Here is a 115343-nt window from a genome sequence, read left to right as displayed (position 1 = left end):
CTTCAATTAAGCGAGAAATTAAGGTGGTATCTTCCATACTAAAAATTACTTGATTTTCCCCAAGGGCTATCGTAACTTGACGATCTGCAGCACCAATAACCCTGGTCAACTCATTTAAAGTTTTGCCAGGGATAATAATATTTATATCATCTTCTATAGACGAACATTCCATTCCCCTCATTGCTAAACGATGGGTATCTGTGGCCACTAATCTTAAATTGCCGTTCAAAAACTCCATCAATACACCCGTAAATACGGGTCTGTTTTCATCCGGAGATGTAGCAAAGAGAATTTGTCGCAGATATTCTTTTAGACTTTCTTCAGAAATGGTCAAAGAATTCTTGCTTTGGGTTTTTGGAAAAATGGGAAATTCTTCAGCGTCAAAACCGTTAATTGTAATCTCTGATTGCCCATAGCGAATAATTACATTGGTACCTTGAATTGTTTCAATTTGTATTGGAGAGTCCGGTAATCTTTTTACGATTTCACTTAGGTATTTAGCAGGCAATACAATTGAACCCTCTTCCTGGGTTGTACAGGGAACAAAGCACTGAATACCCATTTCAAGGTCGGTTGCTTGTAATTCTAATCGATTATCTTTGGCTATTAATAAGATACCAGATAAAATGGGCATGGGATTTTTGGTGGATACTGCCCTTTGAGCAGTTGTTACACCTTGAATTAGATTTTGACGGGTACAGATTATTTTCATAGCCTTCCCCCGTTGTTCTTTATTTTTATTTTTTATATATTTTTATCCTCGTAGTAGTAGTAGGGGCTGTGAGTTTGTTTATATGCCACCTGGGGCCTTATGGTTAATCATTTTTGGGTGTCAAAAAGCTGTGGAAAAAAAACCGTAAACTTATCAACAACAATTAACTACTTTTTAAACAAATCAACATTGTTAACAAGAGTTATCCAAATCTATTCACATTATTCACTGATCCGTTTTTTTAATTCCTTGATGGTCTCCTGAAGTACAGGGTCATTTTTAAGATCGGTAATTATTTTATCGCAGGCATGTAAAACTGTGGTATGATCTCTACCACCAAATTCATCACCTAGTTTAGGAAGAGATAGGTCTGTTAGTTCTCTGGCTAAGTACATGGCAACCTGTCTAGGGAAAGCAACAGAGCGTGTTCTCTTTTTTGCCTTTAAATCTTCGATTTTTAATCCATAAAAGTCAGCAACTGTATTCATAATTAGTGGTGCGGTAATAATTTTAGGTTTACTGGGAGCAATAACATCCTTTAATACCTCAGCGGCTAAATGCGGTGTCGCCTCTTTTTTTTCTAAAGAAGAGAAGGCGCTTACCCTTGTAAGTGCACCTTCTAGCTCTCTAATGTTGGATTGAATTTTGTCGGCAATAAATGCAATGGTATCATCGGGTATATTTGTTATTCCTTCTAATTGAGCTTTCTTCCTTAAAATAGCAACCCTTGTTTCATAATCCGGGGATTGCATATCCGTTATTAAGCCCCATTCGAAACGGGATCTTAGTCTATCTTCCAGGGTAGCAATTTCTTTAGGGGGTCGGTCACTGGAAATTACAATCTGTTTATTAGCTTCATATAAGGTATTAAATGTATGGAAAAATTCCTCCTGGGTGGCTTCTTTCTTTTCTAGAAATTGAATATCATCAATCAGCAGAATATCCATACTGCGGTATTTATTACGAAATTCCACGGTTTGATCATCTCTAATGGAGTTAATTAATTCATTGGTAAATTTTTCAGATGTTACATAGGCAACCTTAAGAGAGGGGTTGTTTTCAAGAACATAATGACCAATTGCATGCATCAAATGAGTTTTACCCAGACCTACACCACCGTAAATAAACAATGGGTTATAAGCCTTCGCTGGAGATTCCGCCACAGCAAGTGAAGCGGCATGAGCAAAACGATTACTGTTACCGATAACAAAGGTATCGAAGGTGTTTCTTGGGTTGAGGATATTCACGTGGGTTTCATCCATAGACCTTTCCTTTGGTTTAGGCTGACCCACCTCCTGACCCGCTAAAATAAATTGCAGAGAAATTTCTTGATGCATAATAGCTTCGTAAGTTTGTTTTATGATGGGTGAATACCGATCTGCTAACCAACTTTTAGAAAATTGATCCGGAACTTCTATTATAATTGTATTGTCATAGAAGGCCACCGGTTTACATTTGGTAAGCCAGGTTTCAAATGAGTGCTTATTAACTTGTTTTTCCAAGCGAATGAGCACCTGTTCCCATCTGTCAAGGACATCGTTTTGCATGTTACTTAAGTAAACCTCCATACTACATAATAAATACCGGATTAGAAAAGCTTGGCTCACGCCATACCCTAAAGGTCACAGGCGAGAGCCTATAGCGTGAGCCTTAGCTTTTCTTATACGATCATCCTTAAAATCTTAGGTTTTCCGATAGTGAAAAAATCCCCTTAATAATAAGGGAATATTAGGTCGCGCTGTTCTGTTAAAAAAGCATATAATCTTTTAAAAATCAACAAGGTTGTACACAGTTTTATCCACAACCTGTGTAAAAACTGGATAAATAATTTTATCCACAAGTGTAAATCAATAATACCAAAACTAATAAAGGTTATCAACAGATAAAAAATATTCACAGGAAGTATGAATATCTGTGTAAACAAAAATCAAAAGTCCTTTATCTTGACGGGGAGAGAGAAATTTTATATAATTTTCAGTGACTGTCTAGTATAAATTTTTATTGACATACCAATTCGGTTAAAGGAGGTGTTGATACATGAAGCGCACATACCAACCTAAGAAACGTAGACATAAAAAGGTTCATGGTTTTCTAAAAAGGATGTCTAGCAAGTCTGGCCAAAATGTACTTAAGAGAAGACGCTTAAAAGGTAGAAAACGTTTATCAGCATAAGGCCGCTTAGGGTGGCCTTTTCCTAATTTGTATATGATTTTAGTCCAGTGGTTAAGATATTAATAAAAACCTTTATTAGGAAGACTATATGGAAAAATTTGTTTCTTTAAAGAAAAATTCTGATTTTCGTAATGTGTACCGTTTTGGTAATTCTGCGGCAAACCGTTATTTGGTGTTGTATAAATTTCCCAATAAAGGACTTGGTCGCAGGTTTGGTTTTTCTATTAGTAAAAAGGTTGGCAAGGCAGTTTGTCGAAATCGGATACGTCGTATATTGAAAGAAATATGCCGTTTGTTTTCTGAACGTTTTCCTAATGATCATGATTTTATTTTTATCGTGCGCCAAGCCTCTTCTGATCAAGACTATCATCAGATGGAAAAACACATTTGGCATGTATTGGGTAAACTAAATAAACAGGAGAGGGATTAATGCGGCAGGTTATGATACTTGGCCTAATTTTTTACCAAAAATTCATTTCTCCTTTAAAGCCACCTACTTGCCGGTTTTACCCGACGTGTTCTCAATATTCAAAACAAGCAATCGAAAAGTATGGTGTAATTAAGGGTCTATGGTTAACACTTAAAAGATTAGCAAAATGCCATCCCTTTCATACAGGTGGATATGATCCGGTAAAATAACGGTAGGCTTTTAAGGGGGTACAAGTTTTGTTTGGATGGTTTGATTCCATAGTAAATGGAATGACAGCTTTAATGAATTGGCTTTATGGGTTTACTGCTACAGTGGGGTTGCCTAGTTATGGCTTAGCCATTATTTTCTTGACTGTTATCATTAAAATGGTTTTATATCCCCTTTCCAAAAAACAAATGCATTCGATGACAATGATGCAAAAGATTGCTCCTGAAGTAAAAGCCATTCAGGATAAATACAAAGGTAAAGACCCCCAAAAGATGCAGCAAAAAATTATGGAGTTGTATAAGGAGCACAACGTAAACCCGATGGCAGGTTGTTTGCCATTGCTGGTACAAATGCCCATTTTGATTGCTCTTTATCGGGCCTTATATGAATTTCCATTTGTAAATCCAGACCATGCATCTTTTTTATGGGTTAACTCTCTAAGTGAGAGAGGCGATATTCTTTTACCATTATTAGCAGCAGTTACAACATTTTTGCAATCTAAATTAACTACCAATACCCAGGATCAAACCCAGAAAACAATGTTGTATACTATGCCCTTATTTATTGGCTGGATCGCATATACAGTTCCTGCTGGTTTGGCACTGTACTGGGTTGTATTTAATACTGTAGGAGCAATTCAACAGTGGTATATAAATAAAGAGACCCTGCGACTTAAAGAGGGGGTAACCGGAGTTGAAGGTAGTAGAAAAGGTCGGTAAAACAATTGATGAAGCCATAGAATTAGGTCTTCAAGAATTTGGTGTTTTAAGGGACGAGGTTATTATTGAGGTATTAGAAGAACCTTCCAAGGGTTTATTTGGTTTGATTGGTTCTCGTCGGGCAAAAATTAAATTAACCTTGAAGGATAATCCGGTAAGACGCGCTGATCGTTTATTACAAAGTATTTTTAAAGCGATGGAAATACCTGTGGAAGTAAATATTAAAGAACAAGATCAGGTTTTAAACATTAGCATAGAAGGACCGGATTTAGGGGTATTGATAGGTCGCAGAGGTGAAACTCTGGATGCATTACAGTACTTAATGAATTTGGCAACCAATAAAAATCAAGAACAGCGGCGCAAGGTAATTCTTGATGTTGAGGGATACCGTCATCGCCGGGAAGAAACACTTCAGAAGCTTGCTACCAGGTTGGCAGATAAAGCCAAACAAAGGGGCAGAAGTGTTGTACTGGAGCCTATGAATTCACAGGAAAGAAGAATAATTCATACTGCACTGCAAGGTAGGGATGATATTTATACCTTTAGTGAAGGTGAAGAACCCTTTAGAAAAATCATTATATCTCCTAAAAAATAAAACATTCTTATACTATCATCCTTAAAATATGATACTTTATGATAGTATTAAAAACCCAGCACCATCAGGTTGCTGGGTTTTTGTAAATGGATTTTGGAGGCAAAAAAATTGTTTGACGATACCATTGTAGCTATAGCCACTGCCTTAGGAGAAGGAAGTATTGGTGTTATCCGGATGAGTGGGCCGGATGCAGTATCCCTAGGAAACAAAGTATTTAAACCAAAAGTTAATCAAGATTGGTATAAAAGGGATAATTATAAGCTGGTCTATGGGCATATAGTTGAACCTAATACAGGTGAAATTATTGATGAAGTTTTACTTTCTGTCATGAGGGGACCCAAAAGTTTTACTGCTGAGGATGTTGTAGAGATAAGTTGTCATGGTGGAATTGTTCCTATTCGGAGGGTGCTGGAAGTAATTCTTAAAAATGGAGCACGTTTAGCAGAGCCAGGTGAGTTTAGTAAACGAGCCTTTCTAAACGGTCGCCTGGATTTAGCCCAGGCCGAATCAATTATTGATATAATCAGAGCTAAGACAGATGCCGGAGCAAAAATTGCAATCAATCAGCTTGATGGCAAGCTCTCTCAAATCGTAATGGATTTACAAAATCATGTTTTGGGACTGCTGGCAAAAATAGAGGCAATGATTGATTTTCCTGAGGATGATATTCCAGAAGAGAACCTTGAACAAATGAGCTTAGAATGCAATGGGTTGATAAAAGAAATAGATAAGTTATTGGATCATGCAGCATCCGGTAAAATATATCGGGAAGGCCTTAAAACTGTTATTGTAGGTAAACCGAATGTAGGAAAGTCATCTCTGCTAAATGCGCTGCTTCAGGAACAGAGAGCAATCGTTACAGACATACCTGGTACAACAAGGGATGTTATAGAAGAGGTTTTTAGTGTCAAGGGTATTCCCCTAAAGCTTATTGATACGGCTGGTTTGCGGGAAACTCAGGATTTGGTTGAAAAAATTGGTGTAGAAAAATCCAGAGAGCTATTAAATCAGGCTGATTTGGTACTATTGGTTTTAGATGCTTCCACTGGTCTTTCCAGTGAAGACGTAAAGGTTATGGATTTGATTAAGGATAAAAAAGCCCTTATTCTGATCAATAAAATTGATATAGCAGAAAACAGAATTGATGCGAAGGATATCAAAGAGGCCATTAATTTTAGTGAAATCATAGAAATATCGGCCCAAAAAGAAATAGGCTTAGATAACCTGGAAGAAGCAATCTTTAATCTAGTGGTGGAAGGTAAGATATCTGCTGCAGAAAGCATTGTTGTTTCGAATACCAGACATAAGCATGCCCTGGAAAGAGCTAAATACCACCTTTTTGAAGCCAATAAGGCATTGGTGGAATATATTCCTGCGGATTTAGTTTCTATTGATTTAAAATCTGCCTGGGAAATTCTAGGTGAGATAACCGGGAACAGTGTAACTGAAGACTTAATAGATCGAATCTTTTCAGACTTTTGTATTGGTAAGTGAGGTGGAAATATTGCGCTATCATGCTGGTAATTATGATGTAATAGTAGTTGGAGCCGGCCATGCCGGTTGTGAAGCTGCCCTTGCTGCTGCAAGAATGGGCTGCAGAACATTAATATTATCACTCAATTTAGATAATATTGCCTTAATGCCATGTAATCCTGCTGTAGGTGGACCAGCTAAATCGCATTTGGTAAAGGAAATTGACGCCCTGGGTGGGCAAATGGGTTTAAATACAGATTTAGCAGCGATTCAAATGAGAATGTTAAATACCGGAAAAGGGCCCGCAGTACATGCTTTAAGGGCCCAGGCCGATAAGATAAAATACCAGCAATTAATGAAAAAAACTTTGGAGACCCAGGAAAATTTAGATGTGAAGCAATTACTGGTGGAGGAAATATTCGTTAAAAATGGTGCTATCACAGGTGTAGTAACACATATAGGGGCGGAATTTTCTGCCCAGGCAGTGATCATTACTACCGGGACCTATTTAAAAGGAAGAATTATTATTGGAGACGTTCATTTTCCTGGTGGCCCCAATAGTCAATTTCCTTCGGTCAATCTAAGTGAAAGCTTAAAAAACCTAGGTTTGCAATTGGGTCGGTTTAAAACAGGAACACCTGCCAGAGTAGACCGCAGAACGGTTGACTTTAATAAAATGACCATTCAACCAGGGGATGAAACAGTACATAATTTTTCTTTTATTTCTCCCGTGCAGCAAAGGGAGCAAGTTCCCTGCTGGCTAACCTATACCACTGAAAAGACCCATGAGATTATTAGACAAAATTTACATCGGTCTCCCCTTTATGCTGGAATTATTGAAGGAATTGGGCCGCGATATTGTCCTTCTATTGAGGATAAAGTTGTTCGTTTTGCTGATAAAAATCAACATCAAATTTTCATCGAGCCAGAGGGCCTCAATACATATGAAATGTATGTTCAGGGAATGTCAACCAGTCTGCCCCCGGATGTACAACTTGCCATGTTAAGATCGATTCCTGGTATGGAACAGGTGGAAATCATGCGACCTGGCTACGCCATTGAATATGACCATGTGATCCCAACACAACTTAAAGTAACCTTGGAAACAAAAGAAATAAAGGGGTTATATTCAGCAGGACAAATTAACGGCACTTCCGGTTATGAAGAAGCAGCGGCCCAGGGAATGATGGCTGGCATTAATGCTGCCTTGCAAATTAAAGAGCAAGCCCCCTTCTATCTCTCAAGATCGGAAGCTTACATTGGGGTGTTAATTGATGATCTCGTGGTTAAAGGAACCAACGAACCTTACCGACTCATGACCGCCCGGGCTGAGTATCGTTTATTACTGCGCCAGGATAATGCAGACCAAAGACTAACCCAAAAGGGTTATGAAATAGGGTTGGTTAAGGAAGATCGTTATGAACGCTATATGAATAAGTGGCAATTAATTAACAATGAAATTAAAAGACTTAAATCGGTTACGATTTCAGCCAATGAGCGGACGAATGAAATACTAAGGGATTTAGGGTCCAGCGAAATTAACCAAAACACGCCAGCCATTAATCTTTTAAAGAGACCAGAACTCAAATATAATTCCTTGGCCACACTATCGAACGATTTTCCTGATCTGCCAGTAGAAGTAATCGAAGAGGTAGAAATAGAGGTTAAATATGAAGGATATATAAAAAAGCAATTGGCCCAGGTTGAAAGATTTGAAAAACTAGAAAACCGTTCCTTAGGCAGTGACTATGACTATGAAAGTATTAAAGGACTTTCCCTGGAGGCTAGACAAAAGTTACAGAAGTTTAAACCTGCCTCAATTGGGCAGGCTTCCCGTATATCAGGTGTTAGCCCAGCGGATATATCCGTATTATTCATTTGGTTAGAGCAGGAAAAAAGAAAAGCTGCCGGGGGTGCGGATTAATTTGAATGAATTAACAGAAGCATTAAAAAAGGCCGCCGCAGAGATCGGTTTTACTTTAACAGAAGAACAGATTACTAGTTTTAAAAATTTTTATCTTCTACTAATAGAGTGGAATAAAAAAATAAACCTTACTGCCATCACTGAGCCTACGGAGGTGGCAGTAAAGCACTTCATTGATTCTTTAACCTGCTTAAAAACTGTGGAAATTCCCCCAGGGGCAAAAATAGTGGATATAGGTACCGGGGCAGGCTTTCCTGGAATTCCCTTGAAAATTTTCCGATCCGATTTAAATATAACCTTAATGGATTCCTTAAATAAGAGGGTAACCTTTTTAAATGAAGTAATTGCTGGATTAGGCCTTACAGACGCAAGGGCAGTGCATGATAGGGCTGAAGATTTTGGACAAAAAAAAGAGCATCGGGAAAAATATGATTATGTTATTTCAAGAGCAGTGGCAAGATTGGCCGTACTCTCAGAATATTGCCTTCCCTGTACGAGGGTCAATGGTTATTTTATCTCTCAAAAGGGTCCCGATATTGATGAGGAGCTTAAGGAGGCCAGTAAGGCCATAGAGGTTTTGGGTGGTGCACCGGCGGATATCCATAAATTACAATTACCTCTAATTGAAGATGGAAGATCCCTTGTAATTATTAAAAAAATTAAACCAACTCCCACCCACTATCCAAGAAAAGCAGGGACACCAGCAAAAAAGCCTGTTACCTAAACGAACCCCGGGAAACCCGGGGTTTCAAATGTTTCACGTGAAACATTGAAAACTCTATATGATAGGGAACGGTTTTTACCGTTCCGTTCACCGCAACACAAGCAATAACGGAAGAATCAGAATCATTCCCTACACAATTTCATAGACACGGCTAGACATCCTGTTTCTGGCTGTATTTTTTCATCAAGCAATAAAAAACCACATTTTTCATAAAACCCATATGCTTTTTGATTATTCTTATAAACTTCCACCCCTAATTCCTTTCTTATTGATTTTGCTTTATTTATTAGTTCAGTACCAATTCCTTTTCCCTGATGCTCCGGAGAAATAAATATTGCCCAATATAGTTATCAATCAAAGAGATAAATCCTACTATTTTACCATTAACCTATTTAACAAAGATTTCTGCTATGGGCAGATATTTTTGTTCTACATTCTTTTTTTCTAATGCCCAAAAATCCTTAGGAATAAAATTGTGGCTAATAATGGATGCATCAAACCATATTTGTATGATCGCTTGATCATCACTTTTTCTGTACTCCCTTATCATTTAACTTACCCACCTTTACATTCGTTTCTAAATTTAAGGACGTACCAAAAACAATTATATTGCTAAATAAATTATAGTGAAAGACTACTGTAATTTCGCCTGAAGTTTTATTATACACTAACATGTTTCACGTGAAACATATCATGCATTATAACTTAGACAGACTTTGTTGTTTTGCTTTAGAAGGAAGAAAACGATCCCTTGTTGAATAAGAATATAGATTAAGACTTTGGGGGTGTTCGGTTGGGAAAGATTATTGCTATTGCTAATCAAAAGGGTGGGGTGGCAAAAACCACAACAGCAGTAAATGTGGGGGCTAGCCTTTCCATGATGGGAGAAACTGTTCTACTAGTAGATATTGACCCCCAGGGAAATGCCAGCAGTGGTTTAGGTATAGATAAAACTAGCCTTGAAAGATGTGTCTATGATGTTATAATAGATGATTTGCCACCAGAGAAAGCCATCGTTCATACGGGTATTAAATATTTAGACGTTCTACCCTCCACAATTCAATTGGCTGGTGCCGAGGTGGAAATGGTATCTTTGATAGCCAGGGAACAAATTTTAAAAAGAGCATTGACTCCATTAAAATATAAATACAACTATATTCTTATCGACTGCCCACCTTCCTTAGGACTTTTAACTTTAAATGCCTTAGCAGCGGCAGATTCTTTATTAATTCCTATCCAATGTGAATTTTATGCCTTAGAAGGGGTAGGCCAATTAATGAATACGGTACAATTGGTAAAAAAACATCTCAACCCTGATTTAGAAATTGAGGGTGTTTTATTAACGATGTTTGATGCAAGACTAAATTTATCAATTCAAGTTGTCGATGAAGTGAAAAAGGTATTTGGCACGAAAGTATTTAGAAATATTATCCCGAGGAATGTACGTTTAAGCGAAGCTCCTAGCCATGGTATACCTGTAGTGATATATGACCCTAAATCCAAAGGTTCAGAAGCTTACCAAGAATTAGCCAAGGAAGTGATGGGTATTGAGTAAAAAAAGAGGTTTAGGAAAAGGTCTACAGGCACTCATGCCAGTGGCACCCATTTCAAATTCAACTGAAAGTACAGACTCCCAAAGGGTGCTTAAAGAAATTAGGGTATCCGATATCAAACCAAATCCAAAACAACCAAGGCTGCGCATTGATCCGGAGCGGTTACAAGAATTAGCAAACTCTATAAAAGAATATGGTGTTGTACAACCAGTGGTTGTCCGAGCACAACCGGGCGGTGGTTACGAATTAATAGCTGGCGAACGAAGATGGCGAGCTTGTCAACAACTAGATTTAGAATATATTCCGGCGGTAATCCGTGAATATGGTGAATTACAGTCCGCTGCCATTGCTTTGATAGAAAATTTACAAAGGGAAAATTTAAACCCCTTGGAAGAAGCAACAGCCTATAAACGCTTAATGGATGAATTTCAGCTTACTCAGGAACAAGTATCACAAAGAGTGGGTAAAAGCAGACCGCAAATCACCAATATGATAAGACTATTAGCACTTCCTAATGAGATAAAGGTTAAATTAAGTACCGGTGAAATAACCATGGGCCATGCTAGACCTTTACTAAGTATAGAATCCAAGAATAAACAAATAGAACTATGTGAGCTTATAATAAAGAAACAATTATCCGTGCGTCAGATTGAAGAGATAGTAAAAAATTTACTAGAGGGAGAAAATAATAAGGAAAAACCTAAAAAAGAAAAGAATAGAGATCCCCAAATAGTGGATCTGGAAGATCAACTAAGAAACACCCTTGGAACAAAGGTACAGATTAAAACCAATAGGCATGGTGGCAAAATAGAGATAGACTATTATGATGAGGCAGATCTTACCAGGTTATTGGATTTACTTCTCAGTCAAGAGGAGTTAATGGCTTAATGTTTCACGTGAAACATTAAGCCATCATTAATTAGTGGTCGATTAGTTATCCTAAAAATGGCCCTGGGCCATGAGTTGTGGACCTTAGGTTTTAAACCATCCCCTATGGTATCCTAAGCGGCAGCGAAGAATATTTCTAACATTGAAAGGCTATCTTTAAGATTCTTCTCGCCCAGGATGACAAAGGGTTTTCATTCTCTGTCGGTGTTGCCGGTGGCATGGGGAACTATTTTGAAAAATAGGTGCTTAAGCCTGGGTGGCGAATCTTCTCTAAGCGGGAGGTTTTTAAGAATCTTTCACTTAAGGGAGGAGTATCAGGATAGTGACAGGCGGAGTATGTGTTTTCGGTTATCTTTTATGACCAATCATTGTAATTCGTCAGTAATTGTTTCACGTGAAACATCTTAGGGGGATAAAAATGACAGGTACAATTGTGAATGCCGCAGCAATTGTGGCGGGAACAGCGGTGGGTTTGTTACTCAGAAAAGGTATCAGTGAATCTGTCAAGGATACAGTAATGACAGGGATTGGATTGGCAGTTGCCTTAATTGGTTTTAAAATGGCCTTTAAAACAGAAAATGAGTTAATTGTTATATTAAGCCTGGTTGCTGGAGGCGTTCTGGGGGAACTATTAAATATTGAGGGTGGCTTAGCCAAGCTAGGTACCTTTTTGGAATCAAAGGTTGGTGGCGGCTCTGGTGAAGGGGAAATTGCCAAGGCCTTTGTAACCACAAGTCTGATTTATTGTGTAGGGGCCATGGGTATTATGGGTGCCCTAGAGGATGGACTGACTGGTAATGCCGCAACCCTCTATGCTAAATCATTATTGGATGGTATCTCTGCCATCGTATTTACCACCACCATGGGTTTTGGTGTGGTATTTTCATCTATTCCGGTGCTGATTTATCAGGGTAGCATAACACTGGCTGCCGGTGGCTTAAAGGCCCTTCTGACACCTTCCATGATAAATGAAATGACTGCAACCGGCGGTTTATTAATAGTCGGTATTGCTAGCAATATACTGGGTATTAAACCAATAAAAGTGGGTAACTTATTACCCGCAATTCTAATGGCACTGTTATTTTCTTGGCTATGGCCAATGTTTAATATATAATTCTAAGGCTGGTTAGGTCAGACTTACTTATCGATCGTATAATTTTTTAGACCCAATATTAAAAAGGATTTAATTATTCAAAGTCGAATAAACAGGTGAATAAGTTAAGTGAAAAATAAGGATGGGTTTAAATGAGACAAAAGGTTGCCATCATTACGGATAGTACCAGTGATTTAGATAAGGAAGTAGTTGAAAAATACAATATAAATGTCTTACCCTTAAAAGTAATATATTCTGAACAAGAGGAATACCTTGATCGGGTTAACATAGAACCACAGGAAATTTATGATCGTATGCCAGGCGAGGTTCCCTCTACATCTCTCCCTTCCCCTGCCAGTATTATTAGTTTATTTAAAAAATTAGAAGAGGAAGGTTTTACTCATATCATTTCCATTCATATATCCAGTGGGTTAAGTGGCACTTATAACGCTGTAAGGACCGTAGCCCGTGATTTTAAAAATATGGTTATTGAAGTTATAGATTCTAAGGCCTTATCGCTGGGTTTGGGAATCCCTGTGGTGGAGGCGGCCAAGACCTATGAAAGTACAATGAGTTTTGAAGCTGCTTTAAAGAAAGCAAAGGATATTATTAGTAATACTGAAATTTATTTTGTTGTTGGTACTCTTGATTATTTAAAAAAGGGTGGGCGTATTGGTTATGTAGCTGGAACAATTGGTGAAATTATGCAAATAAAGCCCATAATATCAATAAATGAAGAAGGAAAGTATTATACCTATGACAAAATAAGAGGTAGAAAAAAATCTTTACAAAGACTTTTTGAAATTAATAAAGAGATAATTAAAGCAAAAAACAAAAATACAATTGCCGTAATGCATGGCGGTGCCCCAGAGGAATCAAGGGAACTACTAGAAAAAATAAAAGATTTAACCCAGATAGTAAAAACCTATACGGGTCAAGTAGGTCCTGTGATCGGAGTTCATACGGGTCCCGGATTAATAGGGATATGTATTACCAGTATTCAATATTAATAGCATTATAGGTAAAGGCTAACCCATATCTAACGAACGTTTAGATTTTGGTCTGGCCTTAATTTTACCCTGTTAAGGAAAATGTTACTGGTAGATATTTATTATTAGTTATAAATATCAAGAGAATAATAGAATTAATAATAATTTATTTTTAAAAAGGTAGGTTAAGTTACGTGAATGATGTCCTTCGTATTATTGAATTAAATGCTTCCTATATTATGATAGGTTTATCCTTATTAACGCTTATTTTATTAATAGCACAAATTAGGCTACAGAAAAGGTTTAGTGAGGTTTCCAAGAAATATAGACTGCTAACTCGTGGAGCATCGGGTGCAGACCTGGAAGAAATGTTACAAAAATATGCTGCTGATGTACTAAGGCTGGTTGAAAAAAAGGATGAGCTAATGCGTGAACATGAAATATTAAAAGAAGAAGTAGCACAATGTATTCATAATCCAGGGCTCATTCGATTTAATGCCTTTGATAATATGGGCAGTGATTTAAGTTTTTCCCTTGCCATGTTGGACCATAGGGGTGATGGTGTAGTTTTAACTGGTTTATATGGTAGGGATGAAACCAGAATTTATGCAAAACCCATTCGTAAGGGTACCTCAGATTATAGTTTGACCGAGGAAGAAAAAAAAGCAATTCAAAGGTCCATTGAAAAAAGTACATAAAAAACATTTTAAAGCCCACCTTATCAATAAGGGGGTTTTATTGGTTTTATCGGTTAAAATCACACAGAAAAATAAGTGGCTTTTATATCCCTAAAATAGCCCCAATACCTTTGTCATCCTTTGATGGTGCAGTTAACGGTGTGAAAGTCTGATAGAAAAACAAAACCCGAACTTAGCAGGAGGTTCGGGTTTTGTTAATTAGATATGAGGTTTTTATTAGACCATCTCTTATTAAATTTGCCAATCTCATAACGATGTTTAAACGGGTATTTTGTAAAACTAAATATTCCATAAAACCGCCTACATTAACAACACCAGTAATGTGAAGTTGTCCCACAGCAGGCAAAGATTTATTTACACCGGCACCTGGTAATAAGGCACCGTCACCGATATTAACACAGCCAACGTTTTCCATGTGACCCAAACAAGCATCAATTGCAATGATGACTGAATCGGGATGGTTATTAGAAATCTGTTGAAGCTTATCGGCCATATTGCTGGCGTGAACAGGATCATCCAATGTTCCGTAAACGGTAAAGCCGTGTCCCGAAATATTGGTCAATTTAGTACCAACCAGTGGGCCCAGGCAATCACCAGTGGAACGGTCGGTTCCTATACAAACGATAACCACTTCACAATCGCTATTTACGCCACAGCCCTTAAGTCTATTGGTTAGATCCATACTAAAGATATCAACAGCGAAGGCATCCTCGGCATTTATTCTGGTTTTTTGAGGTACAACTGATTGAGGCTGGATATTATTTAAATTCACTGACATAAAAATCACGTCCCTTCAAAAGCAAGCCTAGTATAATTATTCCCCGCTAACCACTTATTTATTCAATAAACAAAAAAATAGCCATCAGCCTTCAGCCCTCAGCTAAAAAGTAAAGGCCTATAGTTTTGAGTTAAACCTACAGATGAGGTACCAGATGTTCGGCTTGACGAACATCAATAAATGCCCCACCATGCCGGATGGCTATAAAAATTTTAGTTCATCCCCCTTGAAAAATAGCATAGATATTTAGGAAGCCTCCTAGGCCGATTACTTTCTAAATCTTATTCGTAACATTAGGGGGGTATTCATGATAAACAAATCAAATATTCGTTTAATAGTAGGGCTAGTGGCTACTTATATGGGGTCAATTATTGGGGCGGGGTTTGCCTCGGGTCAAGAAATATTGCAATTTTTTATTTTGTTTGGTTATAAAGGTCTTTTAGGCGTCATGGTTGCCACTGTTTTCTTTGTATATTTGGGAGCCTTGATTTTATATTTGAGTGTCCAATTACGTACAGGTAACTATCAAGAATTACTGGGCTATTTGCTTGGTCCCTGGGCAGGCAAATTTATGGACCTTATCAGTATTTTTATGCTGGTGGCTGGCTTAGGTATTATGTTATCCGGAACGGGTGCCGTAGTTAAGGAGTACCTTGGATTACCTGAGTGGATGGGTATTGGTTCAGCCGTCTTGGTTATTTTTCTCGTTATATTACGTGGCTTAAAGGGGCTGCTTTCCATTAATATAATCCTTGTGCCGTTAAAATTAGCAGCTGTATGTCTAATAGCAAGTCTTGCCCTTGGCCATAAAGGGTTACCTCAGGAACTGCCTTATGTTCACTATCATGGGGTTGGAGGTCACTGGTTGTTAGCCAGTATTCTTTATGTATCATTTAATATGATCGTGCCTTTGGCTGTTTTATCTACTATGGGACGATCCGTAACAGCAAAAACAGGAATTTGGGCAGGGATAATTGGGGGTATCGGCCTGGGTTTCGCAGTGACCATGGTAACATTGGGCGGGTTGGCCTTTTATCCTGAAATAATAAACTATGAGGTTCCTTTGCTTTATATGGCTTCCTGTATTGGTAACATCCTAAAGCCGGTTTTTGCATTATTAATTTGGTTAGCTATGCTAACCACAGCCATAGCCAATGCCCATGGCTTTGCCAGTCGGTTTGCCCCTCAAGGCGGCAAACTTTATAGTTTTTATGGAATGGCCTGTTGCTTGATCGTATTACCCCTTACCTATTTTGATTTTTCATTTCTCGTTCGAGTGTTGTACCCTATCTTTGGCTATGCCGGACTTGTTTTATTTGCCGCACTTTTAATTGTTCCAATTATAAAGACCAGAAAGCAGAGAATTAGCTAAGCAGGATTATGCTTAAGCAACATCGAAAAAATGGAAGGGTAGTTTTCTAACAGTCAATCACCTGGAGGTGTAAAAAAATTAATTGGCTCGATTATGTTTTTATTATCTTTTTGATTATTTCAGGCCTGAGTGGTCTATTCAACGGGATGCTCAAAGCTTTTATAAAATTAGCATCCTTGGTGGTAGCATTTTATGCGGCCATTACCTATCACCAAAGTGTTGCCTTATGGTTAGCTGATCAGTGGGGCCTGGCAGATACCCTGGCTCAAATGATCAAACCCCTGGTAAAATTACCAGGCGCTTTGAATAGCCCGGAAATATTAAAAATGCCAGTTGATATTCTACAAAAAATAAGCAGTGAAATTCAATTACCCAGTCAATGGAGCCAAATAATTGCTCAACTGGGTCAGTTTGGTCCTAACGAAACCGTGGGACATGCTTTGAATTTAATGTTAGCCCAGGGTATCTTAAAAATAATAGCCTTTATTGGGATATACATTATTGTGAAAACAATTATCGGCATAATCGCTTGGCTGCTGGGAATTATCATGCCCTTTAGCCCACTGGGACCCCTGGATAAGTTAGGTGGTTTATTGTTGGGTTTAACCTGTGGGGCTATTGCAATTGTTGTTATCATCAGTATATTAATCCCCCTGCAAGGCCCCGTGTTTTTATTTGGCGGATCAGAGGGTTTATTGAGCACCTTGGCCCAGGGAATTGAACAATCCATTTTCGTCCAGAAGCTAGGTCCGATGATAAAAAAATTAAATTGGTACCCAAACCTACTGCCGGACATTAGTAATCAATTTTTATTTAAGTACATCCCAAAGGGACCAGGCACTCAGATATAATTTTTTTAGTACAGGATAAAATAAACTAAACTGCCATAACCTAGCTGATAAAAATACTATCCTGAAAAATGGCCATGGGCTTTTACCGCTCAGGCCGGCAAAGGGTTTTAACCCTCTGCGGCTGCCACCCGTGGCCTGGGTAACGAATTAAAGGAGAATTTTACATGAATATAAAACCAGAAGATCTTATATACAATCGTAAAAATGTCTGGAAACAGGTTAATGCTGAAACAGCCCAACAAATTTTTAATTTCTCGGAAGGATATAAACAATTCATTTCAAATTCCAAGACCGAAAGAGCCTGTGTAAGTCAAATTATAAATATGGCACAAATAAGGGGCTTTATCCCAATTCAACAATGCCAGGCGTTGAAGCCAGGCGATAAAGTGATTATTAGCAGTAAAGGAAAGGTTGTGGCATTGGCTGTTATCGGTCAGCAGGGTTTAGACCGGGGCCTTAGTCTAATCGGTTCCCATACCGATGCACCAAGGCTGGACCTTAAACCGCATCCTTTATTCCAAGACCAAGAACTAGCTCTTTTTAAGACCCATTACTATGGTGGTATTAAAAAATATCAGTGGTTAGCAATTCCTTTAGCACTACATGGCGTTATCTATAAATCAGATGGCCAGGTTGTTGATATTTCGATTGGTGAAGAACCGAATGACCCGATATTTACCATCTCAGATCTCCTGCCTCATTTGGCTAAGGATCAAATGGTAAAGAAATTAACGGAGGCTGTTGAAGGGGAACAATTAAACATATTAATTGGTGGTGTACCACTTCCTGGGGGAGGAAAGGACAACTCCGTTAAGTTAAATATTCTAAAATTATTACATGAGACTTATGGTATTACTGAGGAGGATTTTGTAAGTGCGGAATTGGAATTGGTACCGGCAGGACCTGCCCGTGATCTTGGCTTAGATCGCAGCATGATCGGTGCCTATGGACAGGATGATCGGGTTTGTGTTTATACTTCCTTACAGGCAATATTAGAAATAAATAACCCCAACCGGACAGCCGTAGCATTGTTTGTTGATAAAGAGGAAGTTGGCAGTAATGGCAATACGGGGATGATGGGCCGCTTTTTACAAAATACCATCAGTGAAATGGGTATGAGATTGTATCCCGCCTTTAATGAATTTGCTTTATATAGGGTTTTTGAAAAATCCATTGCCCTTTCCGCAGATGTTACAGCAGCCATGGATCCAAATTATGAAGGAGTACTGGAAAAAATGAATGCCGCCAGATTAGGCGGCGGGGTGGCCTTAACCAAATATACCGGAGTAAAGGGAAAGTATCATACCAATGATGCCAATGCCGAATATGTTGCCTTTATCCGAAAAATGTTAAATCAACATGATATTATATGGCAAACAGGTGAACTGGGTAAAGTAGATCAGGGGGGCGGAGGAACCATTGCTTATATCATAGCCGAACTGGGTTTTGAAGTGATTGACTGTGGTGTACCTCTGTTGTCTATGCATTCACCTTTGGAAATTGCCAGCAAAGCCGATGTCTTTGAATGCTATAGAACCTATAAAAATTTCTTTATGGTCTAAAGACTGGTTTTAAATTATTTAAACAGAAGGGAAGTTTCATGGAGTTTGATATTATAAAGGGCTGGGTAATCAATCTTTTTACAATTGAAGATATACAAAGGGCATTTACAACCACCTTGAGGATTATTGCCACCTTAATACTGGCCAAGATTATGATATCCTTTGGCAGCCAGGTCACGGATAGGCTGTTTACAAATAGGTCGGGTAAGTATATTGGCGATAACAGGGCCCAGACTTTAGCCGGACTGCTCAAAAGTGTTCTCCGTTATGTTGTATACTTCGTGGCAACGATGTCAATTATTGAGCTCTTTATTCCCAATGCAGCCAAAACAATACTGGCAGGTGCCGGCATATTGGGTCTGGCTGTGGGTTTTGGGGCCCAAAACCTGGTACGGGATATTATAACTGGTTTCTTTATTTTATTTGAAGATCAGTATTCTGTGGGGGAGTATGTTACCATAGCCGATGTTACGGGTACGGTGGAGGAAATAGGCATGAGGGTTACCAAAGTAAGGGAAACAGGTGGCCAACTCCACATCATTCCCAATGGTATGATTAGTCAAGTTGCTAATTATAATCGTGGCAGCATGTTAGCAGTGGTTGAAATTGGTATCTCCTACGAAGAAAATATCGATAGAGTAATTGACCTATTAAAGGCCATGAGTGCGGTATTTGCTAAAACCTGGACAGAAGATTTAGTAGAGGGACCAGATATTGTAGGAGTTGTCAGGTTTGGCGAGTCAGATGTGGTCATTCGTATTACTGCTAAAACCAAACCCATGCGTCAGTGGGAGATTGAACGCCAGTTAAGGAAAAGCATTAAGGAAGTATTTGATCAAGAGGGAATTCAAATTCCCTACCCACGGCGGGTATTAGTTAACACTGCTGGAGGTGATACTGTTGCATAAGTATCAGGTGGGAGATGTGGTACGAACCCGTAAGGCCCATCCCTGTGGTGGGGATACCTGGGAGATCATGAGGACCGGTGTGGATTTTCGTATCAAGTGTCAGAAATGTGGCCGGATTCTCTTGTTACCAAGGCCTAAATTTGAAAAAAGTGTAAAAGCTGTTATTAGTGATTCAGGTGACTGAAAATTTCCCCGTTCAACCTCTTGCCCTTTATATTTAATGGTGATATAATTTTACAGTGCCTTTTAAAGGCTTGTTTTCCACCCTGCTCTATCAAGGGGTAGAGCCGTTAGTCCGTGGGGAGGAGGTGAACTATTGTGCGCAACTACGAAGTATTGTACATCATTAAACCCGATGTTGAAGAGGAAAAAGTAACTGCATTGGTAGAAAAATTTAAGACTCTTGTAGAAGAAAAGGGCGCCGAAGTTACTAAACTTGATAAATGGGGTAAGCGTCGCTTAGCCTATGAAATCAACAAGATAAAAGACGGCATCTATGTCTTAATGCAGTTTAAAGCAGAGCCTGCAGCTGCTGCTGAACTTGACAGGGTTATGAAAATTAATGATGATATGGTTCGTCACATGATCGTTCGCGAAGGCGAATAATAAATGGATAGAACAAACCCAAGGCGGTGTTTATAATGCTCAATAGAATTATCTTGATTGGGCGTCTGACCCGGGATCCAGAACTACGCTATACCACAAATGGTATTGCTGTGGCACACATGACAATAGCAGTTGATCGCCCGCAATTTAATAGAGATAGGGAAAAAGAAACGGATTTTATTGATATCGTTGTCTGGCAAAAACAGGCTGAAACCTGTGCCAACAATTTGGGCAAAGGCCGTTTGATTGCTGTGGAAGGTCGTTTGCAGATCCGTTCCTATGATGACAAACAAGGTATCAGACGTAAAGTTTCTGAAGTTGTGGCAGATGCTATTCGTTTTCTTGATTGGCCCAAAGACCGGGAAAATCAGGGTGGCGGGCAGTATGATAGTGGTAATACCAGTGGTTTTGGTAGTGAAATTAGCTTTAACGGAGATGACATACCGTTCTAGGGTTAGACTGAGTAAGGCCAGTACCCGTATAAGGAGGGAAAACTGTGAAACGTGAACGTGGACGTAGAGGTAGAAAACGCGTTTGTAGCTTTTGTGTAGACAAAGCGGTAGCCATTGACTATAAAGAAACTTCCAAGCTAAGAAAGTACGTTACCGAGCGTGGTAAAATTTTGCCCCGTCGTATTTCCGGTAACTGTGCTCATCACCAACGCATGTTGACCAGTGCTATTAAAAGGTCCCGTAACATTGCTTTATTGCCTTTTAGCACAGAAGCATAAGATATTAAAGGATGGGGAATTTTCCTCATCCTTTTTAATTTAGCATTAGCCGATGGCATGGTTTAAAATTAACAAATCGCTAAGGTTTAAAGGCTAAAAACTTATCCCTGGATTAGCGGTTTTTCTGTGTATATAGTAAGATAGGTATCAATGGATCGGTTAACCTTCGCCCGGAACGTCTTTTTTAACCATTGCCCCCAACAAATAACACGGGGTAAAGGCAGGAAATACGGGTTATACCAGCGAATCTTTAGTTGTTTTAAGAAAGAAGAGGTGAACATTTTTTGGCTTCCCCTAAAGATACTCGGGCCCTTGTGGATGGTGCCCTTATGGCAGGTATGACAGCAATGCTGGGTTTATTGGGGATGTTTATACCCCCATTTTTTTTAGTCATCGGTATTTTAATGCCATTGCCATTGGCAGTACTAGTAGTACGAAGGGACTTAAAGATAGCGGTTTTATCACTGGTGGTTACGGGTCTTTTAATGATGATGCTTTACCCAGACCCTTTGCAAGTACTCGTGATGTTTATTCAATTTGGACCTTTGGGCCTGGTGCTGGGCTTTTTATATAAAAATTATGTTTCCCCTGGTCATGCCCTAATAACGGCAACTTTGGTCTCCGTCATAGCATCAATTTTGGTTATTTCGCTAAGTGTTTTGGTAACGGGATTAAACTTAGAGTTTATTCAAGCAGCCATAAATGAATCATTAAATAAAATTTTTACCATGTACCAAGAAGCTGGTTACCCCGTACCCACAGAACAACAAGAATTTATGAGAACAAGCTTAAAGACTTCTATTTTACTATTACCAGCCATGTATCTTATTTTTGCGGTATTTTCCACTGCCCTTACCTACATTGTAGGTGCTAAGGTTTTAAAAAGACTTAACTACCGAGTTAATAAGCTGCCGCCCTTTAGTCAATGGAGGTTGCCCTGGTATGCTATTTGGGGTGTTATCCTCGGATTGATTTTTTTATTGGCCGGCGATAATTTCAATCTGCCAGCGGTTAAAATAATAGGCCAAAATTTATTAACCATCTTTGGATTTGCCTTTTTTATCATTGGTGTGTCAGTGGTAGCTTTTTATTTTAAAAAATTAACTTTTTCCAAACCCTTTAAAACAATTCTTTTGGTGTTGTTAATCTTGTACATTAGTATTATGTATATGGCAATTATCTTACTGGGCTTATTTGATACAATCTTAAACCTTCGACGCCCAATGTTCAAAAAAAATACGGAATGATTATGAGAATTTATACATTCTGATAGTAAAATAAAGGAGGACTCTCAAATGCAGGTAGTTTTATTGCAAGATGTAAATAAGCTTGGCAAGAAAGGTGATATCGTTAATGTTTCGGAGGGCTATGCCAGAAACTTTTTATACCCCAAAAACTTTGCGGCACCTGCCACTGAAAGTAAATTAAAAGAATTAAAAACCCAAAAGCAAAACCAGGCTGCCAAGAAACAAAAGGAAGAAGAAGAGGCTAAGGCCTTGGCAACTCAGATCAGCGGTTTAACCGTTGTATTAAAAGTCAAAGTAGGGGAAGCAGGTCGCCTTTTTGGAGCAATTAGCAATAAAGATGTTGCTGATGGTCTAAAGGAACAACATAATTATACAATTGATAAAAAGAAGATCACGTTAAAAGAACCCATCAAAAGCTTAGGCACTTATACCATTACAATTAAAATCCATCCCGTAGCCCATGCTGACATTCATGTTGAAGTAGTGGCTGTGGAATAATTTTTCAAGAACCGGGACAGGATCAGGCGTTTGAAAGGAGCAACCATCATGAAAGTTTTCCTCGAAAGGTTCAAGAGCAGCACCAATGATCAAGGATCCAAACAATTTGTTGACCAGGAGGATAAATTACAACGGCAGGTTACCGCCATATATAATTTGTTAAGCCAACTACATGGTTCTGACAAACTCGTACTCCGTGCCGGCAAGTTAGAAGCCTTACCCTTGATGCGTTCCGAAAAAATAGAGGAAAGAGTACTTGCTTTACAAAAGCTAGTATTTGAAGATCCAACATACGAAACATTGCCTACCATTGAAGAGATCCCGGCTATCCTAGAGTCATTGCAGGACGAAATCGCTGATACCATTGCCCGCCGCACCGTAGAGGATGAGCTAGAAAAAAAGATCGGTGAAAAGATGAATCAGCGTCACGAGGATTATATTCGTGAAATTAAAATGCAGATCATTAAAGAAGATACAGGACCGGAAAATGCCCAAACTTTAAAAAAATTAGCTATCTTGGAAAAGCTTGATTCAAAAAAATTGGCCACATCGGCTATGGAAATTCTCAGACCAGAAAGCTTTTCTGAGATAGTGGGTCAGGAACGGGCAGTGAAAGCACTTTTAGCCAAACTTACCTCCCCCTTTCCCCAGCATATAATACTATATGGCCCTCCGGGTGTGGGCAAAACAACGGCTGCTCGCCTAGCCTTGGAAGTGGCCAAGGGGATAAAGGGAGCACCCTTTGCCAAGGATGCACCCTTTGTGGAGGTGGATGGTACAACCCTTCGCTGGGACCCACGGGAGGTTACCAATCCTTTACTGGGATCGGTGCATGACCCTATCTATCAAGGTGCCCGTCGAGATTTAGCTGAGACGGGTGTTCCAGAACCAAAGCTGGGCTTAGTCACCGATGCCCATGGTGGAGTATTATTTATTGATGAAGTGGGTGAATTGGATTACAGCCTGCAAAATAAGCTGTTGAAGGTATTAGAAGATAAAAGAGTTTTTTTTGATTCTGCCTATTATGATCCCAATGATGTCAATGTGCCAAAATATATTAAAAAGATATTTGAAGACGGTGCACCAGCGGACTTTACTTTAATCGGGGCAACCACCCGGGACCCAGAGGATATTAATCCCGCTGTTCGTTCACGTTGCGCAGAAGTTTTCTTCGAGCCACTCACCCCTTCTGCCATTCAAAATATTATTAAGCAATCGGCGAAGAAATTGAATGTAATAATAGACCAACAAATACCCGAAGTGATTTCCGAATATACGATTGAAGGTAGAAAGGCCATTAATATTTTGGCCGATGCCTATGGCTTAGCTTGTTTCCGCCAACATCAGGAACAATTTGAGAAGCCAATTCATATTACAACCCAAGATGTTTATGAAGTGGTTCAGGTTAGTCGATTAACACCCTATGTGACGAAAAAAGCCACGGATGAAAAGGAAGTTGGCAAAATATTTGGCTTAGGGGTAGCTGGGTTTCTTGGTTCCGTTTTGGAGATTGAAGCGGTGGCCTTTCCGGCACGCAATCCCTCCCAGGGAAATATTCGTTTTAATGATACGGCGGGCAGCATGGCTAAGGATTCCGTATTTAATGCCGCCTCTGTGATCCGTAAAATTACGGGTGAAGATATTGGTGACTATGATATTCATGTAAATATCGTGGGTGGTGGACGCATTGACGGTCCTTCTGCCGGTGTGGCCATCATGCTGGCTATGTTAAGTGCCATTCAAAATAAGCCTATTCTCCAAGATATTGCGGTGACTGGTGAGTTGTCTATTCAGGGAAAAGTTCGCGCAGTTGGTGGTGTCTTTGAAAAAATTTATGGTGCCAAGCAGGCAGGTATTAAGAGGGTCTTTATTCCCAAGGAAAACAGCAAAGATGTACCCTTGGATTTAAAAGGAATTGAAGTAAAATGTGTCCAGAGTGTGGAAGAGATATTGGAGTATATTTTGACCGAGGATAATAAAGCTTGGAAAGCTAGTTAATTGACGAGGTATTTGGCTGACGGCTGATGGCTGACAGCTGTGACCAAGAGGTGTGCTATGCTAGAAAGAGTACCGCCACAGAATATAGAAGCAGAACAATCGGTACTGGGAGCGATGCTCCTGGAGAGGGAAGCCATATTTCGTGTAATGGAATTCCTCAAACCCGAGGACTTTTATCGCGACAGCCATCGGATCATCTATGAAGTTATTTTGGAATTGGCAGAAACAGGTCAACCAGTAGACCTCATTACCGTGACAAATTCGTTGAGGGACAAGGGTGAGTTAGAAAAAATTGGGGGCGTTACCTATGTGGCCACCCTGGCAAACCTTGTCCCCACAGCAGCCAATGCAGAATACTACGCCCGTATTGTAGAGGAAAAGGCCCTTTCCCGGGCCTTAATCTCTGTTACCACCCGTATTTCTGCCAGGGGTTATGAAGGCTCGGAAAATCCAGATGAACTGTTAGATGAAGCCGAGCGGTCTATTTTAGAACTGGCCCAACGTCGCAGTACAGATAGTTTTATCCCGATTAAAGATATTTTAATTAAGACCTTTGAGGATATTGAACATGTCTACAATAATAGGGGAAAGATTACCGGTGTACCAACTGGTTTTATTGAACTGGATAACATGACCAACGGTTTTCAGCCGGGTGATTTAGCCATCCTGGCTGCCCGCCCAAGTATGGGTAAAACGGCCCTTGCCATTCTCTGTGGTCAATATGCTGCCTTAAAACATCAAATACCTGTGGCTATCTTTAGCTTAGAAATGTCCAAGGAGCAGCTAGTACAACGGATGTTGTGTTCGGAGGCCATGGTAGATGCCCATAAGGTTCGTACAGGGAATATCGCCGATGAGGATTGGAGCAAATTAAGTGAAGCAGCCAGGCACTTGTCCCGGGCACCCATCTATTTAGATGATACAGGTGCGGCCACGGTAAGGGAAGTAAGATCCAAATGCAGGAGATTAAAGGTTGAAAAGGGACTTGGCCTGGTTGTTATTGACTACCTACAGTTAATGTCCGGCGGCAAACGTATAGAAAACAGACAACAAGAAATCGCGGACATATCTAGGAAATTAAAGGGCCTGGCCAAAGAGCTGCATGTGCCGGTATTGGCACTCTCGCAGTTAAGCCGTGCAGTGGAAAGTCGTACAGATAAGCGGCCCATGATGTCCGATTTGCGTGAAAGTGGCAGTATTGAGCAGGATGCAGATATTATTATGTTTATTTATCGGGATGAGTATTACAACCCTGATTCGGAAAAAAAAGGAATCGCAGAAATTATTATAGCTAAGCAGCGGAATGGTTCGGTGGGTAGTGTCGAGTTAGGATTTTTTAGGGAGTTTGTAAAATTTGTTAACTTGGCCAAAAGAGAGTAATGAATGGGAGTTCGATATTATTTACAGAATTTTTCTAATGAATATTGTATTATCCTCCGTTGGGATGTTGACAAGATGCTTAAACTGATTTAGTATAATCCTGTTTGGAAATGTTTGCTTATTATAATATATACTTAACGCTGGAGGAACTTTTTAACGCTCAAATGGATAACTTTTTAAGTTTCTATTTGGGTTATTTTTATTCCAGCGGGCAAAATAACCCAAATAATTAAGATAAAAGCCTATTGTTATAGTTAGTGAATAAAAGTTCTTATAGAATATTCCGTTTTATATTGGTAAAAAGCAATGGGTTCAGGAGGTGTGCTTGTGTCAACAGTAGTGATTATCGGTGCCCAATGGGGTGACGAAGGGAAAGGAAAAATCACAGATTTTTTAGCTGAAAAAGCAGATATTGTTGTGCGCTACCAAGGTGGCAATAATGCCGGACACACTGTGGTGGTGGACGATGGTGAATTTAAACTTCATCTCATTCCATCCGGTATTTTACATCCAGAAAAACTATGTGTTATAGGTAATGGGGTTGTTATTGACCCTAAAGTATTAAAAGAAGAGCTTGATTCCCTGGCAGAACGGGGTGTCCCAATTGCTAAATTATGTGTTAGCCAACGTGCCCACATAATCATGCCTTATCATCGCCAACTGGATGCAGTGGAGGAAGAACAAAAGGGTGCAGACAAGATTGGCACAACGAAGAGAGGCATTGGACCTACCTATACGGATAAGGCCTCCCGGGTTGGCATAAGGGTAGTGGATATTATCGACAAAGAAGAGTTCCCCAAGATACTTAAGAAAAATATTGATTGCAAAAATGATATCTTTGAAAAGCTACATAATACCAAAGGTTTTCAATATGAAGAGGTATTGGCTGAATATCAAGGCTATGCAGAAATGCTTGAACCAATGGCAGAAGATGTTTCATTGCTGGTACACAATGCGATTAAAGAAGGAAAGAATGTACTGTTTGAAGGTGCCCAGGGAACATTGCTAGACCTGGATCATGGTACCTATCCCTATGTAACCTCCTCTCACCCCACAGCCGCCGCTGCTTGTTTGGGTAGTGGAATTGGACCTTCGAAAATTAATCGTGCCCTTGGTATTGTTAAGGCCTATACAACCCGTGTTGGAGAAGGCCCTTTCCCCACTGAACTAAATGATGCATTGGGTGAAGAAATTAGGAAAAACGGCAATGAATACGGGACCACCACAGGCCGCCCCCGTCGTTGTGGTTGGTTTGATGCTGTCATCGTGCGTTACGCCGCCCGTATCAGCGGCTTAGACAGCCTGGCTATCACCAAACTGGATGTCCTTTCTGGCCTGCCAGTAATAAAACTTTGCTCAGGTTATCGCTACAAGGGGGATATCATTCGTGAATTCCCAGCCTCCCTCAAGGAACTAGCAAAGTGTGAGCCGGTATACGAAGAATTCCCTGGTTGGACGGAGGATATTTCTCAGGTAACCCGTTATGAGGAACTGCCAGAGAATGCTAAACGTTACTTAGAACGTATCATTGAGTTAACCGAGGTTAAGATTTCACTAATAAGCGTTGGCGTAAAACGCAGCCAAACCATTATCCTGGAAGACTTATTTGAGTAAATACGATGGGCCCTTCGGGGCCCATGCTCTTCCAGACTTTAAACAAATCCTAACAACTATGTTAATAAATTAAGGACAAGTTTTAAAATTAAAATTGTTGACATATGGGGGATTTATGCTGTAATATATCACATGTGAGGTTTGCCGCAGCAAAATATAGGATCCATTAGCTCAGTTGGTAGAGCACCTGACTTTTAATCAGGGTGTCCCGCGTTCGAGTCGCGGATGGATCACCATAATGAGAAGTTAGAAGTGAGAGGTTGGAAGTGGGAAACAAAATATTGGATTACAATCTCCAAGGATATAGAGTTTCTCACCTCCAACCTCTCATCTCTCACCTCTAAATTGGCCCCTTGGTCAAGTGGTCTAAGACACCGCCCTTTCACGGCGGTAACACGGGTTCGAATCCCGTAGGGGTCACCACAATAATAGGATCCATTAGCTCAGTTGGTAGAGCACCTGACTTTTAATCAGGGTGTCCCGCGTTCGAGTCGCGGATGGATCACCAGCTGAGAAGCGAGAAGTGAGAGGTTGGAAGTGGGAAAAAAGCATCGGAACGGTGCAATTCTCGGGCATATTTTCTCACCTCCAACTTCTCACCTCTCACATCTCAAACGGCCCCTTGGTCAAGTGGTCTAAGACACCGCCCTTTCACGGCGGTAACACGGGTTCGAATCCCGTAGGGGTCACCACATTTATAAAATCTAAGGCTGATGCCTTTAAGTTAGGACTTGGCTAAGCCAGGTTTTTCTAATGTTTACAGGCTTTTGTTAATTGGATATACTTATAACATAGGCGGATGTAGCTCAATGGTAGAGCATCAGCTTCCCAAGCTGAGGGTTGCGAGTTCGAGTCTCGTCATCCGCTCCAGTAAAATTAAGGCCTCCGAGGATTTACTTAATCCTTTGGAGGCCTTTTTGGTGTCCATTTGGTGCCCGACCACCTTCAGTGCACCATTGGTGCCCAACTTAGCATGACCTAGAAGTTCCTGAATTACCTTCATGTCTTCCCCTAATATCGGCAATCTACTAGCAAAGGTATACTTAATGAATAGATTTAACGCAAAAAACAACAACAGCAGATAATGATTATAAAGAAGATGAAGAAGAAGAATAAACAACAGCAGATGGGTAAAAAACCACCAGCGCCAAGAGCGCTAAAATCCAATGCCATGATATCAACTCCTTTTTACCAATTTATTCAACCAACCTGATTTTGACACAAAATATTCCAGAGATATTGCAAATTGGTGGGTTCGTTAAGGCTTATAGGTATTCGTCTAAGTCAACACGAACAATACTCACAAAACCGTTTTCATATTCATCGGCAACTGAAATTAATATCCGAGGCTTTAGGAAATTGGCGATTGTTTTCTACGGAATATAGCAGCCAGCCGGAAGCGGCATCAATGGCCATATCAACAGCCTCTGACAGGGTGTCTCCTTCAGTAACATAACCAGGTAGGTCAGGGCTACAGTATAACCACCTTCTTCACAAGGGTAAAAGCAAGCGGGATAAATTAATTTCAAGAGAGATCGGGCCGCCAACTATGAAGGGTGGGAGTAAGAGCAACCGCAAGAAGTCACCTAAAAATGATAATCGATATAAATGTTCGAAGGACTGAAAGATTGTCTTTACAATTAATCAATAGGTAATTACAATAAATACATGCTAGGGGTGCCTAAGTGGCTGAGAGGAGACCCACTCCAACCCTCGAACCTGATGTGGCTAATACCACCGTAGGGAAGCTTTTAGGTGTTTATTTGAGAAGCTTACTTTCGGGTAAGCTTCTTTTTTTGACTAGAAGCATCATCACGAGCTTGGTTAAGCCCTAAAATGCAAGGAGAGAAAGGAAATGAGAAAATGATTTATTCTACCCAAATGGATGCTGCCAAAAAAGGTTTAATTACAAATCAAATGCGGGCCGTAGCCCAAAAAGAAAATGTGGAGCCGGAAACCTTACGTTCACTTGTGGCTGCTGGCAAGGTCGTTATTCCTGCTAACAAAAATCACACAAATCTTGATTGCGAAGGGGTTGGCCAGGGTCTAAGCACCAAAATTAATGTCAATCTGGGTGTTTCAAAAGATTGTTATGATATTGATCTGGAATTGGAGAAGGCCAGAAGAGCGATAGAGTTAAAAGCTAATGCTATTATGGATTTAAGCTGTTATGGGAAGACACAGGAGTTTAGGCAGAAACTCATTGAGTTGTCGCCTGTTATGATTGGTACAGTACCAATGTATGATGCAGTGGGTATGCTGGATAAGGACTTAAAGGATATTACCGTAGATGAATTCTTTTCGGTTGTAGAAAAGCATGCCGAAGATGGTGTGGATTTCATGACGATTCATTGCGGAATGAATAAGGCAACTGCTGAAAGAGTGAAAAGAAATAAAAGACTAACCAATATTGTTTCCCGTGGTGGATCACTGCTTTTTGCTTGGATGGAACTTAACAATCAAGAGAACCCTTTCTACGAATATTATGACCGACTACTTGATATTTGCGAAAAATACGACATAACTTTAAGTTTAGGGGATGCCTGCCGCCCTGGATCCCTAAAGGACTCAACGGATCCTGCACAAATCGAAGAATTAATTACCCTTGGTGAGTTAACGAAACGAGCCTGGGCCAGAAACGTGCAGGTTATGATAGAGGGTCCGGGACATATGGCATTAAACGAAATTGCCGCTAACGTTTTATTAGAGAAAAAACTGTGCCATGGTGCACCCTTCTATGTTCTAGGGCCCATTGTAACCGACATTGCACCAGGCTATGACCATATTACCAGTGCCATTGGCGGGGCAATAGCTGCTGCCAATGGTGCAGATTTCCTGTGCTTTGTTACTCCTGCCGAACATCTTCGCCTGCCAAATTTGGACGATATGAAAGAAGGTATTGTTGCAGCACGGATTGCGGCACATGCCGCAGATATTGCCAAAGGAATCCCCAATGCACGCAAGTGGGACAATGCAATGAGTGCGGCTCGAGCTGACGTTGATTTTACCCGGATGATTTCCTTAGCCATCGACCCGGCTAAAGCCAGAAAATACAGGGAAGAATCCAAACCTGAGTGTGAGGATACCTGTACCATGTGTGGGAAAATGTGTCCTATGAAAAATATGAAGAAAATATTAAATGGTGATGATATAAGCGTTATATAATGACTCGTCCGGCTTCAATTAGAACGGTCAAATTTTCTTTGGCCGTTGCCTAGGGGTTCCCTACTTAACACCAAGTTTTTCTTGCCTTGGACAATCTAGGTGCCTTATAATTGAATGCGGAAAGGGGATGAGAGACTTATGAAACACATTAAGACCTTAAATAAGAACTCTTTAAAAGCAACTCTAAAAACCGGCGGTTGCGGAGAATGTGCTACTTCTTGCCAATCTGCTTGCAAAACCTCTTGCACGGTAGGCAACCAAGTATGTGCTAAGCAGGCCTAAACATTCAGAGGGATACCGCAAAAAACAACCTTGTCTCCTTGGGATCCTTTTCCCTCTGGGGATAAGGTAATTTTTTTCACTATCTGAATATAAGATTTTAAGGATGGTCGTATAAGAAAAGCGGAGACTCGCGCGATAGGCTCTTGCCTGTGACTTTTAGGGTATGGCGCACCCTTAAGGGCATAAACAAGCCAAGCTTTTCTAAGGAGGATTTTTTATGATACATAAGTTTGAATTTGATGGTGTACAGATCGTATTGGATGTGCACAGCGGTTCTGTGCATGTAGTAGATCAACTGGTTTGGGATACCCTCGGGGATTACCAACTGCTTTCAGAGGAAGAAATTAAACAAAGGTTTTCAGATAGATATACACTTGGCGAAATTGAACAAGCGCTGGGGGAAATAAAGTCGCTGGTGGAGGAAGGTCTTTTATTTAGTACAGACCCCCATCAGGAAGGTTATCAGCCGAGGAGAGATGGTGTTGTTAAAGCCCTTTGCCTTCATGCCGCCCATGATTGCAACTTGCGCTGTAAATATTGCTTTGCCGGTGAAGGCAAATTTGGTGGTCCAACTGGCTTGTTATCGGAGGAGACTGGTCGTGCGGCCATTGATTTTCTTATTCAACAATCGGCAAATCGTAAACACATTGAGATAGATTTTTTTGGCGGGGAGCCTTTGTTAAACTTTAAAGTAATTAAGAAACTGGTTTCTTATGGCAGAGAGCGGGCCAAAGAAGCAGGCAAAGAGCTTAAGTTTACCCTGACCACCAACGGTGTTTTATTAAATGAAGAAGTGCAGCAGTTCCTAATTGAAAACAAAATGGCGGCGGTATTGAGCTTGGATGGCCGGCCGGAGGTCCATGATAGCATGAGGCCATTTTCCGGTGACAGAGGCTCCTATGAGAAGGTGGCTAAAGCCTTTCAGGAATATGTGCAAAAACAACCCCCAGGAGGTTATTATATCAGAGGCACCTTCACGCGACACAACCTGGACTTTAGTCAGGATGTTTTGCATATGGCGGAGTTAGGCTTTAAAGACGTTTCTGTGGAGCCGGTTGTTGCCGGAAATGATACGGACTATGCCTTCAAGGAAGAAGATATTCCGGTGCTCATGGCGGAATATGAAAGGCTAACCAGGGAACTACTCCCCCGGCTGAATGCAGGAGAACCCCTTAATTTTTTCCACTTTAATATCGACTTAAACGGGGGGCCTTGCCTACCGAAACGGTTATCTGGCTGTGGTGCGGGCTACGAGTACTTAGCAGTGACCCCCGAGGGGGATCTTTACCCCTGCCACCAATTTGTTGGGAAGCCGGAATTTTTACTGGGCAATGTGAAAGATGGTGTGCAAGGACAGGAGATTATCGAGGGCTTCCGTCAAGCCCATATTTATAATAAGGAAGACTGTATAAATTGTTGGGTCAAGTTTTACTGCAGCGGTGGTTGCCATGCCAATGCCCATGCTTTTAACCATGACCTTTTAAAACCATATCAACTGGGTTGTCAGCTGGCTAAGAAACGCTTTGAGTGTGCTATTTATTTAAAAGTAAAACAAGCAGGATTGGCCTAATAACCAGGGCGTGTTGCTAGCGATCCAGCCAGCAACACGCCCTGGTTATTGTGCAATAGCTGCAGGTTTTCCTAACCGTTTACTATGCCAGAAAATTATGGTATAATTATCACGCTTTGTCTTGCCTTTCTACGACATATTTCGAAAAATAAATACGATTCATCGATAATAACAGCGTAAGTTACCGAAAGGAGATGACTCATGGTAGTAAAGGAAAAAATAACACAGCTAAAAACATGGTTAGGGAAACAACCCAAAACGCTTAAGCAAGGAATTTCTGCTTTACTGGTATTAGGCCTTGTAGTGGGAGGGTTTTCAATTGCGAAGGCCCAAAATGCCTGTGCTGTGGAAGTGAATGGTCAAGTGGTAGCGATAGTGGAAGACAAAGTACAGGCAGAAAAAGTAGTCAATTGGTTAATGAAAGAAAACCAAGCCAAAGGAAGCAATGTTAAACCACTGCAAAGTATTACATACCAGACAACCCAAAAAGATAATAGCCTAATAAGTGAAGAAGAACTCAAGCAAATATTGGCAGAACAATTAACCTTTGAGGCAACAGCCAGTGGTATTAAGGTGAACAACGGCTTAAAGGTTGCTGTTAAGGATAAAACCACTGCGGAGAAAGTTTTAGAAGAGCTAAAAAATGAGTATAAAGTTGGTCCGGAATTTAATGTAGATTTCCGGGAAAAGGTAGACATTGTAAGTGTGCCAGTGGAGACCAGCAAAATTTTATCTTTGGAAGATGCCCTTAGCCGCCTCAAGGGGGAAAATGGAGTCCCCAGGTATCACACAGTTAAAGAAGGGGAAACCCTTTGGGAGATTGCCAACAAATTTAATATAAGCCCCGAAGAACTACAGGATGAAAACCCCGATTTTACGCCAGAAAGAATGCAAATTGGCCAAAAAATAAAAATGGTCGGGGCAGCAGAACCACTGCTTAACGTAGAGGCAACGGTAGAAAAAACCGTCAAAGAAGAAACTTCCTTGCCCCAGCAAATCAAGAAGAATGCAAATCTTCCCTTTGGACAAAGTCGGGTGGTACAAAAACCCGAGAATGGTTTAAAGGAAGTTACCTATAAAATTGTCGCCGTAAATGGCCTGGAGATTGAACGCCAAGTCCTTAATGTCAATGTAATAAAGGAAGCCAAACCACAAATCGTGGAGCGAAGTGCCCAAACGGTGGTTGCCTCCCGTGGTGCTAGGCCCTCTGGGGCAATAATTTCTCCCTTTGGCCAGAGGAGCGGGCGGATGCATACAGGAGTAGACCTAGCCAAAGCCTATGGTAGCCCTGTGGGATCTTATAATTCTGGTCGTGTGATACGAGCTGATTGGTATGGCGCATATGGAAAATGTGTGGATGTTGATCATGGCAGTGGTGTAGTTACCAGGTATGCACATCTTTCCACGATTAATGTAAAAGTGGGACAAACAGTGGATAAGGGTCAGAGTATCGGTAACGTCGGTTCCACAGGCAGATCCACAGGCCCCCATTTGCACTTTGAAGTCATTGTCAACGGAGTACCTAGAAACCCAGTTGGCTATATATAAGACGATGAAAACCACCCCTTTGTTACGCGGGTGGTTTACTTTTTATAGACAATTTGTTATGATTGTCCATAGCAATTAATGGTGATCTAGCTGAGGTGATTTCGTTGTTTTTTAGAAAGAGAAAAAATAGCAAAATGCAAAGGATTGTCCTTGGTGTGCTGGCTGCTGTATTATCATTTGGGCTTTTAGCCTCATCAATAGCTTGGACCGGTCTAGGTGGATCTACGGATCCAGGTACACCCACTACTCTGCAAGAAAGAATAAAAAATTTAGAAGAACAGGCTAAGAAAACGCCAGAGGATAAAGGCCTTTTGGCCTCCCTTGCCTCCCATTACACCCAAGCAGGTAAGATCGATAAGGCCAGTGAAGCCTATCAAAAAATAGTCAAGCTTGACCCCAAGGATGTTTCTGCCCGCCAAAACCTAGCCCTTCTGTACTATACCCAGGGCAAACTGGAGGCGGCCGAGCAGGAATTAAAGAGTGCGTTGGCAGTAGAGCCGGATAATGCAGACTTAAATTACCAGTATGCAAAGCTTTTGGCAGAAAAGAAAGATTACAAAACGGCTATTACACACATGGAGAAATTTCTAACGGTTCAAAGTAAAGGACCAAAGGCAGAAGAAGCTCATAAATCAATCGAAACATGGCAGAAAGAAGCCGGGCAATAATTGCTCGGCTTCTTTTTATTTCCACTTGGACTAAGCATCAAACAAGAATATAATTATAATTAATTAGTTATAAGGAATGGAGGTTATTTATGCCTCAAATTGAAACAACGAATACGAAAATAAATAAATTTATAGGAATAACCCTTGCTGCCTTACTGATCCTGGCGGCTTTTTTTATGAAAATGCCGTACACGATTAAGAACACCAGTTATACTCTTTTTAGGGAAGGCATGAGGCAGAAGGCCCTGTGGTCAACCAAAACCATGACCACCCTCAACGGAGATTATTTTAAGGTTCGTTATACCCCAGGCAATGAACAGGATGCGACATTGGTTTTAACTGCCGCCGAAAGATTTTACTCTCCCATCGCTGAAAAATATGGCTATACGGGCAAAGGCAGGATACCAATCATTGTATACAATTCAAGGGCGGATCTAAACCGTAACTTTGGTTGGGAAGCCAATGAGAGTGCCATGGGAGTTTATTGGGCGGGAGTTATTAGGGTTCTTTCACCCCAGGTATGGATAGACGAGGCTGACCCGGAGATGTATCGGGAGGAATTTATTCAATCTGGTCCCATGGCCCATGAATTTACACATTTGGTGGTGGACTATATTACAGCGGGCAATTATACGCGCTGGTTTACCGAAGGCATGGCCCAATATGAAGAATATAAATTAACCGGCTTTGAGTTTGATTCGTTGCAAGCTACCCTGGATCAGCCCCTGTACCCACTGGCTGAAATGAATCTGCATTTTGACGACCTGCCAAATCAGCCCTTAGCTTATCGCCAGTCTTACCTGGCTGTTCGCTATATAGCCGAGGTGCACGGTGAAGATGTACTGAAAGAAGTACTAAAAAATTTAGCCTCCGGAAACAAAATGGAAATCGCATTAGAAAAGTCCCTGGGAGTTAAAATGAAGAACTTTGAAGAAAACTATCAAAATTGGGCAAAGACCATAGAATAATCTCTAGCAATAGGACTTTTGGCCATAAATTGTTAAAGAAGCAGGATTTACCAGACCATCAATAGAATATACTTTAAGTTGATCTGGGAGCGATTTACTTTTAGGAGGTCTAAACATTTGAGCAAACTCATCATTACAGGGGGACAAGCGCTCCATGGTAAGATAAAAGTTAGTGGTGCTAAAAATTCTTCCCTCGCCATCTTATGTGGTGCATTATTGGCGGAGGAAGAGGTTGTATTAGATAATGTACCGGATATCAGTGATGTTCGGATTTTATTAGAAATAATGGGAACCATGGGTGTCAAAATCCGCTGGCTGGGAGAGGAATCTTTATCTCTTAAGAGCCCGGAAAGGATTGCCGAAGAGGCACCTTATGAATTGGTGAAGCAGCTAAGGGCTTCCAACCTATTACTGGGTCCGATGCTTACTCGTTATGGTAAGGCTTCGGTATCTTTACCTGGCGGCTGTAATATCGGTGTTCGCCCGATGGACTTACATTTCAAGGGACTAATTAGCCTTGGCGCTGAGATGAACTTAGAAAGAGGGATCATCCAGGGGACAACCGGCAGATTAACAGGATCAAGGGTCTATTTAGATTTTCCCAGTGTAGGGGCCACAGAAAATATTATCATGTCTGCCTGTTTGGCCAATGGTCAAACGATCATTGAAAATGCAGCCAAGGAACCGGAAATTGTTGATTTGGCAAACTTTCTCAACAACCTGGGGGCTAAGGTGCGAGGAGCTGGGACAGATCTAATTAAAATAGAAGGACAGCACCGACTAATCGGCGGCCGTCATACCATTATTCCGGATAGGATTGAGGCAGGAACCTTTATGGTTGCCGCAGCAGCCACTAGGGGTGAAGTTATTCTGGAGAGTGTAATACCCAGGCATTTGGAACCCTTAACAGCTAAATTAAGAGAAGCAAATGTTGAAGTTGAAGTTAGCGAAGACACCATTCGCGTTAATGCCACGAACATAGAGGCTAAAAATATTGATATTAAAACCATGCCATACCCTGGCTTTCCCACCGATATGCAATCCCAAATGATGTCATTCTTAGCCACCGTACCGGGCACCAGTATTATCGTAGAAAACATCTTCGAAAATCGTTTTCGGGTGGCGGATGAGATAAAAAGGATGGGGGCAAACATTAAGGTTGAAGGAAGAATGGCAGTAATTGAAGGTGTTTCTTCCTTACAAGGCACGAAAGTTAAGGCCTCCGACCTGCGGGCCGGTGCAGCCCTGGTTATCGCAGCACTGATGGCCAATGGTGACACGGAAATTGGTGATGTGAACTTTATTGACCGTGGTTATGCCAACCTGGAGTCTAAACTTACCTCCCTTGGTGCAGTTATTAAAAGGGCGTAGAAAATATAATGAAAATCCAACAAAGGCGTGCCGCAGGTACGCCCTTGTTGGATTTTTTAATTAAGGCATTTGTTCATATAAACAAAATTAGCAGCAGGAATTTGTTGTTTTAAACAGAATATAATGCATTAAGCAAGCAAACGAACAATTTAATAACTGGAGGACTAAAATGGCAGATGTCAATCCCATCATTGCTCTAATTGCACACGATAAGAAAAAACAAGAAATGCTTCAATTCGTTAAACAACATCTAAGCGTCCTAAAAGAATGCGAATTAATTGCCACAGCGACAACAGGGAATTTGATCAAAAAGGAAACACCCCTTAAACCCTACTGTTATTTATCTGGCCCCCTAGGCGGTGATCAGCAGATCGGTGCACGCATAGCTGGCCAGGGGATTACAGCCGTGATTTTTCTGCGAGACCCCTTAACGGCTCAACCCCATGAACCAGATGTTGCGGCACTACTAAGGATTTGTGATGTTCACAATGTTCCACTGGCTACCAACCTTACTTCCGCCGATATCCTGATGGAATGGGTGAAGAAATTAGTGAATGGCTAGTCTTGTACTAAGTACACCAGACGGCATGGTATGCGTAGAAGGAAGATTATTGGTGCGATCGAACCGGCCAGCGAAAATATAGAGACCCTTAAAGCGATGATCTAGGCATGAATGTAGCGGGACTAAATTTAATATTCCCACCATGGTAGGGCTGACCCGGGCATTGTCGTTATGTAAGACCGGGGAACGGATAACTGTGGATGGTCAAAAAGGTTTAATCGACAGGGGTATGACACAAGTTCTCTAAAAGAAATTAGGCATAACTAGAATGTGCACCTCCATAGGATAGAAGCAGTGCGAAAAGATTAAGCAGATCGGTGTTCGTTTGCCCACTTACACGGATTTGCTTTTTTGAATTAAAAGTGCCGAATAAAGAGAATGATAAAAGAAACAAGCCTTAAAAATGTTCATGTAAACATAATTTTCAGCAGGAATATGTTAATGTGGGCAGAATATAATGTTCAAATGAACCTTTAAATTCAAAATTTACTGTTGCCCGATAGGTGGTTATGGTAAATCAAAGCTAACAGGGGGAAAAAACTTGAGTACGGAGCGGCAAGAAAAGATTCGCTTTTTACTTCAGGAGCATGGAAACCTTACAGTTACTGAATTAGCTCAGCATTTCGGTGTGTCGGAAATGACCATTCGGCGGGATTTAAAAGCCCTTGCCAATTTAGGCCTGGTACAGCGTGAACACGGTAGGGCCCGATATCCCCAAATTTCTCACGATGCCCGCTTTATAACCAGGTTGGGTGAAGCTGAGCGTGAAAAAACCTCCATCGGTCGGTTAGCGGCGGATATGGTTACTGAGGGTGAAGCGATCATTCTTGATGCCGGGACAACTACCTTGGCCATGGCACAATCATTAAACAAGTCCTGTGTGGTGTTTACAAATTCACTGCCCATTGCCAATGTTTTATCGCTTAATGAAGAAATCAATGTATTGGTTGCCGGCGGATTAGTTCGAGGCTCAACCAATGCTTTAGTGGGTCCGATGACAAGGGTTTGTCTGGAGGGATTTAACGCAAAAAAATTATTTCTGGCCGCCACTGGGGTCAGTATTGAGCGGGGGTTATCCACGGACAATCTATTGGAATTAGACGTAAAGAAAGCCATGTTAAGCACAGCAGATGAAGTGATACTTTTGGCTCACAGTGAAAAGTTTGGCAAGGTGTACCACCATACCTTTACCCACTGGAATAAGGTAGATACAATTGTTACCGATTCAGGGCTGCCCCAGGAAATACATCAGGAACTAGAAAACATGGGGGTTAAGGTATTGACAGCTCAGATATAAATGAAAAGGGTTTTAGCTCATGGCCCCGTTTTAGTTTCATCGTTTTTACCGAGGGTCATGATGGGTTCATTAGCGGGAGAGTCAAACTAGTCAGTTGACTAAAATGATAATATTTGGAGGTGTTGTTAATGACAAAAATTGCCATTAACGGGTTTGGGAGAATCGGTAGAAATGCATTCCGGGCTATGTTTAAAAGGGGTTTGCTACAGCAGGGGTCGCCCCTTGAAATTGTAGCAATCAACGACCTTACTTATCCACAAACCCTGGCCCATTTATTAAAATATGATTCTATACACGGTGAGTTTGAGGCAGAGGTTGCTTGTACCGAAAACAGCATCATCGTTAATAACAAGGAAATAAAGGTATGTGCAGAAACCGACCCAGCCAAACTTCCCTGGGCTGAATTAGGGGTAGAGATCGTGATTGAGTCTACCGGACGCTTTACAACTGGCCCGGATGCTGCCAAACATATCCAGGCAGGAGCTAAAAAAGTTATTATTTCTGCACCAGCCAAGGAAGTGGATGCCACCATTGTCATGGGGGTTAATGATCAGGCCTATGACCCGGCGCAGCATCATATACTTTCGAATGCCTCTTGCACCACCAACTGCTTGGCTCCCTTTGCCAAAATACTGCACGAGAAGTTTGGTATTGTTAAAGGTTTGATGACCACGGTACACTCCTACACCAATGACCAACGAATTTTAGATCTGCCCCACAAAGATTTACGCCGTGCCCGGGCAGCCGGCCAGTCTATCATTCCCACAACCACCGGAGCAGCTAAAGCGGTGGCGCTGGTTCTGCCAGATCTGAAGGGAAAGTTAAATGGTTTTGCTATGCGTGTGCCCACCGCAAACGTATCAGTGGTTGATTTGGTGGCTGAATTAGCTGTCTCCACCACTGCGGAAGAGGTTAACGCCGCCTTTAAGGAAGCCGCGGAGGGACCTTTGCAGGGTATTCTAGCTTTCAGTTCCCTGCCTCTGGTATCCAAGGATTTTAACGGTAACCCCAACTCCTCTATTATTGATGGTCTGTCAACGATGGTTATCGAGGGAAATATGGTGAAAGTTGTTTCTTGGTATGACAATGAGTGGGGTTACTCCAACCGTGTCTTAGATTTAGCTTTGATGTTGGTTAATAAAGGGCTGTAACAGCAAAACAGAAACAGTAAAGACTGCTGTCGATAATTGCCAGCAGTCTTTATTATTCCATACTAAATTTGCTCACCCAAAACCGCTTCGGCTATATTTACTGCATGATCACCGATTCGTTCGAGATTACTGGCAATGTCAACAAAGAAGACCCCTGCATCCCCCGTACAGACCCTTTCATTCAGGCGAACAATATGTGCCTGGCGCAGCTCGCGCTCCATCTGATCAATTTGCTTTTCCTTTACTAACACCGTTCTGGCCAGTTCTTTGTTGTTACCAAAGAGGGAATCAAGGGCAGTTTGGAAGGTTTCAACTGTTAATTGAAACATTTCATTTAGTTCAGTCTTTGCATCTTCGGAGAGGTTAACTTTCTTTTCCACCCGGAATTCAAGCAACTCAATAATATTTTCCGCATGATCTCCCACACGTTCAATATCTCGAATTGTATTCATCAGCCGATTATGTTCTTCCGATTCAAGGGGGCTTAAAGGCCTGGTTGAAAGTTCCACCAAATATTCCGTAATCACCTTATCAAAGTGATTAATGGCTTTTTCATATTCCAGGGCCAGGGTTGCATGTTTCTTTTCCTTGGTATTTAAAAAGTGAATGGCCTCAGAGACGGCATCCTTGGCGTATTCAGCCATGCGCTGAATCTCTTTCTTTGCTTGCCCCAAAGCAATTGAAGGGGAATGTTCAATAAAGGTTGGATTTAAAAATTTGGTGCTGGAATCCACATAAACGTCTTCGCCGGGAATTATTTTTGTTACAGCCCAGGCAAGTGCGGCGATAAAGGGAAACTGGAGAATGGTATTCGATACATTGAAAATGCCGTGGGCAAAGGCAATGGTCATTTCCGGATTTAAACCCAGTGCGGTCTGCAAATAACCGATCAATCCTGTATATAATCCTAAAATAGTTAAAAAAATGGCTGTACCAATAACATTGAACAGTACATGGCTAAAGGCTACCCTTCTAGCAGATACTGAAGCTCCCAGGGAGGCCAGGATAGCGGTAATTGTCGTACCAATATTATCACCAAATAGGATGGGTAAAGAGGCGTTTAAATTTATTGCTCCCTGTGAATAAAGCTGCTGTAGGATACCGATGGTGGCGCTGGAACTTTGAACAATAACTGTAAAAAGAGTACCCACCAACACACCTAAAAAGGGGTTATCACTTAACATCAGCATGAGTTGTTGAAATTGCTCCAAAGAACGAAGGGGCTTCATTCCTTCACTCATTAGCTCTAAGCCATAGAATAATGCCCCAAAGCCAAAGAAAAATTGGCCAAAGGAATGAATGGCTTTACCTTTGAAGAAGAATAACAAAAAAGCACCCAAGGCAATAATTGGCAGGGCATATTCACCAAGATCAATCCCGATAATAAAGGCGGTGACGGTGGTGCCGATATTGGCTCCCATAATTACGCCGATGGCTTGCCTAAGCTTCATGAATCCCGCACTAACCAATGCCACTGTGAGTACGGTGGTGCCTGAGCTGGATTGAATCAGTATGGTAATAAACATCCCGGCAAATACACCCATCAAGGGGTTTGTTGTGAAACGGTCTAAAATGTCCCTTAACCGATCCCCTGCCGCCGCCTGAAGACCATCCCCCATATATTTTATACCAAACAAAAAGATTCCCAGGCCACCAATAAAACCAAATATCATTTCTTGCAGATTAAAGTCCAAATAATATCAGCCCTTTTATGTTTAATAAGCAAAGGATTACGTTATATTGTTGCTCTATTTTTAATACCTATCCATTTTTTCCAAAGTGAACCGTTAGTATTTGAACGAGTTATCAGACAAGCTTGCAAAATAAGGAATATTAAATTAACATAGGCTATAAATTGAGGGCGGAAGGAAGGGTAAAATGAAATTCATTGTTTCCAAAGATGTTTTTGAGAAAATGGAAAGCGTTTGTTTTGCTGTTGTCGTTGCCAGGGGCATTAATAACGAGGTTGAAAATACCGAGATTAGCAGCCTGTTAGAAGCCAGTATTAAAGCTATCGAAGATAAATTTGGGGCTGCTAAAGTAAAAGAAGCCAAGGAAATCATACCCTATAGGGAGGCTTTTACCAAACTTGAGATGAATCCCAATAAATTTATGAGTTCCATCGAAGCCATGGCTTCTCGCATAGCAAAAAAGAAGGGCTTTCCCGAAATAAATCCCGTGGTTGATCTTGGCAATGCCATATCCTTGAAATACCTTGTCCCCCTGGGGGCCCATGACATGGACAGTGCAACCGGGGATATTTGTGTACGGTTTTCCCATCAGGGAGATCAATTTATTCCCTTTGGCCAATCAGAGCAGGAGTATCTGGAGCAAGGAGAACTGATTTATTCAGTGGGTGACAAAGTAAAAACCCGCAGATGGATTTGGCGGCAGAGTGAACAAGGCAAAGTAACGGAAGAAAGTAAAAACATATTTTTTCCCATTGATGGATTTAAAGGTCAAAACGATCAAAATGTAATCGCCGCCAGAGATGAGCTGGCAGAACTGCTGCAGCGGTTCTTTGGCTGCCAGGTAGAAGTGGGATTTATCGATAAAGACAACCGGGAAATGGAATTGGCATGAAAATAACAATTCTTTGTGTTGGCAAACTAAAAGAAAAATACTTGGTGGAAGGGATTAAAGAATACACCAAGCGAATGACCCCCTACGCCAAAGTCGATCTAACCGAAGTACCAGACGAACCCTGCCCAGAAAACGCCTCTCCAGCTCTGGAAGAAAGGATTCGCCAGAAGGAGGCGGACAAACTATTAAAAAAGCTCAGACCAGATACCTTTTTAATTGTTTTAGATCTAAAAGGTAAAATGCTCTCATCCGAAGAAATGGCCAACAAAATCCAAACCCTGGCCATTTCCGGTAAAAGCGACCTGACCTTCATCATCGGCGGCTCCATCGGCCTAGCCCCCTCCTTAACCCAAAGGGCGAACCTTCTCCTCTCCTTATCCAACCTCACCTTCCCCCATCAACTGGTGAGGCTGTTGCTAATGGAACAGATATACCGTTGGTTTAAGATTATACATAACGAACCGTATCATAAGTGACGGAGAAATTTTTTATAAAAGTAAAAATCAGATTACCACCTGCAAGACAAAGGTGGTAATCTGATTTTATAGCTTGATTAATATGTGAGAACGAAGCGTACGACATCCAAGATAGATTGCAATTGCCAAGCAACCTAACGCAACTCCAAAAATTTGAGTTTTTCCCGCACGGCCCAAGAGGGATGGTCATTACTTACCACCTCAAAAGGGCACTTGCATCAACCGTGTACGGTAAAATGGCATGTGAGCATTCCTTCTAAACCAAGTCATTATCAGCCACATAATAGGTAAAGGTATCGATTGAATCTTGGTCTTCATCGTAGAAGTAAACGGTAACGGTATCAACGCTGACATCTGCATCGTCTTCAAAGGCATCAGCAAGATACTCGCAAATATCTGTTATATCACTTTCGATGGTACTGTTGCTTAAATCATCCCACTCTGAGGCTGCATCGTCATCATCCGCCTCAAGGGTTGCGGTAACAGATTCATCATCGTCGTCAAAGGAAACATTGGTAATTGTAAAGGTTAGGTCACCTACATCAAAATTATTTCCCTCGAGATCGTCCTCAATCGTCTCTATATCTGAATCTGAGCTGCTATCCCGATAATCATCGTCTTTAAACGTCACATCAAGGCTGTCGTCCCCATACTTGTTGAATTTAACCAAAACATCATTGCTGTCGTTATCGATAATTTCTCCTTCAACTTCAGTATCACCCGATAATTTATTTTGAATACTGTCAACCAGATCCTCCAGATAGTCCTCAATGTCGTTGTCGTCCAGGTCGCTCCAATCATCAGCATAGTCATCCAGATTAACTTCAATCGTAACATCGATATCATCTTCATCGCCAGCTAGACGAATAGCATCAATCCTTACATCTTCTAGGTAATCATAATCGGACGCTAAATCATCCTCTAAATCACTTATTTTATCATCATCATCGGCAGAAGACTCAAGAGTTGCTATGGTATTATTTAAATTTTCTATTTGCAGTTTTAGATTCTGAATTTCTAAATCCTTTTGAGTTAATGCGTCGGTTGATGTCCCCGTATTGCCTGTTATTTTCACTGCCTTATTTGCTCCGTCCCACTGAACAGTCTGGTTGAGGGCCTCCGAAACCAACCGAATAGGAACAAAGGTTCTGCCGTTGTAAAGAATAGGTTCTTCATTTTCTTGTAAACGGATGACATTATTATTTACGTAGATCTGGGTATCCTGATCGGTAATGGTGATTTGCTTTGTAGTTGTTCCTGCTTCCGCCGCTAGGCCGATTACTGTTATCATAGCTACCGTCAGTACGAATGTAAGGAATCTTTTTTTCATGAGTTACAGCTCCTTTAATTGTTTTGGCTGGATCTAAATTCCGTCCAATGAATAAAAGGATAACCACAAAGGTTACCCCTACTCCAGGCAGAAATCCACCTCATGTTTTTCATTGTAGAACTAGAATTTAAAAAAATTATGGTAATAATATGTAAAATTGTGAAATTTATAGGCCCTTCTATAAATTTATATTAAAAGATAAGTTTTGAGGCTAGCCGTGTTTTGGCTAGCCTCTTATACTTTAGTTAATAGAGCATTCTAAAATAAAACTTATGTATAGAAAGGATATTTAGAATGACACCTTTTACCGAGAGAGTAATTGACATTATACGAAGCATACCCAGAGGCAGAGTCATGACTTATGGGCAGATTGCAGGCTTTGCAGGAAGCCCCCAGTCCGCCCGCCAAGTCGTCCGTATACTTCATTCTATGAGCAGAAGGCACAACCTGCCTTGGCAGCGGGTCATTAATGCAAAGGGAAAGATCGCCCTGCAAAATAAAGAGTCCTATAATGAGCAAGAGCGGATTCTAAAGAACGAAGGGATTGAAGTCGGTTTAAATGGGACGATCGATTTAGCTAAATATCAATGGCATCCTTGAAACGAAGAGGGACTTGACTAGCTATGAAGAGTACAATCAAAAAAACCTAGAAAAATTAATGAGCCCAACAGGAATTTTTGCCGTTGCCACTGGATTTGTCGGCGCTGGATGGATGGTATCTCTGTTCGATGTACAGCCCCAACAACTGTTCAAACTTACCGTTGACGGCTTTACTCGTTTTTACGATGAATCGCTGCAATCATCCGGTTTTCAACTTACCCTCCGGCCCCAAGGTGATCGATTCCATGTCCACGGATAAGCTGATTCAGGTTTAATCCGCTTTTTGTCTGAAAGAGCAGAGAACGCCGCAGCAAATACTACGGCGTTACTTTACCTATATTATTTCCCATGAGGGATGATCCCGTAGGAAACCACGCGGGTGGTTTCATTATTTTGTATAATTATCAAAATAGCCTTGGATATAGATGATAGGGGTACCTTTATCTCCGCTGCCTGAGGTTAAGTCGGAAAGTGACCCAATAAGATCCGTAAGTTGTCGTGGGGTAGTGCCTTGTGCTTCCATAGCACCTACCAGGTTTGATTCTTTATTGATAATATATTCTGAAATAGCTTTTTTAAGTTCTTCCCCTTTTAAATCAGCAAAATTATTATCGGCAAGATATTTTAATTTAACTTCGTTAGGTGTACCTTTAAGTCCTGCTGTATAAGCGGGCGACACCACAGGATCAGCCAGTTCCCAAATCTTGCCCACAGGATCTTTAAAGGCGCCATCGCCATAAATCATAACTTCTACAGCTTTACCTGTCTTTTCTTTAAGCATAGCTTGTATACTATCCACAACAGATTGACAATTACGTGGGAAAAGCTTAACACTTTCTTCGGTTGCTTTATTTGAACCTAAAAGGCCATAGGCTTCATTATAACCACTGCCATCAATAGAAGTTGATAAAATATCATCGAGGCTATAAATTTTATCTCCGCCACTTGCTTTTAATATTTTTTTAGTTCTAAATCTTGAGTGAATATCACAAGTCAGAACATTTTTTGTATAACTTAAAATGGTTTTTGCGGTGTTTGAGAAGATAATCTCACATTCAATACCATACTCTTCAATTATAGATTTATAATAATCAATATAATCAATACCAGTAAAAATATGTTTTTCATATCCGAAATAGCCACGGAATTCTGCCTCAGTTAAAACATCTGTCCAAGGGTTAACACCTTTTTCGTCAAGCATATCGATATCTACCAAGTGATTGCCTACCTCATCCGAGGGATAGCTAAGCATTAAAACAATTTTCTTAGCCCCTTTTGCAATACCGCGAAGGCAAATAGAAAAGCGGTTACGGCTTAAAATAGGAAAGATTACTCCGATCGTATCCTTGCCAAACTTTAAACGGATATCCTTTGCAATATTATCAATAGTTGCATAATTTCCTTGAGCACGGGCTACAACGGATTCTGTTACAGTAACAATATCCTTATCATTAATGGAATAGCCTTCTGTTTCTGAAGCCTTTAATACAGTGTTGACAACTATTTCTGTAATATCGTCCCCCTTATTGATAATCGGGGCACGCAGGCCTCTAATGACAGTTCCGACCATTCTTTCCATTTTATATCTCCTTATTTCTTTTCAATTTTAGATAAGTGCGTGTTTAACACTTATACTTGTACTATACAATATCTTTATGATATAAGTAAAATAAATATATATAATGGGTGATATAAGGAGAGCTTATGTGATCAGTAAATTAGATTTATATAAAGTTTTTTGTGAAGTCGCTAAATGTGAAAGCTTTTCTAAAGGGGCAAAAGCACTACATATGACGCAGCCGGCTGTAAGTCAAGCAATTATGCAGCTGGAAGGGGAGCTTGAGGTAAGGCTTTTTACAAGAACATCGAAGGGAGTAATTCTTACGAATGAAGGGAAACTCCTTTTTGAGTATGCAAATTCTGCTATGAATTTAATTAATGCAGGCGAAGAAAAATTATTAGAATCTAAAAACATAATGTTGGGAGATTTAAAAATAGGGGTAGAGGATGCTATATTTCGATATTTTTTACTACCTTACTTAGATAAATTTCACAATGAATGCCCCAATATTAAGCTAAGAATTGTGAACAGAACAATTTTAGAACTTTGTGCGATGTTAAAGTCAGGGACAATTGATATTGCCATCTGTAATTTTCCCATTGAAGACTCTTCTTTAGAAATAAAAAGATGTATGGATGTGCAAGATATTTTTGTTTGTGGTGATAAATACAAGAATATACTTTCTACACCTTTAAGTTTTGAAGAATTATCAAAATTACCATTAATATTACTTGATGCTAAGTCAAATTCAAGACAGTATGTTGAAAAATATATTTTATCAAAGGATATTGAAATCACCTCAGAAATTGAGCTTGGCTCCCATGACCTATTATTAGAATTTGCAAAAATAAACTTAGGTATTGCTTGCGTAATTAAAGAGTTTTCACAGGAATATTTAAAAAACGGGGGTTTATACCAGGTTAAAACGGTGGAGGAAATACCCAAAAGGAGTATCGGGCTTTGTTTCTCAAAGAATATATCCCTTTCTCCAGCTTCAAAAAGGTTTGTGGAGATATTGGATAATTAAAAAATCTAAAAAATTAGCCCCAGTATTTCTAAATTAGGCAAAAAATGAGCAAAGGAGTCCAAGGGCCTGATACCAAATATGGAAGACGCCAATCATATTCGGCCTACAAAAAGTATTTTTATTAGTGTATAGTATCGTAAAAAAATTTCTAATTAGTCTCTGGTGGTGATTAGATGAAAGAGGTTTTTACAATTGGCTATGCGGGTTTCAAGATAAATGAATTTATTAGAGTTCTTAAAGAATATAAAATAAACAGCTTGATTGATGTAAGAAGTAACCCAATTTCGAAATTCTATGAAGAGTACAATCAAAAAAACCTAGAAAAATTATTGAGCTCAACAGGAATGATTTATAGAAACTATAGGAAGGAATTTGGAGCACGACAAGAAGACAAAAAATATTATAAGAATGGCTATTTAGATTTTAATTTGTATACCCAATCAAATAACTTTTTAGAGGGTATTCGCAAAATTGAAGCAGGTACGAAATCGAATTACACTTTTGTGTTCATGTGTGCAGAGAAAGATCCAAGTACTTGTCATCGAAATATCATGGTGGCGAGGGAGTTTTATAAATTAGGATATGATGTGAAGAATATACGATCAGATGGTTCCTATGAATCTCAAGAAAGTATGGAGAAAAGACTCGTAGAGAGATACTTTCCGAATAGAAACCAATTGACACTGTTTTCTGAAAGCATCTCTTGGCAACAGATGGTAAAAAGAAGTTATGATTTAAGAAACAGTGAAATTGGATATAGAATTGATGAGGAAGCGGAGGTTAACTGGCAAGTACTATAAAATGGTGGCTCAAATGTTTTATCAAAGTAACATGGTACAAAAATTGAACCAGACCCATTGTCCATTAAACCCTATCAAAATCCTTTTATAATCGGAATCAAAGAACTTCCTTCCAAGAATAATAATTATATTACCGATGGTTATATTAACTAAAAAACCAAAGATAGGTTTAAATGAAAAGACACTACGTAATTGTTCTGCTAAGTTTGACTTGCCTATTGGTGATAATTGACGGCTGTAACTTAAACCATCGGGCCAATAAAGAACCTGAAAGCGTTCAACCCAGTCCTCAGGCTGCCTCTAAGTCTTACACCTTTCCTGGTGAATTTGATCAGCAGCAGGCCATCTGGCTGCAGTGGCCCCCCGAAATATACAACACCGACCGGCCGATTTATCCTGTGGCCATGGAGATTATGAAAGCTTTGGACCCATACATTCGGGTTAATCTGATGGTGGCGCAGCCATTGTATCACGCAGCACATGCTCGAATAACAGTGCAACAAAGCAACATCGGGGCCAGGCTGGCAGTATTGGCCTAAACTGTGATAAATCCTGCCAGCCTGACCCCGATGATGATTGAGATAGGGAGGCCTGCCTGTATGAATTCATATGTACTTGAGTTCCAGGAAATTGACAAAACAAAGCTCCCGCTTGTCGGTGGCAAAGGCTTAAACTTGGGTGAACTTTCAAGGATTGAGGGAATACGGGTGCCGGAAGGTTTTTGTGTCACCACCGAGGCATATCAAAGAATTATCGGTCATAATGGGGAGTTTAATAAATTGCTGAATCAACTATCCTATTTAAAGGTGGATGACAGGGAAAGAATCGGGGATATCAGTGGAAAAATACGTAGGTATATCGAAGGGAGAGGGATCCCAAAGGACATCGCGGGAGTAACCCTTCGCTATCTTTCAAAGTTTGGTGAGGAAAATACCTATGCCGTGCGTTCCAGTGCTACCGCTGAGGATCTGCCGTCGGCTTCCTTTGCGGGTCAGCAGGATACGTATTTGAACGTTATCGGAAAGGATGCTATCCTGCAGCATATTAGCAAATGCTGGGCTTCCCTGTTTACAGACAGAGCGGTGATATACCGTATGCAGAACGGGTTTGACCATCGTAAGGTCTATCTGTCCGTGGTTATCCAACGAATGGTTTTTCCCCAAGCATCCGGGATTATGTTTACGGCCGATCCTGTCACCGCCAATAGGAAGGTGCTGTCCATTGATGCCAGCTTTGGGCTGGGTGAAGCTTTGGTCTCTGGCCGGGTAAATGCTGATATCTATAAGGTGAGGGGCGGCACCATCATTGATAAGAAGATCTCCACCAAGAAATTGGCCAGTTATGCCTTAAGAGAAGGTGGCACGGCGGAACGGGAGATTGAGCCCGAACAGCAAAATAAGCCGACATTGACAGACCGGCAAATTTTACAACTGGAGCTTATGGGTAGAAAGATCGAGGCCTATTTTGGCTGTCCCCAAGACATTGAATGGTGTCTTTTGGAAGATGACTTTTTTATCGTTCAGAGCCGTCCCATCACTACCTTATACCCGATACCGCAAGTTAACGATGGAAGGAACCATGTGTATCTATCCATAGGCCATGGGCAAATGATGACAGATGCCATCAAACCATTGGGTATGTCCTTCTTTCAGATTTTATCATCGGATTTTCCATTCTACAAAGCCGGCGGCAGGCTATTTATGGACCTAACACACGACTTGGCCTCGCCCATTGGACGAAAGATACTGCTCCGTACCATGAACAAGAGTGACCCATTGATGAATAACGCGCTCTCGAGGTTAACGAAGCGAAAGGCATTTATGCAATCGCTACCGAAAGGTAAAAGAGCTTTTAGGCTGGGTACAGAGCAGCTATCCTGGGCACTTCCTGTTGAGGCCCTGAGGATTTACTTTAAAAATGATGCCACGATTGTTCAAAAGCTTATTTCGAACAATGAGGCATCAATCAGAAATCTACAGCAGAGGATTGCCAACCTAAGTGGCGATGAGCTATTTGCATTCATTTTAGAGGACCATAAGGAACTAAAAGAAATCATGTATAGCCCTCACAGTATGGGTATTATTCTTGTTGGTGTATATGCGGCAGATTGGCTTAACAAGAAAATGGAGAAGTGGCTGGGCAAAAAGAGTGCAGCAGACACACTTTCCCAATCAGTAGCCAACAACATCACATCGGAAATGGGGCTTGCCCTGTTAGATGTATCGGATGTTGTCCGTCCGTTTCCAGCGGTAATTGAATATTTTCATCATGCCGATGATAAGACCTTTTTTGAGGACTTGGCCATGATTCCTGGCGGGGATGCTGTCAGCAAATCCATCCAGGCCTATCTAAAAAAGTATGGCATGCGTTGTTCCGGTGAAATTGATATCACCAGAACCCGTTGGAGTGAACAACCCACAGCACTTATTCCCATGATTCTAGGCAATATAAAAAATTTTGACCCCCATGCCAGTGGCCTTAAATTTCAGCAAGGGCTGCAGGAAGCAGAGCAGAAGAAACGCGAGCTTATGAATCACTTGGAAAAATTGCCCGGGGGTAAAAGTAAAGCCAAAAAGACAAAGAAGATGATCCGTCTATTGCGGAATTTTATTGGTTATCGGGAATATCCTAAATATGCCTTTATTCAACGTTACTTCATTTATAAACAAGCCTTGCTAAAAGAGGCCGCTGTACTTGTGCAAAAGGGAATCATCCGGGAGAAGGAGGACATCTATTATCTATATTTTGATGAACTCCGAGAGGTGGTTCGTACGAATTTACTGGATTATAGCATCATTACTAAGAGAAAAGAGGATTACCAGGCATATGAGAAAATGACACCGCCCCGGGTAATGACATCTGATGGTGAGATCATATCCGGTCAATACACCATTGGCAATATTCCTCCGGGTGCTTTGCCGGGCATGCCTGTCTCAGCCGGTATCGTCGAAGGCCGTGCACGGGTGGTTTTAAAGATGGCGGACGCAACTATAAGCGAGGGCGATATTTTGGTCACGGCATTTACCGATCCCAGTTGGACGCCGCTATTTGTATCAGTTAAAGGCTTGGTAACGGAAGTGGGCGGTCTAATGACCCATGGGGCTGTAATTGCTAGGGAATATGGACTCCCAGCGGTGGTAAGTGTCGAAAACGCCACTAAATTAATTAAAGATGGACAGATCATTCGGGTAAATGGAACGGAGGGGTATGTAGAGATACTTTAACCAGAAGAACTAGAAGGGGTCAGGCTTGCAGGATTGTAAAATAAAAATACAATGCGGTAAGCCTGACCCCACGATGAATTAGATGAAAAAGCAAGCAAAAGTAAAGGAGTCTGGCTTCCATCTATAATGCAAAGCCCGCTGATAGAGCACAAAATAAAGTGATAAAAAATCAGTAAGAGAGATGGTTTTAGTATATCATTTAGAAGAGGATAGTCAGCTAACTAGGAGTTATACGATTGATTATGATAACTACAACAAGTATTTTGAAATCCATTTATGAATCGAAAGAATATAAAAAGCACCGTTACGGGGTTTTCAGCGTGGATGCATTCGGATATCGAAAAAATGATCAGCCGTTCCAACTTAGAGTCAGGGAGGATAAAGAAGTTGTTATCCTGAAGGCGGGGGATATTAAAGAAGCTATCGATATAATAAAGCAGGATATCGAAGCTGAAAACTATGAGCAGATGAATGATAACAAAACACCTTGGGCAGGCATCCGTCTTTTGATAGCCGATGACAAAATAAAAAACATCAAAAACCGGATACGGATCAAGGCTTGGTACCTAGTAATCGGTTAGTTAAAAGGGTGTGATTGATTGAAAATCGACAGACTGATTTCTATTTTAGTCATACTACTTAGAAGGGAACGTGTTCAGGCAAAAGAACTTGCTGAAATGTTTGAAGTTTCCGTGAGGACAATTCTTCGGGATATAGATGCAATAAACCTGGCAGGGATACCGATTGTGACCTATCAGGGAGTGAACGGCGGGATAGGAATAGCAGAAGGCTACCGTTTAGACAGGAGTATACTGACTGAAGACGAAATGGCTGCAATTATAACGACGTTAAAAGGAGTAGCCGAAACCATACCGGATCACAAGCATCAAGTTTTATTAGAGAAGTTCAAGAATACGTTATCCCCAACCCAGCTTGAGATGCTCAATACAAAGGTAAACCAGCTTGTAATTGACTTGTCCCCCTGGGGAGGAAACAGTCTCCTTAAAGAAAAAGTAGTAGCTGTACGCAAGGCCATAGAAAGCTTGCGAGAGATTGAGTTTATCTATACAGATTCAACAGGGAAGAGGACAAGCCGCCGAGTAGAACCCTATTCGCTGGTTTTAAAAGGACAAAAATTGTACCTCTATGCGTGGTGTCAACTAAGACGGGACTTTCGGCTTTTTAAGCTGGCAAGGATAAAAGAACTGGTTGTTTTGGAAACCGCCTATAAATCGAGGGAAATATCCCTGGAGCAGTTTCCCTGGGAAAGTGAATGGCAAAAACCAGAAAATTTGGTATCCCTGGAGTTGGTTTTTGAGAAAGAGATGGAAAGCATTGTCGAGGAGTGGTTCGGTGAAGATACTCGGATGCATGAGGACGGCAGGATGATGGTTAATGTCTTGCTCCCTGAAAACAATTGGCTGTATGGGTTTCTTTTAAGCTTTGGGACCGGCGTGGAGGTTGTCAGCCCGCCCCGCATTCGAACGATTCTTGCAGAAACATCGAAAGAAATTTATAAAAAATATACAACCGAAACATGACATACAGTTGTCATGTTCCCAATGGTATAATCTACAAAAAGCTAAAGGGGGCAATTTTATGAATTACAAATTTGAATTAACGGAGCAACCGGCCCAACCGGTACTTTCTATGCGTACAAGGACTGCTGTTGGGAACCTGCCACAGGAGTTAGGCAAAGCATATCAGGCGATCTTTCAATATTTGTCCGAAGTAGGGGAGAAACCGTTAGACGCGCCCTTTGCAGGGTATTACAACATGGATATGCAAGATCTTGATGTGGAGATGGGCTTCCCGGTTGCAAAACCCCTTGCAGGGCAAGGTGAAATTAAGCCAAATGAAATCCCGGCAGGGAAGAGGGTATCCTGTCTTTATAAGGGCCCATACGATCAAACGGAGCCAGTTTATAACGCAATGATGCAGTGGATCGATGAAAATGGTTATACACCCACGGGAGTGGCTTACGAGTTTTACTATAATTCTCCGATGGATGTGCCCGAAAGCGAACTTTTAACAAAAATTGTGTTTCCCCTTAAATAAGAACAATACCTTAAAGGAGAGGTAAAGAATTAGCATGATTTGTTACAAAAAGACCGGCAGCAGTGAAAATCGAACTGTTCGGTCCTTTTGTTTTTAACAGTTGAATTTCTACCCCTCTATCATAATAGGGACCACATTATCTTATCGCCACGGTGTTGTTCCGACCCAGTAAATCCCTTAGCCATTCACCGTGTAGGGATAGGCAGTTGGTCGGTAGGTTATCCAGCTTAAAGAAGGCAACCTCCGCAGTCTCCACACCGTCTGCTCTCAAATGCCCCCCAACGATCTTGCATTCCATACAGGATGTAATGTAATGACTTACCTTACCCGAAGGATGAGACACCACGAGGAACCGTGGGTCTGAGTAAACTCCGATGAACCGGCTCACTGTTACCTGTAGGCCGGTTTCTTCGTTGACTTCCCGGATAATAGCTTCCTGCACGGTCTCGCCGGGTTCGATGTGTCCGATGGGCAAGCCCCACACATTAAAGTCCATTCTTTTAATTAAAAGAATCCTGTCAGTCTCGTCAAAAATCACGGCTGCCACAGCAGGTTCAACGGTTTCTGGCCAGGCATAGGTGGGCTTGTCCCAGGGACGAGCCGTTATTGTAGGGTTAAAAATTCCTCTGAGGTTTGAGATTCTGGCATCCGGAAGGCGGAAATCCTTAGGGGAAGGGAAAGCGATGGCCTTGTCCGAGCAGAAAATCGCCGTGATTCCCTGCTGGTGAGCCCCTAGGATATCGGTATAGGGATTGTCCCCTACCATGGCCACCCCTAGCTTGGGATCTAGATGATCAAGGACTGTGCGAAACATTGGGGGATAGGGCTTCCCAATGACGACCGGACGTTTACCAGAGGAGGTCTGAATGGCACGAACGATGGCACCGGTTCCTGGGCAAGGGCCTTCGGGGCCGGGAAAGGTTGCGTCGACGTTGGTGGCAATAAAGTTGGCACCCAGGTTAATCAACCGAATGGCTTGGCTTATATGACCGAAGGAAAGTTGATCATCATGCCCCACAACCACAGCTTGGCAGGGACCATTTTCCACCAACTCTATTCCAAACTGCCGGATCTCCGTTTTTAGACCTTCACTTCCCAATACATAGACAGAACGTATATTCATTAAGCTGAGATTTTTGGCTGTGGTCCAACCGCTGGAAATTACCTCGTCCAAGTGAACTTCTAGACCAAGACTTTGTAATCGTTCGACGAATTGCTGTCGTGTGGGGATCGGGTCATTGGTTAAGAAATAGATACGTTTATTTAGCTTGCGCAGTTGTACCAGGGTTTCCTTTACACCGGGGAGCAGTTTACCGCCGATATAGATAACGCCATCCAAATCAAATAAGAAAACATCAAATTTTTCTGCTAACAGGGAAATCCCCTCCTTTTTTAGCAGCATCCATTTGGGTAGTATAAATCATTCGTTTTCCCCTTCCTATCAGAATAGTAGGGGCTTAACTAAGCTTGTGCGGGCAAAGCTCAAAAAAGAAGCTTACCGAAAGTAAGCTTCTCAACTGAAAACGGTAAGCTTCCCTACGGTGGTATTAGCCACATCAGGTTCGAGGGTTGGAGTTATCTCCTCTCAGCCGTTCGGCACCCCTAGCCAAGTATTTATGCTATGTAAATTGTAATTCATAGATCAATTGTTTGTAAAGACAAATTATGGATGTGATGGGGTCCGCAGCCATTTCCCAGATGGAGCGGATGCTACTATATTAATAAATTCGCCGCTATCTTTAATAGGATGAGCCGTACCACCGTAATGGTTAAAATATCGTAAGTGTGGGCGTATTTTTTTATACCTAGAAGGAGAAAGCATAGTCCTTTCAAGAAATTAAAGAGAAAGCAATGATCAACCGGAGGTAATGAATGACATACGCCATAAATCTATACTTTAATAAGGAAGCGGAGACTTATATAACGAGTATTTGGAGGAGTTTGGAAAGGTTGGAAAAGGGCAAGTGTCTCACTTGCGCCAACGGCAGACCCCACATTACATTGGCTATCTATGATGATCTCGATTTGGAAGTAGCCAAAAAGCGATTGGAGACCCTTAGTAGCAGTGTTTATTCCTTTGATTTAAAGCTGCTTCAGATTGGTATTTTTCCTCATAATAAAGGGGCTATTTTTTTAACACCGAACCTAACAGACCGTTTATTTCAAATACACCGGCATTTTCACCAGTTGTTTAAGGAGTTTGAAGAGCAAGGGTGGGATTATTATAAGCCTCAGTCTTGGTATCCCCACTGCACGCTCTCGCTGGAAACTCCTACGGAGCACATACCAAGTGTACTTGAGCAAATCCTAAAGATTTTTCGCCCCATTGATGTTTCGATTCAATCCATCGGTATCGTATCATTAGATCCGATTAATTATTTGTTTCAAATCGATTTACGGGAAAAGTAGGGCAGAATTATTTTTAATCTTATTTTTCCCCTGTTTTAATTAAGTCCTTATTATAGTGTACAGAAATATAAAAGCCTTTAACCGGTAAACGGCCTGGTAAATAGTGGCGTAAGGGGGATGTTTTTATGCTTCATAAAATTCATACGCAATCCGTCAGTCGTGACCAAATGATTGATATTACCAATCAAGTTAAAGCAGTGATCCAGCAAGAAAAGATTAGGGATGGGGTTGTGACGGTCTACTGTCCCCATACGACAGCTGGTATCACCATTAACGAAAATGCCGATCCGGATGTAGTAAGGGATCTGTTGCTGCGATTGGCTGAGGTCTACCCTTGGGAGCATCCTCAATACCGTCACGCCGAAGGGAATTCGGCTGCCCACTTAAAGGCAAGTACCCTGGGGGCCTCCCAAACAATTCCGGTGGCAGATGGACAGCTCCTGTTGGGGACCTGGCAAGGGATTTATTTCTGTGAGTTTGATGGCCCTAGGAGGCGGACCTTTTATGTAAAGGTACAAAGGGATTAACCGAAGGCATTTGGGGTCAGGCTCGCAGCACGGCAGGCCGGACCCCTTTCTGGTTTTTTTAAAAGAAGGCCAGTAAATTCCGGCAAAAATTGACGCAGTTAGACCTTGCTAGTATAGTAGTTTAAAGGAATAAAACGGGAGTTGAAGTGACTATGTCTGTACAAGCTGTGGTGGAGTTTTTTCAGCAGAGAGGAGGAGGCGTGGAAATACTCACCTTTGAGGATACCAGTACCGTGGCCAAGGCTGCGGCTTCTTTAGGGGTAACCCCGGGTGAGATTGCCAAGTCATTACTTTTCAAGGTTAAGGATGATTTCATGATGGTGCTGATGGCTGGGGACAAGCGGTTGGATAACCGGAAATTTAAGGATGCTTTCCAAGCCAAAGCCAAAATGCCGGAGATTGATGAAGTGTTAGCAGTAACAGGGCATCCGGTTGGCGGGGTTTGTCCCTTTGGTCTAAAGCAGCCGTTACCCATTTACTTGGATCAATCCCTCCGGGCCTATGAGCATGTTTTTCCGGCGGCGGGGGCAACAAATGCTGCGGTAAAAATAAAAGTTGATGAATTGGCAGAGCTTACCGAAGCAAAGTGGGTGGATGTGGCCCAGGCTTAGTGGTGCAATACTGCAAGCCTGACCCTATGTATTATGCATGCATGCCTGGGAGCCGTTCATTTATAGTTATAGATGGTGTATAATACCTTAGACATAGAATAAGGTTAGGGGGATGCAGTCATGGAAAAAATTCAAATGAATGTCCCGTTGGTGGAGATGGACGGCGACGAGATGACGAGGGTAATCTGGCAACAGATTAAAGATATTCTCTTAGTTCCATACATAGATTTAAAAACGGTGTACTTTGATTTGGGTCTCAAAAAACGTGATGAAACGGAAGATAGAATCACCGTAGAGGCCGCAGAGGCAACTAAAAAATATGGCGTAGCGGTTAAATGCGCAACGATTACTCCCAACGCCCAACGGGTGGAGGAATATAACCTAAAACAAATGTGGAAAAGCCCCAATGGAACCATTCGGGCCATTTTAGATGGGACCGTTTTTCGGGCACCCATTATTGTTAAGAATGTTAAACCCTTCGTTAAAACCTGGGAAAGGCCCATTACCATTGCCAGGCACGCTTACGGTGATATTTATCGAAATGTCGAATTAAAGGTTGAACAAAAGGGTAAAGCAGAATTGGTTTTTACCGGGGAAGATGGCCAAGTGGTAAAAGAAGTCATCCACAATTTTGGCGGCCCTGGTATTCTCATGGGTATGCATAACCTAGATGGTTCGGTGGAAAGTTTTGCCAGGGCTTGCTTTAGCTATGCGTTGGATCAAAGTCAGGATCTGTGGTTTTCCACGAAAGATACCATTTCCAAAAAATATGACCATACCTTCAAGGATATCTTCCAGGAGGTTTATGACAGGGAATATAAAGATCAGTTTGCCGCAAAGGGAATCGAGTATTTTTATACCTTAATTGATGATGCTGTGGCCAGGGTGATCCGTAGTTCCGGTGGCTTTATCTGGGCCTGTAAAAACTATGATGGAGATGTCATGTCGGATATGGTGGCCACTGCCTTTGGCAGCTTAGCCATGATGACATCGGTCTTAGTCTCACCCCAGGGGCATTATGAATATGAAGCAGCCCATGGAACCGTAACCAGACACTATTATCAACACCTCAAGGGGCAAGAAACCTCAACCAACCCAGTGGCAACTTTATTTGCCTGGACAGGAGCCCTAAGAAAAAGGGGCGAATTAGATAAGCTGAAGGACTTGGTAAGGTTTGCCAACACCCTGGAAAAGGCGGCCACAGATACAATCGAACAAGGCGTCATGACGAAGGATTTGGCCCTACTTGCCGAGGGGGAAAAGGTGGTTGTCAATACCAGACAGTTCCTTGAGGAAATTAACGCACGCTTGATCAAAATGATCTAAGAGCAAAGGCAAGCGCGGACCCCAAGCCGGGAATATGGTTAAACAGTAATAAAAAAACTGTCCTTAACCTTTGTTAGGGACAGTTTTTTGGCATAAAGGATTTTAAGATCAACTATCAATAACCTCATTCAGTAAATCTATGGCTTGCTCTTGGGCGATGCCTTTTACAAGGGCTAGTTCGCTAAGCAATATTTGTTGAGCATTATCCAACATCGCTTTATCTCCTACGGCCAGTGTCTTTTTTTTACCCAGGCGTACTAGGTCACGGATAACCTGGGCCCCTTGGTAGATATCGCCACTCTTCATTTTGCTCATATTATTGCGGTATCTTTGATTTGGGTTAAGGTTTAGATCGGATTCTCCCTGATTTAAAGTGGTAATGACATCTTCAAGTATATCTAAGTCCACAACTGGCCGAATTCCTAGTTTAGATTCGATAGGAAACATTACTTGCATACCCCGGATCGTCATGACATAATAAGGCCGCTTAATCCCAAGTATTTCCTTTTCCTCAATCGCTTCGATAACACTAGCCCCATGCATAGGGTAAAAAACCTTGTCACCAACCTGGAACATAAAACCCACCCCCTTGCGTACTACAATCAGTATACCACGCGGGGCAGTAAATATCAAACATATATTTTACCATAATAATTTATTGCAAGTCAATAAAAACATCAGAAAGAAATTGCCCTTCTATGAACAGCTGTTTCTATTTGCTATAATTATCCAAGGCCTGAGCAAAATCCTTGGGTAAGGGTGCATTGACCGTCAAGGGACGGTTGTCTTGGGGGTTAATAAAGCTTACAGAGGTGGCATGTAAAGCTTGTCTGTTAATCAAAGGTGAACGCACACCATACATATGGTCACCAAGGATGGGGCAGCCCCGATGGGCTAGATGCAGGCGAATTTGGTGGGTTCTGCCGGTTTCCAGGGATAGTTCTAATAAAGAAGCATCCTCGGAGGTGCGAAGGATCCGGTAATGTGTGATGGCCTGCTCACCCTGCGGCGTGACAGCCCGACGATTGGGCAGGGTTGGGTGTGGCCCAATGGGGGCATCAATCGTACCGGAGGGCGGAGAGATTACCCCCTTCACCAGGGCCCAATAGGTACGTTTGAGGCTGCCTTCCTTTAATTGTTGTTCAAGAATAAACTGGCTGCGGGAATCCTTGGCAAAAATCACACAGCCGGTGGTTTCCCGATCCAGCCTATGAACAGGGCGGATGGTATTTAACTGGCCCCGTTCTTTTAGGTAGTAGGCTAAATAGTTTGCCAAGGTACCACCCGTGGTCCGGCCAGTGGGATGAACAAGTTGTTGGGGCGGTTTATTCAGGATGATTAAATGTTCATCCTCATAGAGCATTTCAATAATACCTTTTTCTGGCTGGACACCGTAAGTCGTGTCCTCCAAAAGAACGACGCTTAAGGTATCAGCCGCCTTAACCTTTTTCTGTAGGAAGGCTGTTTTACCATTTAATCGAATGCCCTTACGGTGGGTTAGTTTCTGAATCTTTCTGCCGGAATATTGTAAAATGTCCTTTAAATATTTTTCCACCGTTAAACCAGCATGTTCCTCTGTTACCTTGTAAGTAGTATATGATTTCAATTTTCGGCCATCCTTTTCAATAATAGTTTCAGATGTTGCTTCTTATTATTACAATTTTAACATAACCTAGTAAAACGAATCAGTATGGCAAGGCAGCATAAATGACAATATAACCAATCGTTGGTTAATTTAAAGTCATATTCAGAATAACGAAAATAATTAAAATATTAAATAAAATCTAAAAGGACTTTTTTGAAATGTAGCGAAGAAAAATATACATTAAGAACAACGGGCATATTCTCAAAAGGATTATAAATAGAAAGAGGGGTAAAAAGCCATGTTAAAAGAGATTGCTGGGTGGAAAAGTGTTCGGAAATTTACCAGTGACCCTGTGAGTAAGGAACAGTTATTAAGTGTAATGGAGGCTGGGCGGCGGGCCCCTTCTTGGAAAAACATTCAGCCCTGGAAATTTATCGCCGTAACCAAGGAGGAAGATCGGAATAAGCTGGCAGAGGCCTTTTCCATGGGGGTATTAATAAAAAAGGCACCGGCTGTTATTGTCTGCGTAGGTAAACTGCAGGCTTGGGTGAAGGAACATCAGCTTGGGCAACTCAAAGAATTATTCGCTGCTTCCGGGGCCAATATGAGCGATGAGGATATTAACAAGAGATACCTGGATCATGAAATGGCCAAGTCCCTCGCTGCAAATCCTGCCTCATTGATGGCTCGTACCTTTGAGAACATCGGCATAGCCTATGCCTTTATGATCTTAGAAGCCATGAATCAAGGACTAGGGGCATGTGTCGTGGGTGAACTGGCCAATGAATTGGTGGCAGTAAATGATCCAAAGTATAACGAAGTAAAATCGTATTTCCATATTGGTGAGACAGAGGTTATAACCGCTGCCATTATCCTTGGCCACACGGCCAAGGAGACACCGGTCAACCCAAGAAAACCAGAAAGTGAAGTCATTTTCTTTAAACAATAAGCAAAAAGGAGTGTCGCTACTTGCGACACTCCTTTTTGCTTTTGCCGGGCATGTTTAGGGATTTATTCCCATTAGGGAAAATTAAGAATAATGTTGTTTTTCAATTGACGAACTAACATTTGTAACTTTATAATTAAGTTAACAAATATGTAATATTGCAAGAATACAAGTTTACAAGATTTGGAGGGATATCGGTGAAAAACATCCCCCTTCCATTGCACTATCAGATTACCAATGATCTACGTAAGCGATTAGAAAATGGAGAATGGAACGTAGGTGACATTTTCCCCGGGGATAAAGAATTGATGCAAGTCTACGGCGTTAGCAGCACGACGGTCCGTCGGGCCTTGGATGAGCTTGTTCGGGAGGGCTGGTTGGATCGCAGACCTGGTAAAGGCACCTTTGTGAAGAAACAGTATGTGGAGACCCTTGGTAAGCTAACGGGCTTCTTTGACCAAGTCCGGGCAAAGGGTTACCACCCCAGTTCCCGGTTATTACGGGTTGCCGAAGTGGACATTACGGAATTCGAAGAATATGAATTGGATGTATTTGAAAGCGAAAGGCTGTTTTTGATTGAGAAGGTGCAAATGCTGGATGATGAGCCCACGGTGCTGGTCAAGAGCTTTTGGCCCATTGAGATTGGCCGGGAATTGGCGAAATACAATTTGATGGAGCAGGGTACCTATGAAATTGCACAACAGGAATTAGGGATTGCACTGGAAGAAGCCCAGCAGGATATTTATGCCTCTTTGGCCACGGAGGCTGAATACCAACATCTGAAGGTCAATGAAGGTGCTGCCATTCTAGTGATGAAACGGCTGGTCCTTTCCCAAGGAAAGCCGATCGAGTTTTCCATAAACTTTTACCAGGCTGATAAATACAGATATCGGGTCAATTTAAAAAACGAAATGATTCAGGATGGCAACGGAATCATTGTAGTGGAAAATCAGGAGTGATTAAAAGATGGCATTAGCAACGCTAAAGGACGTATTGGCAAATCGAAAAGAGTGTCGGGCAGTGGGAGCCTTTAGTACCTACGATTTATTTTCTGCCCAGGGCATCATTCAAGGAGCGGAAAAAGAAGGCTTGCCGGTTATTGCTATGCTGGGAGCACCTGTATTAGCGAAAACCGGCAATGACTACATAGCAAAAAACCTTATTTGTATGGCAGAGAAGGCAAAGGTTCCCGTGGTGGTATTTCTGGATCATGCCAAAGACTATGCCACCTGCTTAAAAGCCATGCAGCTAGGTTTTAGTGCGGTCATGATTGATGGTTCACACCTTTCTTTAGAAGGAAACATTCAATTAACCGCCAAAGTTGTTGAGGCTGCCCAGCATCTGGGAATTTCCGTAGAGGGGGAATTGGGGGCTTTGTCCGGCATCGAAGATGGGGAAGAAGTGAAGAATGCCAAAATGACGGATCCCACAAAGGTTCGTCAATTTGTGGAAAATACAGGCATTGACGCCTTGGCAGTTTCCATTGGCAATGCACATGGCCTTTATAAAGGGGAACCCAACCTGAATTTTGAGATTTTACAGCAGTGTGAACAGAATAGTCCGGTACCGCTAGTTTTACACGGGGGTACCGGCTTAACCCAGCAACAGTTTGCCTCGGCTGTTCAATATGGCATCAAGAAAATTAATATCGGCACCGAGATAAAAAAAGCCTACATCGAAGCCTTTATCGCTGCCCAGGAACAAAAGCCCGCCGCCTATGACCTGATTGGTATTCCCCAGGCTTGCAAGGAGGCAGTGACTGGTGTAGCCGCCGAAAAATTGAGATTTTTTGCAACAGGCTGGGCAAGCAGCATCTGATTACAAATATTTCAAAGGAGGTAGCCATGTGACCGGTTCACAAACATTGGTAGTGGCACAGACCGGGGGGCCCAGTGCTGTTATCAATAGTACCTTGGCAGGCATCATCGAAGAAGCCCGGTCCTGGCCTGAAATAAAAGACGTTATTGGCTGTGTCCATGGGTATCACGGTTTATTCGGCCAAAATTATATAAGTCTTTCGGGGTTTGATGATGATTTATTAAAAAGATTAAGGAATACTCCCGGTGCTTTTTTAGGCTCCAGTCGTTTACCGCTGACGGACAACCATTTTGCTCAAATTCCCGCCTTACTGGATGACTTAAAAGCCGGCTATTATTTGCAAATTGGCGGCAACGGAACGATGTATGCAGCTAACCTCATTGCAGAAGAAATCAAGCAAGCCGGTAAAGACATGCAAGTTATTGGCGTTCCTAAAACCGTCGATAATGACATCATTTTAATGGATCACACACCGGGTTTCGCCAGTGCAGCCCGCTATGTAATTCAGGCAACCCTGGATAATGGCATAGACCTTTGGTCCATGCGTCACTTTGAGCAAGTTAGAATCCTTGAGGTGATGGGCAGGAATGTTGGTTGGCTGGCAGCGGCCAGTGGTTTCGCTCAAAGGAATGAAAAAGAAGCTCCCCACCTGATTTATTTACCCGAAATACCCTTTCATGAAGATGAATTTATCAAAGATGTGCAGGCCGTTGTGCAGGAGCTTGGTTATGCTGTGGTGGTGGTGGGTGAAGGGATTCGAGATGAACAGGGAAACTCCATTGGCAATAATCCCTTTACCGATGTCAACAAGGGCAGCCAGGTTTTTGGCGGGGCAGCCAGTTATTTGGCCGCGAAAGTAACCCAAGAGCTAAAGATTCGGGCCAGAGCACAGGATTTGGGTATGGTACAACGATGCTTTACACCGGTTCGTTCCGAACTGGATGAACAAGAGGCCTATTGGGTGGGCCGGGCCGCCGTACGGGCGGCAGTGGCCGGACAAGGGGGCAACATGGTCTATGTAGAGAAGCTGGCAGCGAAGGAATTATTACCATACCAGACGCTTCCCTTAGCCAGGATTGGTGGCAAGGAAAAAGAAGTTCCTGAAAAGTTTTACAATAAACAAGCCAAACACGTAACGGCAGAATTTAAGGCATGGTTAAAACCGTTACTGGGTCAATGGCATTTGCAATACCTGCACTTACATGATTTCCCTAAGCCCCAGGATATTCACGGGCAGGGGGTGAAAGCGGAAGGGTAATGGCTTTCCACCAGGGCAAAAAGAACCGATTACTTTTATTGAATGGAGGAGTAGACATGTTAAAAGCAAAGAAACTGGTTTTATTGATGACTTTCGTTTTAACATCAGCCATCCTGTTAGCTGGCTGCGGCAGCTCCCAAGAGGAGAAAAAGGGAACCCCAGCTGGCGGTGACAAAAAAATCGTCATCAAATACAGTCTGCCGGATGCCGCCATTGATGGGGTGCCAGCCTATGAGGCAGCCAAGTCCATGAAAGAGAAGATTGAAAAGTATTCTAACGGGCAAGCAGAAGTAAAATTGTTTCCCGGTGGTCAGTTAGGCAGCGAACAGAAAAACGTTCCTGACGTACAAAAGGGTGTTATTGAGATGGCGATGATTACGGCAGGCAATATGACAGCTTTCTCCCCCTCCATTGGTGTTTATGACTTTCCTTACTTATTCAAAAGCAGAGAAGAGGCTTATCAGGTTATTGATACCCTGAACGACGATCTCAATGCACTGCAGATTAAAGAAAGCGGTACCAGAACGGTTGCTTGGTTGGAGCAAGGCTTCCGTCATATCACCAACAGCAAAAGACCCATTAACAGTATGGAAGACTTAAAGGGCTTAAAGATTCGTATACCTAACAACAAATATGTGGTGGAGGCTTTCCGGTCCTGGGGGGTTGAACCGGTGCCGATGGCCTGGGATGAAACCTTTAACGCGGTACAGCAAAGGGTGGTAGACGGGCAAGAGAACCCCTATTCCAGTATTTATCAATCAAAGATGTACGAAGTACAGGATTATGTAACCGAACTGCACTATAAACTTTGGTTAGGTACCATTATTGTCAGCGACAAGTGGTTCCAGGGACTGCCCGCTGATGTACAAGAAGCCATCGTGAAGGCTGGCCAAGAAGTTGCCCAAGAAAACCGTCAATTAATGGCGAAGCAAGAGGAAGACCTGAAGAAGCAGTTGACTGAGAAGGGTCTGAAAATTAGTCCCGCTCCGGCCGATGAAGATAAGTGGATGACCAATGCGATGTCTACCTGGCCCAAGTTTTATGGTGAACTGCCGGATCCCACCATCTTAGACAAAGCGATGAACGTATTAGGCAGGGAAAAGCCCCAGGCTTAAATGAAAATTTATCTGAGAGAACCTTCTGCGGAAGGTTCTCTCAGATATACTGACTGGCAGGTGAGGGAATTAAATGAAAAAGCTGAAGTGGGTTATTGACAACATTGAAGAAATCATTGCCTCCATATTATTTTGTACGGTTATCTCGCTTCTCATGGCTCAGGTGATTGCCCGGTATATTTTTGGCCAAGGCTTAGCCTGGTCTGAGGAACTATTGCGCTTTGCTTTCCTGACCATGGTTTATTTTGCCGCTGCCCTGGGTGCCAAGCGGGGGGCCCATTTCCGGGTAACCGTGTTAGTTAACATCTTACCCGCTAAACTAAAAAGATGCTTAGAATTTATCCAGTACATCATTTCCTTTGTCTTTAACAGCTTTATTATCTATTTAGGGACCAAAGTGGTCGTTGATATGGAAGAATTCCCGCAAATATCTCAGATTCTGAGCTGGGATATGAGATATGTTTATGCCATGATTCCCATTGCTTTTATCTTTGTTAACATACGCCTACTAATAAGAATGTTTAGCGATTTCGGGTTCATTAAGGGCGAACCTTCAGCTTAGGGGGATTGACATGTTTGAAACCTGGGGTATATGGATCATTCTTTTTGCAACATTGTTGTTGGGTGTTCCTATTTATATTTCTTTGGGCATCTCTACCATCGTGGTACTCTTTTTTAGTTACATTCCTTTAGATATTGTGCCCTTAGACATGGCGAAGGTAGGGGATATGTTTCCCCTATTGGCGATTCCCGCTTTTATTTTTGCCGGTGCCATTATGGAGCGGGGTGGCATGGCCGATCAAATTATTGATGTAGCCTCCATTTTTGTGGGGCGCATTAAAGGCGGCTTAGCTCTGGTCACCATTTTAGGCTGTATGTTCTTTGCGGCCATGATTGGCTCCGGTCCTGGGACCGTGGCAGCAATGGGAACCTTAATGCTGCCAGCCATGGTGCGGGCGGGCTATGATAAAAAGTTTGGGGCTGGTGTTTGTGCCACGGGCGGCACGTTGGGTATTCTTATTCCCCCCAGCAACCCCATGATTATCTACGGTGTAATGGCCAACGTTTCGGTAGGTACCATGTTTATGGCAGGAATGTTGCCAGGCTTTATTGTTGGCGCAATACTGATGCTAACTTGCTATATCATCGCGAAGAAGCGTGGCTACCGGGGTATGGAGAAAACCTACACCACTAAAGAAGTTTTTGTAATTTTTAAAAATAACATTTGGTCTTTGTTAGCCCCAGTGATTATCCTAGGCGGTATCTATGCCGGGGTCTTTACACCGGTGGAAGCCTCCGCCATTGCCTGCTTCTATGCATTGTTTGTAGGAAAATTCATTATCAAGAAATTGACTTTGGTAGACATCTGGGAAAGCATTAAGCTGACCAACATAACGTCCGGTACCTCCATGATTATCGTTGGGGTCTCGGTGCTTTTTGGCCGCTTCTTAACCATCTATGAAGTCCCTCAATCTGTAGCAGGAGCCATGCTTTCCATTAGCTCCAATCCACAGATTATTCTATTCCTTATTTGTTTCATGCTGTTTTTTCTGGGGATGTTCATGGAGACCCTGTCCACCATCGTTATTTTGGTGCCAATTTTACTGCCGGTTATTACCCAGCTTGGGATTGACCCGGTCTACTTTGGTATTCTCTGGGTCTTAACCAATGAGGTAGCCCTGCTGTCGCCACCCTTGGGGGCCAACGTCTTTATTGCCATGACCATTGCCAAATTGTCTCTGGAGGATGCCACCAAAGGTGCACTGCCCTTTATGCTGGTACTTGTGGCGGTGGTTATTGCATTCATTTTCTTACCGGACGTGGTTCTTTTCCTGCCAAGGATACTGGGTGGCTATGCCGGGTAAACATCAAAGGAGGCTCTTGCAATGCGTAAAGCAGTGATCGTAGAACCCTATCGTTTTGAAATCCATGAAGCACCATCACCGAACTTACAGGAAGGGTTTGCCATTGTTCAAGTGGCGTATTGCGGTGTTTGCGGCTCTGAACTGCATGTTTATGAAGGAAAACACCCGAAGGTAAAACCTCCGGCCAATCCAGGTCATGAGGCTGTGGGAACGATTCAGCAAATAGCCTCTGGGACAAATGGGCTTAAGGTAGGAGATCAAGTAGCCATTGTACCTTTGGTCGGGTGTCAAGAATGTGACTATTGTAAGTTGGGTTATCCGAACCTCTGCAAGGATCGGAAAGTGGTGGGATTCCAACTGCCCGGCTGTTTAGCCGACGAGGTAGCCATCCCGGTGGATAATCTGATTAAATTGCCGGAGAATTGTGAGTTGGTAGAAGGTGCGTTACTGGAACCGATGGCTGTGGTGGTTCATTCTGTAGGTCTGCTGGATCGTGTGGCCCACCGTGCAAAAAGTGTGGTGATTGCCGGTGCAGGTACCATTGGTATTTTAATTGGGCTTTTCCTAAAAGAAACCAAGGGGTTAAATGTTTACTTTTTAGAAATTAATCCCCAGCGAAAAAAATTAACCGAGAACTTAGGCTTTAAAGTTTACCAAAGAATCGAAGACCTTCCTCTCCAGGGGGAAAGGACGGTGGCCTTCGAGTGCACGGGAAATAAAATGGTGCTGGATTCTTTGGTAACCCATGATCCCGCCCCGGAAGTTTTAGTTATCCTAGGTACCTTTGAGAAAACCCTGGGACTAAATATTTTTGAGATGTGCAAGAGGGAAACCTTTATTATCGGTTCTCAAATGTATACCAAACAAGACTTAGAAAAAGCGGCTGAGATCATGGCCAGCCCTTTAAAGGACAGATTTAAAGCCATTTTGGTCGAGCGTATTTATTCTTTGGCAGAGTCAAAGGAGGCCTTTGATGAGGCCTTAAGTTCAAAGAATGGTACCAAGGTATTAATTCAAGTCAACTTATAAAGAGAATTTAGCCCACTGCAAAGAGAAACGCCACTGAATAGAAATCAGCGGCGTTTTTTTGTTGGCTTGGCATGTTTGCCGAGCCAATAATTTGCAAGAAGCCCGGTCACGCCGAAGCAGCGGGGAGACAACCCAGAGGCAAGGAGCTTCGGATTTGCTGACGGATTGGTCCGCACAAGTTGTTAAATGCTGTTAAATTAAGAAAGTCTTAAGATTTGTGCTGAGCCGATATTAAGAATTGAACGATATAATTTGGCTAGTGGCAAGAAAAATAATAAACTATTCAGAAGGGAGAGTGAAAAATGGAAAATTACTTTGTACTGGTTGTTGATGATGACAAGGAAATCAGAGATGCCATTGAGATATATCTTAAAAATGAAGGCATTACAGTGATTAAAGCCCAGGACGGTATTGAGGCCATCGAAAAGTTAAATGAGCATGCCATTCACCTTATTATCTTAGATATCATGATGCCCCGTTTGGATGGCATTGCCACGACCTTTAAAATCCGGGAGAAACAAAATATTCCGATCCTCATCCTCAGTGCCAAAAGTGAGGATACGGATAAGATTTTAGGTCTGCAAATTGGCGCGGACGATTATGTGACCAAGCCCTTCAACCCACTGGAATTGATCGCCCGGGTCAAATCGCAACTGAGGCGATACGTTACACTGGGTACCTACGAAGGGATCAATAAGGTTATTGATCTAAGGGGTCTTACCTTAGAGCAGGGGGCGAAAGAAGTCACGGTTAACGGCGAGGTTGTTAAATTAACACCCATCGAATACAAGATTGTGGAACTTCTTATGACCCATGCTGGCCGCGTGTTTTCGATCAATGAGATTTATGAGCGGGTTTGGAAGGAACCGGGTTACAATGCGGAAAACACGGTGGCCGTACATATCCGAAAAATACGTGAAAAAATTGAGATTGATCCCAAAAATCCAAGATATTTAAAGGTGGTATGGGGAATTGGCTACAAAATGGAAAAGTAGGGCCTTATTGCTGGCCTGGATTTTACTGGTTACCTTTGGACTGAGCGGCATCTTGTCAGCCCTGTCCCAGGGGAGTGACTATTTTAAAAAGGATTATTTCCAAACACAGGGTTTTGCAGGTCAGTTAAATGAATTTATTGATTACTTAAGCATATTTGAATTAAACTATCGGACCCCGGAAGAAATGAAAAAGGGGATTACCGTATCCCAGGAAGAAATTGAAGAACATCGTAATCGCTATGGCGATTTAGCCACACAAATTGCCGATATAACAGGGCAATATGAAGAAAAAATTTTGGCGGCGGAAAATGTTAAAAATAAGGAATTGGCGGACATCTACATTACCGAAAGGGACACCAAAATAGAGGACATTGCCAATAACTTTAAAAGTGATGACCATGTACGGGCCAAGATTGTGAAAGAAAAGGAAGAAAAGATAGACCAATACTACCGGAAACTAGAGGACCACCGGACACAGTTTGCCAATGTAAGAACGGGCTTTATCTATTATTTAAAGGATAACACCACCGGAGAGGTGTTTACCAATTTAGCTGCAGCGAATGAGTCTGAAGCCAATCAACTTATGAATAGCAAAAACACGCTGTTTATACGCAGTTATCCCAACGCCCAATATGGTTATCTGAGGACTACCGGCAGACCCTATAATTTTGGCTATAATGAGGAACTACTGGGTAATCCTTTGGTCCGGGAGAAGGCCTTTGAGGGGAAGATTGCGGTACCCATGGTCCGGGAAAAGGCCCTTGAGGGGGGGATTACGGTACCCAATGCAGCCGCCACAACCAGTATGATTTTGAGCAATTACCACGATTATCAGCAAAAGCAACAACTCTTCCTTATTTATACCTTGAGTGCCTTGCTGTCCCTTTTACTAAGTTTTTATATCTATAAAAAAACCACCATGGTAAAGCTGGCGGCCATCGAAAACTGGCAGGCCTACTATAATCGCATACCCCTTGATGTCAGTGTAGGGATCTTTGTGTTCATCGGTTTTATCACCTTGATCCGGTTAACCTATCCCTATGCCCTATATTTACATGAATATTTCTATAGCTTTGTGGTGAGGTCGCTAGTTGATGTAATCGTTACAGCCCCCTTCCTTGCTTTAACCCTTAGCCAAGGCAAATTGATCCTGGCCAGAGTAAATGACAGAACCAAGCTCCAAGCGGAGTGGACGAATAGTTTAACCCATCGGGTTTGCTGTGGCATAAAGGGGGCCTTTCTGATTCGAAGCATCGGTACCCAAATAATAATTATTTTACTACTGGTCTTTGCCTGCGGTGTCGGGTCCATTGTTGTGCTGATGGAGCCAGAAATGCTTTTGCTCTACCTGCCGTTTTTAATCGTCATTGGGATACCCATGGCCATGCTGATCTTTAAGCGGATGGGCTATTTTAACCGCATTGTTTGCTATACCAATGAGTTGACCCGGGGAAACCTGGAACCGGATCTGCCGGTATTGGGAAAATCTGTCTTAGCAACCCTGGCCCACAATATCAATCAGTTAAAGCAGGGGGTTAAGTCGTCCCAAAGGGAACAGGCCAAAAGCGAAAGGTTAAAAACAGAACTAATTACCAATGTCAGCCATGACCTGCGCACACCCCTAACCTCAATCATTACCTATACCGAATTGCTCAAGACACCGGATCTGGCGGAGGAGGATCGAGAAGCCTATATCCAAATTATCGACCGCAAGGCCAAACGTTTAAAGGTGCTAATTGATGATCTCTTTGAAGCGTCCAAAATGGCCAGCGGCAGCATCGAACTGACCAAAGAAAAGGTGGATCTGGTCCAACTCCTCCAGCAGGCCTTGGCAGAGCATAACGAAGCAATCAGTGAGTCAACCCTGCAATTGCGGGTCACAACACCGGATAAGCCTCTTCACGCCCTTGTGGATGGACAAAAGCTCTGGCGGGTCTTTGATAATCTAATCGGAAATATCTTAAAATACTCCTTAGAAAATACCCGGGTTTATATTTCAATGAAAAATAGCAACAACAAAGCTGTTTTAATATTTAAAAACGTAACCAAGTATGAGTTGGGCGAAAACATTGATGAGATGTTTGAACGGTTTAAACGCGGTGACACCTCCCGCCACACAGATGGCTCAGGCCTTGGTCTAGCCATTGCCAAATCAATTGTCGACCTGCATCAGGGAAACTTAGATATTGAAGTGGACGGGGATCTGTTTAAAATAACCCTAACATTGAATACCCTATAAGACAAATGTGACAGCGGGACGAGGTCTCGCTGTTATTTTTTGCATAGCTGTTAAACCAGTGGCAAAAAATAAATAGAAAAGACCCTGTGCATACCAGATAATGTATTCTTTTCGACATGCTGAAAAAACACCTAATCCTTAATAGGAAATTGGCATAGGTTGTAGAAGGTTTTGTTGTAGAAGGTTTTGTTGAAAACAACACTAAATATAAAGTGAGGGGAACAACTTGACAAATAAGATCCGAGTTGGCATTGTGGGCTATGGAAATCTAGGCAAGGGTGTTCATTCAGCCATTAAGCAGAACCCGGATATGGAACTGGTAGCCATATTCACCAGAAGGGACGTTGCAGCGGTTAAAGTTGCTGCCGGAGGAGTCGAGGTTTTAAATGTGGCTGAGGCCGGGCAATATACCAACAAAATTGATGTCATGATCCTGTGTGGCGGTTCCGCCACAGACCTGCCCGAACAAGGCCCGTTCTTTGCTAAAATGTATAATACGGTGGATAGCTTCGATACCCATGCTAAGATCCCCGAGTATTTTGCCGCGGTGGATCAGGTGGCCAAGGCCAGCGGCAAAACCAGTGCCATTTCCATTGGCTGGGATCCGGGGTTGTTTTCCATGAATCGCATGTTAGCTGGGGCGATCCTGCCCGAAGGCAAAGATTACACCTTCTGGGGTCCCGGGGTAAGCCAGGGGCATTCAGATGCCATTAGAAGGATACCGGGGGTCAAAGGCGGCATTCAATACACCATTCCCGTCAATGAGGCCATTGAAAGAATTAGAAAAAGTGAAAACCCAGATTTAAGCACGAGGGAAAAACACCTCAGGGATTGTTATGTAGTTGCCGAAGAAGGGGCCGATCAGGAACAAATCGCTGAAAAAATTAAAACCATGCCCAACTATTTTTCAGATTATGATACGAAGGTAACCTTTATCACAGAGGCTGAATTAAAGCAAAACCACTCCCGGATGCCCCATGGTGGCTTTGTCATTCGCAGCGGGAAAACAGGTTGGAACAAAGAAAATAACCATATCATTGAGTTTTCTTTAAAGCTGGACAGCAACCCAGAATTCACCTCCAGTGTCCTAGTGGCCTATGCCCGGGCTGTATATCGGCTAAACCAAGAGGGACAAACCGGGGCTAAGACCGTGTTTGATATTCCCCTAGGATATTTATCCAGTAAATCACCGGAAGATTTACGCCGCGAATTACTTTAGGCAGAGTCATGAGGGGTCAAGCTTGCAATACGGCGAGCTTGACCCCTTTGAACTGTCGCATTTTGCTGCAAATATTTGGTATGTTATACTTATAAGATACCAATTGCAAAGGTGTGAAAATATGGCACACTTATCCGCCAGATCAGGATACAGGAAATTGGAAGAACGTCTGAATCGCTTTCCCCAAGGGGCACCTCCTTCGGATACCCTCTATAAAATCCTAAGTCTTTTATTTACCGAGAAGGAAGCCGCACTGGTGGCTCAACTGCCGATTAAGCCTTTTTCCGCCAAGCTGGCCAGCCGGATTTGGCAGCTGGATGAAGCTGAGACCCAGGAAATTTTAAATCGCCTAGCAGCCAGGGCCATACTTTTAGACGTTGATAACAACGGCACCTTGGAGTACATGCTGCCACCGCCCATGGCTGGTTTTTTTGAATTTTCTCTCATGCGGACCAGAGGTGATATTGATCAAAAATTATTAAGTGAACTCCTTTATCAATATCTCAATGAAGAAGAGGATTTTGTCAAGGACTTGTTTTTTAGCAGTGAAACCAGGCTGGGCCGGGTATTTGTACAGGAATCGGTGCTGACGAATGAAAATGCGATCCATGTTTTGGACTATGAAAGGGCCAGCCACTATATCAAGACAGCCACCCACATGGGTATCAGCATGTGCTATTGCCGTCATAAGATGCAGCATCTGGGTCGGGCCTGCCATGCACCAATGGATATCTGCATGACCTTTAACAACACCGCCGCTTCCTTGATTAAACATGGTTACGCCCGCAGGGTAGAGGTATCCGAAGGGCTTGAGCTTTTGCAAAGGGCCTACGAAAACAATTTGGTACAATGCGGTGAAAATGTTCGTGAACAGGTAAGTTTTATCTGCAACTGCTGCGGCTGCTGCTGTGAGGGCCTGGTGGCGGCAAAGAAATTTGGCCTACTCCAGCCAGTGCATACAACAAACTTTATTCCTAAAATTAATGAGGAACAGTGTATTGGCTGTGGCAAATGCACCAAAGTATGTCCCTTGGGTGCCATCACCCTGGTTTCCGTCCAAGGAACGGATCACGCCAAAAGAAAAGTAGCCAAGGTAGATGAGGAAATATGCTTGGGTTGTGGTGTCTGTGTCCGCTCCTGCGCTTACCAAGGGATTGCCCTGGAGCCCCGGCCGGAACGGGTAATTACCCCTGTAAACTCCGTTCATCGAGTGGTCTTAATGGCCATCGATAAGGGCCTGCTGCAGAATCTAATCTTTGATAACCAAGTCTTTGGCAGTCACCGGGCCATGGCGGCCATCTTAAACGTAATCCTTAAACTGCCTCCGGTAAAACGAAGTCTGGCCTCGAAACAAATGAAATCGATTTACTTAGAAAAGCTAATTAGCAAAGCAACAAAGTAGTAAGGGTTGTGGGTATTATTAAAGTGAGGGTTATGGATGAAGGATTTGCAGGGAATGATTCGAAGAAATTATCAATTGAGCAGGCAATTAACACCTTTAAATGAAGCCATTTATACGGATATTGTGTGTTACCTGCGGACCAGTGCCTTGGATGATTTTACGGTGGAAGAAATGATTCAGGAAATACTGGAGATATTTGTCGACACCCAGGCCAGGGGTGAGAAGATTGAACAGGTCATTGGCAGTGATTATCGGGCCTTTTGTGATAGGCGAATAGCCGAAGCTTTAAAACAACCTCGCCGCCGCCAACAATGGCAAAAACACCTGGCCAATGTGGAAATCGGACTAAATGCACTGATCCTATTGTGGCTGATCGATTTAGCATTTAAACATCTACCGAGAATGGTTCATTATAAAAATATCCTGCTCAGTTATCAAGTGAACGCAGCTTTTTTGGTCAATGCGCTGTTGATTATTTTGGTGGCAACCTTTGCCACAAATTATATTGGAAAGAACAGTTTTTCCTTATCTGCCAATAAAGAAAAACGAAAAAAAATTGGCTTAATCAGCGGCTTTGCCGTGGGTACGCTGTTTGCCTTATTTATTCTAATATCAAGGGAACTTAGTGCCCACATACTTTTTACCACAAAGCTTCATTACATCGCAGCCACCCTGGCTGCCGTCATGCTGATCCTTAAGGGGATCCAAGGAATTAACAACATAAAGTCTTGAAAGGATTAATAAACATGTCAAAAAGTCTGGTATTAGCGGAGAAACCCTCTGTGGCAAGGGATATCGCTCGCGTTCTAAATTGTCACAGAAAGGGCAATGGGTATTTGGAGGGTGAAAAATATATCGTCACCTGGGCTCTGGGGCATTTAGTGACCTTAGCTGACCCGGAGACCTATGACGAGAAATATAAAGCTTGGCGCCTAGAGGATTTACCCATGCTGCCCTCCCCTTTGAAGCTGGTGGTTATCAAACAAAGCAATAAACAGTATCATGCTGTTAGGGAGCAACTAAATAGGAAAGATGTTCAGGAGATCATCATTGCCACCGATGCTGGCCGGGAAGGGGAACTGGTGGCCAGGTGGATTCTGGAAAAGGCCCATGCAACCAAGCCCATTAAGCGACTGTGGATTTCCTCTGTCACCGATAAGGCCATTCAAGAGGGCTTTAAAAAGCTAAGAAACGGCAAGGAGTACCAAAACCTCTATGCATCAGCGGTGGCTCGGGCAGAGGCCGACTGGCTGGTTGGCATAAACGCCAGCCGTGCGCTAACCTGTCGGTTTAATGCCCAGCTATCCTGTGGCAGGGTGCAAACACCTACTCTGGCCATGATTGCCAAACGGGAAGAGGAAATCAAAAACTTTCAGCCTCAAAAATATTTTGGTATCACCGCGGTTACAGAGAAAATAAAATTTACCTGGCAAGATCGTCAGAGTAAAGATATAAAGACCTTTGATAAAGATTATTGTGATAAAGTACTGGCCTCCCTGGCAAATAAAAATGCACAGGTTATAGAGATCGCCAAGGTGGCCAAGAAAAGCTACTCGCCGCAGCTCTACGATCTAACCGAACTGCAGCGGGATGCCAATCGGTTATTCGGTTTCTCCGCTAAAGAAACACTTTCTATCATGCAGCGGCTTTATGAACAGCACAAGGTGTTAACCTACCCACGAACGGATTCCCGTTACCTTTCATCGGATATCGTGGGTACGTTGCCTGATCGGCTAAGGGCCTGCAGTGATCAACCCTATACGAAGTTAGCGTATAAGCTGCTGAAAAATCCCATTAAACCCAACAAGTCCTTTGTGGATGACAGTAAAGTTTCTGATCACCATGCCATCATACCCACCGAGCAGACGGTTCTCATAAGTTCACTTAGTGATAAGGAAAGAAAGATTTATGATTTAGTAATAAAGAGGTTTTTAGCGGTACTATATCCGCCCCACGAGTACCAGCAAACAACGATAAAAGTAGCAATAGGTGAAGAACTTTTTATAGCCAAGGGTAAAACGGTCCTTGTCCAGGGCTGGCAGGAAGTATATCAGCATGAAGTTGAAACGGCAGGCCAAAGTGAGAATCTGACGGATCAAATTTTACCCATACTTAACAAAGGCGATACGATAAGGGTTTTGTCTCTAAGCCAAAGCAACGGAGAAACCAAACCGCCCGAGCCCTTTACCGAGGGCAGCCTGCTATCGGCCATGGAAAACCCAACCAAGTACATGCCCCAGGCCAATAAGGATTTGCTAAAAACCCTGGACAAAACTGGCGGACTGGGTACCGTGGCCACCCGAGCCGATATCATAGAAAAACTGTTCAATAGCTTTCTGATCGAAAAGAAAGAAAAGCATGTATATATAACCTCCAAGGGAAAGCAACTCTTGGAGCTGGTTCCCGAGGGGTTACGTTCACCTGCCCTGACAGCCCGTTGGGAACAAGAGCTAGAGGCCATTGCCAAAGGAGTACAAACTAAGAATCGCTTTCTTAGCGAGATCAGAGACTATGCCAAGGCAGTGGTACAAGAGATCAAACAAAGTGAAAGCAAATTCAGACACGATAACTTGACCGGTACCAAATGCCCAGAGTGTGGTAAAAGAATGTTGGAAGTGAACGGCAAAAAGGGTAAAATGCTGGTTTGTCAAGATCGGGAATGTGGCTACCGGAAAGGACTTAGTAAAACAACCAATGCCAGATGCCCCGAATGTCATAAGCGTCTTGATCTGCATGGTGAAGGGGAAGGTCAAATCTTTGTCTGCAAGTGCGGCTTCCGGGAAAAGCTAACGGCCTTCAATGAAAGAAGGCAAACAGAGAAGGGCGGTAAAGTTTCAAAAAGGGATGTTAGCAATTACTTGAAGAGCCAAGAGAAAAGCAATAACTTTAACAACAATCCCCTGGCGGAGGCTCTGTCTAAGCTTAAACTTTAGGGAAATAGTTTACGTTAGAAGGCCGCTCCGGTTTAAGGGGTGGCCTATAAACGATGGAAAAAGGGGATGAATTTCATATCATCACAGATTAAAACAAATGCCATGCGAATCTTGACCGGCAAGAAAATTGATTACAACACCTATACCTACGACCATCATGACGGTAAAATTGATGGTGTTTCAGTGGCCCATAAAGCAGGGAAAGACCCCAAGACTGTTTATAAAACGTTGGTTGCCCAAGGAAGCAGTAAAAACCTTTATGTCTTTATCGTGCCGGTAGAAGAGGAGTTGGATTTAAAAAAGGCTGCCAAGGCAACGGAAGAGAAAAAAATTGACATGATTCCAGTAAAGGATATTCAGAAACATACAGGGTACATCCGAGGCGGCTGCTCACCCATCGGCATGAAAAAACAGTATCCCACTTTCATTGACGCCAGCGCACAAAACCTGGCAAGGATCATTGTCAGTGGCGGGAAAATTGGTGTACAAGTTGAACTAAACCTATCGGATTTGGTAGATGTTGCCCAGGCCCAGGTTATTGATATTGTTAAGTAGGGCACTAAGGGCTAAGGACCAAGGGTTTAAAAGGAAAGGATGAAAAACCATCGATAATATAGCGAAAACCATTGACCATACACTGTTAAAACCCGATGCCACGAAGCAGCAAATAGAAAAATTAGCCAGGGAAGCACAGGCATATGGCTTTGCAGCGGTATGTGTCAATCCGGTTTGGGTGGAAACGGCATATAACATATTAAAAACCACACCCGAAGTCAAGGTAGCCACGGTCATCGGCTTTCCCCTGGGGGCTACTTTGCCGGAAGTGAAGGCCTTGGAAACCCAAAAGGCCATCGAACATGGGGCCACAGAGGTGGACATGGTTATCCATATGGGTGCTTTAAAGGAAAGACAGGACCAATTGGTGGAGCGGGATATTCGGGCCGTGGTGGAAGCGGCCAGGGGAAAAGCGTTGGTCAAGGTTATCATTGAAACAAGCCTGCTCACCGAGGAAGAGAAGATGAGGGCCTGCCACTTGGCAGTTGCCGCGGGAGCAGACTTTGTTAAAACCTCCACTGGTTTTTCCGGCGGTGGTGCCACGGTGCAGGATGTGGCTCTGATGCGCCAGAAGGTTGGCCCGAACATCGGAATAAAGGCTTCTGGTGGCATAAGAACCAGGGAAGATGCCCAAAGAATGCTGGAAGCCGGTGCCACAAGAATTGGCACCAGTGCCGGGGTTGCCATGCTTGGTTAAGAAACATCAGAAAAAAATAAATTTTTTCACAAATAAAAAGGAATTTTGCTAATTTTCTCTAATTTAATATAGTAAAATTCAATACCTGCCAGGTTTTAATATCACAAAATGGAGGGTATCGCGTGAAAAAATTAAACTATTGTGTTGATTGCAAAAGAATTGCTCGTTTTGACGGAGAATGCAGCTATTGTCAATCTCAAAAAATTAAAGACCTAACTAGAAAAGCACCGGTCAATGTAATAGGCACTAAAATTAAGGGCAGAGTCCTTAATGTCAAGGATCAAATGGTAGAAATCCTCTACATTGATGAAAATAAAAATACCTTTGTTAAACCCTTTGAAGCCCAACAACTTCAAAAAGTTCTTTAATACATGTGGTCCCCTGGTATCTTGCCAATTAAATGAGATAACAGGGGGTTTGTTTTTTACCATCAGCCAGAGCACAGGGGGACGGTTCTTTTGTGTTGTTCTATGGAACAACACAAAAGAACCGTCCCCCTGTGCTCTCGAATGACACCAATTTAAGCCTAATATAGTTGGCCAATTTCCTCTTCGGTTAGTTCACGGCATTCCCCGGGTTTGAGCTGAGGATCTAGGACCAGGGGACCCATGGTAAGCCTCTTTAAGAAAGTTACCCTTTTGCCCACGGCTTCAAACATCCTTTTAACCTGGTGATATTTCCCCTCATAAATAGTAAGCTCAATCTCTGATTCCGGACCTGAACGAAGTATTTTTAACTGTCCCGGCATGGTTTGGTAACCATCTTCTAATTTTACACCCTGGGCAAAGGCATCAACATCTGCTTCGGTAACGACACCCTCAATTAAAGCATAATAGGTTTTAGGCACGTGCTTTTTGGGAGCCAATAGCTGATGGGCCAGTTTACCGTTGTTCGTTAATAAGAGCAGGCCTTCGGTATCCTTATCCAAACGTCCCACCGGAAAGGGGTCAAAGGAATGATATTTTGGGTCAAGGAGATCGATAACGACCCTTTCCGAGGCGTCCTCAGTGGCAGATAAAAATCCCTGGGGTTTATTCAGCATGAGATAGATATATTCCCGGTATTCTATGACCTCACCCTGCACCGCAATCGTGTCACGGCTGGGATAAACATGCAAACCAGGGTCCAGGGCCAGTTCACCATTGACCAGCACCTGTTTTGCCTTGATTTGTTTTTTAATCTCTTTTCGAGTCCCCATGCCCATATGGGTCAACAGTTTATCCAGACGCATTTTTGCATGATTAGCCAAGTTCATCACCTCTTTATCAATCCCCGTCAATCCAACGCCAACCGGGCGGAAAGCCGTTTTTTAGCCAGTTACCATCCCCTTTAGCCCAACCCAAGGGAAAATGGTCCAAACAAACAAGATGCCAACCCTTGGCCCAGGTTCGTCCCTCCTGCTGGAGGGTTTCCCCCCTCAAATAGCGCAGGGCCAAGGAACAATCGGCTTCATTCCCTGCGGCTAAATTCAATTTTTGCACAGCAGCTTTTGCGGCTTCTACCGGCAGGCCCAAGGCTAAGGCTGGGCTGGGCCGAAAGCGTTTTCTCTCCACCGTGCCCAAAAGCCAACCGGAACGGAGAACTTTCAAACCACGTAAGGGAGGTAACGCGATACTTTCCCAAAGAATATGGCCAGCTCGTTCAATTACCTGGCCGCCGCGGGGCATCCATTCCTGCCAGATTTTTTTATTTCCCCAAACCTGCTGGGAAAAGTCTGCTAGGGCTTGTTTGGTAGCTTCATCCAGGGTGGGGTTAGGATGTTTTTTGGAGGCCTTCCTTTTGTCGGCAGGAGGGGTTTCCTTTTCCGATGCAGTGTTATCCTTTAGTTTCGCCATAAAATGACCTTCACCCTTCACCCGGTGGGGCCACATTCTTTTTTGCTCAATTAACTCAAAGTGGGGATAATGGGTCAAAAAATTCTCCATTTGCTGTTCATTCTCCTCCGGGGAAAAGGTACAGGTGGAGTAAACCACTTCCCCGCCGGGCTTTAATAAAGAAGGAACAGTAGACAGAATTTCCTGCTGCCAGCCGACATATTTGTCAACTGCCTCTTTGCTCCAGTCCTTGGCCATATCTGGCTCCTTGCGAAACATGCCTTCGCCGGAGCAGGGTGCATCCACTAAAATCTTATCAAAAAATTGGCCAAATACCTGAGCCAAGTGTTGAGGGGATTCATTAAGAACAATGGCATTGACCACACCGAAACGCTCAATATTTTTTAGCAAGACCTTGGCTCTCTGGGGTTGCAGGTCATTTACCACCAGCAGTCCCTCTCTGCCCAGCTGGGCAGCCAATTGAAGGGATTTGCCTCCCGGGGCAGCACACAGGTCCAATACCCTTTCCCCCGGTGACGGGTGTAAAAGCTCCGCTGGCAGCATGGCACTGGGTTCCTGGATATAATACAATCCTGCATAATAATAGGGGTGTTTTGCCGGGCGAGTGACTTCGCTATAATAGTACCCATCCCGGCTCCAGGGTATGGGTTCTTCAATAACATGTAAGCGTTTTTTTAGCTCCTCCGGAGTGAGCTTTAAGCCATTGGCCCGTAGTCCCGCCGTACGCGGTACGGCATAGCTTTGGAGAAATTGGGGGTAATCCTGACCCAGAAGTTTCTCCATTTTATTTAAAAAAGCAGCGGGTAATTTCATTTCCTTAGTTCCTTTCGTCTATTCGTTTAATTACCCTGGGTAAACTGGTTAACATGATAAACAATGGCTAAAATTATACAATAAGCCAACCGGATAGTCCAGTAAGTCATAACCGGCAAACATCAGCGTAAAATATAGATAGAAATATTTACCTATGGGGGAGGGGGATTAACATTGCAGCCAAGATTAAACCATCTCTGGCTAGGATTAATGGCAATTTTCTTTGGTTTTGCTGCGCTTTACCTCTGGTATATCATCTTTCCCGGCAAAGTTTCACCGGAGGCCTTTCAATATTTTTCCCTGGAACAGATAAACCAAGGCAGGGAACACAGCCGAATTCAACAGCTTTTGATGCTGGCTGTTGTTATATTAGAGGTTATTCTATTGTGCTGGTTTATTTGGAGCGGCAAGGCCATCGCCCTGACCCGCTGGACCCAACAAATAACCAGAGGTAGTTATTATGGCAGTGCTCTGCTGTATTTTTTAGGCCTATGGCTGATATTTAGGGTTCTTTATTTTCCATTTAGTTATCTTAACGGCTTTTTCTTACAGAAAAAGTGGGGCTTTTCCACCCAGACCTTCAGTGCCTGGTGGGTTGATACCCTAAAAAGTGCTGGTTTAGAACTGGGGCTTGGAATTTTAGGAGTTCTATTATTCTTTTGTATTCTTAAGCATTGGCCCAGGGCCTGGTGGTTGGTGGTTGCCTCCCTGCTGTCAATCTGGCTCGTGGCACAAAATTTTATTTGGCCCCTGGTGGTTTCTCCTATGTTTAACCGATTTGAACCAGTTAAAGACCCCACTGTATTAAGGATGGTTAGTGAACTTTCCACCAAGGCAGGCATACCGGTTGACGAGGTACTGGTGATGGATGCCAGCAGGCGAACCACCCGTGCCAATGCCTACTTTGCAGGACTGGGTCAGACAAAACAAATTGTCTTGTATGATACACTTTTAGAGGATTATCCACCGGATCAAGTAAAGGCTGTGCTGGCCCATGAAATGGCCCACTGGCAACAGGGGCACATCCTAAAGGGTGTAACCCTAGCAATTTTCAGTAATTTTATATTATGGGGTTTGCTATTTATCTTTATTCGAACGACCATAGCACCCCTTACACGCTACCCTCCCCATACCTGGGCCCTTACCCTGTTATTTTTTGCAGCCGTTTCCTTTATTGCCAGCCCAATACAAAGCAGCATCTCCCGGGGCATGGAAAGGGAGGCCGACCGTGTCTCGGTGCAGCTAACCGGGGATATTCCGGCGGCGGTTCGCTTACAGGTGAATCTGGTAGCCAAAAATTCATCCGATGTATCACCCCCAGCCTTTATCGAGTGGTTTAGCTACTCTCATCCCTCTGTATTAAACCGTATCCACCTATTACAGCAGGAAAAGGCAACGGATTTGTGAATATAAGAAATGTTTAATGTTTGTCGAAGCCTGTACTCATAGACATAGCGTGGCAACATTTTTACTTCCCGGGAATAGAATGAAGAAAGAAGTCTGGGGGGTGAAAATATTGATGGATCAGTGTCCATACATTCAAGGGGATCGGTGTAAGTTAACACAGGAAAACATAAAAGAGGATCAGGATTTTTTCCAAAACACCTGCAGCCATTCGGACTACCTAAAGAACTGTCCAAACTTTACCAGAAAGGTGTACGCCGCCAAGACCTACCACTTTATTGGATCATCACGCAGTTGTCCCTACATTTGCGAAGAGCGATGTGATGTAACGAAACATCCTGTATGTAAAAAACATAAAAGCTTTTATGACGATACTTGTTGCACCTCAAAATACTATGATAAATGCTCCTATTTTTCGGATAGAGTCAGTAGAATAAAACCGAACAGATATTTCAAACCAGCCTTTCGCTGTCCCTACCTTATCAACGAGATGTGTGAGCTTAGGCGCGTTAACATGTATCAGAAAAATAGAACCTTCTATCGCCACAACTGCATCAATTCCAATTACCACAAAAATTGCCCCTACTACCTTGAAAAGATAGGAAAGATCAAATATAAACATTACGGCAAAGTTCATGACAGTTGCACCTATAAAGATGGAGATTGGTGCAGATTAAGAAAAATCAAAGTGAAAGATAATTGCAAGGATTTTTATGACTATGCCTGTTGTAAAAAGAATTACGTTAAATGCTGTCCCCACTATGTGGAGGCTGCCTATCGAAAAAAATTAGATGAATAACCAAAGGCCCTGTGTCAAAAGCATGGGGCTTTTTTATTGGCTAAAAGCGAAGGGCAAAGCTTTAGGTCATGACAGATTAGTATGATAAAATAAACCTAACATGAACCAAGGAGGCAAAAGATGCAACATAGAGTATTGGGAAGGACAGGCCTGGAGGTTTCCGTGATCGGCTTTGGGGGGATTCCCATTCAGCGGATTACTGAACAAGAGGCCGTCACGCTGGTAAACGGAGCCTTGGATCGAGGGATAAATTTCTTTGATACCGCCCGAGGGTATACGGATAGTGAAGCTAAATTAGGCCTGGTGTTGAAGCAGCGGCGCCAGGAAGCCATCATAGCCACCAAATCCATGGCCAGATCCAAAGAAGGCATGGCGGCTGATATACAAAAAAGTTTAACGGCCCTGGGGGTTGACTATATCGATCTTTACCAATGCCACAATGTCAAGGACCGCGAATCCTTGGCACAGATCGTAAGCCCCAATGGAGCACTGGTGGCCTTAAAGGAAGCCCAAAGTAAGGGCATCATTGGTCATATTGGTATAACGGGGCATATTCAGGAGCTTTTAGTGGAAGCATTAAAGACAGGCGAATTTGCCACCGTACAGTTTCCCTTTAATGCAGTGGAAACCGAAGCCAAGGAACTATTGGATCTGGCTCACCAGACAAACACTGCGATTATTGTAATGAAGCCCCTGGCAGGGGGAGCCTTGCGCAATGCCAGACTGGCTCTGGGTTACCTGCTGGAACAGCCAGTGACCACCATTATTCCCGGCATGGATTCTCTACAACAGATAGAGGAAAACGCCCTTCTGGGTAATGAATGGACCCCCCTCAAGGAGGAAGAATGGGTTGTCTTAAAGGAAGAAACTGAAAAACTAGGCCAGGCCTTCTGCCGCCGCTGCGAATACTGTAAGCCCTGCCCCCAGGGAATCGATATCCCAACCGTATTTTTATTAGAGGGCTATTACAGCCGTTATGATTTAAAGGATTGGGCGAAGGAAAGATACAAAGACCTTGAGGCAAAGGCAGATGCCTGTATTGCGTGTGGCCAGTGTGAAGAAAAATGCCCCTATAGTCTGCCTATCCGGCAGATGCTGTCAGACTCAGCGGGAATACTGGCTGACGGCTGATGGCAATTTCAATGATTGTGACTGGCTGGGTATGGTTAATTGTTCGATAGGAGGTAAAACATGGTAGACCCACGAATATGCCAATTGGCTAAGAATCTTGTAAATTATTCATGTGCCATTCAGTCCGGTGAAAAAATCCTTATTGAAAACATCGGCTTAGAACTACCTTTGGTCAGGGAAATTATCAGGGAGGTGTATGCCGCAGGGGGTATTCCCTTTGCAACCATCAAGAATAATGCCGTGGAAAGGGCACTGCTGCTGGGGGCCAGTGAAGAACAAATGAAGGCCTTGGCAGAATACGAAGCTGCTAGAATGAAGCAAATGGATGCCTATATTGGGATACGTTCCGGGGACAATGCTTCGGAGTTAGCGGATGTGCCCCCAGAAAAGATGGAATTATATTTTAAACATTATTGGAATAAAGTGCATGGTGATATTCGGGTGGCTAAGACAAAGTGGGTGGTGCTGCGGTATCCTTCCCCAGCCATGTCCCAACTTGCCAATACCAGTACCGAAGCCTTTGAGGATTTTTACTTCCAGGTATGTAACCTGGATTACTCTAGGATGGACCGGGCCATGGACCCCTTGGTAGAGCTTTTGGAAAAAACCGACCGGGTAAGGATTGTGGGTCAAGGAACGGATTTGAGTTTTTCCATTAAATCATTGCCAGGTATTAAATGTGCTGGCAGGAGAAATATCCCCGATGGGGAGGTTTATACGGCACCCGAGCGGCAGTCCGTAAATGGCTGCATTACCTATAACACCCCGGCTGTTTATCAGGGTGTTACCTATGAGAATATCCGGCTGGAATTTGAGGCCGGTAAGATTATCAAAGCTACGGCCAATCATACCGAACGAATTAACAAAGTCTTTGATACCGATGAAGGTGCCAGATATATAGGGGAATTTGCTCTGGGGGTTAATCCCTATATTACAAAACCCATGAAGGATACCTTGTTTGATGAAAAAATTGCCGGCTCCATCCACTTCACACCGGGGAGTGCCTATGATCAGTGTTTTAATGGAAATAAATCCGCCATTCACTGGGATCTTGTCTATATTCAAACCCCCGAGTTCGGCGGCGGCGAAATCTATTTTGATGATAGACTTGTGCGCAAGGACGGAATTTTTATCTTGCCTGAGCTGCAGGGATTAAACCCGGAAAGCTTGAAATAAGTTCCTTTAGTTTTTTGTATATAGCAGTAGATATTTTTTGGGTTTTCATTTATAATCAAACTAATTGAACAAGCCTAAGGCAATGAAGCCTACAGACAGATAAAAAATGCTATCTGTCTGTAGGCTTTATATATTTTTACAATAAAGACGGACGAATCAACTATATTTTTCAAGAAGGATTTTTTAATACAAATAGAAAATATATTATGTATAAATCACTAGACATATTAGGACAGCAACTGAGGGAGTTTTTTTGAAAACAATTATTTTAAACTATATTACAGGGAGGGAAGCTGAAAAACACACGCTAATCAATTAATTAAGAGAGAGGAGTCGTCAATACAGATGAAAAAACGTATTATTGCATTACTGGCAGCAGTTGCTATGCTGTCAGTGGTGATCACTGGCTGCGGCGGATCAAGCGATGACAAAAAAGCCAATGACCAAGCTGCCGAGAAAAAATTCTTTAATATCGCTACAGGTGGAACTGCTGGTGTGTATTATCCCCTGGGTGGGACCCTTGCCGAAATCATTAACAAAAATATTCCCGGTGCTAACGCCACTGCCCAATCCACGGGTGCTTCCGTAGCCAACGTTAACATGTTAACCCAAGGCAGCGTACAAATTGCCTTTATTCAAAATGACATTGCCTATTATGCCAGCACGGGTACTGAAATGTTTCAGGAAAAAGTAGATGGTTTAAAATGCCTGGCCACCATTTATCCTGAAACGGTTCAATTAGTAACCATTGAAAAAACCGGTATTAAGAGTGTTGCCGACCTTAAGGGCAAAAAGGTTGCTGTAGGCGCTGCCGGAAGCAGTGTCACCGGCAACTCCCGTCACGTATTAGAAGCCTATGGTCTGACCTTTGAGGATATCAATCCCCAATACCTGTCCTTTGCCGAAGCTGCCAACGGCTTAAAGGACGGCAACATTGATGCAGCTTTTCTGGTTGCCGGTGTACCCACCGCTGCGGTACAAGACATTGCCGCCCAGCATAAAGTTGTCATGATACCCATTGAAGATGATAAAGTTGAAGGCATGATCAAAAAATACCCCTTCTATACCAAGGTAGTAATTCCTGCCGATGCCTATAAGCAAGGTGCAGACATTGCAACCGTTGGCGCCAAGGCTATGCTTGTGGTCAGCGACAAAATGGATGAGCAAACTGCCTATGATATTACGAAAGCAATCTTTACGAACCTTGACCAATTAAAAGCTGCCCACGCAGTGGGTCAATATATTAGCAAGGAATCTGCCAAGGATGGCGTTTCCATCCCGATGCACCCCGGAGCTGAAAAATTCTATAACGAATAACAAAGGATTTTTTAATCCATGAAAACAAGAAAAATGCAGCGTTTCAAAATATTTATTTTTAGCCTGCTGCTATCGATTCTACTAGCGGTGTTTTTCATTCCTTTGCCCACATTGCTGGTATCCCAGCAGCAGGGTCAACCTGTTATCGTAGTGCCCATGATATTCGGTAAGACCTTTACTTATGAATATCTTCATTCGGTTCTTAAAACCCCGGTGCAAGAAAACTTCCTTCTTGCGCCGGGCCATTCTTTGTTGCTCACATCCACAACATTTAAATCCTACGGAGTAGGGACCCCGTTTTTAGAGGGAGAAGGTGAATTAGAAAATCGCAATGGCCTGTTTATCCTTAAAGGTCAGAACCGACGCTTTGCACAACTGGATTTCGGGGTTGTACCCTTTACCGAACCGACATTGATTTATCGGGGAGAAAGGTACAATTTTAAGGATTATTTCAAAGCCGGCTCATTGATTACATTAAAAGTAAAAACCCTGACACCTGCCAAAGTTTTGGCATTATATTTGGAAGGAGGTAAAACTTGACAGATCATCATGTAAAACCAGAAAGCAATGTAAACTTAGACGAATTTATGGCCAAGTATGATAAAGAGTCAGACTTTAGGCGTTTTAGGGGCCCCATGGGAATTGCGATAATGCTACTGGCCATGAGCTTCTCGGTTTTCCAATTATATACTGCCTATTTCGGGGTTTTAGATGCCCAATTGCAAAGGGCTGTTCACTTATCCTTTGGCTTAGCCCTAGTCTATTTATTGTATCCTGCCAGGAAAAGTTGGTCCCGTAGTAAATTACATTGGTTTGACGCACTGTTGGCTGTGGCGGCAGTGGCCACACCCATGTATATCTTGATAAACTACAAGGAATTGGTAATGCGTGCGGGCATTGTGACGTCCACCGACATGATTATAGGTGGCTTAGGTATCCTTTTCGTGATCGAGGCAGCCCGCCGGGTCGTGGGCTGGCCCATTGTTACCGTGGCATTGCTGTTCCTGAGCTATGCCTTTGCCGGTCCATATCTTCCTGGGGCCTTTGCTCACCAGGGAACAAGCATCCGTGGACTGGTGGGTCACTTATACTATACAACGGAGGGGATCTTTGGTATTCCCTTAGGGGTTTCGTCGACCTTTATTTTTCTGTTTATTTTATTTGGTGCTTACCTGGAAAAGACCGGTTTAGGCAAGTTCTTTATTGACCTGGCCAACGCCATTGCCGGTTGGGCCAGTGGTGGCCCTGCTAAGGTGGCAGTGCTTTCCAGTGGATTAATGGGCACGGTATCAGGTAGCTCCGTAGGAAACGTTGCCGGAACCGGCAGTTTTACCATTCCGATGATGAAAAAGCTTGGCTATAAGCGTGAATTTGCCGGCGCCGTAGAAGCAGCGGCCTCCACTGGGGGTCAATTAATGCCGCCCATTATGGGTGCTGCGGCTTTCTTGATGGCGGAATTTACCGCCACACCCTATATCGAAATTGTAAAAGCCGCTGCCATACCAGCTATTTTATACTTTACCGGTATTTGGATTGGGGTGCACCTGGAAGCTAAAAAAACCGGACTAAAGGGCATTCCCCGGGATCAGCTGCCTAAGGTAGGTCTTATTCTAAAAGAGCGGGGACATTTAGCGATACCCTTAGTGGTTATTGTTGGCCTGCTAGTAAGCGGCTATACTCCCATGCGTGCGGCCCTGGCAGCCATTGTTTTATCCATTGGCTGTTCCATGCTGCGCAAGTCTACCCGTATCTCCCTGGTAGATATACTCAAGGGGCTGGAGGAAGGTGCTAGATCTGCCTTGGGTGTGATTATTGCCTGTGCTACGGCTGGTATTATTATTGGTGTGGTTACCAAGACGGGTCTGGGGCTAAAATTAGGTTCTGCCCTGATTGATCTGGCCCAGGGTCAATTATTACCCACACTTTTCTTTACCATGATTACATCGATTATATTAGGCATGGGTGTACCTACCACCGCCAACTATGTAATTACTTCAACCATTGCTGCACCTGCCCTTATCCAGCTGGGTGTGCCAATGCTGGCGGCCCATATGTTTGTCTTTTATTTCGGTATTATTGCTGACGTTACACCGCCGGTGGCCCTGGCTGCCTTTGCAGGTGCCGGAATTGCGGGCGGTGACCCCATGAAGACCGGGGTAAACGCCTCCAAGCTGGCCATTGCAGCGTTCCTGATACCTTATATCTTTGTCATGTCACCAGCGCTTTTATTAATCGACACCACTTTACCCAAGGTGTTAATGATGATCGTAACCTCCCTCACTGGCATGACGGCCATTGCCGCAGCTCTGGCAGGTTACCTCATTACCCGTGCGGGTCGCATAGAACGGGTGCTATTCTTCGTTGGTGGTTTACTAATGATTGATCCGAATCTTGTTACCGATATCGTAGGTTTTGGTATATTATTATGTGCGGTATTTATTCAGAAGGTAAAGGCTAAAAAAAATAATACAGTTGAAAGTGCTTAATTAATCAAAGGGGACAGGTTCTTTTTAAGGATCTGTCCTCTGTTAGCTGTTAACTAAAGCTAAAAGCAAAAAACGAAGGAGCCTATTCGGCTCCTTCGTTTTTTGGTACATACTTAAATATTTCGTGACTTTCAAAGGTATCGATCAAGCGATTGACCCAATCGTAATATTCCAAGGCATTTTGGATTTTTTCAATATCCTTTTCTACCATTTCCCGTAAGGGTTCCGGTAAATCCTCTTTGTTTTGCAGACAGATTAATTCCTGTAAGGATTTACGAAGGGATTGGGTGTTATCGTCAATGCCCTTACGCCACCTGATGGAAAAATAGTCAATAAAATTTTGATACCAGTCCGGTTCAATCTCATAATGATCCTTACGAGTACCCTTCATCCAAACTTTGTTAACCATATTTAAGTCTAAAAGGGTTCTGACACCAGTGCTCATGCTGGTTTTGCTCATACCCAAGGCTTCGCCCATCTGATCCAGGGTCATGGGTTTATCTTGAAAGAGGAGGGTTCCATATAAATGACCAATGGACAGGGTGATGCCATATAAATCAATATTCCGAGCTAAAGCGTCAACCACGCGATCCCTCGCCCTACTAATGACTTGCTCGTAAGGCATTACTTTGTTGCTCTGACTTGTTTTTTCCATGGGGGGAAAGACCTCCTGAGAATTACTGTTAAACATTTTACTGTTTATATTGCTAAATGTAAAGAAAGAATGTTATAAGAATAAAAATGAAAAACTGAGCATACGGAACCATGCCAATGTAAAGTTTAAACTTTACGTAAATTATAGACAGATACAAGGCGATACCATTTTTGTGCAAAAATGTTTTGGGTTATACAATATATTTAGAAGTTTACTAATTGAGTAAATTGAGGTGGAAGTGTGGCAAAAATTAAAGTGCAAAATTTGACGAAGGTTTTTGGCCCAAAACCGGATAAGGCGATAGAACTTTTAAAAAAAGGCTGGTCCAAGCAGAAGATATTAGAGGAAACTGGTTTGACCGTGGGTGTAAACCAAGCCAATTTCCAGGTCCAGGCGGGAGAGATTTTCGTCATTATGGGATTATCCGGCAGCGGGAAATCAACTTTGGTACGGTTGCTGAATCGTCTCATAGAACCAACCAGTGGAACAATTGAAATTGATGGAAAAAATATTGCGACCATGAACATGGAACAGCTTCGTGAAGTTAGGAGAAAAAAATTAAGCATGGTTTTTCAGCGATTCGCCCTCTTTCCCCATCGAACAGTTGCTGAAAATGTAGAATATGGCTTGGAGGTACAGGGTGTAGAAGTGGCTAAGCGTCGCCAAAAGGCACTTCAAGCTCTGGCTATGGTAGGTTTGAAGGGCTGGGAAACCAGCTATCCTGATCAGTTAAGCGGGGGTATGCAGCAAAGGGTCGGCCTGGCCCGGGCATTGGCCAACGATCCGGATGTATTGCTGATGGATGAGGCCTTCAGTGCTTTGGACCCTTTAATTCGTAAGGATATGCAGGATGAACTAATTGAGCTGCAATCCAACATGCAGAAAACCATTATCTTTATTACCCATGACCTGGATGAAGCCTTGAAAATTGGAGATCGAATCGCCCTGATGAAGGATGGCCGGATTGTCCAAGTGGGCACACCGGAAGAAATACTAACGAATCCAGCCGATGAATATGTGGAAAAATTCGTTCAGGATGTAGATATGTCCAAGGTACTTACAGCTGAGCATGTGATGAAGAGACCGGAGACCATCACCTTAGATCGTGGACCTCGGGTTGCGTTACAACTAATGAGGGATCGCGGCGTATCCAGCCTCTATGTTGTAGACAAGAAAAAGACCCTATTGGGTATTGTGACAGCAGATGCAGTTGCCAAAGCGAATCAGGAAGGCCTAACCTTAGAACAGGCTATGCAAAAAGAAGTGCCGATCGTTTCGCCGGAGAATCGCTTGAACGAACTATTTGACCTAATTGCCTTTACCCCTATACCACTTGCGGTGGTAAATGAACAACACCGTTTACTAGGCGTGATTGTGAGAGGAGCAGTATTAGGCGGTCTTGCGGGTAAGGTAAACCAAGCTGCTGACAATGAATTAGAGGTCAAGGAAGGGGTTGTGCGGTTTGGCAAACTTATTTCCTAAGATACCTGTTGACAAGTGGATAGAAAAATTTGTGGGCTATTTGGATGATCACCTAGGAGGTTTTTTCGACCTGATTTCCACAGTAATAAGTGGTTGGGTTGATTTTTTTGCTTTTATTTTTACAGTCATTCCTGCCTGGGCTTTAATTATTGGTTTAACACTATTGGCTTGGAAATTCAGCAAGAAATCTATCGCACTCTTTACACTGCTGGGATTGTTTTTGGTGCATAACCTAGGTTATTGGGAAAACACCATGATAACCTTGGCTTTGGTTCTGACAGCGGCACTGATATCGGTTATTATCGGTATTCCCACTGGCATTTTATGTGCCGGAAAGGACACAGTGAGGGATGTGGTCATGCCTACCCTCGATTTTATGCAGACCATGCCTGCCTTTGTTTACCTGATTCCAGCTATCTTTTTCTTCGGTTTAGGAAAAGTACCGGGAGTCATTGCATCGGTGATTTTTGCCATGCCACCCACCATCCGTTTGACGAACCTGGGTATCCGGCAGGTACCCAAAGAATTGGTGGAGGCAGCGGATGCCTTTGGGTCTACGCCCATGCAAAAACTGTTAAAGGTACAGCTTCCGTTGGCCAAGCCTACAATAATGGCAGGCATTAATCAGTGTATCATGTTGGCTTTGTCTATGGTGGTTATTGCTTCAATGATTGGGGCCAAGGGACTGGGCGCCGATGTCTATCGGGCGGTAACTCAAATTAAGATTGGGGCAGGTTTCGAAGCTGGTTTAGCCATTGTCATTCTTGCTATTATCCTTGATAGAATGACGCAAAATATTGGCCGAAAACAAATATAAGGAGGAACGGATTTGAAGAGAAAAGGATGGGTTTTACTAGTAGTTGGTTTAATGATCTCATTACTGATGGTAGGCTGTGGCGGTACAAATACGGAAACCAAACAGTCGGGAAGTGTAGGAGAGCAAGTAGATTACAAAATTATCGGCATTGACCCAGGGGCAGGGATAATGAAGGCCACGGAAAAGGCATTGCAGGAATATGAACTAAAGGATTGGGAACTTGTGGAGGGTTCTGGCGCAGCTATGACAGCGGCCTTAACGAAGGCCTATGAGAAGAAAGAACCCATTATTATAACTGGTTGGACACCCCACTGGAAATTTGCCAAATATGACCTCAAATACCTGGAAGACCCCAAAAAGATCTATGGGGATGATGAGTTTATTCATTCTATCGTTCGCACTGGATTTAAAGAGGATCATCCCAGTGCCTACCAGTTATTAGACAAATTCAATTGGCTGCCAGAGGACATGGCAACAGTGATGGTGGCTGTCATGGAAGGCCAGCCTGAGCAAGAAGCAGCTGCTGAATGGATGAAAAACAATGAAGAAAAAGTAAACCAATGGCTGGAGGGAATCGAGCCGGTACAAGGGGACAAAATAAACCTAGCCTACGTTGCTTGGGACTCTGAGATTGCCAGTGCCAATGTTGTGGCCATTGCCTTGGAAAAACTCGGCTATGATGTGGAACTAAGTCAAGTGGAAGCTGGTCCCATGTGGGCTGGATTAGCTTCCGGTGATGCAGACGCCATTGTTGCCGCTTGGCTACCCGCTACCCACGCCGATTACTACAATGAATTCGAAGGCCAATTTGAAGACCTGGGGCCTAATATGGAAGGAACAAGAATCGGATTGGTTGTTCCGTCTTATATGGATGTTAATTCAATAGAAGACCTAAATAAGTAGTATTTTTAGCCATCAGTCGTCAGCTTTTTGTGCATGTCTTTCTTAAGGGTTTTAGCTCATGGCCTAGGGCCATAAAGACCCCAAAGTAAAGCGTGCAAAAAAGCGGAAGGCTGATGGCTATTATCTGACCTATCATCTATCAAGTCCATTTACAAATCAAGATAATACTGATATAGTAAAACACAAGTAAATATGCTCGGGGAGCTGGGGGTGACTGGCTGAGAGGGTACAGAGGTATCGACCCGTTAAACCTGATCTGGGTAATGCCAGCGGAGGGACAGGAACTATTCTTATGCGCATGAAAGCTACCCTTCCGGGGTAGCTTATTTTATTTGGCATATCGGAAAGTATAAAAATTTCCGATATGTATAAGAGAAAAATTGGCTTCCGCTTTGGCGCAAGCCAATTTTTTCTAATAAGAATATTTAGTCAAGGAGGTAAAAACATGCCCATTGTAAATTTAGGATTCCAGGTAATTCCCCAAACCAAAGGCGATAACAGTTATGAAATTGTTGATAAGGCCATTGAGGTTGTGCAGCAAGCCGGGGTTAAATATGAAGTTGGTCCGATGGAAACCGTAATGGAAGGGGAAATGGATAAACTGATTGAGCTTGTTAAAAGGGCACAGGAAGCTTGCATAACCGCGGGGGCCTCGGAAGTGATGACCTACATAAAGATTCACTATCGTCCCGAAGGAGTAGTAACCATTGATGAGAAGATCGCTAAATACCGATAAAAGGGACTTCGCCGCCATTTTTTTGCCTGGGTTTACCCTGCTGTCCCTGTTGGTCCTGTGGGAAATTGCAGTACACCTTAGCCAAGTAAAGCCGTGGATTTTACCCGGTCCAAGTCAAATTATAGGAGCTTTATGGCAGGCGAGGGAACTTCTTTGGCAGCACAGTATACAGACCATCTATGAGACAACTCTGGGTTTGGGCATAGCGGTTGTGATCGGTATTGCTCTGGCCACAGCCATTGAATGGTCTCAGTCCTTACGAAAGGCTATTTACCCGCTATTAATCGTCTCCCAGACCATTCCGATTATTGCAGTGGCACCGCTGTTAATTATCTGGTTTGGATATGGTTTGCTGCCCAAAGTGCTTGTGGTGGCCTTGGTCTGCTTCTTTCCCATCACCATTAATTTGGCCGATGGCTATCGGCTGGTAGACCGGGAGATGATTCGCCTATTATCCGCCATGGGGGCAGGCCCAGGGAGGATTTTTACCATGGTCAAGCTCCCCGCGGCACTACCTTTCTTTTTTTCCGGACTGCGTATCGCTGGGACCTATAGTGTCATGGGGGCTGTAATTGGTGAATGGCTAGGGGCTACAAAGGGACTAGGGATTTTTATGACCCGCTCCTCCCAGTCCTATTTAACAGACCGCGTTTTTGCGGCCATTCTTGTCATTACCTGTCTTAGTTTAGCGATCTACCTAATCATCGAAGGAGTTGCCCGCTTAACCATGCCTTGGTATTACAGGAAAAAAGAAACCATTTAGCCGTGGTGCAAGAGTGATCCCTAAGGAAATCATGCCAAAAAGCGGATGGCTATATGCTATTTAGTTAAGGAAAGGAGAAATTGCTATGATTCGTAGAAACGGAAAGCTTATCTGCTTACTAGCCTGCCTGATGTTGTTATTTACTGGTTGCACGCAGGAGAAAAAGGCTGCACCGGAGCAGGGTAAGCAGGCAGAAATGAAAAAAGTAACCGTTATGCTAGACTGGTTTCCCAATACCAACCACACGGGTCTCTATGTAGCCAAGGACAAAGGTTATTTTAAGGAAAGGGGTCTGGCAGTAGAAATTATTCAGCCTGGCGAGGGCAGTACGACGGATCAACTGGTGGCTGCCGGAAAGGCGGATTTTGGGGTCAGCTACCAAGAAAGTGTGACCCAGGCTAGGTCAACTGGTATTCCATTGGTGTCTTTAGCCGCAGTGATTCAACACAACACCTCGGCCTTTGCTTCATTAAAAGAAGCCCAAATATCATCCCCTCAGGATTTTGTGGGTAAACGCTATGGTGGTTGGGGTTCCCCGATGGAAGAGGCGGTGCTTAAAGCTGTCATGGAAAAGGCGGGGGTTGCATCGGATAAGGTACAAAACGTTACCCTGGGTGCCACGGATTTCTTTAATTCCATTGGACGGGATGCGGATTTTGAATGGATTTATTATGGTTGGGATGGTATAGAAGCAAAAAGAAGAGGAATGGAATTAAACCTAATCATGCTTAAAGAGTTAGACCCAGCCCTAGATTACTATACACCATTAATTGTTACCAATGAAAAACATATCTCCGAACAACAGGATTTGGTAAGGGAATTTATGACTGCTACTGCCAAGGGTTACCAGTGGAGCATCGAAAACCCTGACCAGGCCGCGGAGATATTGTTAAAGAATGCACCCGAACTAAACCCAGAATTGGTAAAAGACAGCCAGGCCTGGCTAAGTCAAAGATATCAGGAAGATGCCCCGCGCTGGGGAGAGCAAAAGGAAGAGGTATGGGCGCGTTATGCCAACTGGATGTTTGAACGAGGCTTAATTGAACAGAATATAAATGCCCAGGAAGCCTTTACGAACGAATTTCTACCCCAGTAAAAAGCTAAAAACGTACCAAGGGGGTGAAAAGGATGTCCAGCCAGGTGCTGCAGGTGAGAGCCATAAGTAAGAGTTTTAACCAAAATAAACAGCAGCAAATAGTTGCGCTAGAAAGTGTTTCCCTTACGGTGCGGTCTGGAGAGTTTGTAAGTCTACTCGGACCCAGTGGTTGTGGCAAAAGCACCCTGCTGGATTTAGTGGCAGGTCTTATTGGACCGGACCAAGGGGATATTCTATTAGGAGAGCATTCGATACTGGGGAAACGGGGATTTGTTAGTTATATGCCTCAAAATGATTTGCTGTTTCCCTGGCGGACTGTTTTGGATAATGTGATGATTCCCTTACAGTTACAGGGAATCCCCACAGAGAAGGCGCGTCAACAGGCCCAGGAATTTTTGCCCCTTTTTGGGCTGGCAAACTTTAGCCAAAGCTACCCAGATATGCTCTCGGGGGGGATGAGGCAGCGGGCAGCCCTGTTAAGAACCTATCTATGCCATAAAGATGTTATGCTGTTAGACGAACCCTTTGGGAAATTAGATGCCCTGACAAAAGTTCAAATGCAGCAATGGCTCTTGGATATTTGGCAACATTTTAAACACTCGGTATTATTTGTTACCCATGATATAGATGAAGCGATTCTTCTTTCAGATCGGATTTATCTTCTTTCATCTAGGCCAGGCAGGATACAGGCTGAAATATCCGTGGACTTACCGAGACCCCGTCGACCACGTATTGCCACCGACGGTGCCTTCACAAAAATAAAAGAAAAGATTTACGGCTTTCTCGAGGGATAGTACGGAAAAAACCGTATCTTTATGATTTCTTCATACCCTGCCATTCGCTAAAAGGAGTGAGAATGATGACAAAAGGCAGAATATTAATATTTTCCGGGGGTAATCTTGGGGCCTGGGCACTGGCGCAGGTGGCAACAGGGGATTTTATTTTAGGGGTTGATCGAGGAGCCTATTATCTAATCCAAAATGGTATTGTTCCGGATTTGGCCATGGGTGATTTTGATTCGGTCACCCCAAGAGAATTGGCCAGCATTAAGCAGCAGTCAAAGAATTTCATGTCTTGTGACCCTGTAATGAAAAATGAGACAGATACAGAAATAGCGTTTAACTGGGCTTTACAGCAAAAACCCAGGGAGATCATTCTGTTTGGTGCGCTGGGGGACCGTTTTGACCACAGTTTGGCCAATGTGCATTTGCTGGCTAAGGGTTTACAACAAGGTGTGCCCTGCCAGATTGTTGGGGAAAAAAATCAAATAATGCTGATGAATGATCAGATAACGGTCCAGCAGGATGGCTTTCCACAAGTTTCGCTATTACCTTTAACGATGCAGGTTACAGGCATTAACCTTAGTGGGTTTCAATACCCTTTGGCAAATGCAACCTTGAACCTTGGTCATTCCCTGGGGATTAGCAATGTGTTACAGGAAGCTAGGGGCAAAATAGAAGTTGAAGAGGGCCTGCTGCTGATTATAAAAAGTAAAGATTAAAGGGAGTGTCCCCAGACACCGTTGATGTCTGCGACACTCCCCTATTAGCATCTTAGCAGCCGGAGCAAGAACCGCCACAGGCACCGCTCTCATTCGAAGAGCAACTGCAGCTGTCTTGGGCGGGGGTATCTTCCGGAATACCCTTGAGACCTTCTTGGATTTTTCCGTTAACTTCGTTGACCACTTCATAGAATAGGGCTTGGGCGCCTAAATATTCTTTTACCAAAGGATTGGCCGTGGCCTTTTTCTCCAGTTCTTCCAAAGTTGCTATATTTTCCTCGGTAAGCTGGTGACCCATCATTTGCATCCGCTGATAGGATTGCTGCAAACTTTGAAATTCCTTAACCAAGGCGCGAGCTTCTTTGTCCATAGCCACTGCTTTTTGTGTAACCAATACTCCCTGATATTCTTCGGTGGTGGATAACTTTTTACCCAACTCGATGGCCATTTCATAAACTGACATAATTTTCACCTCCACATGTTTATTTTCTCCAATCATAAGAAAAATCCTACTAAAAAATAAATATAACTAAAACAAGAAATATCAGGGGAAAATCTGGAATAAATTGTGATTAGGAATATTATCTTTGATTATGAAGAGTAATTGAAGTAAAATAAGTAAAGGTGGTGAAACTTTCGCTGTGAGACAGTAAGAGCATCTTTACGTAATCGTCTTTTTAATGGTATAGTCTATGAGGGAAATATGTACAGGCTGATTTGTATGACATTTTAACAAAAAATCTGTCAATTTAAGAAGGAATAATTTAAGTTACACCGAATAGGCTTATTATTACCCTCATATTGAGGGGAGTTATGCCCTCATAAGGTATATATGCCATACCCTAGCCCACTCCCAATGGACTTAAATATTTACTGAAGGAGGGTTGTGGAATGTATGTAATTTCAATTAATTCCGACAAGTGTGAAGGTTGTGGCGAATGTATTGATGCTTGTCCTGCAGGTATTCTGGGCATGGTTGATGGTAAAGCAGAAGTAACTGGGGCAGAAACCGATTGCATGGGTTGTGAAACCTGTGTTGTTACTTGTCCGAACGAAGCTTGTTTACTTCAAGAGTTGTAAGCATGATCGTTAATAGGGGTGCTTGTTCTGGGCAGGGAACTGGCGTTATGGACGTGGAGACATAATACTAAATTTTTTTTTGTTGAGCTGACTAATTAGAAAATATTATGCTTTGTTTTAAATTTTAAAGGAGGTGTAGCAGTGACCTATTTCATCCTACAGATTCTTCCTTATATTTCTATTGCGGTATTAGTAATTGGGCTTCTTTACAGAATTGGCAGATGGGCCAATGGCCGCATTGTTCACAACATTACCCTGACTACCCCTGCACCAACTACTCAAACGGGTGCTGTGGTAAACATTGCTACGGAAGCAGTATTTTTCCGCAGTCTGTTTCAGGCCGATAAGGCTCTATGGAGTGGTGCATGGATTATGCACGTTGCTCTTTTTTCAGTTTTGGGCGGACACCTTGTAGGTATTGGGACACTGGGCTTGCAATTTCACTACATTGGACTGACTTCTGCGGAACTCAGTGAATATCTATCCGATTTACTGGGCACATCCTTTGGTATTTTAGTGTTATTGGGCCTGTTCTACTTACTGTATCGCAGAATGGCTATTAATGAAGTAAGACAGATATCTGCTCCCAGCGACTATGCTCACTTGATACTATTGATTGCCATTGTAACAGTGGGTGACATCATGCGCTTTGTTCCCGAATGGGGCATGCACTATGAACCAGCTCGTGATTATGTAGTAAAACTCTTAACCTTTTCGGCAATAACACCGGACATGGAAGTTATGCACAAGCCATTATTTGTAATTCACTTATTGTTGGTTCAAATTTTAGCGATGATTCTTCCCTTTAGCAAACTTTTGCATATTCCAGGCATGTTTGCTCATCGGTGGATTCTTACCCGTCCCCTTGTTGAACCAGCACCTGGTTTACCCGGCATTCCAGTAGGTGGTTCCGGTCATGCCGCTTCCAGCGGTCAATCCACTTCAGGGGGGGTGCAGTAAATGCCATTAACTGAAACTGGTTTAAAGCAACCGGTCAAAGCCAGCGCAGCGGACATGTTGAAGATTGATATCAATCCCGTGCCGGATGACCGAAAGGTTGAAGAAGCCATTAAGCACCTAAATGAATTAGGTCAAAAGTTTCGGTCTCTAATGATTACCTTTGAATCCTGTACCAAGTGTGGTGCCTGTGCAGAGAACTGCCACACATACCTTGGTACGAGGGATCCTTACAACATTCCGACCAACCGTGCAGATTTAATGCGCAAAGTTTATAAGCGCTATTTTACTCCGGAGGGTAAGTTTTTTCCTAAGTTCATCGGTGCTAAGGACTTGGAACTGGAAGATCTAGAGAAAATGTACTCTTACTACTACCAGTGCAATGAGTGCCGTCGTTGTGCTCTAGTTTGTCCCTTTGGTTTAGATACCTGTGAAGTAACCATGGCTGGTCGTCAGCTTCTGCACTGGCTGGGTATGGTACCCAAACTCCAGGCATCGGTTGGTGCGGCTATGAAGAAGACTGGCAACCATACGGGCATACCTAAGGGTGGGTTGGTTGATACTTGTGAGTTCCTGTGTGAAGACATAGTGGATGAAACGGGTGTGGACATGAAGATGCCCATAGATCAGAATGCAGACATTCTGTATATTCCTTCATCTGCGGACTTTATGTTGAATCCTAACACGATGACAGGCGTAGCCAAGTTCTTCCATTACCTGGGCGCTAACTGGACCATCAGCAGTGAGATTGCCGAGGCAGGTAACTTTGGTTTGCTGTTTGACCAGCGCCATACCTTACGTGCAAACTCTATGCGCATCATTGATGAAGCTTTAAAATATGGTTGCAAAAAGGTTGTTTGGGGTGAGTGCGGTCACGGTTGGCGTGCCGGCAAAATGTATCTCCCCGGCATGTTAGATCGTCCTGGTCGTATTCCCATTGTGCACCTGCATGATGAAGTACGTTACTACATCGAAAAGGGTGCCCTTAAGCTGAATAAAGATGTTGTTACCAGGCCGGTTACTTTACACGACCCCTGTAACTTTGGTAGAGCTTGTAATATGAGTGATACCTTGCGTGTGGTTATGAATGCTTCTGTTTCTAACTTTGTTGAAATGACGCCAAACCGTGAGCGCAACTTCTGCTGCGGCGGTGGTTCTGCCATTCTGTTCGACGATCCAGAAATGTACGATCTGCGTATCAAGTTCTCTGCCAAGAAAGCAGAGCAAGTACGTGAAACTGGCGTTGATAAAGATGGCGACGGCATTCTATGTGCTCCCTGCTCCATTTGTAAAGCACAACTTTACCCCATGGTTAAAGAACACAAGCTAGGTGTAGAAGTTAAAGGTCTGATTGACTTGGTAGGATTAGCGTTATATCCGCCTATTAATGAGTAAAAAAACATATTAAAATATTACAATATGTTTTTTCTAAAAAATATGTGCTTGTACTACTACAAAAAATATCATAAAGAGTATATAATATAAACTGGTATAAAAGTTCCGCATAAGCGGTGCTAATAAAAAAAACTCCTGGAGGTGCGCTTTTAGATGGCATTTATCGAAGTAAACGGCCAGCAATATGAAGTTGATGAGGATGGTTTCTTATTAAACCCCGACACCTGGGCAGAAGACGTTGCTAGATACTTTTGCAAAGAAGAAGGTATCGATGAGCTAACCGAAGATCACTGGAAAGTAATCAAGTACCTGCGTGACTACTTCTTCCAATTCGGTATTGCTCCCATGGTTCGTAAGCTGTGTAAAGACACCGGCTACAGCCTAAAAGGTCTTTACGAACTGTTCCCCACCGGCCCTGCTAAGGGTGCTTGTAAACTGGCTGGCCTTCCCAAGCCCACCGGTTGCGTATAAGAATAAGCAAAATGTATACGCCCTCACTTGGATCTCCCCAGGTGGGGGTGTTTCCTTTTAGCGATTAGTCTTTAGCCATTAGCTATTCGCCATAAGCCGGTGGCTATTAAAATTTTAAAATATCTTGTAGGTTATTGGCGGCGAATAGAGAATAAAAAACATGGATAGAGAAACTCTATAGCTATACCAGACAGGATCAAGCTTTTCCCTAAGTTTTGCTGATATCCCCTGCCAAGAGGGATATCATGAGAGACAGGGGCAGTCCATCCTGAGATTTTCGTTCTTTGCTGGTGTGGTTCATTAAACGATGAAAGTATAATAGCTAAAGGCTAACAGCTAAAACGAGGTGATACGTTGTCTCATATATACAAAATTCCGCGCCTGTTGGTTGGGGCACCCCAGGGACGGTCGGGGAAAACAACAATTACGGTGGGCTTGATTGCCGCGCTAACCGCTAGGGGTCTTAAGGTGCAACCCTTTAAAAAGGGGCCGGATTTTATTGATCCCAGTTGGTTAACAAAGGTTGCCGGTTCTACCTGCCGTAATTTAGATAGCTACTTGATGGAGAGAAATGCCATCCGGCGAAATTTTATAAAGCACGCCCAAGGGTCCGACTTGGCCATTATTGAGGGGGCTATGGGCCTTTTCGATGGAGTTGATGTTGAGGGCAGCGGTAGTGCAGGTGAACTCGCTAAGATTGTCCAAGCACCTGTGCTGCTAGTAATTAATTGTACGAGAATGACTCGTAGTGTGGCGGCCATGGTGAATGGTTTTGCTCACTTTGATCCGGATGTCAAAGTGGGTGGGGTAATATTAAATCAAGTGGCCCGGAGTCGCCATGAAAAAATGCTTAAATCATCTATTGAAAAATATTGTAGTGTGCCCGTGTTGGGTGTTATGCCGAAGGGAGAGCAATTTTCCATCCCGGACCGACACCTGGGCCTAATCCCTGCGGGAGAAAACGATGCCTTGATGGAAGCCGTACAAAAAATTGGTACTGCTGCAGCCCAATACTTGGATATAGACGGTATTATTAAAATGACCAGGCATTGGCCCGAGCTGGAGGAAGAACAGCCTATTAGCAAACCCGTAGAGATAAAATGGCTAAACCGGCTAGAGCCTTCGCCTGGGGGAGATAAACCAATAATCGGCGTAATTCGTGATCGGTCCTTTTCTTTTTATTATCCGGAAAACCTTGAGGCATTGGTAGAAGCTGGCGCTAAGTTGCTTGAAATCAGTGCTATTTCAGATCAAATGCTGCCAGCCATTGATGCTCTTTATATAGGCGGGGGCTTCCCGGAAATCTTGGCCCAAGAACTTCAGGCTAACCATTCCTTTCGGAAACATTTAAAGCAAATGATTGAACAGGGCTTGCCAGTCTATGCAGAATGCGGTGGGCTCATGTACTTGGGTCGGCATATACATTGGGAAGGCAAATCCTTTGAAATGGTCGGTGCCCTGCCATTGGAAGTAGAAATGATTAAAAAACCCCAGGGCCACGGTTATATGCACCTAGAGGTGCTGCCCGGTACCCCTTACTACCCCACGGGTAAAATCGTTAAAGGACATGAGTTTCATAACTCCCGGGTGATTGATGTGGACACCACCAATTGTAATTTTGCATTTAAGGTATTGCGCGGTCACGGAATCAATGGTGAGTATGATGGGATACGCTATAAAAATGTGCTGGCCCTTTATAATCACATCCATGCTGTGGCTGAAACCGACTGGGCTCAGTATTTTGTAAAATTGGCAAAGGATTGGAAAAGGTAGCCCTTTGCATTAATCCTCGGAGCACAAGGGGACGGTTCTTTTGTGTTGTTCTGTAGAACAACACAAAAGAACCGTCCCCTTGTGCTTCCCTTGTGCTTTTAGAAATTCTCGGAGTTTTTCTTTTTGAGCTCCACATAATTTTCAAGCCCTGAGGAAAAATAACAAAAAAAGTAGGGGTGAAATAGATGCAGTGGGGACTTAGGAAAAAATACTTAATTTGGCTTTTAACTGTTGTCTTTTTAGGCAGTATCGCAGGATATGCTTTTGCCCAGGATGATGTATTATATTGGGGCAGCAGTGGTACCAAGGTAAGGGCAGTGCAGCAGAGGTTAAAGGACTGGGGTTACTATGATGGACCGGTTGACGGTTATTTCAGTGGAAAAACAGCCTCAGCCGTAAGGAAATTTCAGGCCCGCCATGGCTTAACCGCGGATGGTTTAGTGGGACAGAAAACCTTCAGTGCCATGGGATTATACACGCCCCCAAAGAAGACTACCTATACCGTTAAATCATCGGGTACGATTGCTTATGTGGGAAATGATCATAATGTCAATTTATTAGCCCGGGTTATTATGGGAGAAGCTGCGGATGAACCCTATGTTGGAAAAGTGGCAGTGGGTGCGGTTATACTCAATCGGACGAAGCATAGCAGTTTTCCCCAAACAATGGCTGGCGTAATATATCAACCCTTGGCCTTTGAATCTGTAGCTAACGGCCAGTATAATAGGGCAGTAACTGCCGATGCCATTCGGGCCGCCCAGGACGCTTTAGCTGGGTATGACCCCACTGGAGGTGCAACATTTTTCTGGAATCCCTATAAACCAGTGAGTAAATGGATCTGGTCCCGTAAAATCGTAACACAGATTGGAAATCATGTCTTTGGATTATAGGAAGGGGTACGCTTATGAAGAGATGGGGTTTGCCTGCCCTAGTGGGGCTGTTGATTTTAGCTGTGGCTGGTTTTTGGGGCTATAGAGAGTACCAAAATAAAGTGGTATTAGAGAACTACCTTAATAGTCGATATCAAATGTCTTTCTATAACTTGATTAACCGGGTGCAAAACATGGAGGTTTTGCTTGGTAAAACATTGGCAACTGCAGGGGATACGGATAACACTTTAATCTTTTCGGAAATTTGGCTGCAGGCAGAGGGAGCGAGGGAAAATCTTACCCAATTGCCACTGACTTCCGATATAGTGGGACGAACCGCCAAATTCTTAGCCCAATCTGGTGATTTTGCTAGAGTGGAAGTTAAGAAAATTACCAGTGGACAGTCTCTGGCCGATGAGGAATTTAATATTTTAAACAGCCTTTACCGACAGGCCTCCCAATTAAACAGGGATTTGCAAAGCATGGAGCGGCAGGTAGCTGACGGCAGACTTACTGTTGCGGAAATTACTCAATCAGCAAGGCAAGAGTTGGATAAAGGGGCACCCACAGGGGGGTCTAGTAACTTCCAAAGCATTGACCAACAAATGCAAGGCTTTCCGACCCTCATTTATGACGGTCCCTTTTCAGATCACCTGGACAGAGCTGCGCCGGTTGGTTTAGGAAACGAACCGACAAGTGCCGATGAAGCTAGAAACATAGCCAGAAAATTTGTGGATATTCCAGATGATGAATCCTACCGGGCCCAAGTAGCCGGTCGTACGAAAGAAAAAATACCCGGCTATACCATCGAATTGATCCCCCGGAACGGCCAAGCCGGACGTATCGTAGGTAATGTCAGTGATAAAGGCGGTAAAATAGTCTGGTATATGGACAGTAGAACGATTGGTGCACCCAAGCTTTCCATTGATCAAGCAAGGGATAAAGCACTAAACTTTCTAGAATCAAGGGGTTATCAAAATACTGTTAATGTTTATCATCAGACCCAGGACAATCGCGTAATTTTTAATTTTATACCACAAGAACGGGGAGTTGTACTCTATCCGGATCAATTAAAAGTCAGTGTGGCTTTGGACGATGGCCAAATTATTGGCTTTGACGCCCGGGGGTACCTCATGGCCCACAAGGAAAGAGATATTCCGGCACCCAAAATTAGTGACAGTGAGGCCAGAGGAAAGGTAAACAAGAGAATGGCAATTACCAGGACAAGATTGGCCATTATTCCAACGGATGATGGGAAAGAAAGATTCTCCTATGAAATTACCGGGGATATTAACGGGGAAACTTATTTGGTCTATGTAAACGCCATCACGGGTAAAACGGATAATGTATTAAAATTAATTGAGCAAAAAAATGGAATTTTAACAATGTAAATTGACAGAGTATAAAGTGAATGATACACTTAATCTACATTACAAGAAAATCGATGATGGGGAAGAAAGCAATGTTAATTGTTGCAGCGAGCCGGGGCAGGTGCAAGCCCGGCCAATGGAGTTGCTAGGCCACCCCAGAGAGCTAGCCGAAATTCAAAGTAAGCTTTGCCGGTTCTCTTCGCCGTTACCGAAGACCGAGTGGGTTACCCAGTAAACGGGGTAATCAATTAGGGTGGTACCACGGAAACATAAACTCCGTCCCTTCTTTAGGGATGGGGTTTTTTATTTTACATGGAGGTGCATGAAATGTTAGAAATTTTAGGATTACTACAATGCAACAGTCGCTTAACTGCCAAGGAAATAGCGGTTATGACGGGAAGATCAGAAGAAGAAGTAAAAATGATTATTGAAAAATTGGAAGCAGACAAAACAATTATTAAATACTTTACCCTAATCAATTGGGAAAAAGCGGGAGTTGAAAGAGTAAATGCCCTGATCGAAGTAAGGATGACACCCCAACGGGATGTTGGCTTTAACTCCGTAGCCGAACGCATTTACCGCTTCCCGGAAGTTAAAAATGTTTATCTCATGTCCGGAGCCTATGATTTGGCAGTATTTATTGAAGGGAAAACCATGAAAGAGGTAGCCCTTTTCGTAGCAACAAAATTAGCCACCATCGAAAATGTACTCAGCACGGCAACTCACTTTGTCTTAAAAACCTACAAGCAGGATGGCTTTATTTTTGAAGATCGTGAGACGGATCAAAGGCTGGTGATTCAACCTTGAGTAACAAGTGGAGCGACTATATTAACCCAGCGGTAAAAATGATACCACCCTCCGGCATTAGAAAATTTTTTGATCTAGCTGCGGAGATGGAGGGAGTAATATCCCTAGGCGTGGGTGAACCCGACTTTGTTACACCCTGGCATATCCGGGAATCCTGTGTCTACTCTTTAAACAGGGGCAGAACCAGTTACACCAGCAACCACGGTCTGTTGGAGCTAAGGGAAGAAATTGTCCAATATATGGGGAGTCAGGGGGTCCACTATGACCCCAGGAAAGAAGTTTTGGTTACAGTGGGCGTTAGTGAGGCATTGGATATTGCCTTACGCACCTTGATTAGCCCCGGAGATGAAGTGATTATACCCACACCCTGCTATGTATCCTATATACCCTGCACAACCCTGGCGGGTGGAGTGCCTGTTACCGTGGCCACCAGTATGGAGGATAACTTCCGACTAACTGCCGATAAATTGGAGGCGGCCATTACACCTAAATCCAAGGTATTGCTTCTGTGCTTCCCAAACAATCCCACTGGGGCCATTATGGATAAAGAAACCCTGCTGCAAATTGCCCAGTTGGTAGAAAAACACGACCTCTTGGTAATAGCCGATGAAATATACGAAAGGCTCACCTATCATGGCCAACATACCTGCTTTGCCTCACTGCCGGGTATGAGGGACCGTACCATTATCCTAAACGGTTTTTCCAAGGCCTATGCCATGACTGGCTGGCGGTTAGGTTATGCGGTAGGCCATGAAGACTTCATTGCCGCCATGACGAAGATTCACCAATATACCATGCTTTGTGCACCTGTTACAGCGCAATATGCCGCCCTAGAGGCACTGCGTAATGGAAAAACTGCTGTGGATAATATGGTGGACCAATACAACCGCCGCCGTCGTTTGGTGGTGCATGGCTTTAAGGAAATTGGCTTACCCTGCTTTGAGCCAGGGGGTGCCTTCTATGCCTTCCCTTATATAGGTGATACGGGTCTAACTGCCGCTGAATTTGCAGAAAACCTATTAATGGAAGAAAAGGTAGCAGTTGTACCGGGTGATGTCTTTGGTCCCGGCGGAGAAGGCTGCGTTCGCTGCTCCTACGCCTCTTCGGTGGAAGACCTAACCGAAGCCATTAAAAGAATCGGTCGCTTTATCAAACGTCATGGTATAAATGCAACCAAACAAGTATATATTTAATTAGTTCCTAACAAAACCACCGGTACCAGCCGGTGGTTTTTACTAGCCATTAGCTATCTATCCTGAAAAGTGGTCGTGAGCCATGGGCTTGTAGGCTGCCTCTGGTCGCCCGTTACCGCTGAAATTGCTAAAAGCTAAATAAAAATCAAAAAAGATTCTTATAACTTATTGCAGAAAATGACATAACCATATAAAATATATCCTAATGTTGCATTAATTAGGGAGGTGGTAGGTAGGACGGTAGGTGATTTTGGTTCTGTAGGACAGTGGGTTGGAGAATGGTTAGGTAGTTAGGTAGCTATTTGGTTACTTGGTTATTTTGTAGGTAGGTAAGAAAAAGCAATTAGGGTAGCAAAGAAGTAGGAATGAATGCACACAAATGTAGAACGGGAGGAAGGAAGAATGAAAGGGATATTTTTGACCCTTTTTATAGGGTTTCTTTTATTTATTGGGCTTTTTTGCATGAGAGGCAACAAAACCCTCAATGATTTTTTTCTAGGGGGTAGATCCGTTGGGCCTTGGCTTTCAGCCTTTGCCTTTGGCACAACCTATTTTTCGGCGGTCATTTTTATTGGCTATGCCGGTAAGGTGGGCTGGGGCTTTGGTTTATCTACTCTTTGGATTGTGGTGGGCAATACACTTTTAGGGAGCTTGTTGGCCTGGTGGGTATTGGCCAAACGAACCCGACAGATGACGGTTCGTTTAAATGCACTAACAATGCCACAATTTCTCGAGGCAAGATACCAGGCACCCGGTTTCAAGATGTTTGCTGCCGGGATTATTTTTGTCTTTATGATCCCTTACTCTGCATCGGTATTTATGGGCTTAAGCTATCTATTTGAACAAGTTTTTAGCATTTCCTATACCTTCGCAGCCATTGGCATGGCGGTTTTAACCGCTATGTACCTGGTAACTGGCGGCTATAGAGCGGTAGCCCTGACCGATGTGGTGCAGGGAACCGTTATGATTTTCGGTGTTTTTACCTTGCTTTACTATGTTTTAGGAGCACCTCAGGTTGGTGGCTTAGGGCAGGTTGTAAGTAAATTACAGGCCATAGATCCAAAGCTGGTAGCACCTGTGGGGGCGCCAGGCTGGTTACCCATTGCTTCCCTCGTCATTTTGACCAGTTTAGGTACCTGGGGCCTACCCCAAATGGTACAAAAATTTTACGCTATCAAGGATGAAGCAGCCATTCGTCCAGCCACCATTGTATCCACTCTATTTGCTCTGGTAATTACAACAGGAGCTTACTTTACAGGCAGCTTATCGCGGCTGTTTTTTGATAAGGTCCCGGTGGATGCCCTAACCGGCAAACCGAATCCGGATCTGCTGATTCCGCAGATGCTGATGAACATCATGCCGGAATGGGCAGTAACCTTGCTTTTGTTACTGGTGCTTTCTGCATCCATGTCCACCTTGGCATCCTTGGTCTTGGTGTCTAGTTCAGCAGTAACCATTGATATTATACAGGGCCTATCGCCAAAGCTTCCCGATAGACGGAAAGTTGGTTTAATGAGGTTCTTTTGTTTGGTATTTATTGCTTTATCCGTGACCCTTGCTCTGGCCAAGCCAACCATTATATTAAGTCTAATGGCTATCTCCTGGGGAACCATCGCCGGAACATTTCTGGCCCCCTATGTGATCGGTCTGTATTGGCGGAAGGCCACGGCCAAAGGGGCTTGGCTTGCTTCCCTTACGGGGCTAACCATTTCGATCATCTTTAGCTTCTACGTCAAGCTGGATGCCGGACTGATTCCTACGGTGGGGGTTTTGGCCATGCTGGTTCCTTTAGTGGTATTGCCTCTGGTTAGTATGGTCACAGAGCCATTGCCAGAAAGTCACCTGAGGCAGGTATTTGGTAAGGATTTCCCCACGGGAATAAGGGGCGTCAAAAATAAAAAGGTGGAACAGCTATGATCTGGAATGAACAGTTAGAAACCATCAGCCGGGAGGAATTGCAAAATCTGCAAGCCTCCCGGCTTCGGCAAACCGTAACGAATGTCTATGAAAATGTACCTTATTACAGAGAACTCTTTAGCCAGCATGGAGTGAGCCCGGAGGATGTTAATGGGATAGACGATATAACGAAACTGCCCTTTACCACCAAGGCATCCTTACGTGACAATTATCCCTTTAATATGTTTGCCGTACCGATGAAAAAGGTGGTGCGTCTCCATGCTTCCTCTGGAACCACTGGCAAACCCACGGTTGTAGGGTATACCCGTAATGATATCGAAACCTGGTCCGAGCTAGTGGCCCGGATGGTTACGGCCGCCGGGGTTAGCGATGAAGATGTGGCTCAGGTCAGCTTTGGCTACGGTCTGTTTACCGGGGCCTTTGGATTGCACTACGGCCTGGAAAAGGTAGGGGCAACCGTGGTACCTGCTTCTACCGGCAAGACAGAAAAACAAATTATGCTAATGCAGGATTTTGGGGCAACTACCCTAATTGGTACTCCTTCCTACGCCCTGCACATGGCAGAGGTGGCCAGGGAAATGGGGATAAACCCCAAATCCGTAGGCCTAAAAATAGGCCTGTTTGGTTCAGAACCATGGACTGAAAGCATCCGAACTGAGCTTGAAGAAGCCTGGGGCTTATTTGCCACCGACAATTATGGCCTTAGTGAGATTATTGGGCCGGGTGTAGCAGGTGAATGTCAAGAACGAAGGGGTATGCATATTTCCGAAGACCATTTTTTGGTTGAGGTGATTGATCCGGAAACCGGCGAATCCGTACCGGATGGTACAGAAGGTGAGTTGGTTATTACTAGCCTGACCAAGGAAGCACTGCCCATTATACGTTACCGTACCAGGGATATCACAGTAAAAACCACAGAGCCCTGCGCCTGCGGCAGATCCACAGCCCGCTTGCGTAAAGTAAGCGGCAGAACAGATGACATGTTAATTATCAGCGGCGTCAACGTCTTTCCATCCCAGATTGAGGATGCCCTGTTAGCCATAGATGGGGTTGCCCCCCATTATCAGTTAATCGTAACAAAGAAAGGCTATCTGGATGTATTGGAAGTTCAGGTGGAAATGAAAGATACCGCCTTTACCGGTAATTGGCGGGATCTTGAGAGGTTAGAAGGGAAGGTTCGAGCCCACTTGCAAGCAGTACTTTCCATTGGTCCCAAGGTGAAATTTCTCGAACCTCGTTCCCTGGAACGTACAGCAGGAAAAGCAAAGCGAGTAATCGACTTGAGAAATAAATAGACCTTATTATGGGAGGTTGAAGCCATGAAGGAACTACTTTCCGGCAACTCTGCCATTGCCCGGGGTGCCTATGAGTCGGGTATCACGGTTGGTGCGGGCTACCCGGGCACACCCAGTACAGAGATTTTAGAGAATTTTGCCAAGTACCCAGATGTTTATGCTCAGTGGTCGCCCAATGAAAAAGTGGCCCTAGAAGTCGGTGCCGGGGCATCTATAGCCGGGGCCAGAGTTTTGGTGACCATGAAGCACGTAGGTGTTAACGTGGCCGCAGATCCGTTGTTTACCTTGGCTTATACCGGTGTCAGCGGAGGACTCATTCTAGTGTCTGCCGATGACCCAGGTATGCACAGTTCCCAAAATGAGCAGGACAACCGCTATTATGCTTTGATGAACAAAATTCCCTGTTTAGAGCCTTGCGACAGCCAGGAAGCCAAGGATATGGTAGCCCTGGGATTGGAGATTAGTGAGCAGTTTGATACGCCTGTATTACTCAGGGTAACCACGCGGGTTTCTCACTCCCAGAGCTTTGTCGAAATCAAGGAGCCAAGCCCCAGAGACCTACGGCCCTATGCCAAAGACCCCTTAAAGTATGTTATGGTGCCAGCTCATGGACGCCTGCGCCGGGTCTTTTTGGAAGAAAGAATGGCACGGTTAAAGGAATACAGTGAGAATAGTCCTTTAAACTTTATCGAGTGGAAAGATACGAATATTGGTGTTATTACCAGTGGCATTAGCTATGATTACGTCCAGGAAGTATTGCCCCAGGCTTCAATTTTGAAATTAGGCCTGACCAACCCATTGCCGGAAAATCTTATTAAACAATTTGCGGCCGGGGTAGACAAACTTTTTGTTATCGAGGAACTAGAACCCTTTTTAGAAGCACAAATCAAGGCCATGGGCATTAAGGTAATTGGCAAAGAATTGTTCCCTTCCTACGGGGAATTTAGTTCCGCACTGATTGCTAACAGCTTAGCCAAGGCTGGCATTGACGTAGCTGAGGAATTTCAAATAAAAGATCAGGCCGGCAAGGAAGCTGCGGCCACTGCTGAACCACTGCCAGGGAGGCCACCGGTTCTGTGTGCTGGTTGTCCTCACCGGGCTGTATTCTACACACTGAAAAGACAAAAATTAGTAGTTAGTGGTGACATTGGTTGTTATACACTGGGCAGCTTAAGCCCGCTAAGTGCCATAGATACCTGTATTTGCATGGGAGCCAGTGTAGGGGCTGCTCTGGGTATGGAAAAAGCCAACCCTGAGATGGGCCGTAAAACCGTTGCCGTCATTGGTGACAGTACCTTCATGCATTCAGGGATCACTGGCTTAATGGATGTTGTTTATAACGGTGGAACATTGACTGTACTGATTCTGGATAACAGAACCACTGCCATGACCGGTCATCAGGAAAACCCGGGCACCGGTTCGACCCTGATGGGCAAACCTGCCCCACAGGTGGATTTAGAGGGCATTGCCAGGGCTGTGGGGGTTAAACGGGTAAGAATTGTCGACCCGTCGAATTTAAAGGAATTGGATCAGGCCATTAAAGAAGAAGTGGCAGCTTTGGAGCCATCCGTTATTATCGTTAGACAGCCCTGCGTTTTGCTTAAAGGGACGGTCATCTCTGAACCGGTGGAAGTGGACAATGACCTATGTATTAACTGTGGCGTATGTCTAAACCTTGGTTGTCCAGCCATCAGCCGCCAAGAAGACACGGTTAGTGTTTCGGCCATTCAGTGTAGGGGCTGTGGTCTTTGTATTCAAGTTTGCAACAAAAAAGCCCTAAAAAAGCGGGGTGAACAAAATGCTTAAGCCAGTAAATATTTTACTAGTTGGTGTGGGTGGACAGGGAACCATTTTAGCCACCCGTATCTTAGCCAAGGCAGCCCAGGATGCCGGCTATGATATCAAGGTATCAGAAATTAAAGGCATGTCCCAGCGGGGCGGCAGTGTGGTCACTCAAGTTCGCCTGGGGCAAAGGGTTTATTCACCCTTAATTGCTGAGGGGAATGCGGATGTCATTTTAGCCTTTGAAAAAATGGAGGCTCTCCGTTGGCTCCCCTATTTAAAAGATGGTGGCAGCATTATTGTTAACGATCAGGCCATTGCCCCAGTGCCAGTTTTGTCTGGTGCAGCGGTTTATCCTGAAGATTGCTTGGAGCGAGTTGTGAAATTGGCCCCCAATACAATTGTTGTAGATGCATTGAATGTCGCTCTGCAGTGTGGGAATCCAAAGGTTATCAATGTGGTATTGGTTGGCCTTTTGGCAAAGAAACTTCCGATTGACAAAGAGTTATGGCTAAATGCCCTGAAAACCCGTGTGCCGGAAAAATTTATTGATGTAAATATGAAAGCCTTTGCAGAGGGTTACAACCTATAGGTGTTTTTTAGCCGACCGCTTTAGGAGACTTAAGCTAGGCCATGAGCCTTTAAGGGTCTTTAGCTCATGGCCTAGAATATAAGACAGACAAAAATTGTTAAAGTCAACAGAAAAACCTACAAGACAACCTAAGCGGGATGTGCTATAATGGGTCTCGTGGTCAGGAAATTAGCAGCCGAACAGCAAGAAGGCATTGCTTCAAGATTGACCAATTAATTAATAAACATCATAAAGTTTTGCCGCAATTCAGATTTTGCAAAAAACTCTGCCTTCTGCATGTCGGATTAGCTGTTGACAGACTAGGAGGACAGGTGTAAAATTTATGTGAAATATAAATGTTTACAGTTGATCTGGATTGTGCAAATTTAGACAACGTATTGCCTGCATCTTCGTGTTGGACAAGTTTGTCTTTTTTTGTCTAACTAACTAGATTTAAGCAACTTGTAAGGGTTGAACTAGATTTAGTGATAAGAGGCCGGCTGTGCCATTATGGCGGGATAGATACTATCCTTTTTACAAAAAAACGGAGGTGAACTTAATGACCGATACCAAGAAGACTCCTCTCTTGGACGAACTCGAGAAAGGCCCGTGGCCTAGTTTCGTAACAGAAATTAAAAAAGCCGCTGCCAACAACCTTTCTTCCCAAGACCTGCTGGGTCAGTTGGAGCTTTCCTACGTAGAAAAGAAAGCCCACTGGAAACACGGTGGTCTGGTAGGTGTTATGGGTTATGGTGGTGGTGTAATCGGTCGCTACTCTGACGTACCCGAGCAATTCCCCAACGTAGAACACTTCCACACCGTACGTTTGAACCAACCTTCCGGTTGGTACTACAACACCAAGGCTTTACGCCAGGTGTGCGATGTTTGGGAGAAATACGGCTCTGGTCTGACCAACCTGCATGGTTCCACTGGTGACATGGTACTATTAGGGACAACCACTGAAAACATCCAAACCATTTTTAACGAAGTTTCTAACTTTGAAGCGCATCCAATGGATTTAGGTGGATCTGGTTCCAACCTGCGTACCCCCAGTTGCTGTGCTGGTCCCGCTCGTTGCGAATTTGCAATGATCGACACCTTGGATCTCTGTCATGATCTGACCAACGAGTTCCAAGATTACCTGCACCGTCCCATGTGGCCTTACAAGTCCAAAATTAAGATTTCTGGTTGCCCCAACGACTGCGTAGCTTCTATCGCTCGTTCTGACATCTCTATCCAGGGTACCTGGAGAGACGATATCAAGATCAATCAAGAAGCTGTACGTGAGTATGTTGCCGGCGGTTTTGATATTGATGGTCTGGTTGTTTCCAAGTGCCCCACCAAGTGCATGGCTTGGGATGGCAACGAACTAACCATTGACAACGCTAACTGCACCCGTTGCATGCACTGCATTAACAAAATGTGCAAAGCATTACGTCCTGGGGACGATCGTGGCGCTACCATCCTAATCGGTGGTAAAGCTCCTATTCTTCAAGGTGCTATGATGGGTTGGGTAATCGTTCCCTTCATGAAGCTTGAGTCTGGCTCCGGCTATGAAGAACTCAAAGAGTTCTTAGAAAAAGTCTGGGAGTGGTGGGATGAAAACGGTAAGACCCGTGAGCGTATTGGTGAACTGATCCTTCGCTTGGGTATGCGTAACTTCCTGCGTGCTATTGAAGTCGAGCCCATTCCTCAAATGGTTATGGCTCCTCGTGCAAACCCATTCTTCTTCTGGTGGCCTGAAGAAACCGTTCAGGACTAATTTGAATAATATGCAGGCTGATGCCGCATAAAATAATGAAATGGGGAGAGGTGAACCACATTGGCACAAGCAAGAACTGACATTGGACCGCCGCTCTATAAGGAAATGTTGCCGCCCGTTATCCTAGAGAACTATGGTAAATGGCAGTATCATGAAATCTTAAAGCCCGGCGTGCTCGTACACGTTTCTGAAACCGGAGCTAAGCTGTACACCGTACGCGCTGGTTCTCCGCGTTTGATTAGTATTTACTTCATTCGCGAAGTATGTGACTTAGCAGACAAATACTGTGATGGTTACCTGAGATTTACCAGCCGTCACAACATCGAGTTCCTATTATCTGACGAAGCTAAGGTCGATGCTCTTATTGCAGATCTAAGCGCGATTGGTGTTCCCGTTGGTGGTACTGGCAACTCCATTACCAACATCGTACACACCCAAGGTTGGGTACACTGCCATACCCCTGCCACCGATGCCTCCGGTATCGTTAAAGCCGTAATGGATGAACTGTTTGAATACTTCACCACCATGAAGCTGCCTGCCAAGATGAGAATCGCTCTGGCTTGCTGTTTGAACATGTGCGGTGCTGTACACTGCTCTGACATTGCGATCCTGGGTATTCACAGAACCGTACCCAAAATTGACCACGAAAACCTGCACAAACTGTGCGAAATCCCAACCCTGACTGCTAGCTGCCCC

113 protein-coding genes, 5 tRNA genes, 1 pseudogene, 3 riboswitches and 1 other annotated feature (1 of these 123 running past the window's edge) are annotated in these 115343 nt (G+C 43.2%); of the genes and pseudogenes, 103 read left to right on the top strand and 16 right to left on the bottom strand.

Annotated features, from left to right (window positions below; genetic code table 11):
• On the bottom strand, positions 1-712 hold the 5' portion of the coding sequence (dnaN, locus tag AC1U9Z_RS06915) for a DNA polymerase III subunit beta (RefSeq protein ID WP_479956519.1). 386 nt of this gene lie to the left of the window's left edge; the window shows 712 of its 1098 coding nt (coding positions 1-712); its start codon is at positions 710-712; the stop codon falls past the left edge of the window.
• Between the two features lie 221 nt (positions 713-933).
• Positions 934-2259 carry a chromosomal replication initiator protein DnaA gene (gene dnaA, locus AC1U9Z_RS06910; protein WP_333531442.1) on the bottom strand — a complete coding sequence of 442 codons (1326 nt, stop codon included), beginning with the start codon at positions 2257-2259 and terminating at the stop codon, positions 934-936.
• Between the two features lie 490 nt (positions 2260-2749).
• Here dnaA and rpmH point away from each other — a divergent pair, with 490 nt between their 5' ends.
• The 8 genes from rpmH (at position 2750) to rsmG (ending at position 8956) form a co-directional block, all read left to right on the top strand.
• Entirely contained in the window at positions 2750-2884 is a 135-nt protein-coding gene (rpmH, locus tag AC1U9Z_RS06905) for a 50S ribosomal protein L34 (RefSeq protein ID WP_333531443.1), read from the top strand.
• 88 nt (positions 2885-2972) lie between these two features.
• Positions 2973-3314 (top strand): ribonuclease P protein component, encoded by a 342-nt coding sequence (gene rnpA, locus AC1U9Z_RS06900; RefSeq protein WP_333531444.1) that lies wholly within the window; start codon positions 2973-2975, stop codon positions 3312-3314.
• A complete protein-coding gene (gene yidD, locus AC1U9Z_RS06895; RefSeq protein WP_333531445.1) occupies positions 3314-3523 on the top strand; it encodes a membrane protein insertion efficiency factor YidD in 210 nt (69 codons plus the stop codon). The genes rnpA and yidD overlap by 1 nt, the downstream gene beginning before the upstream one ends.
• Before the next feature lie 27 nt (positions 3524-3550).
• Entirely contained in the window at positions 3551-4240 is a 690-nt protein-coding gene (locus tag AC1U9Z_RS06890; protein WP_333531446.1) for a YidC/Oxa1 family membrane protein insertase, read from the top strand.
• On the top strand, positions 4215-4835 hold the full coding sequence (gene jag, locus AC1U9Z_RS06885; protein WP_333531447.1) for an RNA-binding cell elongation regulator Jag/EloR: 621 nt from the start codon (positions 4215-4217) through the stop codon (positions 4833-4835). The genes AC1U9Z_RS06890 and jag overlap by 26 nt, the downstream gene beginning before the upstream one ends.
• Positions 4836-4943: 108 nt before the next feature.
• On the top strand, positions 4944-6329 hold the full coding sequence (gene mnmE / locus AC1U9Z_RS06880) for a tRNA uridine-5-carboxymethylaminomethyl(34) synthesis GTPase MnmE (protein WP_479956516.1): 1386 nt from the start codon (positions 4944-4946) through the stop codon (positions 6327-6329).
• Between the two features lie 10 nt (positions 6330-6339).
• Positions 6340-8232, top strand: a complete 1893-nt coding sequence (gene mnmG, locus AC1U9Z_RS06875) for a tRNA uridine-5-carboxymethylaminomethyl(34) synthesis enzyme MnmG (RefSeq protein WP_333531449.1) — start codon at positions 6340-6342, stop codon at positions 8230-8232.
• 1 nt (position 8233) lies between these two features.
• Entirely contained in the window at positions 8234-8956 is a 723-nt protein-coding gene (rsmG, locus tag AC1U9Z_RS06870) for a 16S rRNA (guanine(527)-N(7))-methyltransferase RsmG (protein WP_479956514.1), read from the top strand.
• Positions 8957-9078: 122 nt separating this feature from the next.
• On the opposite strand, the gene AC1U9Z_RS06865 is transcribed toward rsmG, so the two are convergent.
• A complete protein-coding gene (locus AC1U9Z_RS06865) occupies positions 9079-9285 on the bottom strand; it encodes a GNAT family N-acetyltransferase (protein WP_479956542.1) in 207 nt (68 codons plus the stop codon).
• 59 nt (positions 9286-9344) lie between these two features.
• Positions 9345-9506: a GNAT family protein gene (locus AC1U9Z_RS06860; protein WP_479956512.1), complete on the bottom strand. Its 162-nt coding sequence runs from the start codon at positions 9504-9506 to the stop codon at positions 9345-9347.
• A gap of 243 nt (positions 9507-9749) precedes the next feature.
• On the opposite strand from AC1U9Z_RS06860, the gene AC1U9Z_RS06855 reads away from it, so the two are divergent.
• From AC1U9Z_RS06855 to AC1U9Z_RS06835, 5 genes are all read left to right on the top strand, one after another.
• On the top strand, positions 9750-10511 hold the full coding sequence (locus tag AC1U9Z_RS06855) for a ParA family protein (protein ID WP_333531452.1): 762 nt from the start codon (positions 9750-9752) through the stop codon (positions 10509-10511).
• Positions 10504-11397, top strand: a complete 894-nt coding sequence (locus AC1U9Z_RS06850; protein ID WP_333531453.1) for a ParB/RepB/Spo0J family partition protein — start codon at positions 10504-10506, stop codon at positions 11395-11397. The genes AC1U9Z_RS06855 and AC1U9Z_RS06850 overlap by 8 nt, the downstream gene beginning before the upstream one ends.
• Positions 11398-11815: 418 nt before the next feature.
• On the top strand, positions 11816-12511 hold the full coding sequence (locus tag AC1U9Z_RS06845; protein ID WP_333531454.1) for a DUF554 domain-containing protein: 696 nt from the start codon (positions 11816-11818) through the stop codon (positions 12509-12511).
• 131 nt (positions 12512-12642) lie between these two features.
• Positions 12643-13500, top strand: a complete 858-nt coding sequence (locus tag AC1U9Z_RS06840) for a DegV family protein (RefSeq protein ID WP_333531455.1) — start codon at positions 12643-12645, stop codon at positions 13498-13500.
• 173 nt (positions 13501-13673) lie between these two features.
• Complete coding sequence (locus AC1U9Z_RS06835) at positions 13674-14177, top strand: DUF4446 family protein (RefSeq protein ID WP_333531456.1); 504 nt, start codon at positions 13674-13676, stop codon at positions 14175-14177.
• 172 nt (positions 14178-14349) lie between these two features.
• On the opposite strand, the gene yyaC is transcribed toward AC1U9Z_RS06835, so the two are convergent.
• A complete protein-coding gene (gene yyaC, locus AC1U9Z_RS06830) occupies positions 14350-14955 on the bottom strand; it encodes a spore protease YyaC (protein WP_479956508.1) in 606 nt (201 codons plus the stop codon).
• 307 nt (positions 14956-15262) lie between these two features.
• Between yyaC and AC1U9Z_RS06825 the strand changes: the two genes are divergently transcribed.
• The 18 genes from AC1U9Z_RS06825 to AC1U9Z_RS06740 all read left to right on the top strand — a co-directional run bounded on the left by AC1U9Z_RS06825 (position 15263) and on the right by AC1U9Z_RS06740 (position 28591).
• Complete coding sequence (locus AC1U9Z_RS06825; RefSeq protein ID WP_479956506.1) at positions 15263-16327, top strand: YkvI family membrane protein; 1065 nt, start codon at positions 15263-15265, stop codon at positions 16325-16327.
• Positions 16328-16383: 56 nt separating this feature from the next.
• On the top strand, positions 16384-17178 hold the full coding sequence (locus AC1U9Z_RS06820; RefSeq protein ID WP_479956540.1) for a CvpA family protein: 795 nt from the start codon (positions 16384-16386) through the stop codon (positions 17176-17178).
• Positions 17179-17342: 164 nt separating this feature from the next.
• Complete coding sequence (locus tag AC1U9Z_RS06815; protein WP_479956505.1) at positions 17343-18740, top strand: aminopeptidase; 1398 nt, start codon at positions 17343-17345, stop codon at positions 18738-18740.
• Positions 18741-18778: 38 nt separating this feature from the next.
• Positions 18779-19648, top strand: a complete 870-nt coding sequence (locus tag AC1U9Z_RS06810; protein ID WP_479956503.1) for a mechanosensitive ion channel family protein — start codon at positions 18779-18781, stop codon at positions 19646-19648.
• Positions 19641-19832 (top strand): DUF951 domain-containing protein, encoded by a 192-nt coding sequence (locus AC1U9Z_RS06805; RefSeq protein ID WP_333531461.1) that lies wholly within the window; start codon positions 19641-19643, stop codon positions 19830-19832. Before AC1U9Z_RS06810 ends, AC1U9Z_RS06805 begins: the two co-directional genes overlap by 8 nt.
• Positions 19833-19966: 134 nt before the next feature.
• Complete coding sequence (rpsF, locus tag AC1U9Z_RS06800; RefSeq protein WP_333531462.1) at positions 19967-20254, top strand: 30S ribosomal protein S6; 288 nt, start codon at positions 19967-19969, stop codon at positions 20252-20254.
• Positions 20255-20289: 35 nt separating this feature from the next.
• A complete protein-coding gene (locus tag AC1U9Z_RS06795) occupies positions 20290-20706 on the top strand; it encodes a single-stranded DNA-binding protein (RefSeq protein ID WP_333531463.1) in 417 nt (138 codons plus the stop codon).
• A 44-nt stretch (positions 20707-20750) separates the two neighbouring features.
• Positions 20751-20984 carry a 30S ribosomal protein S18 gene (gene rpsR / locus AC1U9Z_RS06790; protein ID WP_333531464.1) on the top strand — a complete coding sequence of 78 codons (234 nt, stop codon included), beginning with the start codon at positions 20751-20753 and terminating at the stop codon, positions 20982-20984.
• Positions 20985-21268: 284 nt separating this feature from the next.
• On the top strand, positions 21269-22231 hold the full coding sequence (locus AC1U9Z_RS06785) for a YybS family protein (protein WP_479956501.1): 963 nt from the start codon (positions 21269-21271) through the stop codon (positions 22229-22231).
• Between the two features lie 48 nt (positions 22232-22279).
• A complete protein-coding gene (gene rplI, locus AC1U9Z_RS06780) occupies positions 22280-22729 on the top strand; it encodes a 50S ribosomal protein L9 (protein ID WP_333531467.1) in 450 nt (149 codons plus the stop codon).
• A 48-nt stretch (positions 22730-22777) separates the two neighbouring features.
• The gene (gene lonC / locus AC1U9Z_RS06775; protein WP_479956499.1) at positions 22778-24727 is read left to right on the top strand and encodes a Lon family ATP-dependent protease; all 1950 of its coding nucleotides are present in this window, start codon (positions 22778-22780) and stop codon (positions 24725-24727) included.
• A 57-nt stretch (positions 24728-24784) separates the two neighbouring features.
• A complete protein-coding gene (gene dnaB / locus AC1U9Z_RS06770; RefSeq protein ID WP_333531469.1) occupies positions 24785-26107 on the top strand; it encodes a replicative DNA helicase in 1323 nt (440 codons plus the stop codon).
• Positions 26108-26434: 327 nt separating this feature from the next.
• The gene (locus AC1U9Z_RS06765; protein ID WP_479956497.1) at positions 26435-27721 is read left to right on the top strand and encodes an adenylosuccinate synthase; all 1287 of its coding nucleotides are present in this window, start codon (positions 26435-26437) and stop codon (positions 27719-27721) included.
• Positions 27722-27881: 160 nt separating this feature from the next.
• Positions 27882-27957, top strand: a tRNA-Lys gene (locus AC1U9Z_RS06760).
• Positions 27958-28068: 111 nt separating this feature from the next.
• Positions 28069-28144, top strand: a tRNA-Glu gene (locus AC1U9Z_RS06755).
• A gap of 9 nt (positions 28145-28153) precedes the next feature.
• Positions 28154-28229, top strand: a tRNA-Lys gene (locus AC1U9Z_RS06750).
• A gap of 108 nt (positions 28230-28337) precedes the next feature.
• Positions 28338-28413, top strand: a tRNA-Glu gene (locus AC1U9Z_RS06745).
• Between the two features lie 103 nt (positions 28414-28516).
• Positions 28517-28591 (top strand) — tRNA-Gly (locus tag AC1U9Z_RS06740).
• A 450-nt stretch (positions 28592-29041) separates the two neighbouring features.
• On the opposite strand, the gene AC1U9Z_RS06735 is transcribed toward AC1U9Z_RS06740, so the two are convergent.
• Positions 29042-29137, bottom strand: coding sequence for a hypothetical protein (locus AC1U9Z_RS06735; protein ID WP_479956495.1), 96 nt, complete (start codon positions 29135-29137; stop codon positions 29042-29044).
• A gap of 247 nt (positions 29138-29384) precedes the next feature.
• Positions 29385-29484: riboswitch (TPP riboswitch) on the top strand.
• A gap of 100 nt (positions 29485-29584) precedes the next feature.
• Here AC1U9Z_RS06735 and thiC point away from each other — a divergent pair.
• The 10 genes from thiC (at position 29585) to gap (ending at position 40303) form a co-directional block, all read left to right on the top strand.
• Complete coding sequence (gene thiC, locus AC1U9Z_RS06730; protein WP_333531472.1) at positions 29585-30886, top strand: phosphomethylpyrimidine synthase ThiC; 1302 nt, start codon at positions 29585-29587, stop codon at positions 30884-30886.
• A 138-nt stretch (positions 30887-31024) separates the two neighbouring features.
• Positions 31025-31168, top strand: a complete 144-nt coding sequence (gene scfA, locus AC1U9Z_RS06725) for a six-cysteine ranthipeptide SCIFF (protein ID WP_083755196.1) — start codon at positions 31025-31027, stop codon at positions 31166-31168.
• A gap of 217 nt (positions 31169-31385) precedes the next feature.
• Positions 31386-32738: a thioether cross-link-forming SCIFF peptide maturase gene (gene scfB, locus AC1U9Z_RS06720; protein WP_333531473.1), complete on the top strand. Its 1353-nt coding sequence runs from the start codon at positions 31386-31388 to the stop codon at positions 32736-32738.
• 201 nt (positions 32739-32939) lie between these two features.
• Positions 32940-34286, top strand: a complete 1347-nt coding sequence (locus AC1U9Z_RS06715; RefSeq protein WP_333531474.1) for a M23 family metallopeptidase — start codon at positions 32940-32942, stop codon at positions 34284-34286.
• Positions 34287-34381: 95 nt separating this feature from the next.
• Positions 34382-34954, top strand: a complete 573-nt coding sequence (locus AC1U9Z_RS06710) for a tetratricopeptide repeat protein (protein ID WP_333531475.1) — start codon at positions 34382-34384, stop codon at positions 34952-34954.
• 89 nt (positions 34955-35043) lie between these two features.
• Positions 35044-35922 (top strand): peptidase MA family metallohydrolase, encoded by an 879-nt coding sequence (locus AC1U9Z_RS06705; RefSeq protein ID WP_333531476.1) that lies wholly within the window; start codon positions 35044-35046, stop codon positions 35920-35922.
• Positions 35923-36039: 117 nt separating this feature from the next.
• Positions 36040-37293 carry a UDP-N-acetylglucosamine 1-carboxyvinyltransferase gene (murA, locus tag AC1U9Z_RS06700; RefSeq protein WP_333531477.1) on the top strand — a complete coding sequence of 418 codons (1254 nt, stop codon included), beginning with the start codon at positions 36040-36042 and terminating at the stop codon, positions 37291-37293.
• 169 nt (positions 37294-37462) lie between these two features.
• Positions 37463-37855 carry a methylglyoxal synthase gene (gene mgsA / locus AC1U9Z_RS06695; RefSeq protein WP_333531478.1) on the top strand — a complete coding sequence of 131 codons (393 nt, stop codon included), beginning with the start codon at positions 37463-37465 and terminating at the stop codon, positions 37853-37855.
• A gap of 541 nt (positions 37856-38396) precedes the next feature.
• Positions 38397-39152: a DeoR/GlpR family DNA-binding transcription regulator gene (locus AC1U9Z_RS06690; protein ID WP_333531479.1), complete on the top strand. Its 756-nt coding sequence runs from the start codon at positions 38397-38399 to the stop codon at positions 39150-39152.
• A gap of 128 nt (positions 39153-39280) precedes the next feature.
• Positions 39281-40303 carry a type I glyceraldehyde-3-phosphate dehydrogenase gene (gene gap / locus AC1U9Z_RS06685; RefSeq protein ID WP_333531480.1) on the top strand — a complete coding sequence of 341 codons (1023 nt, stop codon included), beginning with the start codon at positions 39281-39283 and terminating at the stop codon, positions 40301-40303.
• 62 nt (positions 40304-40365) lie between these two features.
• Here gap and AC1U9Z_RS06680 read toward each other — a convergent pair whose 3' ends face one another.
• Positions 40366-41997 carry a Na/Pi cotransporter family protein gene (locus tag AC1U9Z_RS06680; RefSeq protein WP_333531481.1) on the bottom strand — a complete coding sequence of 544 codons (1632 nt, stop codon included), beginning with the start codon at positions 41995-41997 and terminating at the stop codon, positions 40366-40368.
• 184 nt (positions 41998-42181) lie between these two features.
• Here AC1U9Z_RS06680 and AC1U9Z_RS06675 point away from each other — a divergent pair, with 184 nt between their 5' ends.
• Together AC1U9Z_RS06675 and rlmH are read left to right on the top strand one after the other, a co-directional pair.
• Positions 42182-42886: a B3/B4 domain-containing protein gene (locus AC1U9Z_RS06675; RefSeq protein WP_333531482.1), complete on the top strand. Its 705-nt coding sequence runs from the start codon at positions 42182-42184 to the stop codon at positions 42884-42886.
• Complete coding sequence (gene rlmH, locus AC1U9Z_RS06670; RefSeq protein WP_333531483.1) at positions 42883-43362, top strand: 23S rRNA (pseudouridine(1915)-N(3))-methyltransferase RlmH; 480 nt, start codon at positions 42883-42885, stop codon at positions 43360-43362. The genes AC1U9Z_RS06675 and rlmH overlap by 4 nt, the downstream gene beginning before the upstream one ends.
• Positions 43363-43618: 256 nt before the next feature.
• Here the strand turns inward: rlmH and AC1U9Z_RS06665 are convergent, their stop codons facing one another.
• A complete protein-coding gene (locus AC1U9Z_RS06665) occupies positions 43619-44692 on the bottom strand; it encodes a copper amine oxidase N-terminal domain-containing protein (protein WP_333531484.1) in 1074 nt (357 codons plus the stop codon).
• Between the two features lie 294 nt (positions 44693-44986).
• Between AC1U9Z_RS06665 and AC1U9Z_RS06660 the strand changes: the two genes are divergently transcribed.
• On the top strand, positions 44987-45292 hold the full coding sequence (locus AC1U9Z_RS06660; protein WP_333531485.1) for an MGMT family protein: 306 nt from the start codon (positions 44987-44989) through the stop codon (positions 45290-45292).
• 13 nt (positions 45293-45305) lie between these two features.
• On the top strand, positions 45306-45551 hold the full coding sequence (locus AC1U9Z_RS06655) for a hypothetical protein (RefSeq protein ID WP_333531486.1): 246 nt from the start codon (positions 45306-45308) through the stop codon (positions 45549-45551).
• A gap of 129 nt (positions 45552-45680) precedes the next feature.
• Here the strand turns inward: AC1U9Z_RS06655 and AC1U9Z_RS06650 are convergent, their stop codons facing one another.
• Positions 45681-46871 carry a coenzyme F420-0:L-glutamate ligase gene (locus AC1U9Z_RS06650; protein WP_333531488.1) on the bottom strand — a complete coding sequence of 397 codons (1191 nt, stop codon included), beginning with the start codon at positions 46869-46871 and terminating at the stop codon, positions 45681-45683.
• A 127-nt stretch (positions 46872-46998) separates the two neighbouring features.
• Between AC1U9Z_RS06650 and AC1U9Z_RS06645 the strand changes: the two genes are divergently transcribed.
• The 7 genes from AC1U9Z_RS06645 to AC1U9Z_RS06615 all read left to right on the top strand — a co-directional run bounded on the left by AC1U9Z_RS06645 (position 46999) and on the right by AC1U9Z_RS06615 (position 53962).
• Positions 46999-47880: a LysR family transcriptional regulator gene (locus AC1U9Z_RS06645; protein ID WP_333531489.1), complete on the top strand. Its 882-nt coding sequence runs from the start codon at positions 46999-47001 to the stop codon at positions 47878-47880.
• Positions 47881-48053: 173 nt separating this feature from the next.
• Positions 48054-48680, top strand: coding sequence for a DUF488 domain-containing protein (locus tag AC1U9Z_RS06640; RefSeq protein ID WP_479956487.1), 627 nt, complete (start codon positions 48054-48056; stop codon positions 48678-48680).
• 173 nt (positions 48681-48853) lie between these two features.
• Entirely contained in the window at positions 48854-49219 is a 366-nt protein-coding gene (locus tag AC1U9Z_RS06635) for a hypothetical protein (RefSeq protein ID WP_479956486.1), read from the top strand.
• Between the two features lie 60 nt (positions 49220-49279).
• The gene (gene ppsA / locus AC1U9Z_RS06630) at positions 49280-51904 is read left to right on the top strand and encodes a phosphoenolpyruvate synthase (RefSeq protein ID WP_479956484.1); all 2625 of its coding nucleotides are present in this window, start codon (positions 49280-49282) and stop codon (positions 51902-51904) included.
• Positions 51905-52140: 236 nt separating this feature from the next.
• On the top strand, positions 52141-52485 hold the full coding sequence (locus AC1U9Z_RS06625) for a hypothetical protein (RefSeq protein WP_479956482.1): 345 nt from the start codon (positions 52141-52143) through the stop codon (positions 52483-52485).
• Between the two features lie 18 nt (positions 52486-52503).
• A complete protein-coding gene (locus AC1U9Z_RS06620; RefSeq protein ID WP_333531494.1) occupies positions 52504-53445 on the top strand; it encodes a helix-turn-helix transcriptional regulator in 942 nt (313 codons plus the stop codon).
• 58 nt (positions 53446-53503) lie between these two features.
• A complete protein-coding gene (locus tag AC1U9Z_RS06615; RefSeq protein ID WP_333531496.1) occupies positions 53504-53962 on the top strand; it encodes a GyrI-like domain-containing protein in 459 nt (152 codons plus the stop codon).
• Positions 53963-54098: 136 nt separating this feature from the next.
• Here the strand turns inward: AC1U9Z_RS06615 and AC1U9Z_RS06610 are convergent, their stop codons facing one another.
• A complete protein-coding gene (locus AC1U9Z_RS06610; protein ID WP_479956479.1) occupies positions 54099-55364 on the bottom strand; it encodes an HAD-IIA family hydrolase in 1266 nt (421 codons plus the stop codon).
• Between the two features lie 114 nt (positions 55365-55478).
• A riboswitch (TPP riboswitch) is annotated at positions 55479-55576 on the bottom strand.
• A 258-nt stretch (positions 55577-55834) separates the two neighbouring features.
• Between AC1U9Z_RS06610 and AC1U9Z_RS06605 the strand changes: the two genes are divergently transcribed.
• From AC1U9Z_RS06605 to AC1U9Z_RS06590, 4 genes are all read left to right on the top strand, one after another.
• Entirely contained in the window at positions 55835-56371 is a 537-nt protein-coding gene (locus tag AC1U9Z_RS06605) for a 2'-5' RNA ligase family protein (RefSeq protein WP_479956477.1), read from the top strand.
• Between the two features lie 125 nt (positions 56372-56496).
• On the top strand, positions 56497-56898 hold the full coding sequence (locus AC1U9Z_RS06600; protein ID WP_333531499.1) for a secondary thiamine-phosphate synthase enzyme YjbQ: 402 nt from the start codon (positions 56497-56499) through the stop codon (positions 56896-56898).
• Positions 56899-57050: 152 nt separating this feature from the next.
• Positions 57051-57509 carry a YbaK/EbsC family protein gene (locus AC1U9Z_RS06595; protein WP_479956474.1) on the top strand — a complete coding sequence of 153 codons (459 nt, stop codon included), beginning with the start codon at positions 57051-57053 and terminating at the stop codon, positions 57507-57509.
• 120 nt (positions 57510-57629) lie between these two features.
• Positions 57630-58835 carry an NADP-dependent isocitrate dehydrogenase gene (locus AC1U9Z_RS06590; protein WP_479956472.1) on the top strand — a complete coding sequence of 402 codons (1206 nt, stop codon included), beginning with the start codon at positions 57630-57632 and terminating at the stop codon, positions 58833-58835.
• A gap of 108 nt (positions 58836-58943) precedes the next feature.
• Here the strand turns inward: AC1U9Z_RS06590 and AC1U9Z_RS06585 are convergent, their stop codons facing one another.
• Positions 58944-59411: a CarD family transcriptional regulator gene (locus AC1U9Z_RS06585; protein ID WP_479956471.1), complete on the bottom strand. Its 468-nt coding sequence runs from the start codon at positions 59409-59411 to the stop codon at positions 58944-58946.
• A 136-nt stretch (positions 59412-59547) separates the two neighbouring features.
• Positions 59548-60441, bottom strand: a complete 894-nt coding sequence (locus AC1U9Z_RS06580) for an RluA family pseudouridine synthase (protein WP_333531503.1) — start codon at positions 60439-60441, stop codon at positions 59548-59550.
• A gap of 277 nt (positions 60442-60718) precedes the next feature.
• Between AC1U9Z_RS06580 and AC1U9Z_RS06575 the strand changes: the two genes are divergently transcribed.
• The 17 genes from AC1U9Z_RS06575 to AC1U9Z_RS06495 all read left to right on the top strand — a co-directional run bounded on the left by AC1U9Z_RS06575 (position 60719) and on the right by AC1U9Z_RS06495 (position 78859).
• Positions 60719-61369, top strand: a complete 651-nt coding sequence (locus AC1U9Z_RS06575; protein WP_333531504.1) for a nitroreductase family protein — start codon at positions 60719-60721, stop codon at positions 61367-61369.
• A 194-nt stretch (positions 61370-61563) separates the two neighbouring features.
• Entirely contained in the window at positions 61564-62325 is a 762-nt protein-coding gene (locus AC1U9Z_RS06570) for a GntR family transcriptional regulator (protein ID WP_479956469.1), read from the top strand.
• 7 nt (positions 62326-62332) lie between these two features.
• Positions 62333-63184 carry a class II fructose-bisphosphate aldolase gene (locus AC1U9Z_RS06565; protein WP_479956467.1) on the top strand — a complete coding sequence of 284 codons (852 nt, stop codon included), beginning with the start codon at positions 62333-62335 and terminating at the stop codon, positions 63182-63184.
• 28 nt (positions 63185-63212) lie between these two features.
• Positions 63213-64442, top strand: coding sequence for a diphosphate--fructose-6-phosphate 1-phosphotransferase (locus AC1U9Z_RS06560; RefSeq protein WP_479956465.1), 1230 nt, complete (start codon positions 63213-63215; stop codon positions 64440-64442).
• Positions 64443-64498: 56 nt separating this feature from the next.
• Positions 64499-65557 carry a TRAP transporter substrate-binding protein gene (locus tag AC1U9Z_RS06555; protein ID WP_479956464.1) on the top strand — a complete coding sequence of 353 codons (1059 nt, stop codon included), beginning with the start codon at positions 64499-64501 and terminating at the stop codon, positions 65555-65557.
• Positions 65558-65630: 73 nt separating this feature from the next.
• Positions 65631-66119, top strand: a complete 489-nt coding sequence (locus tag AC1U9Z_RS06550; RefSeq protein ID WP_333531510.1) for a TRAP transporter small permease — start codon at positions 65631-65633, stop codon at positions 66117-66119.
• A 10-nt stretch (positions 66120-66129) separates the two neighbouring features.
• Positions 66130-67422 carry a TRAP transporter large permease gene (locus AC1U9Z_RS06545; RefSeq protein WP_333531511.1) on the top strand — a complete coding sequence of 431 codons (1293 nt, stop codon included), beginning with the start codon at positions 66130-66132 and terminating at the stop codon, positions 67420-67422.
• A 21-nt stretch (positions 67423-67443) separates the two neighbouring features.
• Positions 67444-68451 carry a zinc-dependent alcohol dehydrogenase gene (locus AC1U9Z_RS06540; protein ID WP_333531512.1) on the top strand — a complete coding sequence of 336 codons (1008 nt, stop codon included), beginning with the start codon at positions 67444-67446 and terminating at the stop codon, positions 68449-68451.
• A gap of 302 nt (positions 68452-68753) precedes the next feature.
• Entirely contained in the window at positions 68754-69446 is a 693-nt protein-coding gene (locus AC1U9Z_RS06535; protein ID WP_333531513.1) for a response regulator transcription factor, read from the top strand.
• On the top strand, positions 69424-71685 hold the full coding sequence (locus AC1U9Z_RS06530; protein ID WP_333531514.1) for a sensor histidine kinase: 2262 nt from the start codon (positions 69424-69426) through the stop codon (positions 71683-71685). The genes AC1U9Z_RS06535 and AC1U9Z_RS06530 overlap by 23 nt, the downstream gene beginning before the upstream one ends.
• A gap of 226 nt (positions 71686-71911) precedes the next feature.
• The gene (locus AC1U9Z_RS06525; protein ID WP_479956460.1) at positions 71912-72904 is read left to right on the top strand and encodes a diaminopimelate dehydrogenase; all 993 of its coding nucleotides are present in this window, start codon (positions 71912-71914) and stop codon (positions 72902-72904) included.
• Between the two features lie 121 nt (positions 72905-73025).
• A complete protein-coding gene (locus tag AC1U9Z_RS06520; RefSeq protein WP_479956458.1) occupies positions 73026-74306 on the top strand; it encodes a 4Fe-4S dicluster domain-containing protein in 1281 nt (426 codons plus the stop codon).
• 36 nt (positions 74307-74342) lie between these two features.
• The gene (locus AC1U9Z_RS06515) at positions 74343-75038 is read left to right on the top strand and encodes a DUF1129 domain-containing protein (RefSeq protein WP_479956457.1); all 696 of its coding nucleotides are present in this window, start codon (positions 74343-74345) and stop codon (positions 75036-75038) included.
• 14 nt (positions 75039-75052) lie between these two features.
• Positions 75053-77239 (top strand): DNA topoisomerase III, encoded by a 2187-nt coding sequence (locus tag AC1U9Z_RS06510; protein WP_479956455.1) that lies wholly within the window; start codon positions 75053-75055, stop codon positions 77237-77239.
• 66 nt (positions 77240-77305) lie between these two features.
• Positions 77306-77794, top strand: a complete 489-nt coding sequence (gene ybaK, locus AC1U9Z_RS06505) for a Cys-tRNA(Pro) deacylase (protein WP_333531519.1) — start codon at positions 77306-77308, stop codon at positions 77792-77794.
• Positions 77795-77843: 49 nt separating this feature from the next.
• Complete coding sequence (gene deoC / locus AC1U9Z_RS06500; protein ID WP_479956537.1) at positions 77844-78491, top strand: deoxyribose-phosphate aldolase; 648 nt, start codon at positions 77844-77846, stop codon at positions 78489-78491.
• Positions 78492-78613: 122 nt separating this feature from the next.
• Positions 78614-78859, top strand: coding sequence for a hypothetical protein (locus AC1U9Z_RS06495; protein WP_333531520.1), 246 nt, complete (start codon positions 78614-78616; stop codon positions 78857-78859).
• A gap of 158 nt (positions 78860-79017) precedes the next feature.
• On the opposite strand, the gene AC1U9Z_RS06490 is transcribed toward AC1U9Z_RS06495, so the two are convergent.
• Both AC1U9Z_RS06490 and AC1U9Z_RS06485 read right to left on the bottom strand, forming a co-directional pair.
• A complete protein-coding gene (locus AC1U9Z_RS06490; RefSeq protein ID WP_479956535.1) occupies positions 79018-79722 on the bottom strand; it encodes a pseudouridine synthase in 705 nt (234 codons plus the stop codon).
• Between the two features lie 34 nt (positions 79723-79756).
• Positions 79757-81139 (bottom strand): RsmB/NOP family class I SAM-dependent RNA methyltransferase, encoded by a 1383-nt coding sequence (locus AC1U9Z_RS06485; RefSeq protein WP_479956452.1) that lies wholly within the window; start codon positions 81137-81139, stop codon positions 79757-79759.
• 174 nt (positions 81140-81313) lie between these two features.
• Here AC1U9Z_RS06485 and AC1U9Z_RS06480 point away from each other — a divergent pair, with 174 nt between their 5' ends.
• The 7 genes from AC1U9Z_RS06480 to AC1U9Z_RS06450 all read left to right on the top strand — a co-directional run bounded on the left by AC1U9Z_RS06480 (position 81314) and on the right by AC1U9Z_RS06450 (position 89452).
• Positions 81314-82546, top strand: coding sequence for a M48 family metallopeptidase (locus AC1U9Z_RS06480; RefSeq protein ID WP_479956450.1), 1233 nt, complete (start codon positions 81314-81316; stop codon positions 82544-82546).
• A 112-nt stretch (positions 82547-82658) separates the two neighbouring features.
• Complete coding sequence (locus AC1U9Z_RS06475) at positions 82659-83342, top strand: hypothetical protein (RefSeq protein WP_479956533.1); 684 nt, start codon at positions 82659-82661, stop codon at positions 83340-83342.
• A 120-nt stretch (positions 83343-83462) separates the two neighbouring features.
• Positions 83463-84473 carry an aldo/keto reductase gene (locus AC1U9Z_RS06470; RefSeq protein ID WP_333531526.1) on the top strand — a complete coding sequence of 337 codons (1011 nt, stop codon included), beginning with the start codon at positions 83463-83465 and terminating at the stop codon, positions 84471-84473.
• A gap of 60 nt (positions 84474-84533) precedes the next feature.
• Positions 84534-85649 (top strand): aminopeptidase, encoded by a 1116-nt coding sequence (locus AC1U9Z_RS06465; RefSeq protein ID WP_333531527.1) that lies wholly within the window; start codon positions 84534-84536, stop codon positions 85647-85649.
• A 345-nt stretch (positions 85650-85994) separates the two neighbouring features.
• Positions 85995-86966: a TAXI family TRAP transporter solute-binding subunit gene (locus AC1U9Z_RS06460; protein WP_333531528.1), complete on the top strand. Its 972-nt coding sequence runs from the start codon at positions 85995-85997 to the stop codon at positions 86964-86966.
• Between the two features lie 18 nt (positions 86967-86984).
• A complete protein-coding gene (locus tag AC1U9Z_RS06455; RefSeq protein WP_333531529.1) occupies positions 86985-87506 on the top strand; it encodes a DUF1850 domain-containing protein in 522 nt (173 codons plus the stop codon).
• Complete coding sequence (locus AC1U9Z_RS06450) at positions 87503-89452, top strand: TRAP transporter permease (RefSeq protein WP_479956447.1); 1950 nt, start codon at positions 87503-87505, stop codon at positions 89450-89452. Before AC1U9Z_RS06455 ends, AC1U9Z_RS06450 begins: the two co-directional genes overlap by 4 nt.
• Before the next feature lie 82 nt (positions 89453-89534).
• Here the strand turns inward: AC1U9Z_RS06450 and AC1U9Z_RS06445 are convergent, their stop codons facing one another.
• A complete protein-coding gene (locus AC1U9Z_RS06445; RefSeq protein WP_333531531.1) occupies positions 89535-90107 on the bottom strand; it encodes a GbsR/MarR family transcriptional regulator in 573 nt (190 codons plus the stop codon).
• A 240-nt stretch (positions 90108-90347) separates the two neighbouring features.
• Between AC1U9Z_RS06445 and AC1U9Z_RS06440 the strand changes: the two genes are divergently transcribed.
• The 8 genes from AC1U9Z_RS06440 (at position 90348) to AC1U9Z_RS06405 (ending at position 97405) form a co-directional block, all read left to right on the top strand.
• Positions 90348-91589 (top strand): quaternary amine ABC transporter ATP-binding protein, encoded by a 1242-nt coding sequence (locus tag AC1U9Z_RS06440; protein WP_333531533.1) that lies wholly within the window; start codon positions 90348-90350, stop codon positions 91587-91589.
• A complete protein-coding gene (locus AC1U9Z_RS06435) occupies positions 91570-92406 on the top strand; it encodes an ABC transporter permease (protein WP_333531534.1) in 837 nt (278 codons plus the stop codon). Before AC1U9Z_RS06440 ends, AC1U9Z_RS06435 begins: the two co-directional genes overlap by 20 nt.
• A gap of 12 nt (positions 92407-92418) precedes the next feature.
• On the top strand, positions 92419-93309 hold the full coding sequence (locus AC1U9Z_RS06430) for a glycine betaine ABC transporter substrate-binding protein (RefSeq protein ID WP_333531535.1): 891 nt from the start codon (positions 92419-92421) through the stop codon (positions 93307-93309).
• Positions 93310-93496: 187 nt separating this feature from the next.
• A riboswitch (TPP riboswitch) is annotated at positions 93497-93605 on the top strand.
• Positions 93606-93754: 149 nt separating this feature from the next.
• Positions 93755-94045 (top strand): thiamine-binding protein, encoded by a 291-nt coding sequence (locus AC1U9Z_RS06425; protein WP_479956444.1) that lies wholly within the window; start codon positions 93755-93757, stop codon positions 94043-94045.
• Entirely contained in the window at positions 94020-94808 is a 789-nt protein-coding gene (locus AC1U9Z_RS06420) for an ABC transporter permease (protein ID WP_479956532.1), read from the top strand. Before AC1U9Z_RS06425 ends, AC1U9Z_RS06420 begins: the two co-directional genes overlap by 26 nt.
• 85 nt (positions 94809-94893) lie before the next feature.
• Complete coding sequence (locus AC1U9Z_RS06415; RefSeq protein ID WP_479956443.1) at positions 94894-95904, top strand: ABC transporter substrate-binding protein; 1011 nt, start codon at positions 94894-94896, stop codon at positions 95902-95904.
• 32 nt (positions 95905-95936) lie between these two features.
• A complete protein-coding gene (locus AC1U9Z_RS06410) occupies positions 95937-96698 on the top strand; it encodes an ABC transporter ATP-binding protein (RefSeq protein ID WP_333531538.1) in 762 nt (253 codons plus the stop codon).
• A gap of 65 nt (positions 96699-96763) precedes the next feature.
• On the top strand, positions 96764-97405 hold the full coding sequence (locus AC1U9Z_RS06405; RefSeq protein ID WP_333531539.1) for a thiamine diphosphokinase: 642 nt from the start codon (positions 96764-96766) through the stop codon (positions 97403-97405).
• Positions 97406-97457: 52 nt separating this feature from the next.
• On the opposite strand, the gene AC1U9Z_RS06400 is transcribed toward AC1U9Z_RS06405, so the two are convergent.
• Positions 97458-97868, bottom strand: coding sequence for a YlbF/YmcA family competence regulator (locus tag AC1U9Z_RS06400; protein ID WP_333531540.1), 411 nt, complete (start codon positions 97866-97868; stop codon positions 97458-97460).
• Positions 97869-98296: 428 nt separating this feature from the next.
• On the opposite strand from AC1U9Z_RS06400, the gene AC1U9Z_RS06395 reads away from it, so the two are divergent.
• The 15 genes and pseudogenes from AC1U9Z_RS06395 to AC1U9Z_RS06325 all read left to right on the top strand — a co-directional run.
• Positions 98297-98485 (top strand): 4Fe-4S dicluster domain-containing protein, encoded by a 189-nt coding sequence (locus AC1U9Z_RS06395; protein ID WP_333531541.1) that lies wholly within the window; start codon positions 98297-98299, stop codon positions 98483-98485.
• Positions 98486-98626: 141 nt separating this feature from the next.
• Positions 98627-99445 carry a respiratory nitrate reductase subunit gamma gene (locus AC1U9Z_RS06390; RefSeq protein ID WP_479956440.1) on the top strand — a complete coding sequence of 273 codons (819 nt, stop codon included), beginning with the start codon at positions 98627-98629 and terminating at the stop codon, positions 99443-99445.
• Complete coding sequence (locus AC1U9Z_RS06385) at positions 99446-100837, top strand: (Fe-S)-binding protein (protein ID WP_333531543.1); 1392 nt, start codon at positions 99446-99448, stop codon at positions 100835-100837. It abuts the gene before it with no gap.
• Between the two features lie 153 nt (positions 100838-100990).
• Complete coding sequence (locus AC1U9Z_RS06380; RefSeq protein WP_333531544.1) at positions 100991-101308, top strand: TusE/DsrC/DsvC family sulfur relay protein; 318 nt, start codon at positions 100991-100993, stop codon at positions 101306-101308.
• Positions 101309-101662: 354 nt separating this feature from the next.
• Positions 101663-103081 carry a cobyrinic acid a,c-diamide synthase CobB gene (locus tag AC1U9Z_RS06375; protein ID WP_333531545.1) on the top strand — a complete coding sequence of 473 codons (1419 nt, stop codon included), beginning with the start codon at positions 101663-101665 and terminating at the stop codon, positions 103079-103081.
• A 185-nt stretch (positions 103082-103266) separates the two neighbouring features.
• On the top strand, positions 103267-103971 hold the full coding sequence (gene sleB, locus AC1U9Z_RS06370; RefSeq protein ID WP_479956438.1) for a spore cortex-lytic enzyme: 705 nt from the start codon (positions 103267-103269) through the stop codon (positions 103969-103971).
• Between the two features lie 14 nt (positions 103972-103985).
• The gene (gene ypeB, locus AC1U9Z_RS06365; RefSeq protein WP_333531548.1) at positions 103986-105341 is read left to right on the top strand and encodes a germination protein YpeB; all 1356 of its coding nucleotides are present in this window, start codon (positions 103986-103988) and stop codon (positions 105339-105341) included.
• 44 nt (positions 105342-105385) lie between these two features.
• Positions 105386-105607 (top strand) — a binding site (T-box leader).
• Positions 105608-105647: 40 nt separating this feature from the next.
• A complete protein-coding gene (locus tag AC1U9Z_RS06360) occupies positions 105648-106127 on the top strand; it encodes an Lrp/AsnC family transcriptional regulator (protein WP_333531549.1) in 480 nt (159 codons plus the stop codon).
• A 38-nt stretch (positions 106128-106165) separates the two neighbouring features.
• Positions 106166-107320 (top strand): aminotransferase class I/II-fold pyridoxal phosphate-dependent enzyme, encoded by a 1155-nt coding sequence (locus tag AC1U9Z_RS06355; RefSeq protein ID WP_479956530.1) that lies wholly within the window; start codon positions 106166-106168, stop codon positions 107318-107320.
• A 402-nt stretch (positions 107321-107722) separates the two neighbouring features.
• Positions 107723-109237 (top strand): sodium:solute symporter family protein, encoded by a 1515-nt coding sequence (locus AC1U9Z_RS06350; protein ID WP_333531550.1) that lies wholly within the window; start codon positions 107723-107725, stop codon positions 109235-109237.
• A complete protein-coding gene (locus tag AC1U9Z_RS06345; RefSeq protein WP_479956435.1) occupies positions 109234-110532 on the top strand; it encodes a phenylacetate--CoA ligase family protein in 1299 nt (432 codons plus the stop codon). The genes AC1U9Z_RS06350 and AC1U9Z_RS06345 overlap by 4 nt, the downstream gene beginning before the upstream one ends.
• A 24-nt stretch (positions 110533-110556) precedes the next feature.
• Complete coding sequence (gene iorA / locus AC1U9Z_RS06340) at positions 110557-112338, top strand: indolepyruvate ferredoxin oxidoreductase subunit alpha (RefSeq protein WP_479956433.1); 1782 nt, start codon at positions 110557-110559, stop codon at positions 112336-112338.
• The gene (locus AC1U9Z_RS06335; RefSeq protein WP_479956431.1) at positions 112331-112906 is read left to right on the top strand and encodes an indolepyruvate oxidoreductase subunit beta; all 576 of its coding nucleotides are present in this window, start codon (positions 112331-112333) and stop codon (positions 112904-112906) included. The genes iorA and AC1U9Z_RS06335 overlap by 8 nt, the downstream gene beginning before the upstream one ends.
• 538 nt (positions 112907-113444) lie before the next feature.
• Positions 113445-114647: a dissimilatory-type sulfite reductase subunit alpha gene (gene dsrA / locus AC1U9Z_RS06330; protein ID WP_333531554.1), complete on the top strand. Its 1203-nt coding sequence runs from the start codon at positions 113445-113447 to the stop codon at positions 114645-114647.
• 60 nt (positions 114648-114707) lie between these two features.
• Positions 114708-115343, top strand: a pseudogene (locus tag AC1U9Z_RS06325) (dissimilatory-type sulfite reductase subunit beta); the annotation flags it as partial.

The organism is Desulfotomaculum sp. (assembly GCF_982386235.1).
Note: the sequence above shows the minus strand (reverse complement) of the source record. Positions and strands in the feature narration are given on the sequence as shown.

Bases quoted from the DNA above. Each gene is read 5' to 3' on its own strand.
- dnaA (WP_333531442.1), bottom strand. From the start codon at position 2,259: ATGCAAAACGATGTCCTTGACAGATGGGAACAGGTGCTCATTCGCTTG.
- rpmH (WP_333531443.1), top strand. From the start codon at position 2,750: ATGAAGCGCACATACCAACCTAAGAAACGTAGACATAAAAAGGTTCAT.
- rnpA (WP_333531444.1), top strand. From the start codon at position 2,973: ATGGAAAAATTTGTTTCTTTAAAGAAAAATTCTGATTTTCGTAATGTG.
- yidD (WP_333531445.1), top strand. From the start codon at position 3,314: ATGCGGCAGGTTATGATACTTGGCCTAATTTTTTACCAAAAATTCATT.
- AC1U9Z_RS06860 (WP_479956512.1), bottom strand. From the start codon at position 9,506: ATGATAAGGGAGTACAGAAAAAGTGATGATCAAGCGATCATACAAATA.
- AC1U9Z_RS06845 (WP_333531454.1), top strand. From the start codon at position 11,816: ATGACAGGTACAATTGTGAATGCCGCAGCAATTGTGGCGGGAACAGCG.
- AC1U9Z_RS06840 (WP_333531455.1), top strand. From the start codon at position 12,643: ATGAGACAAAAGGTTGCCATCATTACGGATAGTACCAGTGATTTAGAT.
- yyaC (WP_479956508.1), bottom strand. From the start codon at position 14,955: ATGTCAGTGAATTTAAATAATATCCAGCCTCAATCAGTTGTACCTCAA.
- AC1U9Z_RS06825 (WP_479956506.1), top strand. From the start codon at position 15,263: ATGATAAACAAATCAAATATTCGTTTAATAGTAGGGCTAGTGGCTACT.
- AC1U9Z_RS06815 (WP_479956505.1), top strand. From the start codon at position 17,343: ATGAATATAAAACCAGAAGATCTTATATACAATCGTAAAAATGTCTGG.
- AC1U9Z_RS06810 (WP_479956503.1), top strand. From the start codon at position 18,779: ATGGAGTTTGATATTATAAAGGGCTGGGTAATCAATCTTTTTACAATT.
- AC1U9Z_RS06795 (WP_333531463.1), top strand. From the start codon at position 20,290: ATGCTCAATAGAATTATCTTGATTGGGCGTCTGACCCGGGATCCAGAA.
- rplI (WP_333531467.1), top strand. From the start codon at position 22,280: ATGCAGGTAGTTTTATTGCAAGATGTAAATAAGCTTGGCAAGAAAGGT.
- lonC (WP_479956499.1), top strand. From the start codon at position 22,778: ATGAAAGTTTTCCTCGAAAGGTTCAAGAGCAGCACCAATGATCAAGGA.
- dnaB (WP_333531469.1), top strand. From the start codon at position 24,785: ATGCTAGAAAGAGTACCGCCACAGAATATAGAAGCAGAACAATCGGTA.
- AC1U9Z_RS06735 (WP_479956495.1), bottom strand. From the start codon at position 29,137: ATGGCCATTGATGCCGCTTCCGGCTGGCTGCTATATTCCGTAGAAAAC.
- thiC (WP_333531472.1), top strand. From the start codon at position 29,585: ATGATTTATTCTACCCAAATGGATGCTGCCAAAAAAGGTTTAATTACA.
- scfA (WP_083755196.1), top strand. From the start codon at position 31,025: ATGAAACACATTAAGACCTTAAATAAGAACTCTTTAAAAGCAACTCTA.
- scfB (WP_333531473.1), top strand. From the start codon at position 31,386: ATGATACATAAGTTTGAATTTGATGGTGTACAGATCGTATTGGATGTG.
- AC1U9Z_RS06715 (WP_333531474.1), top strand. From the start codon at position 32,940: ATGGTAGTAAAGGAAAAAATAACACAGCTAAAAACATGGTTAGGGAAA.
- AC1U9Z_RS06705 (WP_333531476.1), top strand. From the start codon at position 35,044: ATGCCTCAAATTGAAACAACGAATACGAAAATAAATAAATTTATAGGA.
- mgsA (WP_333531478.1), top strand. From the start codon at position 37,463: ATGGCAGATGTCAATCCCATCATTGCTCTAATTGCACACGATAAGAAA.
- gap (WP_333531480.1), top strand. From the start codon at position 39,281: ATGACAAAAATTGCCATTAACGGGTTTGGGAGAATCGGTAGAAATGCA.
- AC1U9Z_RS06675 (WP_333531482.1), top strand. From the start codon at position 42,182: ATGAAATTCATTGTTTCCAAAGATGTTTTTGAGAAAATGGAAAGCGTT.
- rlmH (WP_333531483.1), top strand. From the start codon at position 42,883: ATGAAAATAACAATTCTTTGTGTTGGCAAACTAAAAGAAAAATACTTG.
- AC1U9Z_RS06665 (WP_333531484.1), bottom strand. From the start codon at position 44,692: ATGAAAAAAAGATTCCTTACATTCGTACTGACGGTAGCTATGATAACA.
- AC1U9Z_RS06660 (WP_333531485.1), top strand. From the start codon at position 44,987: ATGACACCTTTTACCGAGAGAGTAATTGACATTATACGAAGCATACCC.
- AC1U9Z_RS06650 (WP_333531488.1), bottom strand. From the start codon at position 46,871: ATGGAAAGAATGGTCGGAACTGTCATTAGAGGCCTGCGTGCCCCGATT.
- AC1U9Z_RS06640 (WP_479956487.1), top strand. From the start codon at position 48,054: ATGAAAGAGGTTTTTACAATTGGCTATGCGGGTTTCAAGATAAATGAA.
- AC1U9Z_RS06635 (WP_479956486.1), top strand. From the start codon at position 48,854: ATGAAAAGACACTACGTAATTGTTCTGCTAAGTTTGACTTGCCTATTG.
- ppsA (WP_479956484.1), top strand. From the start codon at position 49,280: ATGAATTCATATGTACTTGAGTTCCAGGAAATTGACAAAACAAAGCTC.
- AC1U9Z_RS06615 (WP_333531496.1), top strand. From the start codon at position 53,504: ATGAATTACAAATTTGAATTAACGGAGCAACCGGCCCAACCGGTACTT.
- AC1U9Z_RS06610 (WP_479956479.1), bottom strand. From the start codon at position 55,364: ATGCTGCTAAAAAAGGAGGGGATTTCCCTGTTAGCAGAAAAATTTGAT.
- AC1U9Z_RS06605 (WP_479956477.1), top strand. From the start codon at position 55,835: ATGACATACGCCATAAATCTATACTTTAATAAGGAAGCGGAGACTTAT.
- AC1U9Z_RS06600 (WP_333531499.1), top strand. From the start codon at position 56,497: ATGCTTCATAAAATTCATACGCAATCCGTCAGTCGTGACCAAATGATT.
- AC1U9Z_RS06595 (WP_479956474.1), top strand. From the start codon at position 57,051: ATGTCTGTACAAGCTGTGGTGGAGTTTTTTCAGCAGAGAGGAGGAGGC.
- AC1U9Z_RS06590 (WP_479956472.1), top strand. From the start codon at position 57,630: ATGGAAAAAATTCAAATGAATGTCCCGTTGGTGGAGATGGACGGCGAC.
- AC1U9Z_RS06585 (WP_479956471.1), bottom strand. From the start codon at position 59,411: ATGTTCCAGGTTGGTGACAAGGTTTTTTACCCTATGCATGGGGCTAGT.
- AC1U9Z_RS06575 (WP_333531504.1), top strand. From the start codon at position 60,719: ATGTTAAAAGAGATTGCTGGGTGGAAAAGTGTTCGGAAATTTACCAGT.
- AC1U9Z_RS06565 (WP_479956467.1), top strand. From the start codon at position 62,333: ATGGCATTAGCAACGCTAAAGGACGTATTGGCAAATCGAAAAGAGTGT.
- AC1U9Z_RS06555 (WP_479956464.1), top strand. From the start codon at position 64,499: ATGTTAAAAGCAAAGAAACTGGTTTTATTGATGACTTTCGTTTTAACA.
- AC1U9Z_RS06550 (WP_333531510.1), top strand. From the start codon at position 65,631: ATGAAAAAGCTGAAGTGGGTTATTGACAACATTGAAGAAATCATTGCC.
- AC1U9Z_RS06545 (WP_333531511.1), top strand. From the start codon at position 66,130: ATGTTTGAAACCTGGGGTATATGGATCATTCTTTTTGCAACATTGTTG.
- AC1U9Z_RS06540 (WP_333531512.1), top strand. From the start codon at position 67,444: ATGCGTAAAGCAGTGATCGTAGAACCCTATCGTTTTGAAATCCATGAA.
- AC1U9Z_RS06535 (WP_333531513.1), top strand. From the start codon at position 68,754: ATGGAAAATTACTTTGTACTGGTTGTTGATGATGACAAGGAAATCAGA.
- AC1U9Z_RS06520 (WP_479956458.1), top strand. From the start codon at position 73,026: ATGGCACACTTATCCGCCAGATCAGGATACAGGAAATTGGAAGAACGT.
- AC1U9Z_RS06515 (WP_479956457.1), top strand. From the start codon at position 74,343: ATGAAGGATTTGCAGGGAATGATTCGAAGAAATTATCAATTGAGCAGG.
- AC1U9Z_RS06510 (WP_479956455.1), top strand. From the start codon at position 75,053: ATGTCAAAAAGTCTGGTATTAGCGGAGAAACCCTCTGTGGCAAGGGAT.
- ybaK (WP_333531519.1), top strand. From the start codon at position 77,306: ATGAATTTCATATCATCACAGATTAAAACAAATGCCATGCGAATCTTG.
- AC1U9Z_RS06490 (WP_479956535.1), bottom strand. From the start codon at position 79,722: ATGCGTCTGGATAAACTGTTGACCCATATGGGCATGGGGACTCGAAAA.
- AC1U9Z_RS06485 (WP_479956452.1), bottom strand. From the start codon at position 81,139: ATGAAATTACCCGCTGCTTTTTTAAATAAAATGGAGAAACTTCTGGGT.
- AC1U9Z_RS06475 (WP_479956533.1), top strand. From the start codon at position 82,659: ATGGATCAGTGTCCATACATTCAAGGGGATCGGTGTAAGTTAACACAG.
- AC1U9Z_RS06470 (WP_333531526.1), top strand. From the start codon at position 83,463: ATGCAACATAGAGTATTGGGAAGGACAGGCCTGGAGGTTTCCGTGATC.
- AC1U9Z_RS06465 (WP_333531527.1), top strand. From the start codon at position 84,534: ATGGTAGACCCACGAATATGCCAATTGGCTAAGAATCTTGTAAATTAT.
- AC1U9Z_RS06460 (WP_333531528.1), top strand. From the start codon at position 85,995: ATGAAAAAACGTATTATTGCATTACTGGCAGCAGTTGCTATGCTGTCA.
- AC1U9Z_RS06455 (WP_333531529.1), top strand. From the start codon at position 86,985: ATGAAAACAAGAAAAATGCAGCGTTTCAAAATATTTATTTTTAGCCTG.
- AC1U9Z_RS06445 (WP_333531531.1), bottom strand. From the start codon at position 90,107: ATGGAAAAAACAAGTCAGAGCAACAAAGTAATGCCTTACGAGCAAGTC.
- AC1U9Z_RS06425 (WP_479956444.1), top strand. From the start codon at position 93,755: ATGCCCATTGTAAATTTAGGATTCCAGGTAATTCCCCAAACCAAAGGC.
- AC1U9Z_RS06420 (WP_479956532.1), top strand. From the start codon at position 94,020: ATGAGAAGATCGCTAAATACCGATAAAAGGGACTTCGCCGCCATTTTT.
- AC1U9Z_RS06415 (WP_479956443.1), top strand. From the start codon at position 94,894: ATGATTCGTAGAAACGGAAAGCTTATCTGCTTACTAGCCTGCCTGATG.
- AC1U9Z_RS06410 (WP_333531538.1), top strand. From the start codon at position 95,937: ATGTCCAGCCAGGTGCTGCAGGTGAGAGCCATAAGTAAGAGTTTTAAC.
- AC1U9Z_RS06405 (WP_333531539.1), top strand. From the start codon at position 96,764: ATGACAAAAGGCAGAATATTAATATTTTCCGGGGGTAATCTTGGGGCC.
- AC1U9Z_RS06400 (WP_333531540.1), bottom strand. From the start codon at position 97,868: ATGTCAGTTTATGAAATGGCCATCGAGTTGGGTAAAAAGTTATCCACC.
- AC1U9Z_RS06395 (WP_333531541.1), top strand. From the start codon at position 98,297: ATGTATGTAATTTCAATTAATTCCGACAAGTGTGAAGGTTGTGGCGAA.
- AC1U9Z_RS06385 (WP_333531543.1), top strand. From the start codon at position 99,446: ATGCCATTAACTGAAACTGGTTTAAAGCAACCGGTCAAAGCCAGCGCA.
- AC1U9Z_RS06380 (WP_333531544.1), top strand. From the start codon at position 100,991: ATGGCATTTATCGAAGTAAACGGCCAGCAATATGAAGTTGATGAGGAT.
- sleB (WP_479956438.1), top strand. From the start codon at position 103,267: ATGCAGTGGGGACTTAGGAAAAAATACTTAATTTGGCTTTTAACTGTT.
- ypeB (WP_333531548.1), top strand. From the start codon at position 103,986: ATGAAGAGATGGGGTTTGCCTGCCCTAGTGGGGCTGTTGATTTTAGCT.
- AC1U9Z_RS06360 (WP_333531549.1), top strand. From the start codon at position 105,648: ATGTTAGAAATTTTAGGATTACTACAATGCAACAGTCGCTTAACTGCC.
- AC1U9Z_RS06355 (WP_479956530.1), top strand. From the start codon at position 106,166: ATGATACCACCCTCCGGCATTAGAAAATTTTTTGATCTAGCTGCGGAG.
- AC1U9Z_RS06350 (WP_333531550.1), top strand. From the start codon at position 107,723: ATGAAAGGGATATTTTTGACCCTTTTTATAGGGTTTCTTTTATTTATT.
- AC1U9Z_RS06345 (WP_479956435.1), top strand. From the start codon at position 109,234: ATGATCTGGAATGAACAGTTAGAAACCATCAGCCGGGAGGAATTGCAA.
- iorA (WP_479956433.1), top strand. From the start codon at position 110,557: ATGAAGGAACTACTTTCCGGCAACTCTGCCATTGCCCGGGGTGCCTAT.
- AC1U9Z_RS06335 (WP_479956431.1), top strand. From the start codon at position 112,331: ATGCTTAAGCCAGTAAATATTTTACTAGTTGGTGTGGGTGGACAGGGA.
- dsrA (WP_333531554.1), top strand. From the start codon at position 113,445: ATGACCGATACCAAGAAGACTCCTCTCTTGGACGAACTCGAGAAAGGC.